This is a genomic window from Paracoccus zhejiangensis, assembly GCF_002847445.1.
Classification (GTDB): Bacteria; Pseudomonadota; Alphaproteobacteria; order Rhodobacterales; family Rhodobacteraceae; genus Paracoccus; species Paracoccus zhejiangensis.
In genome coordinates this window covers 223581-332608 of the sequence record NZ_CP025430.1, presented here as the reverse complement: position 1 = coordinate 332608, position 109028 = coordinate 223581, and the positions used below count along the sequence as shown (strand labels likewise).

At 66.6% G+C, this 109028-nt stretch carries 117 protein-coding genes and 1 tRNA gene (1 of these 118 only partly in view); 55 read left to right on the top strand and 63 right to left on the bottom strand.

The annotated features are described in order from the left end of the window. The 3 genes from CX676_RS01710 to glnT all read left to right on the top strand — a co-directional run. Positions 1–284, top strand: partial view of a GltB/FmdC/FwdC-like GXGXG domain-containing protein gene (locus tag CX676_RS01710; RefSeq protein WP_101751073.1) — the final stretch only. It extends 406 nt beyond the left edge of the window; the window shows 284 of its 690 coding nt (coding positions 407–690); the start codon falls outside the window, past its left edge; its stop codon occupies positions 282–284. Positions 285–295: 11 nt separating this feature from the next. After that, positions 296–1624, top strand: a complete 1329-nt coding sequence (locus CX676_RS01705) for an FMN-binding glutamate synthase family protein (protein ID WP_101751072.1) — start codon at positions 296–298, stop codon at positions 1622–1624. A gap of 71 nt (positions 1625–1695) precedes the next feature. Further along, positions 1696–3003, top strand: a complete 1308-nt coding sequence (glnT, locus tag CX676_RS01700; RefSeq protein ID WP_101751071.1) for a type III glutamate--ammonia ligase — start codon at positions 1696–1698, stop codon at positions 3001–3003. 348 nt (positions 3004–3351) lie between these two features. Here the strand turns inward: glnT and hemF are convergent, their stop codons facing one another. Beyond that, entirely contained in the window at positions 3352–4206 is an 855-nt protein-coding gene (gene hemF / locus CX676_RS01695) for an oxygen-dependent coproporphyrinogen oxidase (RefSeq protein WP_101751070.1), read from the bottom strand. Between the two features lie 78 nt (positions 4207–4284). Between hemF and CX676_RS01690 the strand changes: the two genes are divergently transcribed. Further along, positions 4285–4710, top strand: coding sequence for a hypothetical protein (locus CX676_RS01690; RefSeq protein ID WP_101751069.1), 426 nt, complete (start codon positions 4285–4287; stop codon positions 4708–4710). Positions 4711–4717: 7 nt separating this feature from the next. On the opposite strand, the gene CX676_RS01685 is transcribed toward CX676_RS01690, so the two are convergent. Genes CX676_RS01685 through clpS form a run of 3 tightly spaced genes read right to left on the bottom strand, consistent with a single transcriptional unit; the run spans position 4718 to position 6861 of the window. Then, positions 4718–5524 carry an SDR family NAD(P)-dependent oxidoreductase gene (locus tag CX676_RS01685; RefSeq protein WP_101751068.1) on the bottom strand — a complete coding sequence of 269 codons (807 nt, stop codon included), beginning with the start codon at positions 5522–5524 and terminating at the stop codon, positions 4718–4720. Beyond that, positions 5524–6540: a class I SAM-dependent methyltransferase gene (locus CX676_RS01680; RefSeq protein WP_101751067.1), complete on the bottom strand. Its 1017-nt coding sequence runs from the start codon at positions 6538–6540 to the stop codon at positions 5524–5526. Before CX676_RS01680 ends, CX676_RS01685 begins: the two co-directional genes overlap by 1 nt. A 3-nt stretch (positions 6541–6543) precedes the next feature. Further along, the gene (clpS, locus tag CX676_RS01675; protein WP_157935821.1) at positions 6544–6861 is read right to left on the bottom strand and encodes an ATP-dependent Clp protease adapter ClpS; all 318 of its coding nucleotides are present in this window, start codon (positions 6859–6861) and stop codon (positions 6544–6546) included. A gap of 246 nt (positions 6862–7107) precedes the next feature. On the opposite strand from clpS, the gene CX676_RS01670 reads away from it, so the two are divergent. The 7 genes from CX676_RS01670 to CX676_RS01640 all read left to right on the top strand — a co-directional run bounded on the left by CX676_RS01670 (position 7108) and on the right by CX676_RS01640 (position 12910). Continuing rightward, positions 7108–8766 carry a D-alanyl-D-alanine carboxypeptidase family protein gene (locus tag CX676_RS01670; protein ID WP_232816554.1) on the top strand — a complete coding sequence of 553 codons (1659 nt, stop codon included), beginning with the start codon at positions 7108–7110 and terminating at the stop codon, positions 8764–8766. A gap of 149 nt (positions 8767–8915) precedes the next feature. After that, positions 8916–9569 carry a glutathione S-transferase family protein gene (locus CX676_RS01665; protein ID WP_101751065.1) on the top strand — a complete coding sequence of 218 codons (654 nt, stop codon included), beginning with the start codon at positions 8916–8918 and terminating at the stop codon, positions 9567–9569. A gap of 55 nt (positions 9570–9624) precedes the next feature. Further along, positions 9625–9873, top strand: coding sequence for a type II toxin-antitoxin system Phd/YefM family antitoxin (locus CX676_RS01660; RefSeq protein WP_101754073.1), 249 nt, complete (start codon positions 9625–9627; stop codon positions 9871–9873). 3 nt (positions 9874–9876) lie between these two features. Then, the gene (locus CX676_RS01655; RefSeq protein ID WP_101751064.1) at positions 9877–10257 is read left to right on the top strand and encodes a type II toxin-antitoxin system death-on-curing family toxin; all 381 of its coding nucleotides are present in this window, start codon (positions 9877–9879) and stop codon (positions 10255–10257) included. 125 nt (positions 10258–10382) lie between these two features. Next, a complete protein-coding gene (gene parE / locus CX676_RS01650) occupies positions 10383–12350 on the top strand; it encodes a DNA topoisomerase IV subunit B (RefSeq protein ID WP_101751063.1) in 1968 nt (655 codons plus the stop codon). Positions 12351–12537: 187 nt separating this feature from the next. Then, positions 12538–12669 (top strand): BrnT family toxin, encoded by a 132-nt coding sequence (locus CX676_RS22865; protein WP_332872958.1) that lies wholly within the window; start codon positions 12538–12540, stop codon positions 12667–12669. Continuing rightward, positions 12644–12910: a BrnA antitoxin family protein gene (locus CX676_RS01640; protein ID WP_157935820.1), complete on the top strand. Its 267-nt coding sequence runs from the start codon at positions 12644–12646 to the stop codon at positions 12908–12910. The genes CX676_RS22865 and CX676_RS01640 overlap by 26 nt, the downstream gene beginning before the upstream one ends. On the opposite strand, the gene CX676_RS01635 is transcribed toward CX676_RS01640, so the two are convergent. From CX676_RS01635 to CX676_RS01615, 5 genes are read right to left on the bottom strand one after another with little or no spacing between them, the layout of a single operon-like run. Next, entirely contained in the window at positions 12907–13644 is a 738-nt protein-coding gene (locus tag CX676_RS01635; RefSeq protein ID WP_101751061.1) for an AbiU2 domain-containing protein, read from the bottom strand. The genes CX676_RS01640 and CX676_RS01635 overlap by 4 nt on opposite strands. 51 nt (positions 13645–13695) lie before the next feature. After that, positions 13696–14199, bottom strand: a complete 504-nt coding sequence (locus CX676_RS01630) for a phosphatase PAP2 family protein (protein ID WP_232816553.1) — start codon at positions 14197–14199, stop codon at positions 13696–13698. Then, the gene (locus CX676_RS01625) at positions 14199–14630 is read right to left on the bottom strand and encodes a cytochrome c (protein ID WP_157935819.1); all 432 of its coding nucleotides are present in this window, start codon (positions 14628–14630) and stop codon (positions 14199–14201) included. The genes CX676_RS01630 and CX676_RS01625 overlap by 1 nt, the downstream gene beginning before the upstream one ends. Positions 14631–14681: 51 nt before the next feature. After that, positions 14682–15353 (bottom strand): ABC transporter ATP-binding protein, encoded by a 672-nt coding sequence (locus tag CX676_RS01620; RefSeq protein ID WP_101751059.1) that lies wholly within the window; start codon positions 15351–15353, stop codon positions 14682–14684. Next, positions 15346–16647 carry a lipoprotein-releasing ABC transporter permease subunit gene (locus tag CX676_RS01615; RefSeq protein WP_101754071.1) on the bottom strand — a complete coding sequence of 434 codons (1302 nt, stop codon included), beginning with the start codon at positions 16645–16647 and terminating at the stop codon, positions 15346–15348. The genes CX676_RS01620 and CX676_RS01615 overlap by 8 nt, the downstream gene beginning before the upstream one ends. Positions 16648–16783: 136 nt before the next feature. Between CX676_RS01615 and radA the strand changes: the two genes are divergently transcribed. The 3 genes from radA (at position 16784) to purF (ending at position 20474) form a co-directional block, all read left to right on the top strand. After that, complete coding sequence (gene radA / locus CX676_RS01610) at positions 16784–18148, top strand: DNA repair protein RadA (RefSeq protein WP_101751058.1); 1365 nt, start codon at positions 16784–16786, stop codon at positions 18146–18148. Positions 18149–18190: 42 nt separating this feature from the next. After that, positions 18191–18862: a CvpA family protein gene (locus CX676_RS01605; RefSeq protein WP_101751057.1), complete on the top strand. Its 672-nt coding sequence runs from the start codon at positions 18191–18193 to the stop codon at positions 18860–18862. A 127-nt stretch (positions 18863–18989) separates the two neighbouring features. Beyond that, entirely contained in the window at positions 18990–20474 is a 1485-nt protein-coding gene (gene purF / locus CX676_RS01600) for an amidophosphoribosyltransferase (protein WP_101754070.1), read from the top strand. Positions 20475–20654: 180 nt separating this feature from the next. On the opposite strand, the gene CX676_RS01595 is transcribed toward purF, so the two are convergent. Next, a complete protein-coding gene (locus CX676_RS01595; RefSeq protein WP_101751056.1) occupies positions 20655–20861 on the bottom strand; it encodes a SlyX family protein in 207 nt (68 codons plus the stop codon). A 49-nt stretch (positions 20862–20910) separates the two neighbouring features. Here CX676_RS01595 and hisS point away from each other — a divergent pair, with 49 nt between their 5' ends. From hisS to hisG, 3 genes are read left to right on the top strand one after another with little or no spacing between them, the layout of a single operon-like run. Further along, entirely contained in the window at positions 20911–22392 is a 1482-nt protein-coding gene (hisS, locus tag CX676_RS01590) for a histidine--tRNA ligase (RefSeq protein WP_101751055.1), read from the top strand. Next, entirely contained in the window at positions 22392–23450 is a 1059-nt protein-coding gene (locus CX676_RS01585; protein ID WP_101754069.1) for an ATP phosphoribosyltransferase regulatory subunit, read from the top strand. Before hisS ends, CX676_RS01585 begins: the two co-directional genes overlap by 1 nt. Continuing rightward, positions 23447–24124, top strand: a complete 678-nt coding sequence (gene hisG / locus CX676_RS01580) for an ATP phosphoribosyltransferase (protein ID WP_198590316.1) — start codon at positions 23447–23449, stop codon at positions 24122–24124. Before CX676_RS01585 ends, hisG begins: the two co-directional genes overlap by 4 nt. Positions 24125–24334: 210 nt before the next feature. Here the strand turns inward: hisG and CX676_RS01575 are convergent, their stop codons facing one another. The 4 genes from CX676_RS01575 to CX676_RS01560 are packed head-to-tail and all read right to left on the bottom strand — an operon-like array spanning position 24335 to position 26825. Continuing rightward, positions 24335–25183 (bottom strand): ATP-binding protein, encoded by an 849-nt coding sequence (locus CX676_RS01575; RefSeq protein WP_101751053.1) that lies wholly within the window; start codon positions 25181–25183, stop codon positions 24335–24337. Beyond that, complete coding sequence (gene tatC / locus CX676_RS01570; RefSeq protein WP_101754068.1) at positions 25180–26040, bottom strand: twin-arginine translocase subunit TatC; 861 nt, start codon at positions 26038–26040, stop codon at positions 25180–25182. Before tatC ends, CX676_RS01575 begins: the two co-directional genes overlap by 4 nt. Before the next feature lie 10 nt (positions 26041–26050). After that, on the bottom strand, positions 26051–26557 hold the full coding sequence (gene tatB, locus CX676_RS01565) for a Sec-independent protein translocase protein TatB (RefSeq protein WP_101751052.1): 507 nt from the start codon (positions 26555–26557) through the stop codon (positions 26051–26053). Positions 26558–26579: 22 nt separating this feature from the next. Beyond that, positions 26580–26825: a twin-arginine translocase TatA/TatE family subunit gene (locus CX676_RS01560; RefSeq protein WP_101751051.1), complete on the bottom strand. Its 246-nt coding sequence runs from the start codon at positions 26823–26825 to the stop codon at positions 26580–26582. A 163-nt stretch (positions 26826–26988) separates the two neighbouring features. On the opposite strand from CX676_RS01560, the gene CX676_RS01555 reads away from it, so the two are divergent. Both CX676_RS01555 and CX676_RS01550 read left to right on the top strand, forming a co-directional pair. Further along, positions 26989–27600, top strand: a complete 612-nt coding sequence (locus tag CX676_RS01555; protein ID WP_101751050.1) for a MarC family protein — start codon at positions 26989–26991, stop codon at positions 27598–27600. Further along, the gene (locus CX676_RS01550) at positions 27600–28181 is read left to right on the top strand and encodes a retropepsin-like aspartic protease family protein (protein ID WP_198590256.1); all 582 of its coding nucleotides are present in this window, start codon (positions 27600–27602) and stop codon (positions 28179–28181) included. Before CX676_RS01555 ends, CX676_RS01550 begins: the two co-directional genes overlap by 1 nt. A 39-nt stretch (positions 28182–28220) precedes the next feature. On the opposite strand, the gene CX676_RS01545 is transcribed toward CX676_RS01550, so the two are convergent. After that, positions 28221–28670: a DNA polymerase III subunit chi gene (locus CX676_RS01545; protein WP_101751049.1), complete on the bottom strand. Its 450-nt coding sequence runs from the start codon at positions 28668–28670 to the stop codon at positions 28221–28223. Position 28671: 1 nt separating this feature from the next. Then, positions 28672–30282, bottom strand: coding sequence for a leucyl aminopeptidase (locus tag CX676_RS01540; protein WP_101751048.1), 1611 nt, complete (start codon positions 30280–30282; stop codon positions 28672–28674). Between the two features lie 105 nt (positions 30283–30387). Between CX676_RS01540 and lptF the strand changes: the two genes are divergently transcribed. From lptF to rsmA, 6 genes are read left to right on the top strand one after another with little or no spacing between them, the layout of a single operon-like run. Continuing rightward, positions 30388–31539 (top strand): LPS export ABC transporter permease LptF, encoded by a 1152-nt coding sequence (gene lptF, locus CX676_RS01535; RefSeq protein WP_101751047.1) that lies wholly within the window; start codon positions 30388–30390, stop codon positions 31537–31539. After that, entirely contained in the window at positions 31536–32645 is a 1110-nt protein-coding gene (lptG, locus tag CX676_RS01530) for an LPS export ABC transporter permease LptG (protein ID WP_101754066.1), read from the top strand. The genes lptF and lptG overlap by 4 nt, the downstream gene beginning before the upstream one ends. Further along, positions 32642–35026: an LPS-assembly protein LptD gene (locus CX676_RS01525; protein ID WP_101751046.1), complete on the top strand. Its 2385-nt coding sequence runs from the start codon at positions 32642–32644 to the stop codon at positions 35024–35026. Before lptG ends, CX676_RS01525 begins: the two co-directional genes overlap by 4 nt. Before the next feature lie 35 nt (positions 35027–35061). After that, positions 35062–36315 carry a peptidylprolyl isomerase gene (locus tag CX676_RS01520; protein ID WP_101754065.1) on the top strand — a complete coding sequence of 418 codons (1254 nt, stop codon included), beginning with the start codon at positions 35062–35064 and terminating at the stop codon, positions 36313–36315. 4 nt (positions 36316–36319) lie between these two features. Beyond that, positions 36320–37285 (top strand): 4-hydroxythreonine-4-phosphate dehydrogenase PdxA, encoded by a 966-nt coding sequence (pdxA, locus tag CX676_RS01515; protein WP_101751045.1) that lies wholly within the window; start codon positions 36320–36322, stop codon positions 37283–37285. Then, on the top strand, positions 37282–38133 hold the full coding sequence (gene rsmA, locus CX676_RS01510) for a 16S rRNA (adenine(1518)-N(6)/adenine(1519)-N(6))-dimethyltransferase RsmA (RefSeq protein ID WP_101751044.1): 852 nt from the start codon (positions 37282–37284) through the stop codon (positions 38131–38133). Before pdxA ends, rsmA begins: the two co-directional genes overlap by 4 nt. Positions 38134–38417: 284 nt before the next feature. Here rsmA and CX676_RS01505 read toward each other — a convergent pair whose 3' ends face one another. The 5 genes from CX676_RS01505 to CX676_RS01485 all read right to left on the bottom strand — a co-directional run bounded on the left by CX676_RS01505 (position 38418) and on the right by CX676_RS01485 (position 42643). Next, positions 38418–39260, bottom strand: coding sequence for a DUF4167 domain-containing protein (locus CX676_RS01505; protein ID WP_101751043.1), 843 nt, complete (start codon positions 39258–39260; stop codon positions 38418–38420). Positions 39261–39509: 249 nt separating this feature from the next. After that, a complete protein-coding gene (prmC, locus tag CX676_RS01500; protein ID WP_101751042.1) occupies positions 39510–40337 on the bottom strand; it encodes a peptide chain release factor N(5)-glutamine methyltransferase in 828 nt (275 codons plus the stop codon). Beyond that, positions 40334–41386: a peptide chain release factor 1 gene (gene prfA, locus CX676_RS01495; RefSeq protein ID WP_101751041.1), complete on the bottom strand. Its 1053-nt coding sequence runs from the start codon at positions 41384–41386 to the stop codon at positions 40334–40336. The genes prmC and prfA overlap by 4 nt, the downstream gene beginning before the upstream one ends. Before the next feature lie 76 nt (positions 41387–41462). After that, the gene (locus tag CX676_RS01490) at positions 41463–41684 is read right to left on the bottom strand and encodes a hypothetical protein (protein WP_101751040.1); all 222 of its coding nucleotides are present in this window, start codon (positions 41682–41684) and stop codon (positions 41463–41465) included. Between the two features lie 11 nt (positions 41685–41695). Further along, complete coding sequence (locus CX676_RS01485; protein ID WP_101751039.1) at positions 41696–42643, bottom strand: hypothetical protein; 948 nt, start codon at positions 42641–42643, stop codon at positions 41696–41698. Positions 42644–42919: 276 nt separating this feature from the next. Here CX676_RS01485 and CX676_RS01480 point away from each other — a divergent pair, with 276 nt between their 5' ends. Continuing rightward, entirely contained in the window at positions 42920–44158 is a 1239-nt protein-coding gene (locus CX676_RS01480; RefSeq protein ID WP_101751038.1) for a TCR/Tet family MFS transporter, read from the top strand. 178 nt (positions 44159–44336) lie between these two features. Here the strand turns inward: CX676_RS01480 and speB are convergent, their stop codons facing one another. Together speB and CX676_RS01470 are read right to left on the bottom strand one after the other, a co-directional pair. Then, complete coding sequence (speB, locus tag CX676_RS01475; RefSeq protein WP_101751037.1) at positions 44337–45296, bottom strand: agmatinase; 960 nt, start codon at positions 45294–45296, stop codon at positions 44337–44339. Between the two features lie 242 nt (positions 45297–45538). Beyond that, entirely contained in the window at positions 45539–46138 is a 600-nt protein-coding gene (locus CX676_RS01470) for a YceI family protein (protein WP_101751036.1), read from the bottom strand. Positions 46139–46382: 244 nt separating this feature from the next. On the opposite strand from CX676_RS01470, the gene rpsF reads away from it, so the two are divergent. From rpsF to bmt, 4 genes are all read left to right on the top strand, one after another. Next, positions 46383–46802 (top strand): 30S ribosomal protein S6, encoded by a 420-nt coding sequence (gene rpsF / locus CX676_RS01465; protein WP_101751035.1) that lies wholly within the window; start codon positions 46383–46385, stop codon positions 46800–46802. A gap of 14 nt (positions 46803–46816) precedes the next feature. Further along, positions 46817–47044: a 30S ribosomal protein S18 gene (gene rpsR / locus CX676_RS01460; RefSeq protein ID WP_101751034.1), complete on the top strand. Its 228-nt coding sequence runs from the start codon at positions 46817–46819 to the stop codon at positions 47042–47044. A gap of 12 nt (positions 47045–47056) precedes the next feature. Next, entirely contained in the window at positions 47057–47644 is a 588-nt protein-coding gene (rplI, locus tag CX676_RS01455; protein ID WP_101751033.1) for a 50S ribosomal protein L9, read from the top strand. A gap of 186 nt (positions 47645–47830) precedes the next feature. Next, positions 47831–48841: a betaine--homocysteine S-methyltransferase gene (gene bmt / locus CX676_RS01450; RefSeq protein ID WP_101751032.1), complete on the top strand. Its 1011-nt coding sequence runs from the start codon at positions 47831–47833 to the stop codon at positions 48839–48841. 234 nt (positions 48842–49075) lie between these two features. On the opposite strand, the gene CX676_RS01445 is transcribed toward bmt, so the two are convergent. Both CX676_RS01445 and CX676_RS01440 read right to left on the bottom strand, forming a co-directional pair. After that, a complete protein-coding gene (locus CX676_RS01445) occupies positions 49076–49450 on the bottom strand; it encodes a DUF3461 family protein (protein WP_157935818.1) in 375 nt (124 codons plus the stop codon). Between the two features lie 87 nt (positions 49451–49537). Then, entirely contained in the window at positions 49538–50617 is a 1080-nt protein-coding gene (locus tag CX676_RS01440; protein WP_101751030.1) for a PA0069 family radical SAM protein, read from the bottom strand. A 141-nt stretch (positions 50618–50758) separates the two neighbouring features. Here CX676_RS01440 and CX676_RS01435 point away from each other — a divergent pair, with 141 nt between their 5' ends. Then, positions 50759–51466 (top strand): corrinoid protein, encoded by a 708-nt coding sequence (locus tag CX676_RS01435; protein WP_101751029.1) that lies wholly within the window; start codon positions 50759–50761, stop codon positions 51464–51466. Between the two features lie 70 nt (positions 51467–51536). On the opposite strand, the gene CX676_RS23190 is transcribed toward CX676_RS01435, so the two are convergent. Continuing rightward, the gene (locus CX676_RS23190) at positions 51537–53006 is read right to left on the bottom strand and encodes a calcium-binding protein (protein WP_101751028.1); all 1470 of its coding nucleotides are present in this window, start codon (positions 53004–53006) and stop codon (positions 51537–51539) included. 346 nt (positions 53007–53352) lie between these two features. Here CX676_RS23190 and CX676_RS01425 point away from each other — a divergent pair, with 346 nt between their 5' ends. The 4 genes from CX676_RS01425 to CX676_RS01410 all read left to right on the top strand — a co-directional run bounded on the left by CX676_RS01425 (position 53353) and on the right by CX676_RS01410 (position 56893). Then, on the top strand, positions 53353–53532 hold the full coding sequence (locus tag CX676_RS01425; RefSeq protein WP_101751027.1) for a hypothetical protein: 180 nt from the start codon (positions 53353–53355) through the stop codon (positions 53530–53532). Beyond that, positions 53522–54181 carry a DUF1638 domain-containing protein gene (locus tag CX676_RS01420; RefSeq protein WP_101751026.1) on the top strand — a complete coding sequence of 220 codons (660 nt, stop codon included), beginning with the start codon at positions 53522–53524 and terminating at the stop codon, positions 54179–54181. Before CX676_RS01425 ends, CX676_RS01420 begins: the two co-directional genes overlap by 11 nt. Before the next feature lie 82 nt (positions 54182–54263). Beyond that, entirely contained in the window at positions 54264–55313 is a 1050-nt protein-coding gene (gene nadA, locus CX676_RS01415) for a quinolinate synthase NadA (RefSeq protein WP_101751025.1), read from the top strand. A 2-nt stretch (positions 55314–55315) separates the two neighbouring features. After that, positions 55316–56893, top strand: coding sequence for an L-aspartate oxidase (locus tag CX676_RS01410; protein ID WP_101751024.1), 1578 nt, complete (start codon positions 55316–55318; stop codon positions 56891–56893). Positions 56894–57091: 198 nt separating this feature from the next. On the opposite strand, the gene CX676_RS01405 is transcribed toward CX676_RS01410, so the two are convergent. After that, positions 57092–57685: an HNH endonuclease gene (locus CX676_RS01405; protein WP_101751023.1), complete on the bottom strand. Its 594-nt coding sequence runs from the start codon at positions 57683–57685 to the stop codon at positions 57092–57094. Positions 57686–57868: 183 nt separating this feature from the next. Between CX676_RS01405 and CX676_RS01400 the strand changes: the two genes are divergently transcribed. Next, entirely contained in the window at positions 57869–58312 is a 444-nt protein-coding gene (locus CX676_RS01400) for a VOC family protein (protein WP_101751022.1), read from the top strand. Here the strand turns inward: CX676_RS01400 and CX676_RS01395 are convergent. The 7 genes from CX676_RS01395 to CX676_RS01365 form a co-directional block, all read right to left on the bottom strand. Further along, the gene (locus tag CX676_RS01395; protein WP_101751021.1) at positions 58309–59379 is read right to left on the bottom strand and encodes a 2'-deoxycytidine 5'-triphosphate deaminase; all 1071 of its coding nucleotides are present in this window, start codon (positions 59377–59379) and stop codon (positions 58309–58311) included. The two genes, CX676_RS01400 and CX676_RS01395, sit on opposite strands and share 4 nt — an antisense overlap. 57 nt (positions 59380–59436) lie before the next feature. Then, positions 59437–59514, bottom strand: a tRNA-Pro gene (locus CX676_RS01390). An 83-nt stretch (positions 59515–59597) separates the two neighbouring features. Next, positions 59598–60248, bottom strand: coding sequence for a MerR family transcriptional regulator (locus CX676_RS01385; protein WP_101751020.1), 651 nt, complete (start codon positions 60246–60248; stop codon positions 59598–59600). A gap of 14 nt (positions 60249–60262) precedes the next feature. Next, positions 60263–60565 carry an integration host factor subunit alpha gene (ihfA, locus tag CX676_RS01380; protein WP_101751019.1) on the bottom strand — a complete coding sequence of 101 codons (303 nt, stop codon included), beginning with the start codon at positions 60563–60565 and terminating at the stop codon, positions 60263–60265. A 134-nt stretch (positions 60566–60699) separates the two neighbouring features. After that, on the bottom strand, positions 60700–61791 hold the full coding sequence (dctP, locus tag CX676_RS01375) for a TRAP transporter substrate-binding protein DctP (protein WP_101751018.1): 1092 nt from the start codon (positions 61789–61791) through the stop codon (positions 60700–60702). A gap of 34 nt (positions 61792–61825) precedes the next feature. Then, positions 61826–63157, bottom strand: coding sequence for a TRAP transporter large permease (locus tag CX676_RS01370; RefSeq protein ID WP_198590255.1), 1332 nt, complete (start codon positions 63155–63157; stop codon positions 61826–61828). Then, the gene (locus CX676_RS01365) at positions 63147–63668 is read right to left on the bottom strand and encodes a TRAP transporter small permease subunit (protein ID WP_101754063.1); all 522 of its coding nucleotides are present in this window, start codon (positions 63666–63668) and stop codon (positions 63147–63149) included. Before CX676_RS01365 ends, CX676_RS01370 begins: the two co-directional genes overlap by 11 nt. Positions 63669–63809: 141 nt before the next feature. Between CX676_RS01365 and CX676_RS01360 the strand changes: the two genes are divergently transcribed. After that, positions 63810–64079, top strand: coding sequence for a DksA/TraR family C4-type zinc finger protein (locus CX676_RS01360; protein ID WP_101751017.1), 270 nt, complete (start codon positions 63810–63812; stop codon positions 64077–64079). Positions 64080–64292: 213 nt separating this feature from the next. Here the strand turns inward: CX676_RS01360 and CX676_RS01355 are convergent, their stop codons facing one another. The 3 genes from CX676_RS01355 to rpmF are packed head-to-tail and all read right to left on the bottom strand — an operon-like array spanning position 64293 to position 66624. Beyond that, a complete protein-coding gene (locus CX676_RS01355; protein ID WP_101751016.1) occupies positions 64293–65279 on the bottom strand; it encodes a beta-ketoacyl-ACP synthase III in 987 nt (328 codons plus the stop codon). Continuing rightward, positions 65276–66397 carry a phosphate acyltransferase PlsX gene (plsX, locus tag CX676_RS01350; protein WP_101751015.1) on the bottom strand — a complete coding sequence of 374 codons (1122 nt, stop codon included), beginning with the start codon at positions 66395–66397 and terminating at the stop codon, positions 65276–65278. Before plsX ends, CX676_RS01355 begins: the two co-directional genes overlap by 4 nt. A gap of 20 nt (positions 66398–66417) precedes the next feature. Beyond that, a complete protein-coding gene (gene rpmF, locus CX676_RS01345) occupies positions 66418–66624 on the bottom strand; it encodes a 50S ribosomal protein L32 (protein WP_101751014.1) in 207 nt (68 codons plus the stop codon). A gap of 265 nt (positions 66625–66889) precedes the next feature. Here rpmF and CX676_RS01340 point away from each other — a divergent pair, with 265 nt between their 5' ends. Further along, positions 66890–68161: a cation:proton antiporter gene (locus tag CX676_RS01340; protein WP_101751013.1), complete on the top strand. Its 1272-nt coding sequence runs from the start codon at positions 66890–66892 to the stop codon at positions 68159–68161. A 6-nt stretch (positions 68162–68167) separates the two neighbouring features. On the opposite strand, the gene CX676_RS01335 is transcribed toward CX676_RS01340, so the two are convergent. Next, positions 68168–68701 carry a YceD family protein gene (locus tag CX676_RS01335; RefSeq protein WP_101751012.1) on the bottom strand — a complete coding sequence of 178 codons (534 nt, stop codon included), beginning with the start codon at positions 68699–68701 and terminating at the stop codon, positions 68168–68170. Between the two features lie 127 nt (positions 68702–68828). On the opposite strand from CX676_RS01335, the gene CX676_RS01330 reads away from it, so the two are divergent. After that, positions 68829–69272 carry an outer membrane protein assembly factor BamE gene (locus CX676_RS01330; protein WP_101751011.1) on the top strand — a complete coding sequence of 148 codons (444 nt, stop codon included), beginning with the start codon at positions 68829–68831 and terminating at the stop codon, positions 69270–69272. Positions 69273–69295: 23 nt separating this feature from the next. On the opposite strand, the gene CX676_RS01325 is transcribed toward CX676_RS01330, so the two are convergent. The 8 genes from CX676_RS01325 to CX676_RS01290 all read right to left on the bottom strand — a co-directional run bounded on the left by CX676_RS01325 (position 69296) and on the right by CX676_RS01290 (position 78472). Then, positions 69296–70417, bottom strand: a complete 1122-nt coding sequence (locus CX676_RS01325) for a THUMP domain-containing class I SAM-dependent RNA methyltransferase (RefSeq protein ID WP_101754062.1) — start codon at positions 70415–70417, stop codon at positions 69296–69298. A 64-nt stretch (positions 70418–70481) separates the two neighbouring features. After that, positions 70482–70685 (bottom strand): hypothetical protein, encoded by a 204-nt coding sequence (locus CX676_RS01320; protein WP_232816552.1) that lies wholly within the window; start codon positions 70683–70685, stop codon positions 70482–70484. Between the two features lie 9 nt (positions 70686–70694). Then, positions 70695–71390 (bottom strand): SMC-Scp complex subunit ScpB, encoded by a 696-nt coding sequence (gene scpB, locus CX676_RS01315; protein WP_408634471.1) that lies wholly within the window; start codon positions 71388–71390, stop codon positions 70695–70697. Between the two features lie 9 nt (positions 71391–71399). Further along, positions 71400–72224 (bottom strand): segregation and condensation protein A, encoded by an 825-nt coding sequence (locus CX676_RS01310; protein WP_101751010.1) that lies wholly within the window; start codon positions 72222–72224, stop codon positions 71400–71402. A gap of 85 nt (positions 72225–72309) precedes the next feature. Beyond that, on the bottom strand, positions 72310–73308 hold the full coding sequence (locus CX676_RS01305) for a glycoside hydrolase family 3 N-terminal domain-containing protein (protein ID WP_101751009.1): 999 nt from the start codon (positions 73306–73308) through the stop codon (positions 72310–72312). Continuing rightward, complete coding sequence (locus tag CX676_RS01300; RefSeq protein WP_232816551.1) at positions 73305–74507, bottom strand: SPOR domain-containing protein; 1203 nt, start codon at positions 74505–74507, stop codon at positions 73305–73307. The genes CX676_RS01305 and CX676_RS01300 overlap by 4 nt, the downstream gene beginning before the upstream one ends. Positions 74508–74590: 83 nt before the next feature. Next, positions 74591–76333: an arginine--tRNA ligase gene (gene argS / locus CX676_RS01295; RefSeq protein WP_101754059.1), complete on the bottom strand. Its 1743-nt coding sequence runs from the start codon at positions 76331–76333 to the stop codon at positions 74591–74593. Positions 76334–76492: 159 nt separating this feature from the next. After that, complete coding sequence (locus tag CX676_RS01290; protein ID WP_101751007.1) at positions 76493–78472, bottom strand: cation:proton antiporter; 1980 nt, start codon at positions 78470–78472, stop codon at positions 76493–76495. A gap of 268 nt (positions 78473–78740) precedes the next feature. Between CX676_RS01290 and CX676_RS01285 the strand changes: the two genes are divergently transcribed. Further along, complete coding sequence (locus CX676_RS01285; protein ID WP_101751006.1) at positions 78741–80831, top strand: DEAD/DEAH box helicase; 2091 nt, start codon at positions 78741–78743, stop codon at positions 80829–80831. Between the two features lie 9 nt (positions 80832–80840). Continuing rightward, complete coding sequence (gene lnt, locus CX676_RS01280) at positions 80841–82370, top strand: apolipoprotein N-acyltransferase (RefSeq protein WP_101751005.1); 1530 nt, start codon at positions 80841–80843, stop codon at positions 82368–82370. A 16-nt stretch (positions 82371–82386) separates the two neighbouring features. Here lnt and CX676_RS01275 read toward each other — a convergent pair whose 3' ends face one another. Further along, positions 82387–82950 carry a CAP domain-containing protein gene (locus CX676_RS01275; RefSeq protein WP_101751004.1) on the bottom strand — a complete coding sequence of 188 codons (564 nt, stop codon included), beginning with the start codon at positions 82948–82950 and terminating at the stop codon, positions 82387–82389. 136 nt (positions 82951–83086) lie between these two features. Between CX676_RS01275 and guaA the strand changes: the two genes are divergently transcribed. After that, positions 83087–84649, top strand: coding sequence for a glutamine-hydrolyzing GMP synthase (guaA, locus tag CX676_RS01270; RefSeq protein WP_101751003.1), 1563 nt, complete (start codon positions 83087–83089; stop codon positions 84647–84649). A 44-nt stretch (positions 84650–84693) separates the two neighbouring features. Here guaA and CX676_RS01265 read toward each other — a convergent pair whose 3' ends face one another. Continuing rightward, positions 84694–85320 (bottom strand): cation transporter, encoded by a 627-nt coding sequence (locus CX676_RS01265; protein ID WP_101751002.1) that lies wholly within the window; start codon positions 85318–85320, stop codon positions 84694–84696. Positions 85321–85393: 73 nt separating this feature from the next. Here CX676_RS01265 and CX676_RS01260 point away from each other — a divergent pair, with 73 nt between their 5' ends. Next, positions 85394–85810, top strand: coding sequence for a MerR family transcriptional regulator (locus CX676_RS01260; protein WP_101751001.1), 417 nt, complete (start codon positions 85394–85396; stop codon positions 85808–85810). 75 nt (positions 85811–85885) lie between these two features. Here CX676_RS01260 and CX676_RS01255 read toward each other — a convergent pair whose 3' ends face one another. Then, positions 85886–87328, bottom strand: coding sequence for a YfcC family protein (locus CX676_RS01255; protein WP_198590254.1), 1443 nt, complete (start codon positions 87326–87328; stop codon positions 85886–85888). A 181-nt stretch (positions 87329–87509) separates the two neighbouring features. On the opposite strand from CX676_RS01255, the gene CX676_RS01250 reads away from it, so the two are divergent. The 3 genes from CX676_RS01250 to CX676_RS01240 all read left to right on the top strand — a co-directional run bounded on the left by CX676_RS01250 (position 87510) and on the right by CX676_RS01240 (position 89773). After that, entirely contained in the window at positions 87510–88160 is a 651-nt protein-coding gene (locus CX676_RS01250) for a GntR family transcriptional regulator (RefSeq protein WP_101754057.1), read from the top strand. A gap of 66 nt (positions 88161–88226) precedes the next feature. Continuing rightward, positions 88227–88958, top strand: a complete 732-nt coding sequence (locus CX676_RS01245; RefSeq protein WP_101751000.1) for a DUF72 domain-containing protein — start codon at positions 88227–88229, stop codon at positions 88956–88958. After that, positions 88955–89773 (top strand): GNAT family N-acetyltransferase, encoded by an 819-nt coding sequence (locus CX676_RS01240; protein ID WP_101750999.1) that lies wholly within the window; start codon positions 88955–88957, stop codon positions 89771–89773. Before CX676_RS01245 ends, CX676_RS01240 begins: the two co-directional genes overlap by 4 nt. A 50-nt stretch (positions 89774–89823) precedes the next feature. Here the strand turns inward: CX676_RS01240 and CX676_RS01235 are convergent, their stop codons facing one another. From CX676_RS01235 to CX676_RS01210, 6 genes are all read right to left on the bottom strand, one after another. Further along, positions 89824–90735, bottom strand: coding sequence for a hemolysin family protein (locus CX676_RS01235; protein ID WP_232816550.1), 912 nt, complete (start codon positions 90733–90735; stop codon positions 89824–89826). Then, entirely contained in the window at positions 90732–91274 is a 543-nt protein-coding gene (gene ybeY, locus CX676_RS01230; RefSeq protein WP_408634470.1) for an rRNA maturation RNase YbeY, read from the bottom strand. The genes CX676_RS01235 and ybeY overlap by 4 nt, the downstream gene beginning before the upstream one ends. 4 nt (positions 91275–91278) lie before the next feature. Beyond that, positions 91279–92361, bottom strand: coding sequence for a PhoH family protein (locus tag CX676_RS01225; RefSeq protein ID WP_198590253.1), 1083 nt, complete (start codon positions 92359–92361; stop codon positions 91279–91281). Between the two features lie 267 nt (positions 92362–92628). Further along, a complete protein-coding gene (locus tag CX676_RS01220) occupies positions 92629–93156 on the bottom strand; it encodes a MarR family winged helix-turn-helix transcriptional regulator (RefSeq protein ID WP_101754054.1) in 528 nt (175 codons plus the stop codon). 124 nt (positions 93157–93280) lie between these two features. Next, positions 93281–93556 (bottom strand): FAD assembly factor SdhE, encoded by a 276-nt coding sequence (locus CX676_RS01215; protein WP_101750997.1) that lies wholly within the window; start codon positions 93554–93556, stop codon positions 93281–93283. After that, positions 93549–93995 carry a helix-turn-helix domain-containing protein gene (locus tag CX676_RS01210; protein WP_101750996.1) on the bottom strand — a complete coding sequence of 149 codons (447 nt, stop codon included), beginning with the start codon at positions 93993–93995 and terminating at the stop codon, positions 93549–93551. The genes CX676_RS01215 and CX676_RS01210 overlap by 8 nt, the downstream gene beginning before the upstream one ends. Positions 93996–94047: 52 nt before the next feature. Here CX676_RS01210 and CX676_RS01205 point away from each other — a divergent pair, with 52 nt between their 5' ends. Then, entirely contained in the window at positions 94048–95250 is a 1203-nt protein-coding gene (locus tag CX676_RS01205; protein ID WP_101750995.1) for a pyridoxal phosphate-dependent aminotransferase, read from the top strand. 6 nt (positions 95251–95256) lie between these two features. Here CX676_RS01205 and CX676_RS01200 read toward each other — a convergent pair whose 3' ends face one another. Continuing rightward, positions 95257–95499 (bottom strand): hypothetical protein, encoded by a 243-nt coding sequence (locus CX676_RS01200; protein ID WP_157935817.1) that lies wholly within the window; start codon positions 95497–95499, stop codon positions 95257–95259. A gap of 114 nt (positions 95500–95613) precedes the next feature. Here CX676_RS01200 and CX676_RS01195 point away from each other — a divergent pair, with 114 nt between their 5' ends. Further along, on the top strand, positions 95614–96492 hold the full coding sequence (locus CX676_RS01195) for a LysR substrate-binding domain-containing protein (protein ID WP_101750993.1): 879 nt from the start codon (positions 95614–95616) through the stop codon (positions 96490–96492). Positions 96493–96549: 57 nt separating this feature from the next. On the opposite strand, the gene CX676_RS01190 is transcribed toward CX676_RS01195, so the two are convergent. After that, positions 96550–97332, bottom strand: a complete 783-nt coding sequence (locus tag CX676_RS01190) for a 3-hydroxybutyrate dehydrogenase (RefSeq protein ID WP_101750992.1) — start codon at positions 97330–97332, stop codon at positions 96550–96552. A 327-nt stretch (positions 97333–97659) separates the two neighbouring features. Here CX676_RS01190 and CX676_RS01185 point away from each other — a divergent pair, with 327 nt between their 5' ends. Genes CX676_RS01185 through CX676_RS01180 form a run of 3 tightly spaced genes read left to right on the top strand, consistent with a single transcriptional unit; the run spans position 97660 to position 99967 of the window. After that, the gene (locus tag CX676_RS01185) at positions 97660–99519 is read left to right on the top strand and encodes an extracellular solute-binding protein (protein ID WP_101750991.1); all 1860 of its coding nucleotides are present in this window, start codon (positions 97660–97662) and stop codon (positions 99517–99519) included. Then, positions 99519–99653 (top strand): hypothetical protein, encoded by a 135-nt coding sequence (locus CX676_RS23185; protein ID WP_269801966.1) that lies wholly within the window; start codon positions 99519–99521, stop codon positions 99651–99653. The genes CX676_RS01185 and CX676_RS23185 overlap by 1 nt, the downstream gene beginning before the upstream one ends. Next, the gene (locus CX676_RS01180; protein WP_101750990.1) at positions 99650–99967 is read left to right on the top strand and encodes a hypothetical protein; all 318 of its coding nucleotides are present in this window, start codon (positions 99650–99652) and stop codon (positions 99965–99967) included. Before CX676_RS23185 ends, CX676_RS01180 begins: the two co-directional genes overlap by 4 nt. 38 nt (positions 99968–100005) lie before the next feature. Here the strand turns inward: CX676_RS01180 and CX676_RS01175 are convergent, their stop codons facing one another. The 3 genes from CX676_RS01175 to xth all read right to left on the bottom strand — a co-directional run bounded on the left by CX676_RS01175 (position 100006) and on the right by xth (position 102661). Then, positions 100006–100293: a hypothetical protein gene (locus tag CX676_RS01175; RefSeq protein WP_101750989.1), complete on the bottom strand. Its 288-nt coding sequence runs from the start codon at positions 100291–100293 to the stop codon at positions 100006–100008. Between the two features lie 143 nt (positions 100294–100436). Then, positions 100437–101603, bottom strand: coding sequence for a BCCT family transporter (locus tag CX676_RS01170; RefSeq protein ID WP_101750988.1), 1167 nt, complete (start codon positions 101601–101603; stop codon positions 100437–100439). A gap of 272 nt (positions 101604–101875) precedes the next feature. Next, on the bottom strand, positions 101876–102661 hold the full coding sequence (gene xth / locus CX676_RS01165; RefSeq protein WP_101750987.1) for an exodeoxyribonuclease III: 786 nt from the start codon (positions 102659–102661) through the stop codon (positions 101876–101878). Between the two features lie 77 nt (positions 102662–102738). Here xth and CX676_RS01160 point away from each other — a divergent pair, with 77 nt between their 5' ends. Further along, positions 102739–103407 carry a hypothetical protein gene (locus tag CX676_RS01160; RefSeq protein ID WP_101750986.1) on the top strand — a complete coding sequence of 223 codons (669 nt, stop codon included), beginning with the start codon at positions 102739–102741 and terminating at the stop codon, positions 103405–103407. Between the two features lie 4 nt (positions 103408–103411). Here CX676_RS01160 and CX676_RS01155 read toward each other — a convergent pair whose 3' ends face one another. Continuing rightward, positions 103412–103735: a HesB/IscA family protein gene (locus CX676_RS01155; protein ID WP_101750985.1), complete on the bottom strand. Its 324-nt coding sequence runs from the start codon at positions 103733–103735 to the stop codon at positions 103412–103414. Positions 103736–103804: 69 nt separating this feature from the next. Between CX676_RS01155 and CX676_RS01150 the strand changes: the two genes are divergently transcribed. The 3 genes from CX676_RS01150 to CX676_RS01140 all read left to right on the top strand — a co-directional run bounded on the left by CX676_RS01150 (position 103805) and on the right by CX676_RS01140 (position 106414). Further along, positions 103805–104956: a deoxyguanosinetriphosphate triphosphohydrolase gene (locus tag CX676_RS01150; RefSeq protein ID WP_101750984.1), complete on the top strand. Its 1152-nt coding sequence runs from the start codon at positions 103805–103807 to the stop codon at positions 104954–104956. A 190-nt stretch (positions 104957–105146) separates the two neighbouring features. Continuing rightward, positions 105147–105572 carry an OsmC family protein gene (locus CX676_RS01145; protein WP_101750983.1) on the top strand — a complete coding sequence of 142 codons (426 nt, stop codon included), beginning with the start codon at positions 105147–105149 and terminating at the stop codon, positions 105570–105572. Further along, positions 105572–106414 carry a transglutaminase-like domain-containing protein gene (locus CX676_RS01140; protein ID WP_101750982.1) on the top strand — a complete coding sequence of 281 codons (843 nt, stop codon included), beginning with the start codon at positions 105572–105574 and terminating at the stop codon, positions 106412–106414. Before CX676_RS01145 ends, CX676_RS01140 begins: the two co-directional genes overlap by 1 nt. A gap of 6 nt (positions 106415–106420) precedes the next feature. On the opposite strand, the gene CX676_RS01135 is transcribed toward CX676_RS01140, so the two are convergent. Then, positions 106421–107326, bottom strand: coding sequence for a DMT family transporter (locus tag CX676_RS01135; RefSeq protein WP_232816549.1), 906 nt, complete (start codon positions 107324–107326; stop codon positions 106421–106423). Beyond that, the gene (locus CX676_RS01130; RefSeq protein WP_408634469.1) at positions 107323–108927 is read right to left on the bottom strand and encodes a peptide chain release factor 3; all 1605 of its coding nucleotides are present in this window, start codon (positions 108925–108927) and stop codon (positions 107323–107325) included. Before CX676_RS01130 ends, CX676_RS01135 begins: the two co-directional genes overlap by 4 nt. Positions 108928–109028 lie beyond the last annotated feature (101 nt).

Genomic DNA, 109028 nt, shown 5'->3' with positions numbered 1-109028 from the left:
TGTCGGCCTTCATGGCGCAGTCGGGCAACCTGGTCGTCTTGGGCGATGCCGGCGATGCGCTTGGCGACAGCCTTTACGAGGCGCGGCTGTTCGTGCGCGGCTCGGTCAAGTCGCTGGGTGCCGATTGCGTCGAGAAGGAGATGCGGCCCGAACATCTGGAGCTGCTGGCCGATTTGTTAAAACAGGGCGAGGCCGAACATCTGGCAAAGCCCGAAGAGTTCAAGCGCTATGGCTCGGCCCGCAATCTCTACAATTTCAACATCGACAACGCGTCGGCTTACTGAGGCGAACCCCCATGAGTGATTTCCCCCATACGCCGCCGCGCTTTTCTGCCACCTTCACCCCGGCGGTGAATGCCGAGATCCGCCGGGCGGCCGCCTCGGGCATCTATGACATTCGCGGCGGCGGCACCAAGCGGCACCTGCCGCATTTCGACGACCTCTTGTTCCTCGGCGCCTCGATCAGCCGCTATCCGCTGGAAGGCTATCGCGAGAAATGCGCCACCGATGTTTGGCTGGGCACGCGGCACGCGAAGAAGCCGATCCACCTGGACATCCCGGTCACCATTGCGGGGATGAGCTTTGGCGCGCTCTCCGGCCCGGCGAAAGAGGCACTGGGGCGCGGGGCCTCCGAGGCCGGGACCTCGACCACCACCGGCGATGGCGGCATGACCGAGGAAGAGCGCGGCCATTCCAAGACGCTGGTCTATCAATACCTGCCCTCGCGCTATGGCATGAACCCCGACGACCTGCGCCGCGCCGACGCGATCGAGGTGGTGGTGGGTCAGGGCGCCAAGCCCGGCGGCGGCGGGATGCTGCTCGGCCAGAAGATCTCGGACCGGGTCGCGATGATGCGCAACCTGCCCAAGGGCATCGACCAGCGCTCGGCCTGTCGGCACCCGGACTGGACCGGCCCCGATGATCTGGAGATCAAGATCAACGAGCTGCGCGAGATCACCGATTGGGAAAAGCCGATCTATGTGAAGATCGGCGGCGCCCGGCCCTATTACGACACCGCGCTGGCGATCAAGGCCGGGGCCGATGTGGTGGTGCTGGACGGGATGCAGGGCGGCACCGCCGCGACGCAGGACGTGTTCATCGAACATGTCGGCATGCCGATCCTCGCCTGCATTCCGCAGGCGGTGAAGGCGCTGCAGGACATGGGCATGCATCGCAAGGTGCAGCTGATCGTCTCGGGCGGCATCCGCAGCGGAGCCGACGTGGCCAAGGCCATGGCGCTTGGCGCCGATGCGGTGGCCATCGGCACCGCTGCGCTGATCGCGCTTGGCGACAACGACCCGGCGCTGGAAGAGGAATACCAGAAGCTCGGCAGCACCGCCGGCGCCTATGACGACTGGCACGAGGGCCGCGATCCGGCCGGCATCACCACACAGGACCCCGAGCTCTACAAGCGTTTCGACCCGGTTCTCGGCGGACGGCGGCTGAAGAACTACCTGAAGGTGATGACGCTGGAGGCGCAGACCATCGCGCGGGCCTGCGGCAAGAACCACCTGCACAATCTTGAACCCGAAGACCTCTGCGCGCTGACCATGGAGGCCGCCGCCATGGCGCGCATCCCGCTGGCCGGCACCGATTGGTATCCGGGCAAGGGCGGAGGCATGTAACCGCACAGACCCCGCATCTGCACCGCCTTGCCAAGCGCAGGTCCAACCAACAGGGAAAGGAAAGTCGGCCCATGACGTCAGATCTGGCAGCTTTCGCGACGAAGAACGGCATCAAGTACTTCATGATTTCCTATACCGACCTGTTCGGTGGACAGCGCGCCAAGCTGGTCCCGGCCCAGGCGATCGATGACATGTCGCGCGATGGCGCGGGTTTTGCCGGCTTTGCCACCTGGCTCGACCTGACGGCGGCGCATCCCGACATGATGGCGGTGCCCGACCCGGCCTCGGTCATCCAGCTGCCATGGAAGCCCGAGGTGGCCTGGGTCGCCTCGAACTGCGTGATGGAGGAGAAGCCGGTCGGTCAGGCCCCGCGCAACGTGCTGCGCAAGCTGGTCGATGAGGCGGCGAAAGAGGGGCTGCGGGTCAAGACCGGGGTCGAGCCCGAGTTCTTCCTGCTGACCCCCGAAGGCGACAAGATCGCCGATCCCTATGATACGGCCGAGAAGCCCTGCTATGACCAGCAGGCGGTGATGCGGCGCTATGACGTGATCGCCGAGGTCTGCGACTACATGCTGGATCTGGGCTGGGAGGCCTACCAGAACGACCACGAGGACGCGACCGGCCAGTTCGAGATGAACTGGAAATATGACGACGTGCTGCCAACCGCCGACAAGCACAGCTTCTTCAAGTTCATGATCAAGTCGATCGCCGAGAAGCACGGGCTGCGCGCGACCTTCATGCCGAAGCCCTTCAAGGGGCTGACCGGCTCGGGCTGCCATGCGCATATCTCGGTCTGGGATCTCGAGGGCAAGACCAATGCCTTCGCCGATCCCGAGAAAGAGCTGGGACTGTCGGATCGAGGCCGCAACTTCCTCGGCGGCATCATGAAGCATGCGGCGGCGCTGGCGGCGATCACCAACCCGACGGTGAACAGCTACAAGCGGATCAACGCCCCGCGCACCAGCTCGGGCGCGACCTGGGCGCCGAACACGGTGACATGGACCGGCAATAACCGCACCCATATGGTGCGCGTTCCCGGCCCCGGCCGGTTCGAGCTGCGCCTGCCCGATGGCGCGGCCAACCCCTACCTGATGCAGGCGGTGATCCTTGCCGCCGGTCTCGACGGCATCCGCACCAAGGCCGATCCCGGCCCGCGCTCGGATGTGGACATGTACACGCAGGGCCATACGGTGACCAATGGCACCAAGCTGCCGCTGAACCTGCTCGACGCGCTGCGCGACTATGACCGCGACGAGACGCTGAAATCGATGATGGGCACGGATTTCTCGTCCGCCTACCTGAAGCTGAAGCTGCAGGAATGGAACAATTTCACCGCGCATTTCTCGCGGTGGGAGCATGACAACACGCTGGACATCTGACCGGCACCGATCGCAGTCCCCCAGCTGCCGCGGCCTTCGTGCCGCGGCTTTTTTTTGGGGGGGAGGCTGCATTGTCGGCCTGCGGCGGTGAGCTCGTTGCTGCGCTCAACTTCGTGCCGGCAGAGGGTCAGCGGACGACCGCGGGCTGCCGCTGAGGCGATTGTACGAAGCACCTTTATGGCGCCATCACATCGAACGGCTGTTCGGCGCTGAACCGCACCAGAGCGGCCGCCCATGGGGCGGTCGGCCGCTGGCCCGGCGCGCTTCGCGCTTGCTCCGGGCAGGGTCTGCAGGTCAGGCGATGACAAGAGCGGCTAAACAAGCCAATCTGCGTCGGCTTCCCAAAACTCACACCCACTTCGCCAGCGGCGGCAGGCTCATCAGCACGGCATCGGCGTTGTGGCCGGTCTCCAGCCCGAACTTGGTGCCACGGTCATAGACCAGGTTGTATTCGGCGTAGAGGCCGCGATGGATCAGCTGCGCGTCCTTGTCGGCCTCGTCCCAGGGCTGCCCCATGCGCCGCTCGGCCAAGGGCAGGAAGGCCGGCAGGAAGGCCTCGCCCACCGCCTTGGTAAAGGCGAAATCGGCGGGCCAGTCGCCGGTGTTCAGGTCGTCATAGAAGATGCCGCCGACGCCCCGCGCCCGGCCGCGATGGGGGATGAAGAAATACTCGTCGGCCCAGGCCTTGAAGCGGTCATAGTAATCCGCGCCATGGGGGGCGCAGGCCGCGCGCAGCGTGTCGTGGAAATGCGCCGTGTCCTCGGCATAGTCGATGCAGGGATTGAGGTCCGTGCCACCGCCGAACCACCAGGCGCCCGGCGTCCAGAACATCCGCGTGTTCATGTGGACCGCCGGCGCATGGGGGTTCTGCATATGGGCGACAAGGCTGATGCCCGAGGCCCAGAAGCGCGGGTCCTCGGCCATGCCCGGCACACCGCGCGCGGCCATCGCCGCCTGCGCCTTGGGCGCCAGCGTGCCATGCACCTCGGACCAGTTCACCCCCACCTTCTCGAACACCCGGCCCCCGCGCATCACCGACATGAGGCCACCGCCGCCCTTCTCGGCCCGCTCGGTCGGGGTCACCTCGAAGCGGCCGGCGGGGGCGTCACCCGAAGCCCGATCCTCCAGCGCCTCGAAGGCGGCGACGATGCGGTCGCGCAACTCGTGGAACCAGCTTGCGGCTGTGCGGCGTTGTTCATCCATGGGGCGGCCTCGATTGTTGATTTGCCTCACCGCCGCGCTTGCGGCTAGCATCCGATGAGACACCTAAAGGCCCGCCCCATGACCCGCAACATCGCATTGACCCTTGCCGCCCTGCCGCTGCTTCTGGCGGCCTGCGGCACCCCTCAGGAACGCTGCATCAGCAAGAATACCCGTGAATACCGCAATGTCAGCAATCTGCTGCGCGAGGTCGAGGGCAACCTGGCCCGTGGCTATGCCTGGGAAGAACGGGTGGTCTATGACGAGATCCTGACCCAGTGCCGCGACCTGGTGCGCGACCGCGAGGGCAATGCACGGGTCATCTATACCCCCTGCTGGCGCGATGTCTCGACCACGCAGCGTTACCGCGTCGCCATCGACCCTGCGGCGGAACAGCGCAAGCGGGCAAATCTGGCCGCGCGTCAGAAGGAGCTGGCCGGGCAGGCCGAGGCCTATGTCCGCGCCTGCCAGGCCGCCTATCCCGAGGAGCAGAAAGCCGCCCAGTAGGGCGGGGTCAGAGCATGCTGCCGGTGACCGGATCGGCCAGGCTGCGACCGCCATCGACGGTCAGGATCTGGCCGGTGACGAAGCTGGCGCCGCTGCTGACCAGGTAAAGCACGGTATCGGCCACCTCGTCGGCGGCGGCGATCCGGCCCATCGGCGTGCCGGCGATCACCCGCTCGCGCAGGCTGCCATCCTCGCGCAGCGACAGTTTCAGCTCGTGCGACATGACGCTGCTGAAGGAAACCCCGTTCACCCGGATGCGGTGCGGGGCGAGCGTCAGCGCCAGCCCCCGCGTCGCCTGTTCCAGCGCCGCGCAGGCGATGGAATAGCCCAGCAGGTCCGGCACCGGCCGGGTGCCCGCCAGCGTCGAGATATTAACGATCGAGCCGATCTCGTCGGCATCGGGGCTTGCCTCGCCCTGCTTGATCATCCGCCGCGCCACCAGTTGCGACATGCGCAGGCCGGCCATCATGTTCTGGCGCATCATCTCGTCCAGCGTATCGACATCGGTATCCAAGGGGTCCGAGGCCCGCACAAGCCGATGGGCGTTGACCAGGATATCCACCCGGTCGAAGGCATCGAGCGTCGCGGACAGAAGGTTGGCCATCGCCAGCTTCTCGCTCATGTCGCCGGAAAAGGACCTCACCGGGCCATCACGCTCGGGGTCGCTGCCAAGCTCGGCTTCCAGCAGCGCCTCGTCACTGTCGGCGAACATCACGTTGGCGCCGCGCTCGACGAAGTGCCGGGCGATGGCCAGGCCGATGCCACGCCCCGCGCCGGTAACGATGGCGGTCTTTCCCTGGATCGACAGTCCCATCACTTGCCCCTTTTAGCGCCGGCCCCGGCGGCCCGTCGGGCCCCCGTCGCCTCGATGATCTTGAAGCGGGAATCCCCGCCGATCTCGGTGACCTTGGCGAACTGCGTCGACAGCACCGCCTCGTAGGGCAGGTGCCGGTTCGCCACCATCCACAGCTTGCCCGCGCCGGTCAGCAACCGGGCGGCGGCGGCGATGAAGCCGGCGCCAAGCCCCGGATCGGCCGCGCGACCTTCGTGGAAGGGCGGGTTCATCACCACGCCGTTCACCGGCTCGGGCAGGCGGAAATCGCGGGCATCGGCCCAGTGAAAGGTCGCGCGCGGGTCGGTGACATTCTGCCGCGCACAGGCCAGCGCGGCATGATCGGCCTCGACCAGATGCAGCGTCTCGACCCCCTCGCGCGCCAGCACCTGCGCGGCGAGCCATCCCCAGCCCGCGCCCAGGTCGACCATGCGCGTCGGCAGGCGCGGCGGCAGATGCGCCGCCAGCAGCGCCGAGCCGGGATCGATGCCATCGGCGGAAAACACCCCCGGCAGGGTGACGAAGCCATCCGCCAGCACGCGGGGCGCGGCGCGCCAGTCGGCGGGCAGCCACTCGCCCTCGGGCCGGGTCAGACGGAAGATCCGGCCATGGGCCTTGTTGTGCTGCTCCTCGATCGGGGCGAGGGCACGCATCGCCTTCAGGATCGAATCCACCCCGTCGGTCTTCTGCCCGTCGATCCACAGCGCACCGCCGGGTTTCAGTCGGTCCGAGGCGGCGGCGATCAGCGCATGGGCCTCGGCCTTGGCGCGCGGCAGAAAGACCAGCGCGCTGTCGAACGCGCGCCCCTCGGGCAGCTCGGCCAGCACCTGCCAGCCCTGCGCCTGAAGCGCGCGGTGATCGGGGAAATGCCCCTGCACCAACAGGGTGCGGTCTGGGTCAAAGCCCTGCAGCCCCGCCGCGCCGGAGGCCCCGAGGATCAGCAGGTCGCCATCGGGCGAGGTCTCGCCGAATGCCAGTTCAAGTCGTGGATCGGTCACGGTCTATTCTTTTTCCATGGTGCATTGCAGCGGATGCTGCTGCCGCCGGGCCAGTTCCATCACCTGCGCCACCTTGGTCTCGGCGATCTCGTGCGAGAAGACGCCGACCACGGCGATGCCCTTGCGATGCACGGTCAGCATCACCTCGATGGCCTGGGCATGGGTCATGTTGAACAGCCGTTCCAGCACGTGCACGACGAACTCCATCGGGGTGAAATCGTCGTTCAGCAGCAGCACCTTGTACAGCGGCGGCCGCTGCGTCTTGGCGCGCGGCTTGGTGGCCAGTTCGATCTGATCCTTCCCGTCCTTCCGGTCGGTCATCCAATGAGTCATCTTGTCCCTGGCCCTGCCGTCACGCGCCGCGCGGGTCGCTGGATTTCACAATATAGGCGGAAATGCGTCGGATGGTAGTCCCCTCTGCCATCCCTTCGCCGTAGCTCTGTGGGAACAGGCAGGAATTTAGATCAATTGGCTGGTTCCCAGCCTGAATCATGCGTGCTATTGTGGGTTGATTAACGAAGGGCGTGCAATCAATGACGCGCCCCCGAGGCAGAAGAGATCGAGACAGTGACCCGCAAAACACGATTCGCCCGGTTCTGGGCGCTTATCCTGCTGGCCGTTCTGGCCCCGGCAATCACAAGCGCGGCGCCCTTCGCGGCCTATGTCATGGATGCCCGAACGGGCAAGCCGATCTACGCGCAAAACGCCGATACCAAGCTGCATCCGGCCTCGCTGACCAAGATGATGACGCTGTACCTGGCCTTTGCCGCCATCGAGCGCGGTCAGGTCCGGCTGGATTCGAAGTTCCCGGTCTCGTCGAATGCCGCGGCCGAGCCGCCCTCGAAGCTGGGTCTCCGCGCCGGCCAGAAGATCGAGCTGCGCTACCTGATCCGCGCCGCCGCCATCAAGTCGGCCAATGACGCCGCCACCGCCATCGGCGAGGGCATTGCCGGTTCCGAACAGGCTTTCGCCGCGCAGATGACCGCGACCGCGCGGGCACTGGGGATGCGGAACACCAATTTCCGCAACGCCAACGGGCTGACGCAAGAGGGTCACTATTCCACCGCCCATGACATGAGCATCCTGGGCCGGCGCCTCTTCTATGATTTCCCGCAATATTACTCGCTCTTCTCGCGCCGCTCGGCCGATGCCGGGATCGCGCAGGTCTCCTCGACCAACAAGCGCTTCCTTGACGCCTATCGCGGTGCCGATGGCATCAAGACCGGCTATACCCGCGCCGCCGGCTTCAACCTCACCGCCTCGGCACAGCGCGGCAACAAGCGCATCGTCGCCACCGTCTTCGGCGGCACCTCGACGGCGCAGCGCAACCAGGTGATGGCGCAGCTTCTGGACGCGGGCTTCGGCAAGGCACCCTCGAACGTCCGCGAAGTTCGCCCCGAGCCGCCGCAACTCTTGGCGCAGCGCGTCGTGCGCAAGGCGCAGGTCCAGCCCACCGCCGCCGCCACCCAGCCGCGCGAGCTGACGCTGGCAAGTTCCGCCCCGCCGCAGCGTACCCGCCGGGTGATGAAGGTCACGCCCGAGGCCCCTGCCCCGGTCGCAGCCGCCGCCCCGGTCGCCACGCTGGTCGAGACCGCAGCCGCCGCGCCCGTCGCCGCCGGCCGGATGGCGCTGGCCAGCAGCAACCGCCCGCGCCTGCGCCCCGCAGCCCGTGGCGAGGCCGTCGATCAGGCGGTGCGCATGGCCGTGGCACAGGACACGGCCGCGCCGCAATCGGCCAGCCTCGCGGCGCCGGTTCTGGCCTCGTCCAGCCGCCCGGCCCCTGCCCCGCGCTCGAGGAATGCGGCGCCCGCGCCGGTCCAGACCGCTGCCGCCGAACCGGCCGCAGCCGCGCCCGCCAGCAGCAATCGCGACCTGAACCTCAACAGCTCGCATGCGCCGAAGCCGCGTTCGGAAACGGTGATCCTCGCCGCCATGGGTGAAGGTGACATCTCGCCCGAAGCGGTCGAGATCGTCTCGCGCCCGCCGGCTGGATCGCGCGGCTATGGCGTCAACCTGGGCCGCTACCGCTCGCAGGCCGAGGCCGACAAGCTGCTGCTGCAGGTCGCGCTGCAGGGAGGCCCGGCGCTGGAGGGCGGTCGTCGCCATGTCGCCAATACCAATCGCGGCTTCGAGGCGAATTTCACCGGCCTCAGCAAGGCCTCGGCCCAGCTGGTCTGCGACCGCGCCGCCGCCCGGCAGGAACCCTGCACGGTGATCACGCCCTGATCGACCAACAAGGCACAACCATTTCAAAGGGCGCGGTTTTCGAACCGCGCCCTTTTTTCATGGCCGCCCCGCGCGGCGATGCCGCAATCGGGACTTCCCGTCCCCGGACCCGCCGCGTAACCTGAGTTTCGAACAACCGGAGCCGCCCCATGCTGACCATCCACGGTGTCACCCGCTCGCGCGCCTCGCGCATCATCTGGCTGTGTCACGAGATCGGCCTGCGCTTCCGGCAGATCCCGGTGATCCAAGCCTATCGCCTTGCCGATCCGATGGCCAAGGACGCGCCGCTGAACACCCGTTCGCCGAGCTTCCTGAAGCTCTCGCCCGCCGGTGCCATCCCGGTGATCGAGGATGACGGGTTGATCCTGTCCGAGTCGATGGCCTGCACGCTTTATCTGGCGCGCAAGCATGGCCAACCCTTCGGCCCGGCGGACGCGCAGGAAGATGCGCTGATGTCGCAATGGAGCTTCTATGCCTGCACCGCGATCGAGGCCGATGCGCTGACCATCCTGTTCCTCGGCGGCAAGACCGACACCGCCCATGAACGCGCCGCCGTCGAGGCTGCCGCCGACCGGCTGACCCGCCCCCTCGAGGTCATCGCCGATCACCTCGCTCATAACGGCCACATGGTCGGCCGCCGCTTCTCGGTCGCCGATATCAACATGGCCGAGGTGATCCGCTATGCCCAGAGCCACGAGCCGCTGATGCGCCAGTTCCCGGCGATCACCGACTGGCTGGCCGATTGCGAGGCCCGCCCGGCCTTCCGCAAGATGTGGGAGGCCCGGCTGGCCGAGCCGGAATGACATTGAAATATGCATTGAAATATGCAATATAATGGGCAACCGAAAGGATGCCCCGATGACCCGCCTGCTGACCAACCACATCTGCACCATGACCGAGCTGCGCGAGCCGCATAAGGTTCTGGAACGTTCGGGCGGCAAGCCGGTGGCGATCCTGAAGAACTCGCAGCTGGTCGGCTATCTCGTCCCGGAAGAGGCGACCGACAAGGGTCAGCACCGCCATGCCACCCGCGACGAGGTGATGGAATCGCTGCGGCGCACGCAAGCGCGGGCGCAGCCGGTCCTCGACTATCTGCGCGACAAGTAGATCGTGAGCGACTGGCTGCTGCCCTCGACCGAACTGGTCGAGCTGATTCATGACGCCGTGCTGAACCCCGGTGAACTGGCGGGACTTGCCCGCGACAAGTCGCTGGACGGCGCGCTGGCGCGGGTCGAGAACCGGCTGGCCTATGGCATGATCGGCGACATCTTCGATCTGGCGGCGGCCTATGCCATGGCCCTCGCGCAGGGTCATTGCTTCAACGATGCCAACAAGCGCACCGCCTATCGCGTGATGCTGGTCGTTCTGGACATGAACAGCGCACGCGAACCTGATGTCGGGGTCGAAGAAACCGGCCAGAAAATCATCGCCCTGGCCCAAGGGCTGATCGACGATGGCGACCTGGCGGACTGGCTGCGCGACCAGGCATAGCCCCTATCCCTTGCGGCGCGCATCGGCGGGGCCTCAAGGCCTTGCCCCCAAGCCCTTGCCCCGCGCCCCCCGGACATGAGATAGTCCGCAGAATCCGCAAGCACCAAGAATAAACGAGCAGTCCGATGGCCGACGATCTTCTTTCCGCCGCTGATGCCAGCGCCGACAGCTACTCTGCCGCCTCAATCGAGGTGCTGGAGGGGCTGGAGCCCGTGCGCAAGCGCCCCGGCATGTATATCGGCGGCACCGATGAACGCGCGCTGCACCACCTGGTTGCCGAGATCCTCGACAACTCGATGGACGAGGCGGTGGCCGGACATGCGAGCCGCATCGAGGTGGATCTGCTGGCGGATTTCAGCGTGGTGATCCGCGACAATGGCCGCGGCATCCCGATCGATCCGCATCCGAAATTCCCCGGCAAGTCGGCGCTGGAGGTGATCCTCTGCACCCTTCATGCGGGCGGCAAGTTTTCCGGCGATGCCTACCAAACCTCGGGCGGCCTTCACGGCGTTGGCGCCTCGGTGGTGAACGCGCTGTCGGACCTGATGGTGGTGCAGGTCGCGCGGAACAAGGAGTTGTTCGAACAACGCTTCTCGCGCGGTATCCCTCAGGGTCCGGTGGCCAAGATCAGCGCGGCCCCGAACCGGCGCGGCACCACCGTCACCTTTCATGCTGACGAGGAGATCTTCGGCCATCACCGCTTCAAGCCGGCGCGTCTGCTGAAGATGGTGAAATCCAAGGCCTATCTCTTCTCGGGCGTCGAGATCCGCTGGAGCTCGGAAATCGACGATGGCGAGACGCCGACCGAGGCCACCTTCCACTTCCCCGGCGGGCTGGCCGATTACCTCGCCGAAACGCTCAGCAATGCCACCACCTATGCCGACCGCCCCTTTGCCGGCAGCGTCGATTTCAAGCGCTTCAACGCGCCGGGCAAGGTCGATTGGGCGATCAACTGGACCCCGGCCCGCGACGGCTTCATCCAGTCCTATTGCAACACCGTGCCGACCCCCGAGGGCGGCACGCATGAGGCCGGCTTCTGGGCGGCGATCCTCAAGGGCATCCGCGCCTATGGCGAGCGGGTGAGCAACAAGAAGGCCGCGCAGATCACCCGCGAGGACCTGCTGACCGGCGGCTGCGCGCTGGTGTCCTGCTTCATCCGCGAGCCGGAATTCGTCGGCCAGACCAAGGACCGCCTCGCCACCACCGAGGCCGCCCGGCTGGTCGAGGGCGCGGTGCGCGACCATTTCGACACCTGGCTGGCGGCGGATACGAAATCCGCGGGCGCGATCCTCGATTTCCTGGTGCTGCGGGCCGAGGAACGCCTGCGCCGCAAGCAGGAAAAGGAAACCGCCCGCAAGACCGCGACCAAGAAGCTGCGGCTGCCCGGCAAGCTGGTCGATTGTTCGGCCACAAACCGCGAGGGGACGGAACTGTTCATCGTCGAGGGCGACTCGGCCGGTGGTTCCGCCAAGATGGCCCGCGAGCGCCAGACGCAGGCGCTGCTGCCTCTGCGCGGCAAGATCCTGAACGTGCTGGGCGCGGCCAGTTCCAAGCTGGGCTCGAACCAGGAAATCAACGATCTCTGCCAGGCACTTGGCGTCGGCATGGGGACCAAGTTCAACGTCGATGACCTGCGTTATGACAAGATCATCATCATGACCGATGCGGACGTGGACGGCGCCCATATCGCCAGCCTCTTGATGACCTTCTTCTTCACCCAGATGCGCCCGATGATCGACAAGGGGCACCTGTACCTCGCCTGCCCGCCGCTTTACCGCCTGACGCAGGGCGCGCATCGCATCTATGTCGCCGATGACGCCGAGAAGGAAAAATGGCTGGCCAAGGGCCTGGGCGGCAAGGGCAAGATCGACGTGCAGCGCTTCAAGGGTCTGGGCGAGATGGACGCCAAGGACCTGAAGGACACGACGATGAACCCCAAGACCCGCCGGCTGATCCGGGTCAGCATCGACGATGACGAGGGCGGCGAGACCGGCGACCTGGTCGAGCGGTTGATGGGCAAGAAGCCGGAACTGCGGTTCGAATATATCCAGGAGAATGCGCGGTTTGCCGATGCGGATGAGCTGGATGTGTAAGCGCCACGGCGAGGTTGATCTCTTCATTTAATATGCATATATTAAATGTTCGAATGGGATGAGTCGAAACCGGCCGCCAACCTTGCCAAACATGGCGTCGATTTCGCCGATGCCGCGCTTCTCGACTTGCACGCCGCACTGACCGCCAGACACGCGCGGCAGCTATGGCGAGGACCGCTTCGTCTCGATCCTGCCCCTGGGCCAGCGGCCGCATGTCTGCGTCTGGACATGGCGCCAGCCCCCGCGACGCATCATCAGCCTGCGCAAGGCGAACCGGAAGGAAGAGGCCCTCTATGCCGCGCAAGACCTATATCGATGAGGATGGCGAGGCGCTGGAACTGGATCAGGACTGGTTCGCCCGCGCCAAGCCTTCTGAAGACATCCCCGAACTGGCCGATGTGGTGAGGCGAGGTCGCCCCGCGCTGGCCGAAGCGGACCGCAAGCAGCGCGTGACGATCTATCTGGACCGCGATCTGGTCGAGCGGCTGAAGGAAGAGGGCAAGGGCTGGCAGACGCGAGCGAATGCGTTGTTGAGGAAGGCGACGGGGCTAAAGGGCTAGTCCATTCTCTCGGGTGGTCGGTAATTCAACCACTCTGGCATTTCATAGAGATCTCGTAGCGCCCGTGTTTCAGGTGGAATCTCCCTAGGGTCGGCAGCCGTTTTTCCGGCCTGATCCAGTATGTCCGACCTCATTTCCTCCAACTTCTGCTGGCCGTAGTAGAGTGTACGCAAAAAGGAGACTTCGTCTGACCCTAGGTTGCTGACTGGTTCGCTGGATACATGCGTGCCGAAAGCCTTCAGGTGCATGTAGACTACGACCAGTCGCAGACTTTCGATGGCGTGCTCAATCTGCAGTCTAGAAACACCCTGTGATCCACTTTTGTCGAAACGCGCGCTTCGATCAGAATGTGCGATAAAGCGATGGCGCTGACCAATGAGCGGATCGCATGCCGACTTGAAATCTGCGACCATTCCCGAAAATGTCGCCCGATCTGGGCTTTCTTCAGTCAGAGTGAGCAGACGAAATAGCGAATTGTTCTCTTTGCCGCGTGAATTGGCTGGATCGGCGAGTCTGCAAAGGCTGAGCACAACATCATCGTAAAGTGCATCCTGAATGATGAGAGCTGTCGTGCCCGAAATACTGTTTAGCAGTGAAACGCGCTCGGAGTTGGTGCCGTAGAATGCTCGATAGACACGCCATTTCAGACGGATCGTCGCGAGTTGCGTGTAGATGTGCTCAAACAGTTCTGCAAATTCGGCGTCCTGCCCGGCCACCGGCACGAGTGATGTCATTGAGCACGTGCTCCCTCAACCATCTGCATTAGAAGTTGACCCACCCGCCCCCTAAAACCGCATCCCCATTTCAAACCCCACCCCCTGCGCCCCAATCCCGAAACTCGCCGCCCCGAAGGTGATCCCGATCAGCGCGCCGCTCATCACTTGCGGCACGGTATGCTCGCCGGCATGGACACGGCTCCAGCCGGTGAAGCCCGCCGCGCCGTACAGCGCGGCGCCGGCGGCTCGGTCGTCCTCGAAGCATTTGCCGGCGAGGTCCGAGGCGCCGAAGAAGGCGGCGGCGGTGTGGCCGGAGGGAAAGCCCTTGCCCTCGCCGGAGGGGCGGCGCGACAGGGGGGTACCGTCGAGATATTCCTTCATGCCCCAGACGATCGCGGCGTTCAGCAGGCCTCGGACGGCGAAATCCTCCAGCCGGTCGTCGCGTTCGGCGCAGACCGCTGCGGCCAGCGGCAGGCCGTATTTCATCGCCGTCCCGAATTGCTCGGCCGGATCGGCGGCGGCGGGCTGAAGGAAGGCGGCGGTCAGCGCGCCGGCGGCAAGAAACCCCCGCATTACTCCTGGTTCTCTGCGAGGTAGTCGGTCAGCGCCGCCAGCCGTGCCGGGGTCGGCGTCACCTGACCCTTGCCGGTCTCGTACATGATTTCCGGCCCGGCGAAGAGGTCGCCGAATTGCGGCATCGGGCTGTCAGAGCGGCCCATGGTGTGGCCATAGATATGGCCCGCCACCTGTGCCTTGGGGAAGACCCCGCCATTGCGGGCGCTGATCGTGGTCAGGTCGGCGGGCGGCGGTACCATGCCGGGCGCGGCGCGGCCATCGCCCTTGCCGCCCGGCCCGTGGCAATCCGAGCAGAGATTGACAAAGTCCATCCGCGCGCCCTCCTCGGGATCCATCGCCGCATCAAGATCGCGCGGTTCGGGCGAACAGGCGGCCACCATCAGTGCCATCGCCGCCGCGCCGGCCAGACCCGAAATCACTGCTCGCATCGCTGTCCCCTTCTGGGTTGTTCTGATCCGACTCTGCCGCAAGCCCGGTTCTCAGGCAAGCGGGCGGCCAAGGGTGATGATGCGGTCCATGCGCCCGGCGAGGTCATGGTTATGGGTGGCGATCAGGGCCGAAAGGCCGGTCTCGCGCACCAGCGCCATCAGCATATCAAAGACCCGGTCCGAGGTTTCGGGGTCAAGGTTGCCGGTCGGCTCGTCGGCCAGAAGCAGGGCCGGCTGGTTGGCGAGGGCGCGGCAAAACGCCACACGCTGTTGCTCGCCCCCTGAAAGCTCGGCCGGGCGGTGCGCGGCGCGATGGGCAAGGCCGACGCGATCCAGCAGGTCGGTGGCGCGGGCCGAAGCCGCGCGCGCCGCCACGCCATCGGCCAGTTGCGGCAGGATGATGTTCTCGGCGGCGGTGAATTCCGGCAGCAGGTGGTGGAACTGGTAGACAAAGCCCAGCTCGGCGCGGCGCGCTTCGGTCCGCGCCTTGTCGGGCAGCCCGGTCATGTCGCGGCCGTTCAGGGCCACCTGCCCCTCGTCCGGCGTGTCCAGCAACCCGGCGATATGCAGAAGCGTCGACTTTCCCGCCCCGGAGGGCGCGACCAGCGCCACCACCTCGCCCCGCGCCACCGACAGGTCGATGCCCGACAAGACCTCGACCGGGGCCGGGCCGTCCTTGCCATAGGTCTTGCTGACCCCGTGAAGCCGCAGCACCTCATTCATAGCGCAGGGCCTCCACCGGGTTCATGCGCGCGGCGCGGCGCGCGGGGAAGATGGTGACGATGAACGAGAGCGCCAGCGACAGCGCCACCGCCCGGAAGATGTCCCACGCGCGCAACTCGGCCGGCAGGCGATAGATGCCGCGTACCTCGGGCTGCCAGGCCCCGCCGCCGGTCAACGCATTCAGCGCCGCCATGATATTGTCGACGTTCAGCGCGAGAGCCACGCCCAGCAACACGCCCGCAATGGTGCCGATGACGCCGGTGAAGGCGCCGCAGAGGAAGAAGACCCGCAGCACCGCGCCCTCGGTCAGGCCCATGGTGCGCAGGATACCGATGTCGCGGCCCTTGTTCTTCACCAGCATGATCAGGCCCGAGGTGATGTTCATCGAGGCGATCAGCACCAGCACCGACAGGATGACGAACATCACGTCATCCTCCATGTCGAGGGCCGAGAGGAACGAACCCGAGGCGTCCTGCCAGGTCCAGACCAGCGACCGATCGCCCGCAGCCTGCATCAGGGCTGGGGTCCAGTCGCCCACCCGCTCGGGGTCGCTGACGAAGACCTCGATCTCGTCGGCCACACCCTCGCGGTTGAAATAGCTCTGCGCCTCGGCCAGCGGCATGTAGATGCGGGTGCGGTCGATGTCATAGCGGCCGGCGCTGAAGATATAGGTGACTTCATAGGCATTCACCCGCGGCGTGGTACCCGAGGGGGTCTTGGCGCCATCTGGCGAGATCAGCCGGATCCTGTCGCCGATGCCAAGGTTCAGCTCGCGCGCGATGCCCGAGCCGATCGCCACGCCGTTCCCGAAATCCGCCAGATCGCCGGCGGACGTCTCGGGATCGACAATGCGCGGCATGGCGGCCAGGTCGGCCTCGGTGACGCCAAAGACCTCGGCGACGTTGGAACTGTCACCGGCGGTCGCCATCACCTGACCCTTCACCACGGCATTGGCGCGGGTGACGCCGGGCAGCGCGGCGATGCGGGCGGTCAGCGCGTCATAATCCTCGATGACGCCGGACTGGGTATAGACCTCGCCGGTCAGATCGTTGGTAAAGCTGGTGGGCGCCATGTAGACGGTCGAATGCGCATTGGCGCCGAGGATGGTGTCGACGAATTCGGCCCGGAACCCGGCCCGCACCGCCAGCGTGGCGATCAGCGCCATCACCCCCAGCGCGATGCCGATCAGGCTGATCCAGGTCATCACGCTGACCCCGCCCTCGGCCCGGCGCGCGCGCAGGTAACGCCAGGCGATCATGAATTCGTAGCGGGAGAAGGGCGCCGGGCTGGCCATCGGGGATCCTTGCCGAAAATCGCGCAGACCCTGACCGCGCCGCCGCGAAAATTCAAGCCGACAATGGCGTGAGCGCCGCGCGCTGCCCGAAATATCCATGTTGCGGTGCCCGCGCCCGGCTGCCACAAGATATGCCATGGCCAAATCCGTCACCGCCTTCACCTGCACCGCCTGCGGCGCCGCCCACAAGAAATGGGCCGGGCGCTGCGAGGCCTGCGGGGCCTGGAACACCATCATCGAGGAAGCGCCCTTGTCACAGGGGCCGGGCCGGGGTCTTGGCGCCACCAAGGGCCGCGCCATCCCGCTGGCCCCGCTGACCAGCGCCGAGGCGCCGCCCCCGCGCAGCGACAGCGGCATGGAGGAACTGGACCGGGTGCTGGGCGGCGGGCTGGTGCCGGGCAGCGCCATTCTGGTCGGCGGCGATCCGGGCATCGGCAAGTCGACGCTGCTGTTGCAGGGCGCGGCGGCCTTCGCCCGAAAGGGCCTTCAGGCGGTCTATATCAGTGGCGAGGAGGCCGGGGCGCAGATCCGCCTGCGCGCGCAGCGTCTGGGGCTGGCGGATGCGCCGGTGCGACTGGGGACCGAGACCAACCTGCGCGACATCCTGACCACGCTGGATGCCGAACGCCCCGATCTGGCGGTGATCGACTCGATCCAGACGCTCTGGTCCGACCAGGTCGAGGCGGCGCCGGGATCGGTTGCGCAGGTGCGCAGCGCCGCGCATGAGCTGGTGACCTTCGCCAAGCGGCGTGGCGTCGCCGTGGTGCTGGTCGGCCATGTCACCAAGGAGGGCCAGATCGCCGGCCCCCGCGTGGTCGAGCATATGGTCGATACCGTGCTTTATTTCGAAGGCGAGCGCGGCCACCAGTTCCGCATCCTGCGCAGCGTCAAGAACCGCTTTGGCCCGGCGGGCGAGATCGGCGTCTTCGAGATGACCGGCGCGGGCCTGTCGGAAGTTGCCAACCCATCGGCCCTGTTCCTCTCCGAGCGCGGTCAGCCCGTCGCCGGCAGCGCCGTTTTCGCCGGGATCGAAGGCACTAGGCCGGTGCTGACCGAGATTCAGGCGCTGGTCGCCCCCTCGACGCTGGCCAGCCCGCGCCGCACCGTGGTCGGGCTGGACAGCGGCCGGGTCTCGACCATCCTTGCCGTGCTCGATGCGCGCTGCGGCATTCCCTTTGCCGGGCTCGATGTCTTCCTCAACGTCGCGGGCGGAATGCGGGTCAACGAACCCGCCGCCGATCTGGCGATTGCGGGGGCGCTGCTGAGCGCACGCGAAGATAGTGCGCTGCCCGCTGACTGTGTCCTCTTTGGCGAAATCAGCCTGTCCGGGGCGCTACGTCCCGTCGCTCAGGCCGAAAACAGGTTGAAAGAGGCGCAAAAACTTGGTTTTTCACAGGCGATTTTGCCCGAGGCCCGAAAGGTCGAGGGTGTAAGCGGCATGTCCTTGATGGGCATTGCCGATCTGACAGGATTTGTGGGCGAGGTGTTCGGCGCCGGCTGAAACCCGCGGAAAACCAAGGAAAACCGGCGCGAGGGCAGGTTCATGGACGGCTTTACCATCATCGACGGCATCGTGGCCGCGGTCATCATCCTCTCGGCCATTCTGGCCTATTCGCGGGGATTCGTGCGCGAATCGCTGGCGATTCTGGGCTGGATCGGGGCGGCCATCCTGGCCTTCCTCTTCGCCGGGACGATGCGCCCGCTGATCGGGCAGATCCCCTATCTGCGCGATTTTCTCGGCGACAATTGCGAGCTCAGCATGATCGCGGGCTTTGCCGTGGTCTTCGCGCTGGCGCTGGTGGTCTTCTCGATCATCACCCCCCTCTTCTCTTCGGTGGTGCAGCGCTCGGCACTTGGCGGCATCGACCAAGGCATGGGCTTCCTGTTCGGCGTGGCGCGCGGCGTCCTGCTGATCGCGGTGGCCTTCATCGTCTATGACCGGGTGATGACCAGCCAGAGCGTGCCGATGGTGGAAAACTCGCGCTCGGCGCAGGTCTTTGCCCGGCTTGGCAACCAGATGAATGACAGCCTGCCCGATGATGCGCCGGGCTGGATCGAGAACCGCTACGAGCAGCTGGTGGGCAGCTGTGGCAGCACCGGCGCGGCGGTCGATGCGACGACCGAGACGCCGGCGGCTCCGGCCACCGACGCGGCCCCGGAAACCGCCCCGGAAGCCCCCGCAGCCCCCGAGGCACCGGTCGCGCCGTCCAACTGATCGCCTGAACGTGACAGTTCAGAGACAATTTAACGCCCCCGCCTGCACGCGGGGGCGTGACTTTTTGGTGATGCGTCCCTAAATAGCGCACGACGCCACAAGCAGCACCGGAATTCCGATGACCCAGATGCAACCCTTCCTGGCACATCCCTTTGATTCCGACCGGCTGCACGAGGAATGCGGCGTCTTCGGGGTCACCGGGGTGACCGAGGCCGCCAGCTTTGTCGCGCTTGGCCTGCACGCCTTGCAACATCGCGGGCAAGAGGCCGGCGGCATCGTCGCCCATGACGCCGAGCAGGGCTTCAACAGCGCCCACCGCTTTGGCTATGTCCGCGACAATTTCACCAAGGCCGACGTGATGGCGACGCTGCCGGGGCCGCTGGCCATCGGCCATGTCCGCTATTCCACCGCCGGAACCAAGGCCAATACCGCCATCCGCGACGTGCAGCCCTTCTTCGGCGAGTTCGCCATGGGCGGCTGCGCCATCGCCCATAATGGCAATATCACCAATGCCGCCGCCCTGCGCCGCGAGCTGATCGAGCGCGGCTCGATCTTCCAGTCCTCCTCGGACAGCGAATGCATCATCCACCTGATGGCCCGCTCGATCCAGCGCAACATCCCGGAACGGATGAAGGACGCCCTGCGCCGGGTCGAGGGCGCCTTCTCGGTCATCGCCATGACCCGCACCAAGCTGATCGGCGTGCGCGACCCGCTTGGCGTGCGCCCGCTGGTGCTGGGCAAGGTGGGCGATGACGGTTTCGTGCTGGCCTCGGAGACCTGCGCGCTCGACATCATCGGGGCCGAGTTCCTGCGCGAGGTCGAGCCGGGCGAGATGGTCGTCATCTCGAAGGGCCAGATCGAATCGAGCCGCCCCTTCGGACCGTCCAAGGGCCGCTTCTGCATCTTCGAACATGTCTATTTCTCGCGCCCGGATTCGATCATCGGCGGCCGCTCGGTCTACGAGACCCGCCGCCAGATCGGCGTGGAACTGGCCCGCGAGGCCCCGATCGAGGCCGATCTGGTCTGCCCGGTGCCCGACAGCGGCACCCCGGCGGCCATCGGCTTTGCGCAGGAATCGGGCATTCCCTATGGCATGGGCATCATCCGCAACCAGTATATGGGCCGGACCTTCATCGAGCCGACCGAGCAGATCCGCAATATGGGCGTGAGGCTGAAGCTGAACGTGAACCGCTCGCTGATTGCAGGGAAACGTGTCGTGCTGGTCGACGACTCGGTGGTCCGCGGCACCACCAGCCGCAAGATCAAGGACATGATCCTCGATGCCGGCGCGGCCGAGGTGCATTTCCGCATCGCCTCGCCGCCGACCGCCTGGCCCTGCTTCTACGGCGTCGACACGCCCGATCGCGGCAAGCTCTTGGCGGCGCAGATGTCTACCGAAGAGATGCGCGACTGGATCGGCGTCGACAGCCTGTCCTTCGTGTCGCTGGACGGGCTTTACCGCGCCGTGGGCGAGGCCAATGGTCGCAACCGGGACCATCCGCAATATTGCGATGCCTGCTTCTCGGGCGATTACCCGGTGGCGCCCTTCGACCAGCTCGAGCGCGGCTTCCGCATGAAGCTGGGCAGCGAGACGGCGCACGCGGCGGAGTAGAAGACCCTGCCCGATACGCGGGCCGTCAGGCCCGCCGGGCTGCGGCCGACCGCCCCATGGGCGGCCGCATCGTCACCGATCCGCGCCGAACAGCCGTTCGATGTTTCGGCACCATAAACTGCACACAACAACCGCCGGCTGCGGCAGCCCGCGGTCGCCCGCAGCCCTCTGCCGCGTGCCTCACCAATGCGGCGGCCTCTGATCGGCCAGCGGGATCGTCCCCCCCGCATCCGCCTCGCGTTCCGCCGCGGCGCGCAGCAGCGCCTCGACCCGGCGGGTCAGCAGGGCGATCTCGCCATCCTGCCGCGCCACCACCTCGGACAGCTCGTCCACGGCGCGGGTCAGATGCGCCACCGCCTCTTCCAGTGCCTCGCTGCGCTTGTCCATCTGGCCCCCCTCGGCTAAAGCAGCCACGGACTGGCCCAAAGGCAGCGACATGGCGAAAGATCAAAAGAAACAGCCCCGTCCCAAGGCGGAAACGCCGAAGGGCTTTCGTGACTATTTCGGCGCAGACGTGACCGAACGCAAGGAGATGCTGGATCGCATCGCCGAGGTCTATCACCGCCACGGCTTCGACCCGCTGGAAACCAGCGCCGTCGAGACGGTCGAGGCACTGGGGAAATTCCTGCCCGATGTCGACCGCCCCAATGCCGGCGTCTTCGCCTGGCAAGAGGAAGCGGTGCCGGGCGGTGGCTCGGGCGACTGGCTGGCGCTGCGCTATGACCTGACCGCGCCCTTGGCACGCGTCGCGGCGCAGTTCAGGAATGACCTGCCCTCGCCCTATCGCCGCTATGCGATGGGTCCGGTCTGGCGCAACGAGAAGCCGGGTCCGGGGCGATTCCGGCAATTCTATCAATGCGATGCCGATACGGTGGGTTCGGCCTCGGTGGCGGCGGATGCCGAGATCTGTGGGATGCTGGCCGATGCGCTGGAGGGCGCGGGCATCGAACGCGGCGATTACATCGTGCGCCTCAATAACCGCAAGGTGCTGAACGGGGTGATGGAGGCGGCCGAGGTCGGTGCGGACCAGGCCGAGGACGTGCTGCGCCAGATCGACAAGTTCGACAAGGTCGGCGAGGCCGGGGTGCGGCAATTGCTGACCACCGGCCGCAAGGACGAGAGCGGCGCCGAGATCGAGGGCGTGGGCCTCAGCGATGCGCAGGCCGCGCCGGTGCTGGCCTTCCTGACCTCGAAGGGCGCGGACAATGCCGCCACGCTGGAAAACCTGCGCAAGGCCGTCGGCGCCTCGGCCATCGGCGCCGAGGGCGTGGACGAACTGGCGCAGATCGCCGACATGCTGGCGGCCATGGGCAAGGGCGAGGACCGCATCGTCATCGATCCCTCGATCGTGCGCGGCCTTGGCTATTACACCGGCCCGGTCTTCGAGGCGGAACTGACCTTCGAGATCCTCGACGAGAAGGGCCGCAAGCGGCAATTCGGCTCGGTCGCGGGCGGCGGGCGCTATGACGGGCTGGTCGAGCGCTTCACCGGCCAGAAGGTCCCGGCCACCGGGCTGTCCATCGGCGTCGACCGGCTGCTGGCGGCTTTGCGTGCCAAGGGTCTGGCAGGGTCCGAGGCCGTGGGGCCGGTCGTCGTGACCGTGATGGACCGCGACCGCATGGGCGATTACCAGGCGATGGCGGCGGAGCTGCGCAATGCCGGCATCCGCGCCGAGGTCTATCTCGGCAATCCGAAGAATTTCGGCAACCAGTTGAAATATGCCGACAAGCGCCTGTCCCCGGTGGCGATCATCCAGGGCGGTGACGAGGCCGCGCGCGGCGTGGTGCAGGTCAAGGACCTGATCCTTGGCGCCAAGATTGCCGCCGAGGCCAGCCATGAGGAATGGAAGGCGCAACCGGCGCAGACCGAGGTGCCGCGCGCCGACCTGGTGGCCGAAGTGCGGCGCATCCTCGGATGATCACCAAGCGCGACAAGCAGGCCCTGGGCCAGCGCCTGCTGGCCGGTTTCCGCGAAGCCGGCGCGGTCGAGGTCGCCCCCGACCTGCTTCTGCCCGCCGATACGCTGCTGGACCTTTACGGCGAGGATATCCGTGCCCGCGCCTATCTGACCGACGATCCGCTGCGGGGCGAGGTGGCGCTGCGCCCCGACTTCACCGTGCCGGTGGTGCAGATGCACATGGCGGGCGGGGCGGAGCCCGCGCGCTATTGCTATCTGGGCGAGGTCTTCCGCAAGCAGGATCCGGGCGAGACCCGGCCCGAACATCCGCGCGACAATGAATATCTGCAATGCGGGTTTGAACTCTTCAGCCGCGAGCCGCAGGCCGATGCCGAGGTCTTTGCGCTGTTCCACCGCCTGCTGGCCCCCTATGGCGCAGCGCCGGTGATCGGTGACATGAGCCTGCTCATGGATGCTGTCCGCGCCCTGCCCCTGCCGGAACCGCGCCGGGATGCGCTGTTGCACCACATCTGGCGGCCGGGCCGCTTTGCCGCGCTGCTGGCGCGGTTTTCCACCCCTGCCCCGGCGCGCGCTGTCGCCGCCAGCACGGCGCCCCTGACCGGGTTGCGCAGCACCGGCGAGATGCAGGCGCGGCTGGACCGCCTGGCCGCCGATGCCGACACGCCGCCGCTGCCCGCCGAATGGGCCGAACGCCTGACCCGGCTTTTCGCCATCGATGCCCCGGCCCCCGAGGCGCTGGCACAGTTGCGCGACCTCGCCGCCCTGATGCCCGCCATCGCCCCCGCCGTCGACCGGCTGGCGGCGCGGCTTGCGGCGATTGCCGGGCATGGCATTGATCTGGCCAGCCTGCGCCTTGACGCCAGCCATGGCCGTCACACGATGGAATATTACGATGGCTTCACCTTCAGCTTCATGGCGCCTGACCGTGAGGGCTGGCCGCCGGTCGCCTCGGGCGGGCGCTATGACGCGATGACGGCGATGCTGGGCGGGGGCCGCGCCATCCCGGCCGTCGGCGGCATCATCCGCCCGGGCCTACTGGCCGAGTTGGAGGCCTCCTGATGCTGAAGCTGGCGGTGCCCTCCAAGGGGCGGCTGATGGAGCAATGCTTTGACTGGTTCGCCGATCATGGCGTGCGGCTGTCGCGCAGCGGCTCGGACCGGGAATATGCCGGGCGGGTCGAAGGGGTCGAGAACCTGTCGCTGCAGCTCTTGTCCGCCGGAGAGATCCCGCGCGAACTGGGCGCGGGGCGGATCGACCTGGGCGTCACCGGCACCGACCTGGTGCGCGAGAAGCTGGCGGGCTGGCGCTCGGTGGTGACCGAGCTGGCGCCGATGGGCTTTGGCCATGCCGACCTGGTGCTGGCGGTGCCGGCGGGCTGGCGCGATTGCGAAACGCTGGACGATTTCGCCGCCATCGCCCGCGATTTCCGCCGCGCCCACGGCTTCCGCCTGCGCATCGCCACCAAGTATCACCGGCTGGTGCGGGCCTGGCTGTCGGCCCACGAGGTCGCCGATTACCAGCTGGTCGACAGCCAGGGCGCGACCGAGGGCACGGTGGCGAACCTGACTGCCGAGGCCATTGCCGACATCACCAGCTCGGGCGAGACCCTGCGCGCCAACCACCTGAAGATCCTCGGCGAACCCCCGATCCTGCAATCGCAGGCGACGCTGTTTGCGAGCCGGGCCGCCAATGCGGATGAGGTGGCGGCGCTGATGCGCAAGTTGGGACTGTAGTCCGCTTGCCGGGCTGAGGGCCGCGCCCGACCCTCGGGTGGGCGCTGCTGAACGGCGGGCTTGCCGGGCTTTATGGTGCAAGCCACATCCGACCGCCGTGCTGATCGCCGCGTCGCAATGCGCCCTCCCGGCGGGAGGGTCGGGCGCGGCCCGTGCTGGTCGCACGGGCCAAGGAATGGATGGCGCTGATGCGCCCGGTTCCGTGCCCGCTTACAGGTTCACCCGGATCCCGCTGCGTCCCGCCAGATCGGTGAAGAACTGCCACGCCACCCGGCCCGAGCGGGCGCCGCGCGTGGCCTGCCATTCGATCGCCTCGGCGCGCAGTTGCTCGTCGCCGATCGTCACACCATAGGCGTCGCAATAACCGCGCACCATGGCGAGGTATTCGTCCTGCGAACAGGGATGGAAGCCCAGCCACAGCCCGAAACGGTCCGACAGCGACACCTTTTCCTCGACCGCCTCGCCCGGATGGATGGCGGTTGCGCGCTCGTTGTCGATCATGTCGCGCGGCATCAGGTGGCGGCGGTTCGAGGTGGCGTAGAGGATGACATTCTCGGGCCGCCCGGCAATGCCGCCATCCAGCACCGCCTTCAGCGATTTGTACTGCGTGTCGTCATGGCTGAACGACAGGTCATCCGAGAACAGAACGAAGCGCCGGTCCCGCGCGCCGCCGAGGATGGCGAGCAACCGCCCGACCGAGCCCAGATCCTCGCGCGCGATTTCCACAAGGATCAGCGGCAACCCGTCGGCCACCGCCTGCGCATGGACGGCCTTGACCAGCGAGGATTTCCCCATCCCCCGCGCGCCCCAGAGCAGCGCGTTGTTCGCCGCGAAGCCGCGCGCGAACTGGATGGTATTCGCCAGCAGCGTGTCGCGCGAACGGTCGATGCCGATGAGCTGCACCAGATCGACTCGGTTCACCGTGTCCACCGGCTCCAGCCGATCGGGATCGGGATGCCAGACATAGGCCGTGGCCTCGGTAAAGCTGGGCGCGGGCGCAGGGGCCGGGGCCATCCGTTCCAGCGCGGCGGCGATGCGGGTCAGGGCGTCTTCGGTCACGGCTTGGCCTCGTCCTCGTCGTCGTCATCCTCGACCCACAGGCCTTGGGCGCGCAGCTCGGCCTCGCGCTTCTTCTCGATGCGGCGGACCAGCTGGATCGAGACCTCGTAGAGGCCATAGATCACCGTGAACAGCACCACCTGGCTGATCACGTCGGGCGGAGTCACCAGCGCGGCCAGCACCAGGATGCCGACGATCGCATATTTGCGCATGCTGGCGAGGCCGGCGGCGCTGGCCAGACCCGCCTTGCCCATCAGCGTCAGCGCCACGGGCAGCTGGAACGACAGGCCGAAGGCCAGCAGGAATTTCTGCGTCAGCCCAAGATATTCCTGCATCGAGCCCTGGAAGGCGATGCCGGCGACATTGCCGGTCGTCGTCACCTCGTCCGAGGTCGCAACCACCGGGGCCTGCTGGAAGCTGAGGAAGAAGTCATAGGCCATCGGCAGGATGACGTAATAGGCAAAGCTCGCGCCGATCAGGAACATGACCGGCGAGGCCAGCAGGAAGGGCATGAAGGCCGCCTTCTCGCTGCGATAGAGGCCCGGCGCAACAAAGCGCCACAGCTGGTAGCCGATGATCGGGAAGGCCAGAACGAAGCCGCCGAAGAAGCTGATATTGATCGCGGTGAAGAAGCCTTCCTGCAGCTTGATGATCTGCAGCTGACAGCTCTGGCCGCGTTCGGCCAGCGCGTGGCAGATCGGCTGGGTCAGGAAATTGTAGATCGGCTGCCAGACGGTATAGCAGATGATCATCGCGCCGATGAAGGCCAGCGCCGACCAGATCAGCCGCGAGCGCAGCTCGGCCAGATGTTCGATCAACGGGGCCGAGCTGTCATCGATCTCGTCGGGGCGGTTCACAGAGGCCAAATCAATCGTCTTTCATGTCCGAACGCCGCACGGCGTGGATGCGGCGCTTGCCCTCGCCCGAGGCGGCGGCGCTTGCCGATGCCGTGGCCGTCGCCGTCGCGGTGGCGGCCGCCGGGGCGGCTGCTGCACTCGCCGCGGTCGTAACGGCCGGGCTTGCGGCCGAGGCCGGGGTCTTGGCGATGCTGCCCGGGTCGGGTTGCGCCGGACCCTTCGCCGTGGGGATCTTCGGGTCCCATTTCTCGAACTTGTCGGCCGCGCGCTCCAGCGCGTCCAACCCGAGATTCTTCTTCGAGGTCAGCGACCTGACATCGTTCAGGGATTTGCTGGCTTCATCCAGCCCGGACGATTTCGCCGCCTCTTCCATCGCCGACGAGAACTCTCGCGCCATGGCCCGTGCCTTGGCGGTAAAGCGCCCGAGCGAGCGAAAGAGTTGCGGCAGATCCTTTGGGCCAATGACGATCAGCGCAACGACGCCAATCAGCAGAAGCTCGCTCCAGCCGAGGTCCATGGTGCTCTGCCGCTCCTGTGGCTCAGACCTTGTCCTTGGTCTCGACGGGGGTGGTCGGGGTCACGTCGCGGGCCTTTTCGCCGGGCAGGTCGCGCGTCTCGTTCATGTCGCGCTCGATCTCTTCGCTGCCGTCCTTGACGCCCTTCTTGAAGGCGGTGATTCCCTTGCCCACCTCGCCCATCAGCGAGCTGATCTTGCCGCGGCCGAAGAGCACCAGCACCACGACGGCGATAAGAAGAAGGCCGGGAAGGCCGATATTGTTCAGCATAGTCTGCTCCCATATGCGGGCCTGCTGCCCGCCTGCGGGCAACATTTAGGCCCATAGACCGGCGATTGCAAAGCCCGATTGCGTGAGGCCGGGCGGCCCCGCCGGTGACATCGCGTCGCGCGCGCCCGCTTGGCAGCACGGGGGCAACGGGCCATAAGGGCACATGGACCCGACCGCCTATGTCACCGCCTTCGTCACGCTGTTCGTGGTCATCGACCCGGTCGGGCTGGCGCCGATGTTCGTGGCGCTGACCGGCGAGATGAGCCACCGCCAGCGCCGGCAGGTGGGTTTTCGCGCCGTCTGCGTGGCCTTCCTGCTGCTGACCCTTTTCGGGCTGGCGGGCGAGCAGATCCTGCATGGCATCGGCATCTCGCTGCCCGCCTTCCGCATCGCCGGTGGCATCCTTCTGCTGCTGACCGCCTTCGACATGCTGTTCGAGCGGCGGACCGAGCGGCGCGAGGGCCAGACCGCGCCCGAGCCGCAGGACCCCTCGGTCTTTCCCTTGGCCATGCCGCTTCTGGCCGGGCCGGGGGCGCTGGCGACGATGATCCTGCTGTCGGGCCAGGGCGAGGGCTGGGGCTACCTGGCGGTGATCCACCTGATCATGGGCGCGGTGCTGGTGATCGCGCTGGTCCTTTTCGAGATGGCCAGCGGGCTGGCTCGGGTGCTGGGGCGCACCGGGATCATGGTGGTGACGCGGCTGTTCGGGATGCTGTTGGCGGCGCTGTCGGTGCAGTTCATCATCGACGGGTTGAAGGGATCGGGGTTGGTGTAATGGGTGATCTTCTGCCGGATGACTGGGCGCGGTTCCTGTACCTGGGCCTTCTCTTGCTGTTCATCGGCGGCGCGGTGCTGGTCGAATTCTCGGGCCGGGCCAGCCAGGCGATGCGGATGGCGGCGCTGTGGGCGATCATCTTCGCCGGCGCAATCTTTCTGGCCGGAGTCTGGCAGGACTGGAACACGCCGCAGCAGGTGGTCAGCGAGGATGGCACGCGGATCGAGGTGCCGATGGATGCAAGCGGGCATTTCCTTCTGACCGCCGAGGCCAATGGCCAGCCCGTTCGCTTCATCTTCGATACCGGCGCCAGTTCCATCGCGCTTTCGCCCGACGACGCCCGTCGCATCGGCATCGATCCCGATGACCTGGCCTATGTCGGTATGGCCGAGACCGCCAATGGCACGGTCGAGACCGCCCCCGTCACCATCGAACGCTTCGCCATCGGCGATCTGGTCGACGAGAACGTGCCGGCCATGGTCATCCGCGCCGATATCACCGGCTCGCTACTGGGGATGTCCTATCTGCGGCGGTTCGCGCGGGTCAGTTTCGAGGGTGAGATGCTGGTGCTGGAACGGTAAGAATCGACATGAGATTTTCGCCTCAATAATCTGTGAAATCTACCGTTTCCGCTCCCAGCCACCGCCGTCTTCGGACCAGTATTCCGCCGTCACACCCGCCCCGGTCAGCGCCCGCCACTGGTCGCGGGCGCGGCTGGTGGCCTCGGGGTCGTTGCCGTCGAAGAGGATGCAGGCGCGTTGCAGCCCGCCACATTCCTCGGGCGTGACCTCGGCACCGTCCAGCGCCATCAGGCAGGAGGGGTTGTTGCCGGCGGCCTGCCCCGCCACCGTCATCAGCACCGGCTGGCGCGCGTCATGCGGGCCGCCGGCAAGGCCGTGGGGCAGGAAGCCATCGCCCTGCCACAGCCGCTCGTCCAGCCGTTCCAGCCGGTCGCGGGTCGTCGCACGCAGCTCGACCCGCCAGCCGGCCTGCAGCGATTTGCCGATCAGCACCGGCAAAAGCTGCTCGGCCGGCGAGCGGGTCAGGTGGTAGAAGAGTGCGTTGCCCAACTCAGCCCTTTTCGTACTGGTCGCGCACCAGGCGATCCAGCGTCATCACCCCCCAGCCGGTCGCGCCCTTGGGCGCCAGATCGGTCGCGCCGGGCGGCAGCGCCACGCCGGCAATGTCGATATGCGCCCAGGGCTGGTCCTTGCGGATGAAGCGCTGCAGGAACTGCGCCGCGGTGATCGAGCCCGCCGCACGGCCGCCGGTATTCTTGATATCGGCCAGCCGCGACTTGATCAGCGCGTCATAGCCGGGGCCAAGCGGCAGGCGCCATGCGCCCTCGCCCTCGGCAGCGGCGGATTTCAGGATACCTTCGGCCAGAGCATCGTTATTGGCGAAAACCCCGGCATTCTCATGCCCCAGCGCGATGATGACCGCGCCGGTCAGCGTGGCCAGGTCGATCACCGCCTTGGGCTCGAACCGCTCTTGCGCATACCAGAGCACATCGGCGAGCACGAGGCGGCCTTCCGCATCGGTATTGATGACCTCGATCGTGTCGCCCTTCATCGATTTCACGATATCCCCGGGACGCTGCGCGCGGCCGTCGGGCATGTTCTCGACCAGTCCGACCAGGCCGACGACATTGGCCTTGGCCCGGCGCAGCGCCAGCGTGCGCATGACGCCCGCCACGACGCCCGCCCCGCCCATATCCATGGTCATCTCTTCCATGCCGGCCGCCGGCTTGATCGAGATGCCGCCGGTGTCGAACACCACGCCCTTGCCGACCAGCGCCAGCGGCGCCGCGCCCTTGTCGCCGCCATTCCACTGCATGACCACGACCTTCGAGGGGCTTTCGCTGCCCTGGCCCACGCCCAGAAGCGCGCGCATCCCCAGCTTTTCCAGCTCGGGCTCGTCCAGCACCTCGACGGTCAGGCCCAGTTCCTCCATCGCCTTCAGCCGGTCGGCGAAGTCGGTGGTGGTCAGGACGTTGGCGGGTTCATTCACCAGGTCGCGGGTGAAGAACACGCCCTCGGCCACGGCGGCACCATCCTTGGCGCTTTTGGCCAGCGCCTCGGGATCACTGGCCATGAAGGTCACGCGGGCCTTGTCGGGCTGCACCGCCGGCTCCGCCTCACCGCCATTGCTGCCCTTGCGGCCGGCACTGGCCTGGGCGTCGCCCAGCACCGCATCGCCCTCGGCCCCGCGACCGGCCAGCGCCTGCGGCACGCCATTGCCGCCAGCCGCATCGCCGCCCTCGTCATGGGAGCTGGTGTGATAGACCGAGAAGTCATAGCCCCTGAGCGCCAGGCCCAAGGCCACCTCGCCCGCCTGCTTGTGATTGCCGGCCAGCACCAGCGTATGGGTCTTGCCCAGCTTGGCGCCAATGGCGGCCCCGGCCTTGCGGGCCTCTTGCGTGGTCGAACGCGGCGGCAGGGCCACCAGCTGGATCGCGTCGGCACTGATGCCGGCGGGGAAGGCCAGTTCCATCGCCTGCCCCGGCTTCAGCTTCTGCCCCTCGCGCGAGGCCAGCGCCCGGGCCACCGCCTCGCGCGTGGCCTTGGGCAGCTTGGCCCGGACCGGGCTGCCCGGTGTCACCAGAATGGCGATGCGGCCTTGGTGGTCCGCGATCTTGTCGACGTCGGTTTCGATGAACTGGATCTCGACGGGATGGGTCATGCCTGGTCCTCTTATCTGCTTGGGGCGAAGCCTATCGCCAACGCACCCCCTTTGCCAGAGCCGCACTTGCCGTTAATCAGGGTCAAGCAAAGCGACAAGGAACCCATGCCCCGTATCGACCGATATATCCTGTCGCAGATGCTGACTTTGTTCGGCTTTTTCGCGCTGGTGCTGGTTTCGGTCTACTGGATCAACCGCGCCGTCAGCCTGTTCGAACAGTTAATGAGCGATGGCCAGACTGCGCTGGTGGTGCTGGAATTCACCGCGCTGACCCTGCCCGTGGTGATCTCGGTGGTGCTGCCGGTCGCGGCCTTCGCGGCCACCGCCTATGGCACCAACCGGCTGTCGAACGAATCCGAACTGGTGGCGATGCAGACCGCCGGCCTGTCGCCCTGGCGGCTGGCGCGCCCGGTGCTGGTCTTCGGGCTGGTGGTCAGCGTCATGGTCGGCATCCTCGTGAACGGGCTGGTGCCCGCCGCCCGCGCCCGCATGGCCGACCGCCAGGCCGAGATCGCCGAGAACGTCACCGCGCAATTCCTGCGTCCGGGCGTGTTCCAGTATCCCGTCGAGGGGATCACCGTCTTCATCGGCTCGATCGCCAGCGACGGACGGTTGCTCGACGTGTTCCTCGAGGATGCACGGCTGGCCAATCGCCGCGTCGCCTATACCGCCGAGGAGGCGCTGGTGGTGCGCGGCGAGGCCGGGCCGGTGCTGATCATGCTGAAGGGGATGATCCAGACGCTGCATGGCCGGGACGAGACGCAGCGGCTGGACGTGACGCGTTTCGAGGAACTCAGCTATGACATCGGCGCGATGGTGTCGAAAAGCAGCGCCCGGGGCCGCGACCTTCGCGATTACGCCACGCTGAGGCTGCTGAACCCCGACGCCGAATTGCTGGCCGCGACCGGCGCCACGCCCGAGCGTGCGCGCGTCGAGGCGCATGAGCGAATCGCGCAGCCGCTGCTGTCGCCGGTGGCCGCGATGATCGGCTTCGCGACGCTGCTGATCGGTGGCTATTCGCGCTTCGGCGTCTGGCGGCAGGTGCTCTGGGCGATCGTCGGGCTGATCGGGGTGCAGTTCCTGACCATCGGTGCCGCCAACCTGGCCGGGGCCGACCCGTCGCGCTGGCCGCTGATCTATGTGCCGGCGGTGGCAGGGACCGGGCTATGCCTCCTGCTGCTGTGGATGGCCGGGCGGCGGCGACGGCCCTGCCCGCCCGCCTTCATCGCCGGCGGGTCGGGAAAGACCGCGCCATGACCCTGTCCTTCTACATCGCCCGCCGCTTCCTGCGCGCCCTCTTGGTCGTGGGCGGCGCCTTCGCGCTGATCCTGTTCCTGATCGACATGATCGAGATGATCCGCCGCTTTTCGGACGCGGATATCGGCCTGACCGGGGCGGCCGGGCTGGCCGGGCTGAACATCACCGGCAGCTTCTATGCCATCCTGCCGCTGATCACCATCCTGGCCGGGATCGCGCTGTTCCTTGGGCTGGCGCGCAGCTCGGAACTGGTGGCGATCCGGGCCTCGGGCCGCTCGGCGCTGAAGACGCTGATCGCGCCGGTGGCGACGGCGATCATCGTGGGGGCCCTGGCGGTGGCGCTGATGAACCCCTTCGTCGCGGCGACCGGCAAACGGCTGGACATCGCCATGGCCAATATCGAGCGCAATGGCAGCCAGACCGTCAGCCTTGGTGAAAGCGCCGTCTGGCTGCGGCAGGGTTTCGTCGTCGATGGCAAGGACCAGGGCCAATTGATGATCCGGGCCGAGCGGACCAGCCCGGATGCGGCAACGCTGTACAATGCCAGCTTCACCATCTTCGCCCCCGATACCGGCCCGACCCGGCGGATCGAGGCGCGCGAGGCGGTGCTGCAGCCGGGGGAATGGCAGCTGAGCGGCGTCAAGGACTATCCGCTGACCGAGCCCAATCCCGAGGCCTCGGCGCGCGTCTCGGACACACTGGCGCTGCCCTCGGACCTGACCGCGCAACGCATCCGCGAGGGCTTTGGCCGGCCCGACTCGGTGCCGGTCTGGGAATTGCCGGGTTTCATCCAAGGGCTTGAGCGGGCAGGATTTTCCGCCAATCGTCATCGCACCTGGTTCCAGATGGAGCTGGCCCGCCCCTTCCTGATGGCGGCGATGGTGGTGATCGCGGCGGCCTTTACCATGCGCCCAGTGCGCGGGCGCAGCACCGGCATCCCGGTTCTTCTGGCCTTCGGCGCCGGGATCGGGGTGTTCTTCCTGCGCAATCTGGCGCAAGTTCTGGGCGATAACGGGCAGGTTCTGCCCTGGATCGCGGCCTGGGCCCCACCGGCGGTGGCCGCGCTTCTGGGGTTGGCGCTGATCCTCTACCGGGAGGACGGATGAGCAAGGGTTTGGCATGGGCGACCTGGGCGCGGCGCGAGGCACGGCGCGCGGCGCTGGCCGGTGCGGCAGGGCTGGCCATCGCGGCGGCGCTGTCCCCCGGCATGGCCGGGGCCCAGTCCAAGGGCGACCAGACGGCGAATGAACTGGCCAATGGTCCGGCGCTGGCGCCGACGGCCGACATGCTGGATTTCTCGCCGATCTCGGACGGCACGCTGGCGGTCCAGGCACCCGAAGTGGCCGATCCGCGCACCGATGTGACCCTGTCGGGCGATGGCGGTTCGGGCGCCGTGGCCGAGGATGCCGCGACCGTTCTGGCCGACAACATCGTGCTGATGGACGACCGCACGTTGATCGCCGCCGGGGGCGTGGTGATCTGGTACCAAGGCGCGCGGCTGGTCGCCTCGCGGCTGACCGTCGATGGCGCCTCGGGCGATCTGACCATCGAGGGACCGATCCACCTGACCGAACCGGGCAAGCGCGGCACCGAGCAGGAATCGACGCTGATCGCCGACACCGCGCAGCTGGACCGCAAGCTGCAGGATGGCATCATCCGCGGCGCTCGGCTGGTCATCGCCCGTGAATTGCAGTTGGCCGCGACGGAATTGCAGCGCACCGGCGGCGGGCGGATGACCCGGCTGACCCATGTGGTCGCCTCGTCCTGCCAGGTCTGCGCCGAGGACCCGGTGCCCCTGTGGGAGATCCGCGCCCGCTCGATCACCCATGACGCCGAGCGGCGCGAGCTGACGCTGGACCATCCGCGCTTCCGCGCCTTCGGCCTGCCGCTTGGTGGGTTGCCCTTCACCATCACCGCCCCCGACCCGACGGTCGACCGGCGTTCGGGCTTCCTGCGCCCGCAGCTGCGCACCACCTCGTCCCTGGGCTTCGGCCTGAAGGTCCCCTATTTCATCACCCTTGGCCGCAGCGCCGACCTGACGCTGACTCCTTACGTCTCGGCCAGCCGCACCCGCACGCTGGAGGCGCGCTATCGCCAGGCCTTCAGCTTCGGCGAGCTGCAGCTGGAAGGCGCGATCAGCCGCGACGACCTGGAAGAGGGCGAGACCCGCGGCTACCTGTTCGGCGCGGGCCGGTTCCAGCTGCCGCGCGGCTACCAGATGGGCGTGCAGATCCAGACCGCCTCGAGCCGGCAATACCTGCTGGATTACGACATCACCGATGCCGACCGGCTGTGGAGCGGCGTGACCCTGCAACGCATCCGGGCCGACCGCCTGACCCTCGCGCGGATCGGCAATTACGAATCGCTGCGCGAGGGCGAGGATGACGCCACCTCGCCGGCCCAGGTCGCCGACGCGATCTGGATGCGCCGCTTCGAGCCCGGCCTGGTCGGCGGCGAGGCGTTGCTGGAATGGTCGCTGCACGCCCATCGCCGGCCCTCGGATGTGGATGTCATCGGTCGCGACATGGCCCGCGCCTCGTTCGGCTTCGACTGGCGGCGCAGCGAGATCCTGCCGGGCGGCTTCGTCGCCGCCGGGCTGGTCGGGCTGAACGCCGATCTCTACCGCATCGCGCAGGACAGCAATTACGATGACGTGGAAACCCGCGTGGTGCCGACACTGGGTACCGAACTGCGCTGGCCGCTGATGGCGCAGTCAGGCGGGGCGACGCACCTGGTCGAGCCGGTGGTGCAGCTGCTCTATTCGCCGCGCACCGATGACGATACCGACATTCCGAACGAGGATAGCCGCCTGATCGAGTTCGACGAGGGCAACCTGTTCAGCGACCACCGCTTTCCGGGCTGGGACGCGCATGAAAGCGGACTGCGCGCCAACCTGGGCGTCAGCTGGACGCGCATGGACCCGACCGGCTGGTCGATCGGGCTGACCGCGGGGCGGGTCTTCCGCAGCGAACCCGACGTGTCCTTCACCGCCGATTCGCCGCTTTACGGACGCCGCTCGGACTGGCTGCTCGCGGCGCATTTCTCGGGCGCGAACGGGCTGGCAGTCGCCAACCGGGCGCTGTTCGACGACTCGTTCAATTTCTCGCGCAATGAACTGCGCCTCGGCTGGCTCAGGCCCAACCTGCAACTGTCGGCGGGCTACCTGTGGATCGACAGCGACCGGGGCGAAAGCCGCAGCTTCGATTCCTCGGAACTGAGCACGGCGGTTGGCTGGCAGATCGCGCCCGGCCTGTGGGGCAAGGCCGAGACCCGCTATGATTTCGTCGCCGACGAGGCGCGCAATGCCGAGTTGGGCGTGACCTACCGCAACGAGTGCATCACCGTCGACATGGGCGTGCAGCGGCGCTTTTCCGCCTCGGACACGCTGGAGGCGCAGACCGATTTCGACCTGTCGGTGCGCCTTGGCGGCTTCGGGCGGCAGAAAGACGGTCCGGGCACGGTGGCGCGGCGATCCTGCATGCGCTAGTGTCGCCGCAAGAACGAGGAATTCAGAGGCAGATGATGCGGCAGTTTCTTTCCGGCCTGACCCTTGCGGCGGTGCTGATGGCGGTAAGCCCGGTGATGGCGCAGAACCCTTTCGAGCCGATCGTCTATGTCAATGAATCGGCCGTGACCCGCTTCGAGGTCGATCAGCGCATCCGCTTCATGCAGCTGCTGAACGCCCCCGGCGCCACGCCCGAAGAGGCCGAGAAGGCGCTGATCGAGGACCGGCTGCGGATGCAGACCGCCAAGAAGCTGGGCATCACCGTCAGCCCCGAGGCGCTGGATGCGGGCCTGTCGGAATTCGCCGGCCGCGCCAACCTGGACACCTTTGCCTTTACCCAGGCCCTGGGCCAGGCCGGGGTTGAATCCCAGACCTTCCGCGACTTCGTCGAGGCCGGGGTGGCCTGGCGCGACGTGATCCGCCAGCAGATCCTGCCCTCGGTCCAGGTCCGCGACGCCGAGATCGACCAGGCACTGAAGCGCGAGATCGAGACCCCGATCATCAACCGCGTGCTGTTCTCGGAACTCATCATCCCGGCACCGCCGGGCCGCGAAGAGGCGGTGATGGCGCAGGCCCGGCAGATCGCCGCCAGCGTCACCACCGAGGCCGAATTCGCCTCGGCCGCGCGCCGGCTGTCGGCCACGGCCTCGGCGCCGAATGGCGGCCGTCTGGACTGGATGCCGGTCGACAACCTGCCGCCCACCCTGCGCCCGATCCTCTTGGGCCTGCGCCCCGGCCAGATCACCCAACCGCTGAGCATTCCCGGCGCCGTGGTCCTGTTCTTCCTGCGCGACAGCCAGGGCAATCTGCGCCCCGGCGCATCCGAGCAGGTGCTGGATTATGCCCTGCTGCGGCTGCCCTCGGCGCAGGATGCGGCCAATGTCATCGCCCGTGTCGATACCTGCGCCGATCTGGAGGCCCAGGGCCAAGGCCAGACGCTGCGCCAGTCGGTCTCGCAGGGCGCGATCGATCCGCTGGTCGGCAGCCAGCTGGCCTCGCTCGACGCCGACGAGACCGCCACGATCAACCTGGGCGGGGCGGTCGATGTGGTGATGCTGTGTTCGCGCCAGCCCGCGCTTCTGGCCAACGCGCAGACCGATGTACCGGTGACGGCCGAGGCGCCTGACGGGGTCGAGGCGGCAGTGCCCGATGCCAATGCCCTGCCCGACCGGCAGATGGTGCGGGAATCGCTGCTGAACCAGAAGGTGAACGCGATGGCCTCGGCCTACCTGGCCGAGCTTTACGCCGACGCCGTCATCCGTCGGCCCTGATCCGATGGTGCAAAGGGTCATCCTGACCTGCGGCGAGCCGGCGGGCATAGGCCCGGAACTGGCGCCGCTGGCGCTCGCCTCGGGCGTCGATTTCGTCTGGCTGGGCGATCCGTGCCACCTGCCCCCCGGCACGAACTGGACCGAGGTCGCCGCCCCCGGCGATCCGGTGCCCACGGGCAGCCTGCCGGTGCTGCGCCACGACTTCGCCGCCCCCGCCACGCCGGGCCGGGCGGAACCCTCCAATGCGGCGGGTGTCATCGAGGTGATCGCCCACGCGGTCGATCTGGTCATGCGGGGCGAGGCTTCGGCCATCTGTACCCTGCCTATCAACAAGCAGGCGCTGAAGGAAGGCGCGGGCTTCGCCTTTCCCGGCCATACCGAATACCTGGCGCATCTGGCCGGCGATCTGCCGGTGGCGATGATGCTCGCCTCGACCACGGTCACACCGCCCTGCCGGGTGGTTCCGGCGACCATCCATATCGCCCTGTCCGATGTGCCCGCCGCGCTGACACCCGAGGCGCTGGAAGCCGCCATCCGCATCACCCATGCGGCGATGATCCGCGATTTCGGCATCCCCTCGCCGCGGATCGCCGTGGCGGGTCTGAACCCCCATGCCGGCGAGGGCGGGGCGATGGGGCGCGAGGAGGGCGACTGGATCGCGCCGCTGCTGGACCGGCTCAGGGCCGAGGGGCTGAACCTTGCCGGTCCGCTGCCCGCCGATACGATGTTCCACGCCCCGGCCCGGTCGCGCTATGACGCGGCGATTTGCGCCTATCACGATCAGGCGCTGATCCCGATCAAGACGCTGGATTTTGCCGGCGGGGTGAACGTGACGCTTGGCCTGCCCTTCATCCGCACCTCGCCCGATCACGGCACCGCCTTCGACATCGCGGGCAAGGGGCTGGCCGATCCGGCCTCGACCATCGCCGCGCTGAAGATGGCGCGCGATATGGCGGCAGCGCGGGGATGAGCACCATCGACGGCTTGCCGCCGCTGCGCGAGGTGATCGCCAGGCACGAGCTTCGCGCCAAGAAGCAGCTGGGCCAGAACTTCCTCTTGGACCTGAACCTGACCGCCAAGATCGCGCGGCAGGCGGGCGACCTGTCGCAGACCGACGTGCTGGAGATCGGCCCCGGCCCCGGCGGCTTGACCCGCGGGTTGCTGGCCGAGGGTGCGCGGCATGTGCTGGCGATCGAGAAGGACGGGCGCGCCCTGCCCGCGCTGGCCGAGATCGCCGAGGCCTATCCCGGCCGGCTGACCGTGCTGCATGGCGACGCGCTGGAGATCGATCCGCTGGTGCATCTGACCCCACCGATCCGCATCGCGGCGAACCTGCCCTATAATGTCGGCACCGAGCTGTTGATCCGCTGGCTGACGCCGAAGGACTGGCCGCCCTTCTGGCAGTCGCTGACGCTGATGTTCCAGAAGGAAGTGGCCGAGCGCATCGTGGCGAAGCCCGGTGGCAAGGCCTATGGCCGGCTGGCGCTGCTGGCGCAATGGCGGGCCGAGGCGAAGATCGTCATGGCCCTGCCGCCCGAGGCCTTCGTGCCCGCGCCCAAGGTGCATTCCGCCGTGGTCAGCCTGACCGCCCTGCCCCAGCCGCGCTATCCGGCCGATCCAGCCGTCTTGTCGCGGGTCACCGCCGCCGCCTTCAACCAGCGCCGCAAGATGCTGCGCGCCAGCTTGCGCGGGCTGCACCCCGATATCGAGGCGGTGCTGGAAGCCGCAGGCATTCCACCAACGGCGCGGGCCGAGGAGATCGACCTCGAACGGTTCTGCACGCTGGCGCGGCTCTTGGCCGAGGCGCCGCGCGGCTAAGGCTGCGGGCAGCAAACCAACGCAGGTCAGAGGGCCAGCGGACGACCGCGGGTGTCCGCCGAGGGGGTTGGATGCAGGCGCTTTATGGTGCCAGTATATCGAACGACTGTTCGGCGTTGATGGTCACCAAAGCGGACGCCCGTCCGGGCGGTCGTCCGCTGGCCCGGGCAGGCTTCGCCCTGGTTCCCGGGCCAGGGCTGCGGTTCAACTGATGAGAACAAAAAACGGGCCGAGAGATCGGCCCGTTCTGAAAAGTCTTGCGGTGATCCTGCGAGCCTATGGCCTCAGGCCGCCGGATCGGTCTCGCCGGTATTCGCCGGTGCGGCCTCGTCCTTGGGCTCTGCCTTGCGGCGACCGCGGCTTGCGCGCGGGGCCTTCGCCTCGCCGGCCGGAGCCTCGCCTGCCTCTGCGACAACAGCCGGCTTGCGCGGAGCGCGCGGGCGTTTGGGCTTCGGCTGGCTTTCCGGGGTCTCGACCAGCCCGCTGTCAGCCTCGTCCGAGGCGGACATGGCATCGGGCAGTGCCTCGGGCTGCAGCTGCAGTTGCGGCTGCGGGGCCTCGTCACGCGACGGGCGCGGTGCGCGCGGCTGATGCTGCGGCGCATCCTCTCTCGGGGCGCGCTGCTGGTGCTGTTGCTCGTCACGCGGGGCGCGCGGCTGCTGGTGCTGCGGCTCGCGCGGCTGGAAATTGCTCGGGCGGGTCTCGCCCTCGTCGCCATCATCCGCGCGGTCATTGCGCGGCTGCTGATCGTTGCGATAGCCGCCGCCATAGGGCTGCTGGTTGCCGCCCCGGCCGTTGTTATTGCCGTTGTCGCGCTCATCATCGCCATATTGGCGCTGATGCGGCTGGCCCTGCGGGTTCTGCGCCTGCCGCTCGGCCTGCTCGCGCTGCGCCTCGCCCAGCATCCGCGTGTAATGCTCGGCATGTTGCAGGAAGCTCTGTTCGGCGACCCGGTCGTTCGACAGCTGGGCATCGCGCGCCAGCGTCAGGTATTTCTCGATAATCTGTTGGGGCGTGCCCCGCACCTTGCCCTCGGGACCCGAGGAATCAAAGACGCGGTTGACGACATTGCCAAGCGTGCGCTGACGATTGGACTTGTTACGCGAACGGGATTTGGATGATCTCATCAGTCTGTCTGTCGATAATGCCAGTTCAACGTCTGGAATTAGGTTGGGGTCGTGCCCGAGCGCGATTTCTCAGACCTTGCTTGCCCTGATTGCGGGGCGGGGCGTCTGGCCCCGGTCGGTGTTGCGTCTTGTCAGGCTGACCCGTGCGTTGGCGCCAAGCGCCCCCGTCACGAGTCCGAATAAACATGCCGATCCCCCTGTTACAAGGGGAAAGTGAAGAATTTCTTGCCGAACACGGCGCAAACGGCGCTAAATCGCCGGGAACTGCGCAAAAATGACGCGATCCCGCCCGTCGAGATCCGGCAGCACCCGCGTTGCCTCGGCCCCGGCTGCGGTGAACAGCGCGGCCACCGCCTCGGCCTGCGTCGGCCCGATCTCGACCAGCACCCGTCCGCCGGGGGTCAGGTGGTCACGCGCCCCTGCCGCAATGGCGCGATAGGCCGCAAGCCCGTCACCGAAATCGGTCAGCGCCTGATGCGGCTCCCAGTCCCGGACCTCGGGCGCAAGGCCCGCCATCTCGGCCAGCGCGATATAGGGCGGGTTCGAGACGATGAGGTCAAAGTGCGCGTCGATGCCGGCATACCAGTCGGCCTGCCGAAAATCCGCAGTCACGCCGATCCGCACGGCATTCCCGCGCGCCACCTCGAGCGCGGGGGCCGAGATATCCGCGCCGGTTCCGGTGGCACCGGGCCGTTCCGAGAGCAGCGAGAGCAGGATCGCCCCGGTGCCGGTGCCCAGATCCAGAACCGAGGTCCAGGGCAAGGCCAGCGCCGCCTCGACCAGCGCCTCGGTCTCGGGGCGCGGGTCCAGCGTGTCACTGGTGACGCGGAAATCATGCGTCCAGAAGGCGCGGGTTCCGGTGATCTGGCTGACCGGCTGACGCGCTTCGCGGGCGGCGATGGCGGCGTCATAAGCAGCCCGCTCGGCACTCTCCGCCGTCTCGCCCTGCCGCAAGCGCCAGCGCCCTGCCCCGCCCAAGACATGATCGGCCAGCCGCTGTGCATCGCGTTCGGCGCCCTCGATCCCCGCCGCACGCAGCCGGGCCACGGCCTCGCGGTGCAACTCGGACCAGATCATTCCTGTGCGGCCAGCTTCTCGGCCTGATCATGGGCGGTCAGGGCGTCGATGATCTCGGTGAGGTCGCCCGCCATCACCCGGTCCAGCGCATAGAGCGTCAGGTTGATGCGGTGATCGGTCATCCGGCCCTGCGGGAAGTTGTAGGTGCGGATGCGCTCGCTGCGATCACCCGACCCGACCTGCGACTTGCGGTCGGCGGCGCGTTCGGCATCGGCGCGCTGGCGCTCGATGTCGTAAAGACGCGCGCGCAGCACGGCCATGGCATTGGCGCGGTTCTGGTGCTGCGACTTCTCGCTGCTGGTGACGATGATCCCGGTGGGCAGATGGGTGATGCGCACGGCGGAATCGGTTGTGTTCACATGCTGGCCGCCGGCCCCGCTGGCGCGCATGGTGTCGATGCGGATATCGGTCGCGGGGATGTCGATATCGACCTCTTCCGCCTCGGGCAGCACCGCCACGGTCGCCGCCGAGGTATGGATACGACCTCCGCTTTCGGTCTCGGGTACGCGCTGCACGCGATGGACGCCGGATTCGTATTTCAGCCGGGCAAAGACCCCCTCGCCCTCGACCCGCGCCACCGCCTCCTTGACGCCGCCCAGTTCGGTCTCGCTGAGATCCAGAAGCTGGAAACTCCAGCCCTGCGCCTCGGCATGGCGGCGATACATGGAGAGAAGATCGCCCGCGAACAGCGCCGCCTCGTCGCCGCCCGTGCCGGGGCGGATCTCGATAAGGGCGGGCCGCGCATCGGCGGCATCCTTGGGCAGAAGCGCGATCCGCAGCCGCTGTTCCAGTTCCGGCAGCGCCACCTTCAGCCGCGCCAGTTCATCCTCGGCCAGTTCGCGCATCTCGGGGTCAGTGAGCATCGCCTGCGCCTCGGCCATGCCGTCACGCGCGGCGCGCCAGGCGGCGATTTCCTCGACCACCGGCTTCAGCTCGGCATATTCGCGGCTGATCGCAGCGATCTTGTCGGGCGCTGCACCCGCGTTCAGCTGCGCCTCGAGAAACTCGAAACGTTGGGTGATCTGGATGAGGCGGTCTTCGGGCAGCATGGGCGGGACTTAGCCCCGCTGCCCGGAACGAGCAAGAAGGAACCGACACCGGGGTGGCGGCTCGGCCTCTGCCCGTTCAGTTGCAGGGCCGACCGTAGGCGCGCACCTTCCAGACCAGGAAGTCGGTGCCGTCGGCATAGACATAATAGCCCTTGTCCTTGGCCTTGCTCCACTTGCGATAGCTCCAGCCATATTTCTGGCGTGCCTTGCGCGACCAGCTGACCCTGGCGCGGAATTTTCCCTGGCTGAGGTAAAGGGCGTTCTTCAGATTGCTGACGACATTGGTCTTGCAGCCCATGACAGCCTCCCTCAGACGGACCAGTCGGCGACCTGCGAGTGGAACACCACCCAGCCGCGCACGAAGGCACTATTTCCCAAGGTCTCGAACCGGACCCGGCGCCTGCGACGGATACCGCCCTTGGCGCTCCAGTACTGCGCCACATGCGGCGCCGGAACATCGATCATCAGCTGCGTGTGATAGCCGCTGGCCGTCTTGTAGAAATGCCTGAGCCGGCAGGTGCCAGAGCCACAGGCTGCCATCCGGCTGTAGGTGGCGCGGCGGCGACCGCTGGTCTTCTGGATCCATTGATAGGGGTCGGCATAACAATAGGATTCGCTCTTGCCAAAGCCCGGCCCGCCGCCCGAACCGCAATGGTTCGCCTCGAAATAGGCCTTGCCGGCATTGCCCGACTGGCAGGACCCGGCCTGATCGAGCGCGGCAGGGGGAAGATTGACGATCCGCGCCGGATCGACCTCGATCTCTCCCGCGAGGGCGTCAACGGTCGCGCGCCCGTCGAAGAGGCCGATCTTGTCCAGCCGGGCGATCGCGGCGGGTACGGGTGATGCCGGATCGGCCAGCCTTGCGAAGACGGTCGCGGCCTGACCATCCTCGGCGCCCAGCAGCAATTCGCCTGCCCCGCCGCTGGCAATCTCGGCCATGTGAACCTCGCGGCCATAGGGTGCAGCATAGAATTCCACGCGATTGCCATTGGGCAGACGCAGCCGTGCAATGCTTTCGGCAAGCGGTGAGGAGAGGCCCGGTACGCGTTCGAAATCGTCGTCGTCCTCGTCCTCCGCGGGGATCATTTCCCGCGCCTCGTAATCCTCGATCAGCGTTTCCAGCGCTTCGGCCTCGTCCTCGAGGTCGTCTTCATCGACTGCCCGGTCCTCGCCGCGCGCTTCGATCTCGGCAAGCCGGTCACGCGCGGCCTCGTAATCGATCTGCCGGCGCAGCCGGCCCAATACCATGTTGGTCATCAGACTCTCCTGTCCTGTGTTGACGCACCTCCTCGCCCCCGAAATATCGATGCACTGATATTATTAACATAAAATGCATGATTAATATAATCATTAATAAATATAGATTTAATTTATTAAATTAATTAATATTATTCAGAATGCTGCAGAATATTCAGATCCGCGAAAAGGACCGGCCCGTTATCCCCCCAGGCCAGGTGCGGCGTGGGGATCACGCCCGGAAGACCGCGAAACTCCGCCTATTGCCCGCCAGCCCGGATTGGCTATGCAGCTGGCATGGTCGAGTCGAGCGCACATGTTCCGCCTTCCCCCACGCTGGTCCGTCGCGGGCTGGTGCTGGTCTTCATCATCCTGTTCCTGGACATCATCGGCATCGCCATCATCATGCCGGTGCTGCCGGCGCTGCTGCACGAGCTGACCGGCGACGATATCAGCGCGGCGGCGGTGGATGGCGGCTGGCTGCTCTTGATCTACGCCGCGATGCAGTTCCTGTTCGCGCCGGTGATCGGCAATCTCAGCGACCGGTTCGGGCGGCGGCCGGTGCTGCTCATTTCGATCCTGACCTTCGCCATCGACAACCTGATCTGCGCCGCCGCCACGACGCTGTGGATGCTCTATATCGGCCGGGCGCTGGCGGGGATCTCGGGCGGCAGCTATGCCACCTGCTCGGCCTATATCGCCGATATCAGCGACGATACGAACCGGGCCAAGAATTTCGGGCTGATCGGCGTGGCCTTCGGCGTCGGTTTCACCGTCGGGCCGGTCATCGGCGGATTGTTGGGCGAGCTGGGGCCGCGCGTGCCCTTCCTCGGCGCGGGCCTTCTGTCGCTGGCGAATTTCGTCGCCTCGTATTTCCTTCTGCCCGAGACGCTGGCGCCCGAGAACCGCCGCCGCTTCGACTGGCGTCGGGCGAACCCGCTGGGGGCGCTGAGGCAGATGCGGCATTATCCGGGCATCGGCTGGGTCATGGCGGTGATGACCATGTATTGGCTGTCGCACGCGGTCTATCCCTCGATCTGGTCCTTCGTCACCACCTATCGCTATGGCTGGAGCGAGGCGCAGATCGGGCTGTCGCTTGGCGCCTATGGCATCTGTGCGGCGCTGGTGATGCTGCTGGTCCTGCCGCGCGCGATCCGCATCCTGGGCGAGTGGCGGGCGGCGCTCTTGGGCATGGCGGTCTCGGCCGCCGGGCTGATGGCCTTCGGCCTCGCCTGGCAGGGCTGGATGATCTATGTCGTCATCGCCGCCTCGGCGCTGGAGGCTTTGGCCGATCCGCCCCTGCGCAGCATCGCGGCGGCCAAGGTGCCCCCCTCAGCCCAAGGCGAGTTGCAAGGGGCGATGACCAGCCTTTCCAGCCTCACCACCATCATCGGGCCGCTGCTGTTCACCCAGGTCTTCTTTCGCTTCACCGGCGAGAACGCCGTGGTCGAACTGCCCGGCGCGCCGTTCATGCTGGCCTCGGTCTTCATGGTGGTGGCGATCGTGGTGTTCTTGAGGCGGGTGCGCAGGGGTTAGCCTGCAGACCCCGGCCCGGGGCAAGCGCGAAGCGCGCCGGGCCGGCGGCCGACCGCCCCCATGGGCGGCCGCCTTGGCGCGGTTCAGCTCCGAACAACTGTTCGATATGCTGGCGCCATAAAGGGGCTTCGTTCAGCGGCCGGCAGCGGCCACCCGCGGTCGTCCGCCGGCCCTCCCCTCAGCGCCGGTTCCAGCCATAAAGCGCGATCAGCTCCATCGCCACATGTGCCCCCGCCACCGCCGTCGCGCCGGTCGTGTCATAGGGTGGCGAGACCTCGACCACATCGCCGCCGATGAGATCGATCCCCGCCAGTCCGCGCAACAGCGCCGCCGCCTGCCAGCTGGCCAGCCCGCCCCAGACCGGCGTGCCGGTGCCGGGCGCGAAGGCCGGGTCCAGCGCGTCGATGTCGAAGGTCAGATAGACCGGGCGCGCACCGATCACCGCGCGGATGCGGTTGAGCGTCGCCTCGATCCCGTCGCGGTGGACCGAGGGCGCGTCGAGGATCGTCACCCCCATCGTATCGGGATTGTCGGTGCGGATGCCGACCGAGACGCTGGCCGCCGGGTCAACGATGCCCTGCCGGATCGCCTTGTAGAGGAACGTCCCGTGGTCGATCCGCTCTGGGTCGTCATCGGGCCAGCTGTCGGAATGCGCGTCGAATTGGATCAGCGCCACCGGCCCCCGCCGTGCGGCCACGGCGCGAAGGATCGGCAGGGTTATGGAATGATCGCCGCCAAGGGTGATCGGGGCGGCCCCGGCATCCAGGATCGCGCCGATATGCGCCTCGATCCGCGCCGGCACGTCGCGGGTATTGGCATAGTCGAAGGCCATGTCGCCGTAATCGATGACCGTCAGCAGCGACAGCGGGTCATAGTCCCAGCCATAGGGCGGATCATAGGGCTGCAGGGTCGAAGCCTCGCGGATGGCGCGGGGGCCGAAGCGGGTGCCGGGGCGATGGGTGACGGCCTGATCGAAGGGAATGCCGGTCACGGCGATATCGGCCCCGGCCAGATCCTTGGTATAGCGGCGGCGCAAAAAGCTGGTCGCCCCGCCAAAGGCATTCTCGAAGCTGAGCCCGCGCGGGTCGGTGCGGGTGAAGGCCTGATCGACCTGATGCTTTGCGTCTTCGAGTGCCATTGCGTCCTCCGTGGGCGAGTTTTGGGGCAGGATGGCCCGCCCGCGAGACCAGTGCAACAGAGGGGCAGCGCCTGCCCGTGGGCTGGCGCCGCAACGGTTCGTCGATGCGATTTATGGTGCCAAGGCCCTCTTCTGGGTGAAGGCAGGACCAGCGGCACCAAAGCGCCAGCCCGCCGGAACGGGCAGGCGCTGGCTCGGCGCGCTTCGCGCTTGCTCCGGGCCGGGGTCTGCTGATCGACCTGCTACTCCGCCTTGCCCGCCTCGACCGAGATCTCGATCTCGACCTCGTCGCCCACCGCCGGGGCGAATTGGCCGAGGCCGAAATCGGACCGCTTGAGGGTGGTCTCGGCATCAAAGCCGATCCACGGCTTGCCAGTCACCGGGTTCTCGCCCTGCTGGTTCAGCTCGACCTCGAGCACCACGGGTTTCGTCACCCCGTTCAGCGTCAGGTCGCCGGTGACGGTCGCGGTCTTCTCACCCGTCGGCTCGACGCTGGTCGAGGCGAATGTGATCCGCGCGTCGCTGCCCTCGGGCAGATCGAAGAAATCAGGCCCCATCAGGTCGGTAAACCGGTCCTGCCAGCCGGTCAGCATGGCGCGGACCGGAAAGCTGACCTCGACGGCGGAATTTTCCGGGGCGGCCTCGTCCAGCGTGATCTGCCCCTCGATGCCGCCAAAGAGACCGCGCGTGGTGGAGAAGCCAAGATGGTCATAGGCGAAGGCGACCTGGCTGTGGCCGGGATCAAGCTGCCAGAGCGTCGCCCCCTCGGGTGCGGCCTCCTGCGCCGAGCCGGGCAGCGTGGTCAGCGCCAGAAGCGCGAGCGTTGACAGGGCGTGTTTCATCTGCTTCTCCGATCCACGGCAAGGACCTGCCCTTGGTGCGGGTTCGGCGGCGCCGGGTCAACGCCCGCGCAGGTCAGATTTCCGTCAGCGATGCCACGGGGCGTTTACGCTTGCATCGCCGGGATTCGCCGCTATAAAGCCGCATCCTTCCGCAACTATGCGAAACCGGTGCAGCCTCTCGTGGCGGGGCGTGGAAGGATTGACCCGCCGTTGAAGCGCGCCTTGAGACTGAGAAAGGATCGCCATGCCTTTGTACGAGCATGTGCTGATCGCCCGCCAGGACCTGTCGAACACGCAGGCCGAAGGGCTGATCGAACATTTCTCGGCCGTGCTGACCGATAACGGCGGCAAGGTCATCGAGAACGAATACTGGGGTGTCCGCACCCTCGCCTACAAGATCAACAAGAACCGCAAGGGCCACTACGCCTACCTCCGCACCGACGCGCCCTCGGCCGCCGTGCAGGAGATGGAGCGCCTTGCCCGTCTGCACGATGACGTGATGCGCGTCATGACCGTGCGCGTCGACGAGCACGAGGAAGGCCCCTCGATCCAGATGCAGAAGCGCGACGAGCGCGGTGACCGTGGCGATCGCGGCGACCGTGGGGACCGCGGCGATCGTGGTGACCGTGGCGGCGAGCGTCGTGAACGCCGCGAACGCGCGTAAGGAGATCTGATCCAATGGCGAACAAACCGTTTTTCCGTCGTCGCAAGGTCGACCCGTTCGGTGGCGAGAATGCCCCGAAGATCGACTATAAAGACACCCGCACCCTGCAGCGCTACATCAGCGAGCGCGGCAAGATCGTGCCGTCGCGCATCACCGCGGTCTCGGCCAAGAACCAGCGCAAACTGGCCCAGGCCATCAAGCGCGCGCGTTTCCTGGCCCTGCTGCCCTACGCCGTGAAATAAGGAGGCAGACCGATGCAAGTCATTCTGCTGGAACGTGTGGCCAAGCTGGGCCAGATGGGCGAAGTGGTGAAGGTGAAAGAGGGCTATGCCCGCAATTTCCTTCTGCCGCAGGGCAAGGCGCTGCGCGCCAGCCAGGCCAATATCGACGCCTTCGAGGCGCAGAAGGCCAACCTGCAAGCCCGCAACGAAGAAGGCCGCGCCGAGGCCGAGAAGATGGCCGCGCGCATTGATGGCGAGAAATTCGTCATCATCCGTTCGGCTTCCGATGCCGGTGCGCTTTACGGTTCGGTCACCCCGCGCGACGTGGAAACCGTCGCCGCCGAGGCCGGCCACAAGATCGACCGCAAACAGGTCGTTCTGGGCAACCCGATCAAGGAACTGGGCCTGCATGACGTGACCGTCGTGCTGCACCCCGAGGTCGAGGCCACCGTCACCCTGAACATCGCCCGTTCGACCGAAGAGGCCGAACTGCAGGCGCAGGGCAAGTCGATCCAGGAACTGGCCGCCGAGGCCGATGCCGAAGCCGAATTCGAGATCGCCGAACTGTTCGACGAAATCGGTGCGGCCAACGACGATATGGACGGCCCGGACAACCGTTGATCGCGCGTCAGGTCTTGACCTGACCGGACGGTGATCCCGATATCTGCGCCGCGCCGAGCAATCGGCGCGGCGTTTTCTTTAAGCGAGTTGAAACTGATTCAAGTCAGACCCGCGATTTATGAATTTGACCTGCCGGCGTGCCCGTGAAACAGCAGGGGCGAGACGGCCTGACGTGAGGATTGGACCATGAGTGACGCGCTGACCCGGTTGATGGCGGAACGCGACTGGCTGCTGGCCGACGGGGCCACCGGCACGAACCTGTTCAACATGGGCCTGTCGGCAGGCGAGCCGCCGGAACTCTGGAACGTGGACCAGCCCGACAAGATCCGCGCGCTCTACAAGGGCGCGGTCGATGCCGGCTCGGACCTGTTCCTCACGAACAGCTTCGGCGGCAATGCCAGCCGGCTGAAACTGCACCAGTCGCAGCATCGCGTGCGCGAGCTGAACCGCGTCGCCGCCTCGCTTGGCCGCGAGATCGCCGATGCCTCGGGCCGCACCGTGATCGTCGCCGGCAGCATGGGGCCCACCGGCGAGATCATGGCGCCGATGGGCACGCTGACCCACAATGCCGCAGTCGAGATGTTCCATGAGCAGGCCGAGGGGCTGAAAGAGGGCGGTGCCGACGTGCTCTGGGTCGAGACCATCAGCGCGCCCGAGGAATACTGCGCCGCCGCCGAGGCCGCCGACCTGGCCGGGATGCCCTGGGTTGGCACGATGAGCTTCGACACCGCCGGGCGCACCATGATGGGCATGACCTCGGCCGCCATGTCGGCGATGGTCGAGAAGCTGCCGAACGCACCCGTGGCCTATGGCGCCAATTGCGGCGTCGGCGCCTCGGACCTTCTGCGTACCGTGATGGGCTTTGTCGCCTCGGGCAACGAGCGCCCGATCGTCGCCAAGGGCAATGCCGGGATTCCGCGCTTCGAGCATGGCCATATCCATTACGACGGCACGCCCGAGCTGATGGGCGAATACGCGGTGCTGGCCCGCGATCTTGGCGTGCGGATCATCGGCGGCTGCTGCGGCACCATGCCCGAGCATCTGCGCGCCATGCGCCACGCGCTGGAAACCCGCCCGCGTGGCGAGCGTCCGACGCTGGAAGCGGTGGCGGAAAAGCTGGGCGGGTTCTCCTCGGCCAGCGATGGCACCGACGACAATGGCCCCAAGCGCGAGCGCACCAGCCGCCGCCGGGGGTAAGGGAGGGGCCGCGCAACTTGCGCGGCCTTTTCGTTTGGTCTTGAGAGCAACACAGGGTCAGCGGCCTGCCGTGGGTGGCCGCTGGGGCGGCTGAGCGACGCGCTTTATGGCACCAGTATATCGAACAGCCGTTCGGCGCTTGTGGTCACAAAAGCGGCCAGCCGCCGGGACGGCAGGCCGCTGACCCGGCGGGCTGACGCCCTTGTTCCGGGTCGGGTCGCCGGCGATCCCGCCTCAACTTCCCGTCGTCTCCTTGATCTGCCTTGTCAGCGCGCGCACCCGCGCCAGCTCCATCTCGACCGCCTTCAGCGCCTCGTCGATCTGGCTGGCGAGCGTTGCCACATCGCCCCGTGCGGCCAGCAAGCTGTCCAGCTCGACGATCGCCGCGCTCAGCGTCGGCGAGATTTCCTGCGCCCCCTCCTCGGCCGTGCCGGGCGTGCCGACGCCGATGCGGCGAAAGCGATAGACCCGCGTGTCGGGCAGAAGCGAGCCGGGCTTGCGGCGATACCTGACGCGCAGGATATCCTCGTCATTCGGCCCCTCGAAATAATCGTAGGAACTGATCTCGTTCGGCGACGTGATGCCCATCTCGGTCAGGGTCGGATACATGCGACGGCCTCCTCGCGGTCCTGCACTGCATTGCCCCGTCATGTTGGCGTTAACAGAACCGCGAATCAAGCGTTTAGAGGCGCAGGGTCAGAACAGGCTCAACTGGTCGCCGGCGCGGGGCGGCGGCGCGAAGCGGCTGCAATCCATCATCGGCGCGCGCTCGGAATAGCCGAGCTTCTTGCGCGCCAACCGAAAGCGCTGGCGCATCAGGTCGGCCTCGATCCCCTCGCCACGGAAGCGGTGGCCAAAGCGCGGGTCATTGTCGCGCCCGCCGCGCATGGCCTGCACCCGGTTCATGATATGCGCGGCCTTGCCGGGGTGGTGCCGCTCCAGCCAGTCGCGGAACAGCGGCGCGACCTCATTGGGCAGGCGGACGGGGATCAGGCTCGCCGTGGTCGCCCCGGCCTCGCGCGCGGCGGTCAGGATCGCCTCGATCTCGGGCTCGTTCAGCACCGGGATCACCGGCGCAACCATGACCCTGACCGGCACGTCGGCCTTGGACAGCTCGCGGATCATTCGCAGGCGGGTGGCGGGCGCCGGCGCGCGCGGCTCCATCTGCCGGGCGAGGCCCGCATCCAGCGTGGTCAGCGAGATACCCACCGCCGCCATGTATTTCGCCGCCATCTCGGCCCAGAGATCCAGGTCGCGCAGCACCGTCTGCCCGCGCGTGACCAGCGTGACCGGGTGGTTCCAGCTGTTCAGCACCTTGAGCAGGCCGGGCATGATGGCGAATTTCGCCTCGGCCGGCTGGTAGGGGTCGGTATTGGTGCCAAGCGCGATCGGCGCGACCTTGTAGCTGGCGCGGGCGATCTCCTGCTCCAGCAACCGTGCGGCATTGGGCTTGGCGGTGATCTTGGTCTCGAAGTCGAGGCCCGGCGACAGGCCCAGATAGGCGTGGCTGGGCCGGGCATAGCAGTAGATGCAACCATGCTCGCAGCCGCGATAGGGGTTGATCGAGCGATCGAAGGGAATGTCGGGGCTGGTGTTGCGGGTGATGATGCTGCGCGGCTGTTCGGTGACGATCTCGGTCCTGAGCAGCTGTTCCTCATCCGGCAGGTCCCAGCCATCGGCCTCGGACTCGGCGCGCAGCCGGTCAAAGCGCGGCGCGGGCCGGGTATCGGCGCCACGGGCCTTCAGGCGTTCAGCGGGATTGCGGGGCGACAACATGGGTCAAGAATAGAACACAACGAGAACATTGACCAGAGATTCGCCACAGGCGTCGCCGGCATAGCGCGCCATGTCGGATTTCTGCTATCCAAAGGGCCAAATACCGTTCAAAGGGCGGGAAACGCGAAGTGGAGTCCGATCATGGCTGATGAAGACGAAGAGATCATCCTCTCTGAACTGAACGACGACGACCTCGTCCAGCAGATGATGGATGACCTGTACGACGGTCTGAAGGACGAGATCGAGGAAGCCGTCCACATCCTGCTGGAACGTGGCTGGCAGCCCTATGACGTGCTGACCAAGGCGCTGGTCGCCGGCATGACCATCGTGGGCGCGGATTTCCGCGACGGCATCCTGTTCGTCCCCGAGGTGCTGCTGGCCGCCAATGCGATGAAGGGCGGCATGGCCATCCTGAAGCCGCTCTTGGCCGAGACCGGCGCGCCGCGCATGGGCAAGATGGTCATCGGCACGGTCAAGGGCGACATCCACGACATCGGCAAGAACCTCGTTTCGATGATGATGGAAGGTGCAGGCTTCGAGGTGGTCGACCTGGGCATCAACAATGCCGTCGACAAATACCTGGAAGCCGCCGCGCGCGAAGAGGCCGACATCATCGGCATGTCGGCGCTGCTGACCACGACCATGCCCTACATGAAGGTCGTCATCGACACGATGAAGGAGCAGGGCATCCGCGACGATTACATCGTGCTGGTGGGCGGTGCGCCGCTGAACGAGGAATTCGGTCGCGCCATTGGTGCCGACGCCTATTGCCGCGATGCCGCCGTGGCGGTCGAGACCGCCAAGGACTTCATCAAGCGCAAGCATAACCAACTGGCCGCCGGCGCCTGAGCCGCCGAGCGACGGGCACTTTGCCTCGGGGCGGCCGCAGCGATGCGTGCCGCCCTTTTTCCTGCAGGGCTCAAAGCAGGAAATAGCTGGAGGTAACGGCCAGCGGGTCGTCGAGGAACAGGCCGAAATCGGCCACCTTGTCGCCGTTCACATCGGCCGAGATCCAGCGTTGGGTTCCCACCGCCTGGCACCGCAGCTGCCCCGCCACGCCGGTAAAGGCAGCCCCCCCGATGAAGCTGAAGGCCTGATCCCCCGCCATCGTGGTCCGGGCATCGATGACGCGCAGGTCGATGCGGTCGCCCTGCGCCAGGCTGAAATCGGTGATCACGTCGCGACCGGCACCGGCATAGGTCGATTCGAGCCGGCTGTTGAAGATGAAGCGGTCGGCGCTCTCGCCTCCGATCAGCCGGTCGGCCCCCATCCCGCCGATCAGGCTGTCATTGCCATAGAAACCGTTCAGCACGTCATTGCCGCCGCCGCCGCGCAGCAGGTTGGCGTTGGTATTGCCCATGATCGTGTTGTTCAGCGCATTGCCGCTGCCCGCCCAGGCTGCGGTGCCCTGCAACAGGGTCAGGTTCTCGTGATAGGCGCCCAGGGTGCGGTTGGTGTTGCTGGCCAGCGTGTCGATGCCGGTATCGGCATATTCGAAGCGGAAGACATCGCCCCCCTCGAGGAAGTAGAGGTCATTGCCAGCCCCGCAGTCATAGATGTCGGCGCCGGCATTGCCGGAGAGGACGTCATTGCCATCGCCGCCGACCAGCCGGTCGACCCCGTCCCCACCATAGAGCCTATCGTGACCATAGCCGCCGAAGAGGCTGTCATTGCCGGCCTCGCCGAAAAGGTTGTCCGAGGCATCGGCGGAACTGGCGTAATAACCGCCGCCATCGATCAGGTCATCGCCGTCGCCGCCGAAGATGTAATCCGCGCCGTCGCCGCCTTCGAGATCGTCATTCCCGGCAAGGCCACGAATGGAATCATTGCCCAGGTCGCCATAGACCTCGTCGACCCCACGGCCACCGACGATCGTGTCATTGCCCGCCCCGCCCCAGGCCGAATTGTACCAGCCGGTCGCGTGCAGGATCGTCAGCGAATCCTGGTCGGTGTAGATGACATCATTGCCATCCCCGCCGCGCAGAGCATCGCTGCCCCAGCCGCCGATCAGCCCATCGTCGCCAGTACCGCCGTAAAGCTGGTCGTTGCCGTGCTCGCCGAAGATGGTGTCATTGCCGGCATCGCCATAGAGCCGGTCGGAACCGCCGGTCAGGCCCAGCTTCCAGTCGGCGCCCGCCTCTGGACCGGTATCGCCATAGATCAGGTCATTGCCGTCGCCGCCATGGGCCTCGTCACCCTCGATCCCGTCATCGCCATCATAATAGATGTCGCCATAGATCGTATCGTCGCCGCCATAACCGAAAAGCGCCCCGGGATTGCCGGTATCGCTGTAATTGTCATAGCTGCCATCACCCAGCACGAGGGCCCTGCCCCACAGCAGGTCGCCCAGATAGGTTCCGATCAGATTTCCATTTGGATTCAGTGGCATGTCGAACTCCTACAACATCCCGTCCGGCGGTGGTGACGCGGGAATATCGCGCCACCCCTCGGCCCCGGGCACTGGCACCTGCAGAAACTATCAGGGAATATGCCACGGGTTTATCTTTTGGGAAATTTGATTCAATTAACACATGTTAATTTGTCGCAGATTTTCACATATTCAATTTATAATTGCAAAGGCTGATCGAAAGTCGCGGCGGCGCCATTCCGAACCGCCCCGACCAGACGCGACCGGCAAGGACCCGCCCATCCGCAACGTCACCCCAACAAATGAACCACAATCGCAGACTCGGCCTTTTCATCCCGCCTGCCCGGCCCCATATTGGTGGGGCAAGATGAGTGAGGACATCATGCCGCTGCCGCATTTCCTGGTGATGATCGCCGCTGTTATCCTGGCCGCCGCCCTGACCATCTGGGCGAGCCTGTCTGCGGGTATTCCGCTGGTCGCACTGGCGCTGATCGCGCTCACGGGGGCAGCGGTGCTGCACCTGTCGATGCGGGACAATGAAGGCTGAGATCCAAGACCTGACCCCGGCCGAGAACGCCACCCTGCCCCGCACGCTGCTCTTGGCCTGCGGTGCCTTGGCGCGCGAGATCCTGGCGGTGCGCGAGGCCAATGGCTGGGCGCATATGGACCTGCATTGCCTGCCCGCCGACCTGCACCTGCGCCCCGAGCGCATTCCCGACGCGGTCGAGGCCGCGCTGGAAAAGCATGGCGCCGATTATGACAAGGCCATCGTCGTCTATGCCGATTGTGGCACCGGCGGGCTTCTGGAGGCGCGCTGCAAGGCGCTGGGGGTCGAGATGATCCCGGGGCCGCATTGCTATGCGTTCTTCGACGGGATCGAGGACCATGCCGCCCGTCAGGACGAAGAATTCACCGCCTTCTTCCTGACCGATTTCCTGGTCCGGCAGTTCGACGCCTTCGTCTGGCGCGCCATGGCGCTGGATCGCCACCCCGAATTGCGCGACATCTATTTCGCCCATTACGAGCGGCTGATCTACTTGGCCCAGACCGATGACCCGGCGCTGGACGCCAAGGCCGAAGAGGCCGCCGCGCGGCTGGGTCTGGCCTACCAGCGGCGCAAGACCGGCTATGGCGACCTGCCGGGCGAGCTCGCACGGCTTGGCGCCGTCCCGAATTCCCGAGGCCCCGACCGGTGACGCTAGGTCAACTTGGCCCTTGGGTTTCCCGCGCAGACGGGCTAACCCGCTGCCACCCCTGCCCCCAATCGGAGTGCTGCCGTTGCTTGACCTGACCCATGTTCGCGCCGAACTGGCTGATCATTACGACCTCGCGCCCTCGCTGGACCTCGCGGAATCGATGTCAGATATCCACGAGAAGATGAAACGGGTGGTGCCCCTGCCCGATTGGGCCATCCACGCGCCCTATGTGAAGGCCATTCTGGAGCTGAAGCGCAGGCGCAATGCGGTGATCCTTGGCCATAACTACATGACGCCCGAGATCTATCATGGCGTGGCCGATTTCGTCGGTGACAGCCTGCAGCTGGCGATGAAGGCGACCGAGGTGGACGCCGATGTGATCGTGCAGGGCGGCGTGCATTTCATGGCCGAGACCTCGAAGATCCTCAGCCCCGAAAAGATCGTGCTGATGCCCGACATGGAGGCCGGTTGCAGCCTCGCCGAAAGCATCACCGCCGAGGGCGTGGCCCAGATGCGGGCGAAATATCCCGGCGCGCCGGTGGTCAGCTATGTCAACACCACCGCCGAGGTGAAGGCCGCATCCGACATCTGCTGCACCTCGGCCAATGCGCTGCAGATCGTCGATGCCATGCCGGGCGATACGGTCATCATGACCCCCGACCAGTTCCTCGCGCAGAACGTGGCGAACAAGTCGAAGAAGAAGGTCGTCTTCTGGGCCGGTTCCTGCATCGTGCACGAGCTTTACACCGCCGAGGACCTGCGCAGCCATCGCGCGCACAATCCCGGCATCAAGATCATCGCCCATCCCGAATGCACGCCGGAAGTGGTGGCCGAGGCCGATTTCACCGGCTCGACCAAGGGCATCATCGACTGGGTGCATCAGAACCAGCCGCAGCAAGCCATGCTGGTCACCGAATGCTCGATGGCGGCGAACATCGCCGACGAGCTGCCGGGGGTGAATTTCGCCAAGACCTGCAACATGTGCCCCTATATGAAGAAGATCACGCTGGAGAAGATCCTCTGGGTGCTGCACAGCATGGAAAACCAGGTCCATGTCGATCCGGCCGTGGCTGACCGCGCGCGGCTGGCGGTACAGCGGATGATCGACCTGTCGCGCAAGCTGGGTCTCTGACGCTGGTGGCGCAACAGCGGATCGCGACCGATCGCGTCATCATCGTCGGCGCCGGGCTGGGGGCGCTTTACGCCGCGCTGAAGCTGGCGCCGCGCCCGGTGGTGATGATCTCGCCCGAGCGACTTGGGAGCGGTGCCAGTTCAGCCTGGGCGCAGGGCGGGGTGGCGGCGGCGATGGCGCTGGCCGACAGCCCCGACAGCCATGCCGAGGACACAGAGCGCGCCGGTGCGGGCATCGTCGATGCCGAGGTTGCCCGGCGGGTGACGCGCGAGGCGCGCGAACATATCCTTGACCTGACCAGCCTCGGCACGCCCTTCGACCGGGGCGCGGATGGTGGCTACGTCCTGTCGCGCGAGGCGGCACACAGCTTCGCCCGCGTCGTGCGGGTCAAGGGCGATCAGGCTGGCGCCGCGATCATGGCCGCGCTGATCGAGCAGGTCCGCGACACACCCTCGATCCAGGTGCTGGAAGGCACGATGGCGGTGGCGCTGGACATGACCGCAGGCCGCGTGACCGGCGTGGTGATCCAGTCCGCCGATGCCGATGGCTCCGTACCGGTCCTGCTGCAAGGCCCTGCTGTGCTACTGGCGGGGGGCGGCTCGGGCGGGCTTTACGCGCTGACCACCAACCCGCCACGCATTCGGGGTCAGGTGATCGGCATGGCCGCGCGGGCGGGGGCCGAGATCGCCGATGCGGAATTCGTGCAATTCCACCCGACCGCGATGGATGTGGGCGAGGACCCGGCGCCCCTGGCGACCGAGGCGCTGCGCGGCGAGGGCGCGGTGCTGATCAACCGCGACGGCGACCGCTTCATGCGGGCGGTTCATCCCGATGCCGAACTGGCGCCGCGCGATGTCGTGGCCCGCGCGATCTTCGCCCAGACACAGGCCGGCAAGCGCCCGATGCTCGATACCCGCGCGGCACTTGGCCAACGCATCCTGACGCAGTTCCCCGCCGTGGCCTCGGCCTGCGCGCGCAATGGCATCGACCCGGTGACGGATGCGATCCCGGTGGCCGCCGCCGCGCATTACCACATGGGCGGCATTGCCACCGACGCGCAGGGCCGTGCCTCGCTGCCCGGTCTCTGGGTCTGCGGCGAGGCCTCCTCGACCGGGCTGCACGGGGCAAACCGTCTGGCCTCGAACGGTCTTTTGGAGGCGCTGGTCTATGCCCGCATCTGCGCTGTGGATATCGCCGAGGCTTTGCCCGAGCGGACGGATGCCGCGCCGGTCGCGGTCAGCTTTGTGGCAGGCGGCAGGGCCTCGGACCCCGAGGCGGTCAGCCAGCTGCGCCACACGATGACCGATCTCGTCGGCGTGGTCCGCAGCGGCGAAGGGCTGCGCGAGGCGCTGCGGCGGATCGCGGCGCTGGAACGGGCGGCGGGCGATGACCCGAATTTCCTGAACATGACTGCCACGGCGACCCTGATCGCGGCGGCGGCGCTGCTGCGCGATGAAAGCCGGGGGGCGCATTGTCGGTCCGATTTCCCGGAGCCTGCGCCCGGCCCCGGCAAACGCTCGCGCCTGACGCTCGCGCACGCGATGGCTGTTCGCAGCGAGGTGAGCGAGGCGCGGGCTTAGCGGAATGCCGACAGAGGGCGCGCGCCGGCCCGTGGGATGGCGCCGCCGACGCCTCGCCAGTTCCCTTTATGGTGCCAAGTCCCTCCTGCCCTCGACCGTCTCGCCAGCGGCACCAAAGCGCCAGCCCGGGGGACGGGCAGGCGCTCGCCCGGGCCGCTTGCGCGGCGCATCCGGGCGGGGTCATCGCTCAACCGGCTGTCAGCTTTCCAGCTCGGCATCCCAGTAGAGGAAATCCATCCAGCTCTCATGCAGGTGGTTCGGCGGGAAGCGGCGGCCATGGGCGTGCATCTCCTCGCTGGTCGGGCAGCGCGGCTGGCGGCGCAGGCTCATGCCGGAATGGCGCAGCGACTTGTTGGCCTTCTTCAGGTTGCAGGGCGAACAGGCGGCGACCACGTTCTCCCACGAGGTAATCCCCCCGCGCGAGCGCGGCACCACATGATCAAAGGTTAGGTCGCCCTTGCCACCGCAATACTGGCAGGAAAATTCGTCCCGCAGAAAAAGATTGAAGCGCGTGAATGCCACGCGCTTCCTGGGTCTCACATAATCCTTCAGAACGACAACCGAGGGTATCCGGAAGGCCTGTCGCTGACTTCGGACCACCTCGTCATATTCGGCCAGAATGCTGACCCGGTCCAGGAAGACCGCCTTGATCGCCTCTTGCCAGGGCCAGAGCGACAGTGGGTAGTAGGAGAGCGGACGGTAATCGGCGTTCAGGACCAGTGCCGGGTGATGGCGCAGGCTGGCGGGCTCGCGCACGAAATGGGTCCTGAAATCACCGTGGTCGTCCAGCATAGGCGCCTTCCCATCTGCCCCTTCAGGCGGTTTCGGGGCAAAGCTTCGATCCGATACGATGACTATATATCGCGTCGGAAATCTGACAAGCCCCTGCATGTATTGGTGCCCAAGGAATAGCCTGCGGCTGTGACAGGCGCATGACGCATTGCGGCATCTCGTCCCCCGTGGCAGGCTGGGAAGATGAGCGAGACCTCTGCCATTCCGCCGCAGCTCGGCACGCTGGAATCAGCGCTTTACGTCGATGATCTCGACGCGGCGGTGGGGTTCTGGCAGGGCGTCATCGGTCTGCCCTGCTTCCAGCGGGTGCCGAACCGTCATGCCTTCTTCCGTGTCGCGGAAAGCCCCCGGCCACAGGTGCTGCTGGTGTTCCGCGCCGAGGTGACCGAGCATCCACCCGCCCCTGACGCCCGCTTGCCGGTGCCGCCGCATGGGACGCGCGGTCCGGGGCATTACTGCCTTGCCGCCGCGCCCGAGACGCTGGACCGCTGGCGCACGCATCTGGAAGCCGCAGGCATCGCCATCGAGGCGGATTTCCACTGGCCGAACGGCGCGCGCTCGATCTATTTCCGCGATCCGGCAGGCAATTCGATCGAGATTGCCGACCCGGCCATCTGGACCGCTTAGGCGAACTGTTTCGCCAGCTTCAGCCCCTGCCCCTGGTAGTTCGACTTGATCCCCTCGCCATAGAGCCGTTCGGGCCGCTCGGCCATGCGCTCATAGACCAGACGGCCGACGACCTGCCCGTGTTCAAGCACGAAGGGCGCCTCGTGGCAGCGCACTTCCAGCACGCCCCGCGCACCGTGGCCGGCCTCGCCCACGCCGAAGCCGGGATCGAAGAAGCCGGCATAATGCACCCGGAACTCGCCCACCATCGCCAGATAGGGGGCCATCTCGGCGGCGTAATCAGGGGGAATCGCCACCGCCTCGCGGCTGACGAGTATGTAGAAGGCACCGGGATCGAGGATCAGCCGGCCCTCGGTCGTGTGCAGCTGGTCCCAGAACTCGCGCGCGTCATAGGCGCCGATCCGGTCCAGGTCGACGACGCCGCTATGCGGCTTGGCGCGGTAACCGACCAGATCACCCGTCTCGGGGCGCAGATCGACGGAAAAGCCCAGCCCCTGATCGATCAGCGCCGGGCCGCCGGTCACGAGGGGCTGCGCCTCGTTCAATGACACCAGTTCGGGATCGGTCAGCACCGCCTGCCCCTCGCGCAGCCGCAGCTGGTTCAGCCGCATCCCCGGCCGCACCAGCACGCTGAAACTGCGCGGGCAGATCTCGGCATAGATCGGGCCGTCATAGCCCTCGGGCAGCCGGTCAAACTCGGTGCCGTCATCGGTCACCAGCCGGGTCAGCAGGTCCAGCCGCCCGGTCGAGGATTTGGCATTGGCAACGGCGGTCAGCCCCTTCGGCAGGGCCAGACGCTCCATCAGCGGCACCAGATAGACGCAGCCGCGTTCCAGCACGGCACCATCGGTCAGGTCCATCTGGTGCATCTGGAAATCCGGCAGCCTTTCCATCACCCGCCGGCCCTTGCCGGTCAGGAAGCTGGCGCGCAGGCGATAGGCAGTGGTGCCAAGCCGCAGGTCAAGGCTGGCAGGCTGGATCTGTTCGGGGATGATCGCGGGGCTGGCGGAAATCGCGCCCTCGGCGATCAGCGCCTTGATCCGCGTGTCAGGAAGGACGCCGTTCATCAGAAACCCCCGGATAAGCGAACGCCCACCCCCGCAAGGGGATGGGCGTTTTCGGAATGGTCGGGCCGGAGAGATTCGAACTCTCGGCCTTCCGCCCCCCAGACGGACGCGCTAACCAGGCTGCGCCACGGCCCGACGCCGGCCATATAGATCGAAGCGGACGGGCAGCACAAGGGCCGGAAGGCGGAAAAATCATGCCGGCCAAACATCTCGTCTGATCAATAGTGATCGGCGATGGCGTCCAGCAGCCGCAGCGCCTGCTCGAGCGCCCGATCGGGCAGATGCGAGCCGCCCGGATGGGCACGCAAAGCCCCGTTGGCGCGGGTCAGTTCACCAAGCCAACCGGCCTGCCGGGCATCGACGGGGCTGGCCTTGGCAGCTGAGGCAGGCGCGGTAACGGCATCTTCGGGGAAAAGCGGCAGCGGGCCGGGGGCATGACCCGCCGGGCGCTTGCGGTTGCGCGCACGCGGGCCACGGGCGGGCTCGTCCTGTTCCGACAGGCTGGCGGCCGTCTGCTCGGCGGCGGGTGGCCGGGCGGCAGGCGTCTCGACCACCGCCGTCTCCTCGGCCTCCTCGGCTTCCAGCACCTCGCCCAGCTTCAGCGCGCCGCGCGCCCGGACCGATTCCCCGCGATCCTTGGCCAGCAGTTTCTTGGCACCGCGGATGGTCAGCCCCTCGTCGCGCAGCACCTCGCAGAGGCCGGCGGCAAGTCGCACGTCGTCGGGTCGGTAATAGCGGCGGCCATCGCCACGCTTCATCGGCTTCAGCAGGCTGAACTGCGTCTCCCAATAGCGCAGGACATGCGGCGCGACTCCGATCAGCTTGGCGACCTCGCCGATGGACCGGAATGCCTCTGCGCCCTTGGCCATGTGTCAGGAGATCCTCAGCTCTTGTTGCCTGCCGCAACGCGATCCTTCATCAGATGCGAGGGCCGGAAGGACAGAACGCGGCGCGGGGTGATCGGCACCTCTTCCCCGGTCTTGGGGTTGCGGCCGATGCGTTCGTTCTTGTCGCGGACCGAGAAGGTGCCGAAGGACGAGATCTTGACCTGATGACCCGACACCAGCGCATCCGAGATATGACCCAGCACGCTTTCCACAAGCTGCGCCGATTCATGTCGCGACAGACCGACTTCGCGGAAAACGGCCTCGGCCAGATCCATTCGTGTCAGCGTCTTTTCACTCATACCTGCACCCTGTCGATTGCATCCATGATTGTTCGGTTTCGCATGGCCTGTCAACAATCGGGGCGGAGGAATCGTTCCCCCGCCCCTTGGTTTTCCGTTGATTTTGCGCGGTTTACCGCCGCGTCACGCCCAAATCACCCGGCGCAGGCCTGAATCTTGGCGAGGTCGGGGCCGTTCGGCGAGCGGCCCAGATTGTAGGGCGCCGAAGCATCCCGCCATTGGCTATAGTCCTGCAGGTAGGTGATCATGCTGGCATAGACTTTCGCCGAGAGGGGATTCTCGCAGGCGGCTTCCTCGATCGTCTCGTTGGCGAGCGTCTGAATGTTTTCCAGCGTCGCATCATCCAGACGGGTGATCTCGGTGCCGGCATTCTTGAACTCGGCATAGGCTTCGGTGGCGCGCTTCTCGGTGAAGGCCAGCGACCACAGAAGGTTGGCCGAGGCCGCGACCTTCAGCGTCTCCTGCACTTCCGGCGTCAGGGCATCCCAGCTGGCCTTGTTGATCATCACGCCGAAGACCGAGGCCGACTGGTGCCAGCCCGGGGTGGACCAGTACTTGGTCACCTGCTGGAAGCCGCCCGACCAGTCGACGTTCGGGGTCGAGAATTCGGCCCCGTCGATCACGCCGCGCTCCAACGACTGGTAGATCTCGCCGCCGGCCATGCTGACCTGGTTGCCGCCCAGCTTCTCCAGCAGTTTACCCTGCTCATAGCCCGAGAGACGCAGGCGCAGGCCCTTCAGGTCCTCGGTGGTCTGGATCGGCTTGTCGACGGTGCGGAAACCCGATTCGTTGTTGGTCACGCCGTAAGGCAGGTAGACCATGCCGAACTTGCCATAGACCTCGTTGTAAAGCTCGGCCCCGCCCCATTCCTGGATCCAGTTGATGTAATCGACGGCGTTGAACAGCGCCGAAGTGGTCGCCAGTGGCGAGAAGGCACTGTCGCGGCCCGCCCAATAGCCCGGCCAGTCGCCGCCCGCCTGAATGGTGCCCGATTCGACCGCGCCGAAAACCTCGCCCGCGGGGACCAGCGAACCGCCCTCGAAGAACTCGATGTTCAGCTGATCATCGGGGATCATGTCATTGGCAAGCTTGACGAAATGCTTGTCGATCTCGACCAGCTCGAGGCTCGACGGCCAGGTCGAGGTCATTTGCCAGGTCTCGGCCATGGCCGGCGCGGCGGCCAGCGTCACGGCGGCCAGCGCGGCCCCGGTCATCATCTTTTTCATTGTTACCTCCTTGTTGAATTCAGTTGCCCGGCCCTCACGAGGCCGGACCGTAAAGCGTTGTCGGCAGCCAGCTGACCAGCGCCGGGAACAGGATGATCAGGCCGCACATCACCAGCACCAGCAGGATGAAGGGCAGAACGCCGCGGATGATGTCGCCGGTCGAGACCTCGGGTGGCGCGATCGCCCGCATGTAGAACAGCGCATAGCCGAAGGGCGGCGACAGGAAGCTGGTCTGCAGGACCACCGCCATCAGGATCACGAACCACAGGGGATCGATGCCCATCTCGCTGACCAGGGGCAGGAAGATCGGGAAGGACAGCAGCACGATCCCGGTCCAGTCGAGGAACATGCCGAGGATGAACACCACCAGCAGCATCACCGCCACCAGCGTATAGGGATCATCGGCCAGCCCGCGGATCAGGTCCTGGCTGGCGCGCAGCCCCCCGGTGATGTTGAAGACGCCGGTAAAGGCGGTGGCGCCGACGACGATGAAGAGGATCATCGCGCTGGTGCGGCCGGTTTCCAGCAGCGCCGAGTAGAAGGTGCGCCATTCGAAGCGGCCGCGGAAGATCACGATCAGCAGCGCCAGTGCCGCGCCGATGGCGCTGGCCTCGGTCGCCGTGGCGATTCCCGCCAGCATCGAACCGAGGATGCCGAGGATCAGGACCAGCGGCGGCACCGCCTCGATCAGCAGCATCTTCCACAGCTCGCCCCGGCTGATCTGCTCCTCGTCCTTCACCGGCGGCGCCCATTCCGGCCGGACCCAGGCGATGACGGCGACATAGAGTGCGTACATCAGGCCCAAGAGGACCCCCGGGATCATCGCCCCGGCGAACAGCTGCCCGACCGACAGGCCCGGCGCATAGGAAGCCATCAGGATCAGCATGATCGAGGGCGGGATCAGGATGCCAAGGCAGCCCGAGGCGCCGATGAGCCCGGTCGCCAGCCGCTTGTCATAGCCGTATTGCAGCATCGGCCGCAGCGCCATCATGCCCATGACGGTGATCGAGGCGCCGATGATGCCGGTGGTCGCGGCCAGCAGGATCGAGATGAACACCACGGCGAGACCCAGGCCGCCGGTCACGCGCGCCATCAGGTGGCGCAGCGCCTCGAACATCCGGTCGGTGACGCCGCTGTCGCTGAGAAAGCGCGCCATCAGCACGAACAGCGGGATGGCGATCAGCACGTAATTGTCCAGCACATCGCCGAAGATGCGGTTGATGACGATGCCCAGCACCATCGGCTTGCCGGCGATGAAGGCCCCCAGCACCGCCGTGCCGCCGAGAACGAAGGCCAGCGGGTGACCCATGAACAGGCCAAGCACCAGCATCCCGGCCATGATCAGGCCGATCGTTTCACCGGACATCAAGCGCCTCCTCGGGGTCGGGGGTATTGGTCCGGTTCAACACCAGCTTCAGGAATTCGCTGATCCCCTGGATCAACAGCAGCGCCGCAGCCGCGGCCATGGCGAGCTTCAGCGGATAGACCGGCAGCGAGACCGCGCCATAGGTCACCTCGCCCTGCCGCCACGAGGTCATGGCGAATTTCCAGCTTTCGCGCAGGAAGATCACCGCGAAGGGGAAGAAGAAGATCAGATAGCCAAGCGCCTCGACCAGCCGGCGCGCTCCCGACCCCAGCCGCGCGGTGACCAGATCGACCCGCACATGTGCCTGGTGACGCAGGGCATAGCCGCCCAGCATGATGAAATAGAAGCCGTAAAGCTGCTTGGTCACGTCGAAGGCCCAACGGGTCGGGTCGCCGAAGACGTAGCGCATGACGACATCATAGATGATGATCCCGGCAAACAGGATCGCCACGACCGAGACGATGCGGCCGACGACCTCATTGATGCCGTCGATCAGACGGATGATGGGCAAGATGTCCTCCCTCGCGCGGTCGTTGCTCGCCGCGTTTCGCTGCAGAGACTGCAAGGGGGGCGCGGGGCTGTCAACCGCTCGCGGGGCCTGTTTGCGCTAAGGGTCGGCAATACCTATCTTTGCAGGAAGAAGGAGAGAGCCATGGCCGGTGGATGGGCGCAGGACGGCGCGGTAAACGAACAGATCGAGGTCTCGACGCAGGAAGCGATCGAGCGGATGCGGGCGCGGCAGCGGCAGGGCGGCGAAAGCGCCGAGTTCTGCGTGGATTGCGACGAGCCGATCCCCGAGGCGCGACGCCAAGCGGTGCCGGGGGTGCAGCTCTGCATCGACTGCCAGCAGGGGCGTGACAAGAGCTTCAAGGCCGTGGGCGGGATCAACCGGCGCGGCAGCAAGGATTCGCAGCTGAAATAGGGTTGGGCCGCAGACCCTGCCCGATGCGCGGGCTGCAAGCCCGCCGGGCAGCGCGCGACCGCCCCACGGGCGCGCGCTTCGGTGCCGATCCACGCCGAACAGCCGTTCGATGCGGCGGCGCCATAAAGGTTCTCAGCACAAGCGCCGGCAGCGCGCACCCGCGGTCGCGCGCTGCCCTGCGTTGGTTCGCTCGAAAAGGTCAGATGGTCGCGCCTACCAGCGCAGGATCACCGAGCCCCAGCTCAGCCCGCCGCCGATCGCCTCGGTGACGATCAGGTCGCCCGGCTTGAACCGCCCCTGCGAGGCGGCAACCGAAAGGGCCAGCGGGATCGAGGCGGCCGAGGTATTGCCGTGATCCGAGACCGTCAGCACCACCTTCTCCATCGGCAGGTCCATCTTCTGCGCGGTGGAGGTGATGATCCGCATATTGGCCTGATGCGGGACCAGCCAGTCGACGTCAGTCGTGCTCAGCCCGGCCTTGTCCAGCGCGGTATGCGCGGTCTTGGCCAGCTTCTCGACTGCATGGCGGAAGACCAGATTGCCCTGCATCCGCAGGTGCCCGGCCGTGCCGGAACTGCTGACGCCGCCATCAACGTAAAGCAGGTCACGATATTGCCCGTCGCTGTTCAGGTCGGTCGCCAGGATGCCCCGGTCGGCATTGGTCCCATCGCCCTCGGCGGCCTCCAGCACCACGGCCCCTGCCCCGTCGCCGAACAGCACGCAGGTCGAGCGGTCGGTCCAGTCCATGATCCGGCTGAAGGTCTCGGCGCCGATGACCAGCACGCGATCCGCCTGATGGCCGCGGATCAGCCCCTCGGCATTGGCCAGCGCGAAGACGAAGCCGGCGCAGACCGCCTGCACGTCGAAGGCAAAGCCACGGGTCATGCCCAGCCCGGCCTGCACCATCGTCGCCACCGCCGGGAAGGTCAGGTCGGGGGTCGAGGTCGCCACCACGATGGCGTCGATATCGTCGGGCTGAAGCCCCGCATTCTCCAGCGCCGCCTTGGCGGCGCGGATCGCGAGATCGCTGGTGGTCTGACCCTCGGCCGCGAAATGCCGCCGCTCGATGCCGCTGCGCGAGCGGATCCAGTCATCGGTGGTGTCCAGCTTGTCCTCGAACCAGCTGTTCTCGACCACGCGCTCGGGCAGGTAATGCCCGGTTCCCCGGATCACGGCGCGACGGGTGGCTTTGCCGGTCATGTTGCGGCCCCTTTTTCACTCGACTCGCCGCCCTCGGCCTGCGCCACGGCAACGCTTTGGGCCACGCGCGCGGCCAGACGGTCCTGGAAGCCCGACTTCGCCAGCTGGAAGGCCAGCTTGATCGCCGCCGAGATGCCGGTGGCATCGGCCGAGCCATGCGACTTGACCACGGTGCCGTTGAGGCCAAGGAAGACCCCGCCATTCACCCGGCGTGGATCGATGCGCTTTTGCAGCCGCTTCAGCGAGGTCATCGCCAGAAGCGCCGCGAATTTCGACATGAAGGAATTGGCGAAGGCCTCGCGGAGGAAATCACCGACCAGCTTTGCGGTGCCCTCGCCGGTCTTCAGCGCGATATTGCCGGTAAAGCCGTCTGTCACGATCACATCGGCGCGGGCCGAGGGCAGATCACCCCCCTCGACAAAGCCGACATAGGCAAAGCCGCCGGTGGCTGCCGCCTGCCCGATCAGCTCATGCGCCTCTTTCAGCTCGGCCCGGCCCTTGTGTTCTTCGGTGCCGACGTTCAGCAGCCCGACACGCGGGTCGGGCACGCCAAGGCCGTTCCGGGCATAGGAGGCGCCCATCATCGCGTATTGCAAGAGGTCCGGCGCATCGGCGCGGATATCGGCGCCCACGTCCAGCATGATGTTGAAGCCCGACGGGTTGCGCGAGGGCCAGAGGCAGGCGATGGCCGGCCGGTTCACCCCGGGCAGCTTGCGCAGCCGGATCATCGACAGCGCCATCAGCGCGCCGGTGTTGCCGCAGGAGACGGCGACGGTGGCCTCGCCCTGCTTGACCGATTCGATCGCCGACCACATCGAGGTGCCTTCGCCCTTGCGCACGATCTGGCTGGGCTTGTCGTCCATCGTCACCACGCCCGAGGCGTGGCGGATGTCGCAGCGTTCGGCCAGACCGCGCCGCTTGTCGATCAGCCGTTTCAGCAGATCGCCATCGCCATGGACGATGAAGCGGATCTCTGAGTTCTTCTCGGCGCTTTCGGCGATGCCGGCGACGACGGCGGCGGGGCCACGATCGCCCCCCATCGCGTCAACCGAAATCACCACGCTGCCCCCGGATGCAGGGGCGCGCGGGCCGGGGCTTTGCGCGTCTGGTGCCGTCATCGATCGACGAAACGGGCGGCTTACGCCGCGTCGTCGTCCAGCTCGATCTCGTTGGCCTGCGCGACCACTTCACGGTCGGCGTAATGGCCGCAGGACGGGCAAACGTGGTGCGGGCGCTTCAGCTCGCCGCAATTGGTGCACTCGTTCGGGTTGCCAGCGACCAGCGCATCATGGGCGCGGCGCATGTTGCGGCGGGAACGGGTAACGCGATTCTGAGGGACAGCCATGTCACAACCTCGGTTTTTGGCGGGCGCGCACGAAGGCGGTTCCGGTGTTAGTCTGAATTCATGAACGAACCGCGCCAATACGCCATGACGACCGGGCCTGCAAGGCCATTCCGCTGGAAGCGGATTGTCGGCCGGTGGGCTTGTGGGCCGTCCGGGTGAACGGTCGAGGTAAGCGATGCCTTGCCCTCACGCAAGGGTAAACTGGGCGGCACCCCGCGAAATCCCGCTTGCCGACGGATGTGCCACAGGGCCATGCTCGGCCCCCATGACGATGAGCTACGAAATCTTCCTCGCCATGCTGGGATTCGGCGTCCTCGGCGCCGCGATCCTGCCGGCGCTGTCTCGCTCTCTGGGCTGGGCGGTGCCGATCTCGATCCCGATCGCCTGCCTCTTCGGGGGAATCGGTGTGGGCCTGGTCTTTCGGGACATGCCGGTCATCGACCCGATCCGCCAGGGTGTGCTGGTCCAGCGCATCACCGAACTGGCGGTGATCCTGTCGCTGACCGGCGGCGGGCTTAAGCTGGACCGCCGCATGGGCTGGCGCAGCTGGGCCTCGACCTGGCGGCTTCTGGCGCTGACCATGCCGCTCTGCATCCTCGGACTTGCAGCACTTGGCTATGGGCTTCTGGGCCTGCCGCTGGCCGCCGCGCTGCTCCTCGGCGCGGTGATGGCGCCGACCGATCCGGTGCTGGCCGCCTCGGTGCAGGTCGGCCCGCCCGGCGAGGCGGAAGAGGCCGAGGCGCGCTTTGCCCTGACATCCGAGGCCGGGCTGAATGACGGGCTGGCCTTTCCCTTCGTCTTCCTGGCCATCGCCGCCACCGCCGACCGCATGGCCGAGACCGGCCAGCCCGGCGACGAGGGCAGTTTCGATCCGCCGGTGCTGTGGGAATGGCTGGCCTATGATGTCGGCTGGAAGATCGCCGCCGGCTTGCTGATGGGCTGGCTCATCGGCCGCTTCCTTGGCTGGGCGGTATTCCGGCTGGCACCGCGCCGGGGCGTGCCGGACGCCTTTCTGGCGCTCGGCCTGACGCTGTTTGCCTATAGCCTGACCGAGATGGTGCATGGCTATGGCTTCATCGCCGTCTTCATCGCCGCGCTCAGCTTTCGCCGGTCCGAGCGCGACCACGCCGTCCACCGCGACCTGCATCACTTTGTCGAGCAGACCGAGATGATCTTCCTGATCGGCGTGGTCTTCGTCACCGGCATCGCCATCGGCCAGGGGATTCTCGCGCCGCTCGGCCTCACCGGCCTGATCGTGGCGGCGCTGTTCCTGATCGTCATCAGGCCCGTCGCCGGCTGGCTCTCACTGGCCGGGCTGGGCCTGCCGCGGGGCGAGCGTTTTGCCATCGCCGCGCTTGGCATCCGCGGCGTCGGCTCGATGTATTACCTCGCCTACGGGCTGAACCACGCGCCCTACAGCATCGAGTCGGGGCAGCTGCTCTGGGCCATCGTGGCGCTGATCGTGGCCTCCAGCGTCATCCTGCACGGCATCGGTGCGCCGCGGCTGATGGCGCGGCTGGCCGAGCGGCAGCGATAGGCCGCGTTATTGCGGGCGCTTCTTCAGCAGGTCCCCCAGACCGGCAAAGGGCTTCTTGCGGTCATCCTCATCACCGGCCTCGGACTCGTCTTCAGCCTCGGGCAGTTCCGCCCCGTCCGCACGGGGATAGAGCGGCAGCGCCAGCGCCAGCGCCTCGATCATCACCGCGCCGGCATCGATGAACTGGCCGAGGGGCTCCATCTCGTCATCCGGCATTTCGATCTCTTCCTCGGTCGGCGCGGTCATGTGCGGCGAAAAGATGCGCCGCACCTCTTCGTCGATCGGGCTTTCGACCGGGGCCATGGTCACCACGCAGGGCTGCACCACCCGCGCGGTCAGGCGGCAGGTCAGCACCCAGGCGTCATTGCCGCGCGCCACCACCTCGCCCTTGAAGCGCAGGGCCGGCAGGTCCAGCAGGTCCAGCTCGGCAGCGATGGCGGCGCGGGCTGCGGCATCGGGCTCAAGGTCCAGCGGATTGGGCGCGCGCGGATTCAGATGCGCCACACGCAGACGATGGGCAAAGGAGGGTGTCGCGGTCATTCTTCTGTCTTTCGCATCAATGGGGCGCTTTGCCCACCTTGCGCCTTATTCTTGAGCGCAGGTGCCGAGTTTGCTAAGCCGGGTCGGCGGCGTCAACCGAACTGCCGGAAATGAGGGACCAAAATTCATGTCAGCCATTCGGCAGTTTCTGATTCTGGCGGTTCTCGCCATCGCCGCCTGTGCTCCGGTCTATCGCAATCACGGCTATATTCCGCCCGAGAACGATCTGGCCCAGGTCGTCGTCGGCCAGACCACCGTTGATGAGCTGCCCGGACTGATCGGCCGCCCCAGTTCGCAAGGGCTGCTGACCGGATCGGGCTGGTACTATGTCGGCTCGCGCTGGCGGCACTATGGCCCCTACGAGCCGGACGAGATCACCCGTCAGGTCGTCGCCGTGACCTTTGGCGAGACCGGCACCGTCGCCAATATCGAACGCTTCGGGCTGGAGCGTGGCCGGGTCGTGGTTCTGTCGCGCCGCGTGACCGATTCGGGCGTGGGCGAGATCTCGTTGATCCGTCAACTGATGGGCAACCTCGGCAACTTCAGCGCCGGCCAGCTGATCGACGAGTGATCGGCTGAAAGTTGCGGGCGGCATCAGCCGCCCAAGATCCCCGTCTGCCACAGCCTCACCTTCAGCCCGCCATGGGCGACGATCGGGCCGGGCGGCAAGAAGGGCAGCCCGGTCGCCTTGGCCAGCCCCGCCTCGCTGGTGACGATACCGACGCGCCAGCCGGCGAGTCGGCTGCGCAGCACCTCGCCCATATTGGCATGAAGCCCGAAAAGCGGCCCCTTGTTGCCGACCCGCGCGCCATAGGGCGGGTTGATGATGACGATGCCCGCCGGCCCCTCGGGGCGCTGCAGATCGGCGATGGCGCCCTGCGCAAAGCCGGTCCAGTCCGCCACCCCTGCCCGCTCGGCATTGGCAAGGCTCATTCGCACCGCGCCGGCATCGCGGTCGCTGCCGGTGAACCGCGCGGTGGGCGCATGCGGGGTCACGCCGGCACGCAGGGCCTGCCACGCCGCCGCATCGAAATTCGCCAGCAGCTCGAAGGCAAAGCTGCGGCTGCGCCCCGGTGCCATGCCCGCCGCCATCCCGGCCGCCTCGATGACAAAGGTGCCCGAGCCGCACATCGGGTCCAGCACCGGCTGGCTACCGTCAAAGCCCATCTCGCGCAGGAACATCGCCGCCATGGTCTCGCGCATGGGCGCCTTGGCCACGGCCTGCTTGTGGCCGCGCTTGTGCAGCGATTCCCCGGTCGTATCGAGGCTGATGGTGCAAAGATCATCCTCGATCCGCACCTTCACAGTGACCGAGGGATCGGTGGCCTCGGGCTTGGCAATGGTGGCGCCCAGTTCCTCGACCAGCGCCCGCTCGATCCGCTGGGTGATGGCCCCGGCGTGATAGACGCGGCTGGCCTTGCTGCTGGCCTCGACCCGCACCGGCACCTCGGGACGCAGCCAGTCGGCCCAGGGGAACTTGCGGGCCCGCTTGTCGAGCTGCGCCAGGTGCATCGCCCGGAAACTGCCGACGCGCGCCAGAACCCGCGTCGCGCCGCGCAGCATCAGGTTCGCGCGCATCACGTCGCGCCACGGACCCGAGACGGTGACGCCGCCGGGCTGGATAGCAGGCGTCCAGCCCAATTCGCGCGCCTCGGCCGCCAGCGGTGCTTCAAGGCCGGGTGTGGCGACAAGGAAGATTTCGAATGTGTCTGTCATGGCCGAGGCCATAGAGGGGATTCGCGCGAACGGCTATCCCCCATGCGTGTCAGGGCCGCTGCGGCTACTTCCCCAGCCGCCGGGTGATTCTGGCGGCCTGACGGGCGCGCTTCACCGCGTCGCGGGTCACCTTGGCCTGCTGGCGGCTGGCCGGGGTGGATTTCCCGCCGCTGCCGCGCTTGGCCAGATGGTTGATGCCCTTGTTGATGCCGCGATTGGTCAGACGGTTGACCAACTGGCGCAGGAACTGGTTCAGAAAGCCGCTCATGGCGATGCCCTATTCATCCTCGAAAAGATCGTCTGCCGGCGATCCGTCCTCCATTTCCTCCTCTTCGTCGCGCAAGGCAAGAGGCACGTTGAAGCCGCCTTCGGGCGGGCGGCTGTCCAGCAGTCCGGCAGCGCGCAACTCGGCCAGACCCGGCAGGTCGCGGGCCGATTCCAGCCCGAAATGATCAAGGAAAGTCTCGGTCACCACGAAGGTCGCCGGCCGGCCCGGGGTCATGCGGCGGCGGCCCATGCGCACCCAGTCCATCTCGATCAACTGATCCAGCGTGCCGCGGCTGACAGCGACGCCCCGGATCTCCTCGATCTCGGCGCGGGTGACCGGCTGGTGATAGGCGATGATGGCCAGCGTCTCGGTCGCGGCGCGGGACAGGCGGCGGCTGTCCACCGTCTCGGTTTGCATCAGGAAACTGAGATCCGGCGCGGTGCGGAAGGCCCAGGCATCGCCGATCCGTTCCAGCACGACGCCCCGATCCTGGTAGCGCACGGCCAGCGCCCGCACCGCCTCGGCCGGGTCGCAGCCACGCGGCAGGCGGGCCGCCATCTCGCGCACGCTCATCGGGCCGGAACTGGCGAACAGCAGCGCCTCGACCATGCGTTCCTGCACCGCCAGAGGCGGCGGTGGAAACTCGCGCGGGTCGATCTCGTCGCCCGGCTGGGGATCGTCCCCGCTATCGCTGAAATCGCTCACTGCACTCACTTAATTGGGCTTGCGCCTTATCGTTATCGGGGAAAACGTCCCGTCCTGTTTCAACTCGAGCTGCCCCTGCCGCGCAAGCTCCAATGTCGCAGCGAAAGTGGCGGCGGTGGCCGAGCGGCGGCGCGCCGGATCGACCTCCCAGCCATCGGGCAGGAAATCCGCGAGCGCTGTCCAGTCGCCGGCATAGCCGATCATCTTGCGGACCCGGTCCAGCGCCTGCTCCATGGTGAAAACGCCCTTGCGGTCAAAGGCATAGGGGCGGAACTCATCCTTTGTGCGCAGCCGCGAATAGGCCCGCATCAGGTCGATCAGCCCGGCCTGCCATTCGGTGCGGCGCTTGCGGGCGACGGTTTCCGGCGCCCCACGCTGGAACCGGCTCTGCCCCAGCCGGTCGCGGCCCATCAGCCGGCTCGCGGCCTCGCGCATGGCCTGCAGGCGTTCCAGCTGGAAGGCCAGATGCGCCGCCATATCCTCGGCACTTGGCCCCTCGGCCTCGGGATCTGGCGGCAGAAGCAGCCGCGATTTCAGGAAGGCCAGCCAGGCGGCCATGACCAGATAATCGGCGGCCAGTTCGATGCGCAGCTTGCGGGCCTGTTCGACGAAAGCCAGATATTGCTCGGCCAGCTTCAGCACCGAGATCTTCATCAGATCGACCTTCTGCGTCCGCGACAGGGTCAGCAGCAGGTCCAGCGGCCCCTCGTACCCCTCGACATCGACGATCAGGGCCTCTTCGGCCCGGCGTTCGGCCACGGCATCGAAATCGTCCGCCCCCGAGCCATCGGGCACGGGCTTCAGATAGGGCACATCTTTGCCGGATCGGGACATGGCGGCCACCGTGAGCAGAAAGGCAGGCGTTCAGCGTCGGGCGAAGCGGGTCTCGAGTCAAGCTGGGTGATGGACCCGCCTTGCCTCAGGCCATCGCCGTTCCCGGCACCAGCGCCCGATACTCCGCCATGAGTGCCGCCTCATCCGCTGCCTCCGGCGCGCGGCGCATGGCCAGCGCGACCTCGGCCCGGCGGGTAGCATCAGCCGTCATCGCACCAGCTGCGGCCACGACCAGCTCCATCTCGGGCACGGTCTTGTTGCAATGCAAAACCAGGTCGACCCCGGCGGCGATGGCCGAGGCGGCACGTTCTGCCTCGGTCCCTTTCAGCGCCTGCATGGTGATGTCATCGGTCATCAGCAACCCGTCAAAGCCGATCCGCTCGCGAATGAGCCGGATCACCGCCGGCGAGGAGGTCGCCGGGCGGTCATCGCCGCTGGAGGGCACGCGGATATGCGCAGTCATGCCCATCGGCAGGTCGTTCAGCATCCGGAAGGGGGCGAAGTCGGTCTCGTCCAATTCGGCCAGCGGCGCATCCAGCAGGGGCGTCTCGTGATGGCTGTCGACCAGCGTGCGGCCATGGCCCGGCATGTGCTTCATCACCGGCAGGACGCCCGCGGCCAGCAACCCGTCGGCCACGGCGCGGCCAAGCCGGGCGATGGTCGCCGGGTCCTCGCCCAGACAGCGGTTGCGCAGGAACGGATGCGTGGTCGGCCCGGCAATATCCAGCGTGGGCGCGCAATCGCTGTCGATGCCCACGGCCTTGAGTTCCGCGCCGATCAGCCGATAGCTCAGCCACATCGCGCGTTCGCCCGCCCCGGCCTGTTCCAGCGGCGGCAGCCATTCGGCCCAATGCGGCGCGCGCAGGCGCTGCACCCGTCCGCCCTCCTGGTCGACGGTGATGACCGCATCGCGGCCCACGGCCTCGCGCAGATCGCCGGTCAGGCGGCGCAGCTGCTCGGGGCTTTCGACATTGCGGGCGAAGAGGATGAACCCCCAGGGATCGGCCGAGCGAAAGAAATCCCGCTCGGCTGCCGAAAGCTCGGTCCCGGCGATGCCGCCGAGAATCGTGGCGCTGTGGCTCATTGGGCAGTTGCGGGAATGCAGTCGGTCCCGGCGGCCTTGAGCTGGGCGCAGAAATCCTGTGCCTCGGCGCGCGATTCGAAACCGGCGACCCGCAGACGCCAGAAGGTGCGGCCATTGACCTCGTGCTTCTGGATCACCTGCCCCTTGCCGGCAAAGAGATTGCCGTACTTGCCCGACATGCGACCGAATTCACCTGCGGCCAGCGCGTCGCTGTCGAAGGCACCGATCTGCACCAAGGGCGCGCCCGAGGACACTTGAGCCGAGCGGCTCGGGGCCGGGGCCTGCGCCTCGGCCTGAGATTCGGCCAGCGCGGCTTCGGGACGGCGGGCGGGCGCATCGGCCTCGGCGGCCTGCACAGGGGCGGCAGCGGCGGGCGCGGCGGCCGCAACACTGCGGGTGCGCGGACGCGGCGCCGGACGGGTCGAGACGGCCAGCGACGACGGGCCAGCGGCCTGCGCCTGGGTCAGCGCCTCGCGGATGGCATCGGCCTGGGCCGGGGCGCCGGTCTCGTCGGTCACCACCTCGTTCACCGGGCCTTCGGCAGCCGGGGCGTCGGTCATGTTGGCGGCGGCGATCTGTTCCTCGGCCTCGGCCGAACCGGCCAGAGCCTGCTGGCGCTGCTGCTCGGCCAGAAGGGCTGCGGCTTCGGCCTCGGCGTCGGCACGGGCTGCGGCGGCGGCAGCCTCGCTGTCCTGCAGCGCGATCACGGCCTCGCTGTCGAAGGCGACGGGCAGGTCGGCCTCGGCAGGTTCGCGGGCGGTGGCGCCAAGCTGGCCCATGGCGACGTCGCTGTCATCCAGCGGCGTGGCCGACGGGGCAATGCCAACCTGATCGACCAGATCGGCCTCGGCCCCACCCGAAACGGTGTTGACGGCAAAGCCGGTATGGCCGGTCAGTTCGCCACCCGGATCGTCAGGCGTGGTGCGGGCCTCGCCGGCGACGGCCTTGATGACCGGAATGCCCGAGACATCGCGCATCACCAGCTGCCAGCCCCAGACCATCAGCCCGACCATCAGCGCGACCGAGACCAGCGCGCCCAGATAATGCGTCAGGCGGGCGATTCGGACCGACAGCCCGTCACCACCCGGATCGGCCGCATAGCGCGCCTCTTCGACGTCGAAGCCGTCATCGTCACGATAGGAGAATTCGCGCCGCTTGTCGCCACGCGAGAATACATGTCCGCCGTCGCGGAAATCCATCACTGCCATGCCTGCCTGCCCGCCGGTTGTCCCGGAATATAATTGTTAACTGCTCGTCTCGGCCCGGCGGCGACGGTCGTTGATCAACGCATTTCTTCCGCCGGATTGACGCCCAAGATAGCCAGACCGGATGAAATGACAACGCCAACCGCCCGCACCAATGCAATTTTTGCAGCGGTTGTGTCCTTATCGCCATCCTGGACAAAGCGCAGCGACAGGTCGTCATTGCCCCGGTTCCACAGCGAATGCAGGTTGGAGGCGATGTCATAGAGGAAGAAGGCGACCCGGTGCGGCTCATGCGCACGGGCAGCGTGCTCGACCAGACGTGGCCATTCTGCCACCTTCCGCGCCAGCTCCAGCTCGGCCTCGTGCCCCAGCCGCGACAGATCCGCCCCGGCCAGCGCCGCATCGGAGGTGTCGACACCCATCTCGGCCGCGCGCTTCATCACCGAGTTCGCCCGGGCATTGGCATATTGCACATACCAGACCGGGTTGTCCTTCGACTGCTCCAGCACCTTGGCAAAATCGAAATCCAGCGTCGCGTCGTTCTTGCGGGTCAGCATGATGAAGCGGGTCACATCGGCCCCGGCCTCGTCCACCACGTCGCGCAGGGTGACGAAGGTCCCCGCCCGCTTCGACATCTTGAATGGCTCGCCGTTCTTGAAAAGCTTCACCAGCTGGATCAGCTTGATGTCCAAGGGCACACGGCCATCCGACAGCGCCTGCACGGCGGCATTCATCCGCTTCACATAGCCGCCGTGATCGGCGCCGAAGACGTTGATCAGCTGATCAAAGCCGCGCTCAATCTTGTCCCAGTGATAGGCGATGTCGGGGGCGAAATAGGTCCAGCTACCATCGGATTTCTGGATCGGCCGGTCCTGGTCGTCGCCGAAGGCGGTCGAGCGGAACAGCACCTGCTCGCGCGCTTCCCAATCCTCGGGCAGCTTGCCCTTGGGCGGCTCCAGCGTGCCGGTATAGATCAGCCCGGCCGCCTCCAGCCGCGCGATCGCGCTTTCGATCTTGCCGGTGCCGTAAAGCGCCTTCTCGCTGGAATAGACGTTCATCGTCACACCCAGCAGCGCCAGATCCTCGCGGATCATCTGCAGCATGGCCTCGGTGGCAAATTCGCGGATCTCCAGCAGCCAGTCGGCTTCCGGCTTGTCGATCAGGCTGGTGCCGTATTTCGCCTTCAGCGCCTCGCCCACCGGGATCAGGTAATCGCCGGGATAGAGGCCCTCGGCGATCTGCGGTTCCAGCCCGTTGGCCTCGCGGTAGCGTTCATAGGCCGAGCGCGCCAGCACATCGACCTGCGCGCCGCCATCGTTGATGTAATATTCGCGGGTCACGTCATAGCCGGCGAAATCCAGCAGCGAGGACAGCGCATCGCCAAAGACCGCGCCGCGGACATGGCCCACATGCATCGGCCCGGTCGGGTTGGCGCTGACGAACTCGACGTTCACCTTCTCACCCTTGCCAGCCTGCGAACGCCCGAAATCCGCGCCCGCCTTCAGCGCGGCGGCGATCACCTGCTGCCACACCGAGGGCGCCAGCCGCAGGTTCAGGAAGCCCGGACCGGCCACCTCGGCCTTCTCGATGCGTTGATCCGTCAGCCGTGCTGCCAGCTTGTCAGCGATCTCGCGTGGCTTCAGCCCGGCGGGCTTGGCCAGCACCATCGCGGCATTGGTGGCCATGTCGCCATGGGCCGCATCGCGCGGCGGCTCGACCGTGACATTGCTGAAATCGAGGCCCGCAGGCAGCTCGCCCGCCGCCACCATGGCGTCCAGCGCCGCGATCACTTGGCCACGGATATCGGTAAAGAGGTTCATCATGCGCATCCTGAAATCTGCCTGCGGGTTAACGCTGCCACCCCCCAAAGGTCAACAGTGCCCTTCACCGGGGCCTGCAACTGGCCCCTGCCTCGCCACTTTCATCCTGGCGCAAATATCCCCGCCGGAGGCGTCCCTACCCGCCACCGGCGCGGCAGATCAGGCCTTGCCCTTGGTCTCGACCAGGTCCGGGTCGTCGCTGCCCTCGGCTGCGCCATTACCGGTACCGGTCTCCTCGGCCTGCGCCTTGCGGGTGGCCTCAGCCTCCTCGCGAGCGATTTGGCGGGCCTTGTCTTTCATCTCGGTCTGGGCCTCGTTCTCCTGCCGGATCTTCTCGGCGATCTCGGGCGGCAGCAGCGAGACGAGCCGGGTGCCGGCCTTGCCATCGATCTTCTCGGCATCCTCGACGAACCACAGATCGCCGCCCTGCACCACCACCAGCGGCACCGCCCCCTCGCGCGCCGCGCGCCAGTCATCCAGCGTGTATTCCTCGGTCAGGCGGGTGGTGCGGAAGATCCAGCCCTCCGCCAGAAGGTCCAGGTATTGCGCCAGCGTGCGACCACCCGCGATCTGCTGGCCGCCCAACTGGCTGGGCAGCGCGTGGCGGGCGCGATCCTCCTTGTGGCGGGCGACCTGCCAGATGCTGTCGCGGCCAAATTCCGGGCCAAGGTCGGTGGCGACCAGCGTGTTATAGGCGTCGTTGTCCGAGGCCGCGAGGATGGCCGAATAGGCGATGAACTCGACATTGTTATCCGCCGCCTCGCCCAGGATATCGCCGTAGAAGCTGGGCAGGCCCGCCGCCCGCGCCGTGCGCAGGTGGTCGCGGTTGGTGTCGGTGATCAGCACCTGCACATCGGCATTCTGCAGCGCCTTGGCCAGACCCGTCGCGAACAGCGAGCCACCGACGATCAAGAGGCCCGGCTTCTCGCCCGAGGTCAGGCCGAGATAGCGCGCGAGCGGCGCAAGGGTAAAGCCGTGCAGCACCACGGTCGCCAGCACCAGTACGAAGGCCAAGGGCGCGATCTGGCCGCCATCCGGCACCCCCACCGCCACCAGCCGCTCGGCAAAGACGCCCGAAACGGCGACCAGCACCACGCCGCGCGGCCCGGTCAGGGCGATCAACAGCCGCTCCTGCCAGCTGAGATTGGTGCCGGTCAGCGAGATCAGCACCGTCAGCGGCCGCGCCACGCAGACGACGAGGATCAAGAACAGCCCGGCCCGCCACCAGTTCAGCTGCGCCAGCACCTCGAAGCGGACACTGGCCGCCAGCAGGATGAAGACGCCCGAGACCAAGAGGATCGTGGCGTGCTCCTTGAAGCGGTGCAGCTCGTGATAGCTGGGCAGATCGGCATTGGCGATCATCAGGCCCATGACGGTCACGGCCAAGAGCCCGCTTTCATGCAGGATCGAATCCGAGATGGCAAAGACCGCCAGCACGCTGACGAAGAGAAGCGGCACCTTCATGTATTCGGGCACCCAGCCACGGCGGAAGGCGGTGACAATGACCCAGCCCCCGGCCAGACCCACGGCCACGGCGAAGGCGATGCCGAGGCCGAAATGCCCGAAGGCGGAACTCGCCGGCAAGTCGCTGTGAAAGACCGTCACGATCCCCAGCGCCAGCACCGCCGCCAGCGCGCCGATCGGGTCGTTGACGATGGCCTCCCATTGCAGGATCTGCGCCGGGCGCGAACGCAGCTTGGCAGTGCGCAACAGCGGCGCAATCACCGTGGGGCCGGTGACGATCATGATGCCGCCAAAGACCACCGCGCTTTCCCAGCTGAGCCCGGCGCCATAGGCCAGGGCCAGCGCCGAGGTCAGCCAGCCCAACGGCGCGCCGATATAGACCAGCCGCCGAACCCCTGGCCGCGCGTCGGCCAGTTGCTTGAAGCTCAAGGTCAGCCCGCCCTCGAACAGGATGACCGCGACGGCCAGCGAGATCATCGGCGCCACCAGGTCGCCGATATCGCGTGAGGGCACGAAGATGCCGGTGACCGGGCCGAGGATCAGACCGGCGGCCAGCATCAGCACGATCGCCGGCAACCGGAAGCGCCAGGCCAGCCATTGCGCGGCCACCCCGGCCACGCCCACGATGGCGAATGCCTCGATCGGGCTCAGCCCGCCTGCCGCTTCTGTCGCCATCTGATCCCGCCTGTCCTGTTCGCTTGATTGCACCCGGTGAACGTTACCCCCTGCCGGGAGTTCCGCCGGATGTCACGGTTTTTCACCCTGAAATCCGGGCAATATTGACGCAAGCCCCGGTTTCGTCTAGGGCAAGCCAGCCCGCATCCGGCGGGTCAAAGGCGGGGCGTGATGACGATGCGTCCCAGTTTTGCCGAACAGGTCCCGATCCGGGGCCTCGGCGTGGAACGCAGGTGCCAGATGGCGCATCACAGCAAGAAAGCTCCGAATGACCAAATTCTCTGACCTGAAGCTGGACCCCAAGGTCCTCAAAGCCATTGCCGAAGCCGGCTACGAGACGCCGACGCCGATCCAGGCCGGCGCCATCCCGCACGCGCTGGAAGGCCGCGACGTGCTGGGAATCGCCCAGACCGGCACCGGCAAGACGGCCAGCTTCACCCTGCCGATGATCACCCTGCTGGGTCGTGGCCGGGCACGGGCGCGGATGCCGCGCTCGCTGGTCCTCTGCCCGACACGGGAACTGGCGGCGCAGGTGGCTGAAAACTTCGACACCTATGCCAAGCACACCAAGCTGACCAAGGCGCTGCTCATTGGCGGCGTCAGCTTTGCCGAGCAGGACAAGCTGATCGATCGTGGCGTCGACGTGCTGATCGCCACGCCGGGCCGGCTTCTGGACCATTTCGAGCGTGGCAAGCTTCTGCTGACCGGCGTGCAGATCATGGTGGTCGACGAGGCCGACCGGATGCTGGACATGGGCTTCATCCCCGATATCGAGCGCATCTTCCAGCTGACCCCCTTCACCCGGCAGACGCTGTTCTTCTCGGCCACCATGGCGCCCGAGATCGAGCGCATCACCAACACCTTCCTGCACAGCCCCGAGCGGATCGAGGTCGCGCGCCAGGCCACCACGGGCGAGAACATCACCCAGCGGCTGGTCGAGATCACCCCCACCCGCCGCGACCAGACCGCCAAGCAGAAGCGCGAGCTGCTGCGCGCGCTGATCGATGCCGAGGGCGAGGCGCTGAAGAACGCCATCATCTTCTGCAACCGCAAGACCGATGTGGACATCGTCGCCAAGTCGCTGAAGAAGCACGGCTATGACGCTGCGCCGATCCATGGCGATCTGGACCAGAGCCAGCGGATGCGCACGCTGGACGAGTTCCGCGAGGGCAAGCTGCGCTTCCTCATCGCCTCGGACGTGGCGGCGCGGGGGCTCGACATTCCGGCGGTCAGCCATGTCATCAACTTCGACCTGCCCAGCCATTCCGAGGATTACGTCCACCGCATCGGCCGCACCGGCCGCGCCGGGCGCAAGGGCACCGCGATCAGCCTCGCCACGCCCTCGGACGAGAAATACCTCTCGGGCATCGAGAACCTGGTGAAGCACGCGCTGCCGCGCGGCGAGGTGCCCGAGGGCTTCTCGCTGTCCGAGGCCGCGCATTCCGCACCGCGCGGCGACCGGCGCGATGATCGCCGTGGTGATCGCGGCGAGCGTGGTGGCCGTAGCCGCAACCGCGATCGCGGTGACCGCGAGCGCCGTGAGCCGCGCGAGGATCGCCCGCGCGACGAGAATCGCAGCGAGGCCCGCAGCGAGCCGCGCCCGCAGCCGGAAGCCCGCGAGCAAGAGCGCAGCGCGCCCCGCAACGAGCCGCGCCAAGAGCGTGGCCATCAGGACCGCGGCCAGCAGGATCGGGGTCAGCAGGATCGGGGCTTTGACGGCAACCGCGACGGCAATCGCCGGGACCGTGATGGCGGGCGTGACCGCAACCGCGAGGGCGGCCGGGACAATCACCGTGACCGCCGCCGCGATCATGACCGTGGCCCCGAAGTCATGGGCATGGGCAACCATGTGCCGGAATTCATGACGCAAAGCTTCCGCCCGGTCGAATTTCCGCCGGAGACCGCCGTCGAGACGGTCGCCGAGGTGATCGCGGCACCGGTCGTCGAGGCCGTGGCGGCTGAAGCTCCGGCAGCCACCGAGAAACCGGCGGCGAAGCCCAAGCGCAACCGCCGCAAGAAGGCGGAACCGGCGGCAGAAGCCGCAACGGACGCCACGCCCGAAGCGGAAGTGGTCGCGGCGGCGGAAGCTGCCCCGGTGGCCGAGACCCCGGCCGAGGTCGTTGCAGAGAAACCGAAGCGCGCGCCGCGCAGCCGCAAGAAGCCGGTGACGGCGGAAGCGACCGAGGCCGCGCCTGCGGAAGCCGCCACCGAAGCCCCGGAAAAGCCCAAGCGCACCCGTCGCAAGAAGGCCGAGGTTGCGGCAGACCTCCCCGCCGAAGCCGCTGCCGAGCCGGCACCGGAAAAGCCCAAGCGCACGCGCCGCAAGAAGGTCGACGAGACCCCGGCCGAAACGGCCTGACCGCCGCCCATGCCTGATGCCAGCCAGCCGCCGCATGTCCGGCCGCCCCTGCGGGCGCGCCTGACCGGCTTGGCGATCCCCTTTGCCCTCGGGCTGGTCGCGGCCCTTGGCCTTGACCCGTTCGGCCTCTGGGGCGCGACGGTGCTGGCGCTGGCGGTTCTACTGTGGCGCCTTGCCCGTATCCCCGATCCCCGCGCCGCCTTCGGACAGGCGCTGGCGGCGGGCATGGGCTGGTTTGGCCTCAGCCTCAGCTGGATCATCGAGCCGTTTCTGGTTGAGCCAGAGGTCTACGGCTGGATGGCGCCCTTCGCGCTGATCCTGATGGCGCTTGGCGGCGGGCTGTTCTGGGCCGTCCCGGTCTGGATCGCGCATCGCATCGGCAGTGGCTGGCGTCTGCGCGTTCTCGGCATCGCCGCCGCGCTGGTGCTGTCCGACTGGTTGCGCGGCTGGATCTTCACCGGCCTGCCCTGGGCGCTGACGGGCCATGTCTGGATCGACACGCCGGTTGCGCAACTGGCCGCAGGACTTGGCGCCAGCGGTCTGTCAGCCCTGACGCTGATCGCAGCCGCCCTGCCCGCGCTTCTGTGGCGCCCCGCCGACAACCGCGCCGCCGGCTTTGCCCCGGGCGCGATCCTGACCGTGCTGCTGATCGGCGCGGTCTGGGCTGGCGGTCTGGCGCGGCTCGCGCGCCCGCTGCCCGAGGACCGGCCCTTCACCCTGCGGCTCGTGCAGCCCAATGCCGAGCAGGCGCTGAAATGGGACCCCGATTGGGCGCGGGTCTTCTATCAGCGGCTCATCGACCTTTCCGCCACGCCCGGCCCGCGCGATCTGGTCATCTGGCCCGAGACGGCGGTGAATTTCCTGCTGGAGGACGCGACGCCCGTCCTGCCCGATCTGGCCCGCGCCGCCGATGCGCCGCTGATCCTCGGCATCCAGCGAAGCGAGGGCAGCCGCTATTACAACAGCCTCGTGACGCTGGACCGCGCGGGAGCGGTGACCGGGCTTTACGACAAGTTCCACCTTGTCCCCTTCGGCGAGTATATCCCCTGGGGCGATCAACTGGCCGAGGTCGGGATCTCGGCCTTCGCCGCGCAGCAGGGCAACGGCTATTCCCCCGGCCCCGGCCCGATGGTCATGGCTGCGGGCGAGCTGCCGCCCTTCCAGCCGCTGATCTGTTACGAGGCGATCTTCCCGCAGCACCTGCGCGGGCTGCCCGAGCGTCCGGGCTGGCTCTTGCAGATCACCAATGACAGCTGGTTCGGCCAGTTCTCCGGCCCCTATCAGCATCTGGCGCAAGCGCGGCTGCGGGCGGTGCAATCGGGCCTGCCGCTAATCCGGGTGGCCAATACCGGCGTCTCGGCGGTGATCGACGCGCGGGGCGGGCTGCGCCAGACGCTGGGTCTGGGTGAGATGGGGGTGATCGACGCGCCCCTGCCCGGCGATCTGCCGGAAACCATCTGGATGCGCTGGGGCGACGGGCCGGTGGTGGCGCTGATGCTGGCTCTGCTGGCGATCAGCGCCGTGCGGCGGCGGCGCTGAGCGCCGCCACGGCGTCTTAGCAGCTGTCGCCGATGACGAGGCTCCACCAGCGCCGGCCATCGGGGCCAAGCGTCACGCCCGCACCCACATCATCGCTGAGATCGCCAAGCAATTGCTCGCGATGCGCAGGCGAGCCCATCCAGCGCGAAATCACCTCGTTCGCCGAGCCACCGACCGCGACCAGCTGGATCACGCCGCAGGTCGGATAGTTCACCGAGCGCGCCCGGTCGACGATGCTCGACCCGTTCGAGCCGGCCACCGTCGGCTTGCCGATCCGGGTCACGTCGCAGGCATGGCTCTGCGCGACCTTGTCCAACCGGCTTTCGGGGCTCAGGATCACCTTGCCTTCGGCTGCGCGGACGGCATTCACCGCCTCGACCATCGCGGCGGAATCGATGCCGTCATTGGAACAGCTGGGGGCCAGCGTCTCCTGCGCCGGATCGACCGGAACGCTGGTTTCAAGCGGCACGAGATCGGCTCCCTCGAGCGAAAGGCTGGGCGCGTCCGCCCCGCCGCCGGGCTGGCAGGCCGCCAGCAGCGCGGCACAGGCCGTCAGGGCGGTCAGTCGGATCAGGGTCATCGGCGCGCTCCTTGCACAGTCGTCTGTTTCGATTGATGATTTCGAACGCGAGACCGGCAGGTTCAGTTCCCCCTGCCCCCGACTCGCGCCCGTCTGGCCCCTTGCGCCATCCTGCGGCCAGCCTTAAAGCGCATCCATGACCCAGCATCAGCGCCTTCTCATCATCGATTTCGGCTCCCAGGTGACGCAGCTGATCGCGCGCCGCCTGCGCGAGCTGAACGTCTATTGCGAAATCCACCCCTACCAGAACGTCACCGATGCGTTCCTGACGGAGTTCGCGCCCAAAGCCATCATCTTCTCGGGCGGTCCCGACAGCGTGACCCGCCCCGGATCGCCCCGCCCACCGGCCTCGGCCTTTGACATGGGCGTGCCGATCCTCGGCATCTGCTATGGCCAGCAGGTGATGATGCAGGAACTGGGCGGGCTGGTCGAAAGCGGGCATGGCACCGCCGAGTTTGGCCGCGCCTTCGTGACGCCCGCCGATGACCGCCTTCCGCTGCTGGAAGGCTGGTTCGCCGATGCCGATGGTCGCGAGCAGGTCTGGATGAGCCATGGCGACCATGTCTCGAAGATCGCCCCCGGCTTCCAGGTCTACGGCACCTCGCCCGGCGCGCCCTTCGCCATCACCGCCGACCCGGCGCGCGATTTCTATGCCGTGCAGTTCCACCCGGAAGTGCACCACACTCCCCGCGGCGCGAAGCTTTACGAGAATTTCGTGAAGCTGGCGGGCTTCACCGGCGACTGGACCATGGCCAGCTATCGCGAGGAAGCCATCCGCAAAATCCGCGAGCAGGTGGGTGACAAGAAGGTCATCTGTGGCCTCTCGGGCGGCGTCGATTCTTCGGTGGCCGCCGTGCTGATCCACGAGGCGATCGGCGACAACCTCACCTGCGTCTTCGTCGATCACGGGCTTTTGCGGCTGAACGAGGCCGAGGAAGTCGTCACCATGTTCCGGGACAATTACAACATCCCGCTGATCCATGCCGACGAATCCGACCTGTTCATCGGCGCGCTGGAAGGCGTCAGCGACCCCGAGGTCAAGCGCAAGACCATCGGCAAACTGTTCATCGACGTGTTCCAGAAATACGCCAACGAGATCGAGGGCGCCGAGTTTCTGGCCCAAGGCACGCTCTATCCCGACGTGATCGAAAGCGTCAGCTTCTCGGGCGGCCCCTCGGTCACCATCAAAAGCCACCACAATGTCGGCGGCCTGCCGGAGAAGATGGGGCTGAAGCTGGTCGAACCGCTGCGCGAGCTTTTCAAGGACGAGGTTCGCGCGCTTGGCCATGAATTGGGCCTGCCGAAGAAATTCATCGGCCGCCACCCCTTCCCCGGCCCCGGCCTCGCCATCCGCTGCCCCGGCGAGATCACCCGCGAAAAGCTGGAGATCCTGCGCAAGGCCGATGCGGTCTTCATCGACCAGATCCGCAAGCACGGTCTTTACGACGAGATCTGGCAGGCCTTCGTGGCGATCCTGCCGGTGCGCACCGTCGGCGTCATGGGCGACGGACGCACCTATGACTTCGCCTGCGCCCTGCGTGCGGTCACCTCGGTCGACGGCATGACCGCGGATTACTATCCCTTCACGCACGACTTCCTCGGCGAGACCGCGACGCGGATCATCAACGAGGTCAAGGGCATCAACCGCTGCACCTATGACATCACCTCGAAGCCCCCGGGCACGATCGAGTGGGAATAAGCGACACGTGCATACGGGCGGGACCAAGGTCCCGCCCGTTCTCGTCAATGCGCATGTGCGCCTTCCTCGCGCCGCTCGGCCAGTGCCTGCCGGATGATCTGGAAGGCCGAGGACAGGAACAGCGTGGCCATGATCGCGGCGACGATCAGGTCGGGCCAGCCGGTCGCCGTACCCCAGACGCCGGCAGCGGCCAGCATCACCGTGACATTGCCGATGGCGTCATTGCGCGAACACAGCCAGACCGAACGCACATTGGCGTCACCATCCTTGTAGCTGACCAGCAAAGCCACGCTGGCAAGGTTCGCCGCCAGCGCCATCAGCCCGACGACCCCCATGATCTCGGCCTCGGGTATCTCGGTATAGAACACCCGCCAGAGGGTCGAGCCGAAGACCCAGAGCCCCATCAGCAAGAGGCTGACCGCCTTCGCCAGCGCGGCATTGCTGCGCACCCTCAGCGAGGCACCGATCACCGCCAGCGAAATGCCATATGTCAGCGCATCGCCGAAGAAATCCAGCGCATCCGCCTGCAGCGCCTGCGACTTGGCCAGCTGCCCCGCCGCCATCTCGACCGCGAACATGCCCGCGTTCAGCCCGATGACGATCCACAACCGCCGCCGGTAATCTGGCGAGACGCCGTCAAACTTGGTCTCGTGTCCACAACATCCGCTCATCCTTGAACCTCTTTCGAATCATCTCATCCTTGGTGTAATTCCTCTAGTGACTAGAGGATCAAGGATTGATTTCATGTTCACCATCGGCGAGCTGTCCCGGCGCACCGGCGTCAAGGTTCCGACCATCCGCTATTACGAGGAAACCGGGCTGATGCCCCCGGCCGAGCGGACCGAGGGCAACCAGCGGCGCTATGACCGGGCGGGGCTGGAGAAGCTGGGCTTCATCCGCCATGCCCGCGACCTGGGCTTCTCGATCGAGGCGATCGCGGCGCTGATCGAGTTGCAGGATCACCCCGACCGCTCCTGCCAGCAGGCCAACCAGATGGCCAATGCGCAGCTGACCGATGTCCGCCAGCGCATCGCGCGGCTGCGGGCGCTGGAGGCCGAGCTGATCCGCATCACCGAGGGCTGCAGCGGCACGGGCGAGGCCGGGGATTGCTATGTGCTGGCCTCTCTGGCCGATCACGGCGCCTGTCTGGCCGATCACTGACGCCTTCCCCAAATGACAGAGGCCAGGCATTGCACCTGGCCTCCTCCGCGTCGGGTGTCTCGGACTGATGGGAGGTCAGCCGATCCAACCCGTGGCTTGCGCATAGATCAGGAACAGCGCCGAGATCCCGACCCAGATGCCGAAAAGCGGCAGGAAGAACCGGACCCAGCGGTCCCAGGACACACCGGCCAGCGCCAGCGTCGCCATGAAATAGCCCGAGGTCGGGTAGAGGATGTTCGAGAGGCCATCGCCCAGCTGATAGGCCAGAACCGCGCTTTGCCGGGTCACGCCGATCAGGTCCGACAGCGGCGCCATGATCGGCATGGTGACCAGCGCCTGACCGCTGCCCGAGGGGATGACGAAGTTGAAGCCAAGCTGGGCGGCGAACATGCCGAGCGCCGAGAAGGTCGCGGGCAGCCCGCCGACCAGATCACCCAGACCGTGAACCAGCGTGTCCATGACCTGCCCCTGCTCCAGCATCACGGCGACGGCGCGGGCAAGACCGACGATCATCGCGCCCACCATCACATCGCGGAACCCCTGGTTGAAGGCCTCGCAGATCTTGCCGCTGCTGAGACCCGCGATCAGGCCGACGCTGATCCCCATGATGACGAAGAGCCCCGCCATCTCGGTCATGAACCAGCCACGGGTCAGCACGCCCCAGACCATCACCGCGAAGAAGCCCAGCACCGCGATCCCGCCCCAGGCCTGCCGGGTGGTAAAGCGCATCGGCGGCGTGTCGAGGTCATGGACATAGATCTTGCGCTTTTCCTGCTCCAGCGCGTTGCCGGCCATCAGGCTCTGCCCGGGATTGGCCCGCACCTTCAGCGCATAGCGCATCAGATACAGCACCGCCGCCCCGACCAGCGCGATGAACAACAGCACCCTGAGGCCGAAGCCGGAATAAAGCGGCAGCTCGGCAATGGTCTGACCCAGCCCGGTATTGATCGGGTTCAGCACACCCGAGGCGAAACCCGCCGTCGTCGCCAGCAGCGCCGTGCCCGCGGCCACCACCGAGTCGAAGCGCAGCGCGATCATCAGCGGCAGGATCACGGGCACATAGACCAGCGCCAGCTCCTGCGTGCCGATCAGCGTGGCGATGGTGGCGAAGGTCACCATCAGGACCGGGATCAACATCACGCTGCGCCCGGCAAAGCGGCGGGTCAGCTTGTCCACCGCCACGTCGATGATGCCGGTAAAGCGGATCACCATGAACATGCCGCCGATGATCAGGGTGAAGAACACCACCTGCGCCGCATCGATCAGCCCCAGCGGCACCGCCTTCATGAACTGCTCGATCCCGACCGGGGTCGGATCAATATAGCGGAAGGTGTCGGGGTCCACCGCGATCCGGCCGTTCGGCAGCGTCACCCGGTCATATTGCCCCGCCGGGATGATATGGGTCAGCAGGGCTGCGATGGCCGTGAACACGAAGAGGATCACGTAGATATCGGGCATCCGGAAGCGTCCGGGGGTCTCGGTCTCGTCTTCGCTGCGGTCGGTTACGCCTTCTGACATCGTCTTCTCCCGGCTGGTCGCGCCCTTTGCGCGGATGGATTGAAACTGTTTCCCTGAAATTCGTCTTGATATTTCATCTAACATGTTACCTGATAGGTGAAGAACCAGACTATATCGGAATCCGGGATACAGTCGTTTGGATTTCTTGAGAATGGGCCGGGCCGGTCAAGGAGATATCACCATGAAGCCGACAGAGGACCTGCAATCGGATCAGGCCTTCAAGATGCTGCTGGCGCAGTTGCGCAGCGGCCGCCTGCGCGGCAGCGCGCTTCTGGCCACGCCGGAACTGGTCGAACTGATCGGCTTCCCGCTCTCGGCCACGCGCGAGGCGATCAAGCGGGCCGAGGAACAGTCGCTGCTGCGCATCTTGCCGAAGCGCGGCGTGGTCATCATGGATACCGGACCCGAGACCACCCGCGCCTGCATGGACATGCGCGCCACGCTGGACAAGGAGGGCGCAAGGCGGCTGCTGGCCGCCGGCACCCCCGACCTGTCGGCCCTGCGCCGGGCGCATGAAACCTTGCTGGCCGAGGTCGAGGGCGATCCCGGCGCCGACCTGTCGCAGCGGGCGATCACCACCGACCTGTCGCTGCACGACTTCCTCGCCTCGGGTCTCGACAATCCCTTCCTGCAGCAGGCCTATGCCGCCAACCGCAACCGCATCGCCATCATCCAGAACGCCCGCAACTTCCTGCCCGACCGGGTCCGACCGGCCATGCAGGAGCATCTGCAGATCATCACCGCGCTGGAAAGCGGCGACAGTATGGCCGTGACGGAGCGTATCGATCACCATCTGAAGCTGACGCTGAGGTGGTGGGGGATCGAGGGGTAGCGGGGGGATCCGGTTGCGCAAGCGCAGCGCCACCCCTACCCTCCCCCCGAACCGAGGAGCAAACCCATGATCCGCATCGGCATCGGCGGCTGGAATTTTCCCGACTGGCGCGGCGGCGCCTTCTATCCAGAGGGTCTGCCGCAGAAGCGCGAGCTGGAATTCGCCAGCCGCGCGCTCACGAGCATCGAGATCAACGCCACCTATTACGGCAGCCAGAAGACCGAGAGCTTCCAGAAATGGCATGACGAAACGCCCGAGGATTTCGTCTTCGCGCTGAAGGCCAGCCGCTATGCCACCAACCGCCGCGTTCTGGCCGAGGCCGGCGACAGCGTGCAGCGTTTCCTGACCTCAGGCATCACCCGGCTCGGACAGAAGCTTGGCCCGATCAACTGGCAGCTGGCCGAGACAAAGCAATTCGATCCCGCTGATTTCGCAGGATTTCTGTCGCTTCTGCCCGACGAACAGGACGGCTTGCCCCTGCGCCACGCGATCGAGGCGCGGCATCTCAGCTTTGCCGACCCCGCCGCCGCCGATCTCTGCCGCGAGCGCAACATCGCGCTGGTCCGCGCCGGCGACAGCAGGTTCCCCGATATCGACACCCCGACCGCCGATTTCGCCTATCTGCGGCTGATGGGGACGCAGGATATCGACGGCGGCTATGACGCGGCGGGGCTGGAGACATGGGCGGGCGAGGCCCGCCGAATGGCCGATGGCCGCGACCTCTATCTCTATGTTATCTCTGGCGCGAAGCACCGAAACCCGGCCTGCGCACAGGCCCTGATCCAGAGGCTGGCATGAGCAGCTGCACCTGCGGACACCACCACTACCACCCCGCCGCAGCCTGCGACGACACGGGCACGCCCATCGCCCTCGACCGCCCGATGATCGCCCTGACCGGGCGCCTTATCTGCGCCGGGACCGCCGAGATGCTGACCGCGCTGACGCTTCTGCCCGATCACAGCCGCCTCAGCCGCGCCGAACCGGGGAACCTGCGCTTTGACCTTGCGCAAAGCGAGGACCCGATGGTTTGGACGCTCGACGAACTCTTCGCCGATGCCGAGGCCTACGCGGCCCATCAGGCACGCATGAAGGCCAGCGACTGGGGCCGGTCCTCGACCGGGATCCGGCGCGACTTCACCCGCAGCGAGGTGATCCCGTACCTGCGCGCGGAAACGCCCGCCGACCAGCAGGCCATCCACGCGCTGAACCTCGCGGCCTTCGGCGGCGCGGACGAGGCTGTGCTGGTCGATGCCCTGCGCCGCGACGGTGATCTGAACCTCTCGCTGGTCGCCGCTCAGGGCGGCACCATACTTGGCCATCTGGCCCTGTCGCCGATCTCGGCCCCCTTCCCGGCGCTGGCGCTGGCGCCGGTTGCGGTCGCTCCTGCGCTGCACGGACGCGGTATTGGCTCCGCCCTGATCCGCGCCGCCATCGCCGCCCGGCCGGGCTACAGCCTCATCCTCTTGGGCGATCCGGCCTATTACAGCCGCTTCGGCTTCCAGCCCGTGGAGCTGAAATCGCCCTATGCCGGCCCCTATCTGCAGGCCATCGGCGCGGGCCTGCAGCCCGGCGCGACCATCACCCATGCCCCGGCTTTCGCCGCCCTGGGCTGAGGCTTTCAGCTTGGCAAAAATATCCCCGCCGGAGGCTCCGGCGGCGCAGCCTACTCGGCGGCGACATTGGGCGCGCGCAGCCGCACCCGCTTGATCCGCCGCGGATCGGCATCGACCACCTCGAACTCCGCACCGGAATCATGCCCGATCACTTCGCCGCGCAGCGGAATGCGGCCGGTCATCATGAAGATCAGCCCGCCAAGCGTGTCGATCTCTTCATCCTGATCCTCGCTGCCAAGGCGCAGCCCGGTCTCGGCCTCGACATCGGACAACGGCGCGCGGGCCTGGATCAGCCATTGGCCCGGCTTCTCGCTGACCCAGAGACCGCCCTCGGTCTCGTCATGCTCGTCCTCGATCTCGCCGATCACCTGCTCGATCAGGTCCTCGATCGTCACCAGCCCGTCGACCCCGCCATATTCGTCGATGACCAGCGCCATATGCATCCGCTTCTGCTGCATCTGCTGCAAGAGCACGCCGATTGGCATCGACGGCGGCACATAGAGCAGTGGCCGCAGCATCGGTCGCAGCGTGAAGCGCCCGCCCTTGCCGAAACCGTGTTTCAGCGCGAGGTCCTTCAGGTGGATCAGGCCAAGCGGGCTGTCCAGCGTGCCGCGAAAGACCGGGATGCGGGAAAAGCCGTGCTCGCGGAACATCTCGACCAGGTCGTCCAGCGAGATGTTCGAGGGCGCGGCCACGATCTCGACCTTGGGGATGGCCACGTCATCGACGCGCATCCGCCGCAAGTTGACCATGCCGGGCGCGGGATGGGCAGTCGGGCTGCTGTCCTCGGCCTCGGCCTCGTCACCTGCCCTCTCGTCCTCGCTGCCAAAGATCTCGCCGAAGAAGCGTCCCAGGAAGCCACGTTGACTGGGCAGGTCGCGTCCGTCGCCTCCGACGCCATCGGCCGTGCCGGCCGGTTCGCCGCGAAGCGGAGGGGTGCTAGATCGGGGTTCGGAACTCATATGCGTGACTCTGAATACGGATCGGGAATGCCAAGGTTGAACAGGATTGAACGCTCGACCGCCTCCATGGTTTCGGCGTCGGCGTCGTTTTCATGGTCATAGCCGACCAGATGCAACCCGGCATGGATCAGAAGGTGGATGACATGATGGTCAAAGGGCTTGCCCTGCGCCTCGGCCTCGGCGGCGCAGGTGTCGAAGGAAATGGCGATATCGCCCCATTCCTCGTCCTCGGGCAGGTCGGGCCGGTCGCCGGGCTCATGCGGCTGATGCTCGACCGAGGGCCAGGAGAGGACGTTGGTGGCGCGCGGCTTGCCACGGAAATCGGCGTTCAGCGCGGCGATGCGGGCATCGTCGCAGCCCATGACCACGATCTCGCCCGTGGCGCCGAGCCACAGTTGCAGGGCATCGAGCGCACGTTCGGCCAGAGGCTCCAGTCCGGCCTCTTCCCACCGCTCGTCCTCGATCACCACATCGGGCGGCATCGGAGACGGAGGTTCGTCTTCCGCCTCGCCGGGTTCATGTTCGGGGGTCATGGACATCGGCTCAGCCATCGGCCTCGACCCGGCGCGGGCGCCGCGGGATATAGCTGCCGCGCATGTCATCCGTTTCGCCGCGCGCCAGTGCCGCCTCGGCCTCGGCGTCATAGGCCATGATGATCTTGGCGACCAGCGGGTGGCGAACCACGTCCTTGGCGGTGAAATAGCTGAAACTGATCCCCTTGATATCATTCAGAATATGCTCGGCATCGACCAGCCCCGACTGGGTGCCGCGCGGCAGGTCGATCTGCGTGCGGTCGCCGGTGATGACCATGCGCGAGCCTTCACCCAGACGGGTCAGGAACATCTTCATCTGCATGGTCGAGGCGTTCTGCGCCTCGTCCAGCACCACGAAGGCATTGGCCAGCGTGCGCCCGCGCATGAAGGCCAAGGGCGCGATCTCGATGCGCTTTTCCTCCATCAGCTTCTGCATCTGCTTGCCGGGCAGGAAGTCGTTCAGCGCGTCATAGAGCGGCTGCATGTAGGGATCGACCTTCTCCTTCATGTCGCCGGGCAGGAACCCCAGGCGCTCGCCCGCCTCGACAGCAGGGCGCGACAGGATGATCTTGTCGACCTGACCGCTGATCAGCATGGTGACGCCCACCGCCACCGCCAGGTAGGTCTTGCCGGTGCCGGCCGGGCCGATGCCGAAGGCCAGTTCATTCTCGAACAGCGCGCGGACATAGGCTTTTTGCGCCTCGGTGCGCGGTTCGACCGATTTCTTGCGGGTGCGCAGCTCGTAATTGCCGGCGGCGAACATCTCGAGCTGTTCGATCGGCGAGGTTTCGGGCGCGGCCTCGCCGCCCATGCGCAGGGCCGCCTCGACCTCGCCCATCTCGACCGCGCGCCCCTGTTCCAGCCGGGCGTAAAGCGCGCGCAGCACCTGCGCCGCCTCGGTCTGCGCCTCGATCGGTCCGACGATGGCCAGAAGATTGCCGCGCCGCAGGATATGCACGCCCAAGGCCTCTTCGATCCGCGCCAGATGCCGGTCATTGGCACCGCAGAGATCAATCAGCAGGCGATTATCAGGGAATTCCAGCAGCGTTTCACTGGCGGCGGGGGCAGCGGGGGTAGTCGGGTTCAGACCCAAAAAGCGACTCCTGAAAAGGCTCTGGCCCAATGGTGGCAAGCCCGGGTCGTTTGCGCAAGGGACAGGGGCGAAATTCGGGCGAATTTTCCCCGGGTGGGCTGCGCTCTGCGGAAATCTGCCACCTCGGGCCGCGCGCGCCAGGGACTGACCCATCTACCTCGCCCGGGAGAGTCCTCCCGCGGGGCTTCGGCATCCACGCAGAGGCAGGACAAGCTGCGAGGCCCGCGCGTCCGGCGCGCGGGCCTCTCCGCACACTCGGGAACAAGGTCAATAGATATAGCGGATCTGCTCAGTCCAGTAACGTTCGATGCGGCGTGCCTGCAGGTTCACCTGTGCCAGCGGCGGATCGTCCAGCACGCCCGACATGGCGAGCTGATCGGCATGGCGGCGGAACAGGCCCAGCACGATCTGCCGCACCTCCTGCCCGGCCTCGGTCAGCCGCACCCGGACCGAACGGCGATCCAGATCGCAACGCTCGTGATGGACGTAGCCCATGCTGACCAGCTTCTTCAGGTTATAGCTGACATTGCTGCCCTGGTACATGCCGCGGGATCTCAGCTCTCCGGCCGAAACCTCTGATTCACCGAGGTTATAGAGGATCAGCGCCTGAACCGGGTTGAGATCCTGCCGCCCCAGCCGCTCGAACTCATCCTTGACCAGATCCTGCATCAGGCGGTGCAGACGCTCCAGCAATTGCAGCGCCTCGAGATAGGTCGCGGCCGTTGCTTCGCCGTTGTCACCAGCGGGCCGCGACGCATCCACGAAATCGCGTCGCGCGGGTGCAAGCATGGTCATCATCCGTCCTGATCTGACTGTCCTGAAGATGACCTTGCCCGAAAAACCCGAATCTCCGGTTAATCGGCGCCGCTTTCCCCGCGCGCCTTGCCTAAAATATGATGCGCCCGGTTAACCACGCAGATCAGCCACGCAGCCGCGCGCCGGCATGGCTGGCAATCACGTCGAGAAGCGGCGCCAGCTCCGCTGGTCCGCCCTCGCGCCCGGCAATGCGGGCGGTGATCCACAGGTAGAGGTCCTGATCGTTCTCGGACATCAGCGCCTCGTATTGCGCCATCATCGGTTCGGACAGATCGGCCAGCGGCCCGTCGGCGAAGGGGCCGAGGATCAGGTCCATTTCCTTCATCCCGCGCCGCCAGCTGCGCATCCTCAGGCGCCGCAGCCGCTGATCGTCATCCATTGCAACCCCCTGCATCACCTAAGCCATCGGCCAGCAGCTTCTCCAGCCGCGCCAGCCGCCGCGTAGCCTCGCGCAGGCTTTGCTGCAAGGCCCGGAATTCCGTCAGGATGGCGTCGCGCGAAGCCCCACCAGCCGACGCCTGCGCTGTCGCGGCCTCGCCCGAGGGCCCCTGCCCCTGGCCGCTGAGCAGCCAGACCAGCGACACGCCCATCAGCCCCGCCAGCATTCGCAGATGGTTCGCCCTAGGCTCGCGCTCGTCATGTTCCCACCCGTTCAGCGTGCTGGTGCGGACACCCAGTTTGCGGGCCAATGCCTCGGGCGTCATTCCCGCGCCTTCGCGCGCCGCGCTGATCCGGTCGCCCAAGGTGGCCTTGTCGTCGCTGTAGAAATCCTCGCCCAAAACATCCCCTTCCGTTGTGTTCGTCGCTTGTCTCGTCATGGCCCCAAGCCTAAGACAACCGGGCTGTCATTACAAATCAGGGGTCCGGGTCATGGCTTTTCTGTCCGATACGCTGGCACGCGTGAAACCGTCACCGACCATCGCGATGAGCGGCCGCGCGCTGGAATTGCGCGCTGCCGGGCAGGACATCATCAGCCTCTCGGCCGGCGAACCCGACTTCGACACGCCCGCCCATATCCGCGAAGCCGCCAAGGCCGCCATCGATGCGGGTCATACGCGCTATACCGCCGTTGACGGCATCCCGGCGCTGAAACAGGCGATCTGCGACAAGTTCGCGCGCGAGAACGGGCTGGACTACAAACCCTCGCAGGTCAGCGTCGGCACCGGCGGCAAGCAGATCCTCTACAATGCGCTGATGGCCACGCTGAACCCCGGCGACGAGGTGATCGTGCCGGCGCCCTATTGGGTCAGCTATCCCGACATGGTGCTGCTGGCGGGCGGCACGCCGGTCTTCGTGTCCTGCACCGCTGAACAGGGCTTCGTCATGTCGCCCGAGGCGCTGGAGGCGGCGATCACGCCCCGGACCAAATGGCTGATCCTCAATTCGCCCTCGAACCCTTCGGGCGCGGGCTATGACCGGGCGGCAATGCAGGCGCTGACCGATGTGCTGGTGAAACATCCCCATGTCTGGGTGCTGGCCGATGACATCTACGAGCATCTGGTCTTCGACGGTTTCGAGTTCGTCACCCCGGCGCAGGTCGAGCCGCGGCTGAAGGACCGCACCCTGACGATGAACGGGGTCAGCAAGGCCTATGCCATGACCGGCTGGCGCATCGGCTATGGCGCCGGGCCGGAGCTGCTGATCAAGGCCATGGCCAAGCTGCAGTCGCAATCGACCTCGAACCCCTCCTCGATCGGCCAATATGCGGCGCTGGCGGCGCTGAACGGGCCGCAGGATTACATTGCCGAAAGCCGCGCCGCCTTCCAGCGCCGGCGCGACCTGGTGGTGGCCGGGCTGAACACCTGCCCCGGGATCGACTGCCCGACGCCGGTTGGCGCCTTCTATGTCTATCCTTCGATCAAGGACCTACTGGGCAAGACCTCGGCCGGCGGAAAGGTGATCGAGAATGACGAGGCCTTCGCCAATGCGCTGCTGGAGGAAACCGGCGTGGCGGTGGTCTTCGGTGCGGCATTCGGCCTCAGCCCGCATTTCCGCATCTCCTACGCGACCAGCGACGCCGAACTGACCGACGCGATTGCCCGCATCAAGGGCTTCTGCGAGGGCTGCCGCTAGGCGGCCCTAAAGCGGCCAATAGGGCATGGGATCGCGCTCAAGCCTTGCCCCGCCATCCAGCCCGATGTCGCGGCGCAGATGCTCGGGCACATAGCGCAGGTCGCGCGCCAGATCGCGGGTGACGCGGCTGGCGCAGGGATGGGTCGGCATCGCCCCCTCGGGCCAGAGCCACACGGCCAGATCGATGGCGCGCGACCAGAAGAGGGACAGGCGGGACGGGCGCGACAGGTTGCAGGTTTCGCTGGACATGATGTCCTCCATTTCAAGCCTGACTGTTTCAGGCGGTTGATCCATGCCACCAAGCTGCTATGATTTGCGGGCCATATCCAACAAAGACCCGGCAACCGTTCATAAGGCCAGCTTATGCAGCTCCCGCCCCTCGCCGCCATCCGCGCCTTTGAATCGGCCGCCCGGCACCTGTCGTTCACCAAGGCGGCGGACGAGCTGGGCCTGACCCAGGCCGGGATCAGCTACCAGATCAAGCTGCTGGAGGAACGTCTGGGTCAGGCCCTGTTCCTGCGCCAGCCCCGCGCACTGCAACTGACCGAGCTGGGCGAGCGGCTTGCCCTGCCCACCACGCAGGCCTTTGACCTGTTGCGCAATGCCTATGCCGACAGTTCGGGCCGGGCCTCAACTCTGTCGATCACCACCCCGGTCACCCTGTCGGGGAACTGGCTGGCCGAGCGGCTGGGGCGCTTCCAGATGGATCACCCCGAGCTGGCGCTGCGGCTGGATGCCAGCGACAAGAACATCAACTTCGCCCGCGACGATTTCGACCTGGCGATCCGCTTTGGCCATGGCGACTGGCCGGGTCTGACCGCGCATCGGCTGTTCGATTTCGAGATCACCCCGATGCTGTCCCCGCGCCTGCTGGAGGGTCGCCGGTTGACCGACCCGGCAGAACTTCTGACCCTGCCCCGGATCGACTCGGGCGATCCGCATTGGGCGATGTGGTTCTGCAAGGCCGGGATCGCGGACCTGCCCGAGGCCGCCAGCCCGACGCCGGACCTCGGCACCCAGATCCACGAGGCCCGCGCCGCCATTGCCGGTCAGGGCGTGGCGGTGCTGACCCCGCGCTTCTTCCGCTACGAGCTGGCGACGGGCAGCCTGGCCCAGCCCTTCCAGATGACCTGTGGCAACGGCAAATCCTATTGGCTGGTCTATCCAGAGGCGCGGCGCAACCGCCCGGCGATCCGCGCCTTCCGCCAGTTCATCCTGGCCGAGGCCGCCGCCGACCGATGAGAAAAGGGGCACGGCCAAGACGGCCGCACCCCTTCATTTGTCAGCACAAGGCTTGGCTCAGAGCGCCGTCCAGCCGCCATCGACCGAGATCGTGGTGCCGGTGATCTGCGCCGCCGCATTGCTGCAGAGGAACACGGCGGTACCGCCCAGTTCCTCGACCGTGGCGAACTGCTTCGAGGGCTGGCGGGTCAGCAGCACGTTGCGCACCACCTCCTCGCGGGTCATCTTGTATTCCTTCATCGTGTCGGGAATCTGCGCCTCGACCAGCGGGGTCAGCACATAGCCCGGGCAGATGGCATTGGCGGTGATCGGTTCTTCCGCCGTTTCCAGCGCCGTCACCTTGGTCAGTCCGACCACGCCATGCTTGGCGGCGACATAGGCCGATTTGAACGGGCTGGCGGTCAGACCATGCGCCGAGGCGATGTTGATCACCCGGCCCCAGCCGGCCTTGCGCATCATCGGCAGCGCGGCAGCGGTGGTGTGGAAGGCCGAGCTGAGGTTGATGGCGATGATCGCGTCCCATTTGTCGGTCGGGAATTCCGGGATCGGCGCGACATGCTGGATGCCGGCATTGTTGACCAGGATGTCGCAGCTGCCCGCCTTCTCGACCAGTGCGCGGCATTGATCGCCCTTGGACATGTCCGCCTGGATATAGCGCGCGGTGACACCGAATTCCTTGCCCAGCTTTTCCGCCAGCGCGTGATCCTCGTCGCGGTCGGTAAAGCTGTTCAGCACGATATTGGCACCCGCCCGCGCCAGTTCGGTCGCAACGCCCAGACCGATGCCGGAATTCGAGCCGGTCACGACGGCCGTCTTGCCGGTGAGGAATGTGTCAAACATGGGGAATCTCCAATTCGTCGACTTTGCGCCTGCAGCATAGGCGCGCCATGCGGCAGGTGCAGCAGGAAACTTTGGCGCGGCAATGGCGCGCGGTTTCCTGCCCGCCAGGCATAATATCGATGGCGGCAGCCCGAAAAAAAAGCGCCCGCACAAGGCGGGCGCAAGTCATGAGGCAGGTTTCATACAGGCAAGAAACCTATCGAGCAGTGAGTTATTTATACGCGATCAACCGCCGGAGTCCAAGGTCGAAGTTCACGCCTTGGTTGACGCTGGCCTCGTCTGCCGGTTGAAATCACTGCAAAACCAGAACGAGGCAGGCACCCGATCATGCGAATCTTGAAAATCCTTAACGAATCCGCGAGCGAAAGGCGATTTTTCGTGAGATTCGCCCTCGCGGCGACTGTTGCCGCAATGCCGCTGGCAAGCTTTGCCGAGCCCAGCCATGGCATTGCAATGTATGGAGAACCTGCCCTTCCGGCCGGGTTCACCTCGCTGCCTTACGCCAATCCCGAGGCCCCGAAAGGCGGCTCGATTCGCTTTGCCGAGCCGGGCGGGTTCGATTCGCTGAAGTCCTGGGTACTGAAGGGTAACCCGGTCTTCTTCGGCACCATGTCGGTCGTTGCCGAAACCTTGATGTATCGCAGCATCGACGAGCCCTTCACCCTTTACGGGCTGCTGGCCGAAAGCGTCGAGACCGACGAGAGTCGCAGCTGGATCGAGTTCACCCTGCGCCCCGATGCCAAGTTCTCGGACGGCTCACCCGTCACGGTCGAGGATGTGATCTGGTCCTACGAAACGCTCGGCACGCAGGGCCATCCCCGCTATCTGGGCGCGTGGGAGAAGGTCGAGAAGATCGAGAAGACCGGCGAGAACAAGGTCCGTATCACCTTCAACACCCTCGACCGGGAATTGCCGCTGATCATGGGCCTGCGCCCGATCCTGAAGAAGGCGCAGTGGGAGGGCAAGGATTTCACCGAATCCGGGCTCGAGGTGCCGATCGGCTCTGGTCCCTATGTGGTGGACAAGGTGGATGCCGGCCGCTCGATCAGCTTCAAGCGCAACCCGGACTATTGGGGCAAGGATCTGCCGATCAATGCCGGGAGGAACAATCTCGACATCATCCGCTATGATTATTTCGGCGATGCCAATGCCATGTTCGAGGCCTTCCGCGCCGGCGAGGTCGATGTCTGGCGCGAGCTGTCGCCGACGAAATGGGATACCGAGTTCAGCTTTCCGCGCGTCACCTCGGGCGAAGTGGTGAAATCCGAGATCGGCAATGAACGCCCCTCAGGGATCATGGGGCTGGTGATGAACACCCGCAATCCGATCTTCGCCGACTGGCGCGTGCGCGAGGCGATGATCGAGGCGTTCAACTTCCAGTTCATCAACTCCACGCTGAACGGCGGCAAGGAACCCCGGATCACCTCCTATTTCTCGAATTCGGTTCTGGCGATGCAGCCCGGTGCGGCCGAGGGCCGGGTGAAGGAGCTGTTGCAGCCCTTCGCCACCGACCTGCCGCCCGGCACGATGGAGGGCTATACCCTGCCCGAGGGCTCGGACAAGGCGCTGGACCGGCGGGGACTGCGCGGGGCGCTGAAGCTGATGGAGGAGGCCGGCTGGACGGTGCAGGACGGCGTGTTGAAAAACGCCGAGGGCCAGCCCTTCGCCTTCGAGATCGTGCTGAACCAGTCGGGCAGCGCCATGCGCACCGCCGCCGAGACCCAGCAGATGGTGGATATCTATATCGAATCGCTGCGCAACCTCGGCATCACCCCCAAGGTGACGCTCTTGGACGCGGCGCAATATGTGGACCGTACCAACCGCTATGACTTCGACATGACCTGGTATGAACGCGCCCTGTCGCTGTCGCCGGGGAACGAGCAACTGCTCTATTGGGGCGCCGCCGGCGTGACCGAGCCGGGCAGCCGCAACTGGATGGGGATGAACAGCCCCGCCGCCGAGGCGATGATCACCGAGATGCTGAATGCCGCCGGTCCCGAGGATTTCACCGCCGCCGTGCGGGCGCTGGACCGGGTGCTGACGGCGGGACGCTATGTCATCCCGGTCAGCTATTCGCCGATTTCTCGACTGGCGCATAGTTCCAGCCTGCATTATCCTGAAAAGACGCCGATTTACGGCGATTGGCCGGGTTTCATGCCGGACGTGTGGTGGCAGGAGGCCCAGTGATGAAGATCGTCGTATTGGCTCTGCTGGCCACCCTGACCGTGGCCGGATGCAACACCGTCGCCGGGGTGGGCGAGGATATTACCGGCGCAGCACGCACCGTCCAGGGCAGCATGGGCGGAGGGGGATACCAATGAAGTGGCATCACGTTCAGGAGAACTGGTCCGCCTTCTACGAGGCGATCTTGGACAAGTGGCCTGAAGCCGAGGAATCCGAGCTGGACGAGATCGACGGCGACCAGCGCGCCTTCATCGCCTATATCGCCGATGTGACCGAACAGGACGTGCGCGAGGCGCGCGACGAGATCCGCGAATGGCTGACGGGCGAGATCCCGTCAGACGTGGTCATGGACCCAAGCCATGACAATCACTCGATCTCGCTCAGCTCGAAATACGTCCCCGATGGCGAGGACGAATATGACGACGACGCCCGCTTTGGCGACGGTGACTGAGGCATAGGCCCGGCCCGGTGCCGGGCCGGCCACTTCGCTCAATTCGACCAGTTGGCGATCACGTCATAGCCGCCCGGCGTCGGCGGCCCCTCGAGATGCGGCGCGAAGGCTTTCCAGATCTCGGCGATCAGGGCGTTGTTGGCATTGGCGATCGCGGCGCTGTCGGACAGGGAAATCACATATCCCTGCCCATCCTCGTTCACCACGTTGATGAACTGCCTCAGGCCCGGCAATGCCATGATCTGGCTGTGCACCGAGTTCTGAAGATCGGTCGCAGCCGCAAGGCTGCCGGGCTTCAGCCGGTAGATGGTCACACGTGCGAACATGCTGATGTCTCCCTGTTGCGGCAGAGTGCAAAAGGGCCCTCTCGCTACGGGATCGGTCGGGCTGCGTCCCGGCCGATCTCTGCACAAGATCCGTGTCGATCAGCCTAGCATGGCCGCCGGTTTTCGCCAAACGGCGGTCCCGCCTATTCCCCCGCCTTCACCGCCGTGCCCTGCAGCCCCGACAGCCGGTCCAGCCGCTGCAACATCAGCGCATAGATGACGCCGTAGAGGCCAGCCACCACCAGCCCGACCCACTGGATCTGGAAGGGGGTGTAGAAATAGGCGATCACCAGCAGGAATTGCAGGATGAAGTGCAGCGGGTAATAGACCCGGTCGCCCAGTTGTTCCCGCGACCAGCCCAGGTTGGCGGCATAGAGGCGGATCAGGCTGTCCAGCGAGTTGACCACGAAGACGATGCCCACGCCGATCATGAACCAGTTGAGCCAGCCGGGAATGACGATCTGATTCTGATGATAGACGAACAGCACGCAGAACCACAGCCCCAGCGGGATCGCCGGCAAAAGCACCATCGCCCCGGCCAGTTGCCAGACCGGCAACCCGCCGACGAAACGGGCGACAAACTGTCCGATCATGATGCTCCAGGCAAACCACCAGAACAGGTAGAATTCGTGGTAGTCCGAGATCGGCGTGGTGAAGCGCGCGATATTGGGGAAATAGTCCATCAGCAGCCCGATATTGCCGAAGAAACTGCCGATGCCCGTGCCGCTATAGGCCAGCGCCACCACCGCGAGCGTGGTGAACGCCAGGAGGCCGAAACCGTAGGTCGAGACGATGGCCAGCCATTTCATGATGGCAAAATTGCCGCTCGACACGACCGAGAAGGCAATCACCCCGATGGCCAGCCCCCAGATCGCCCATTGCGGCAGGTCGGGCGCATAGGTCGGCAGGTTGATCATGAACAGGTAGCAGGTGAAGGAGCAGGTGGCGATGACGGTCAGGTTATAGACCCATTTCACCGCCGGGATCTCGAACAGGCGCAGGCGCGGCTCGATGGCGACGAAATAGAAGGTGGCGACGAAATACATCAGCCAGACCAGCGGTCCCCACATGCCGAACTCGACCGCCAGCGCATTGGTGAAGGCATAGGCCTGATCGCCCTCGTAGATCGGGAACTCGCCCAAGGGGAGCATTACCAGCCCCATGTCGAGGCCCGCGGTGAACAGCAGCGCGACCAGCGTGAACACGCCCACCGGGGTCTCGCCGGTGACACGCAGGCGCGGCCAGCGGATCAGCACGAAGATCGCGCAGGCCAGAACACTCAGATAGGCGACGGTGATGATCGGGGTCATGGAGATCCTCTCTGACGGTCACGGGGACGAAGGTCGGTCGGGTCGGTCCAGAAACGCAGATTCAGCGTAAGCGTAATGCAGTCGGGTGAATTTCGCGACAATATCGGCTGCCGCAGGGTCAACTTTCGGATGTGCTTGCCGGATATTGATTGATCAGTCAATCAAAAACCTTTCGCGGCAGACCCGCATCAAGGCCCATACGGCGAAATTGCGCGCGCAGGAGCGATCAGCGGCGCGAGCGCAGCCAGCCTTTTGCCTTCGGTAAATGTGGATCAGGCGGCCAGCCGCACCCAGACGGGCACGTGGTCACTGGGCTTGTCGCCGTCCCGTGCCGCGCGGTCCACGCCGCTCTCCTCGACCAGATCGGCGGCCTCGGGGCTCAGCAGCAGGTGATCAATGCGGATGCCGTTATCCTTCGGCCAGGCCCCGGCCTGGTAGTCCCAGAAGGTGAAGGGTCCGCGATCGGTGAAGGGATCGGCCAGCCGCAGCGCATCGCTCCAGCCTTCCGCCGCGATCCGGCGCAGGGCGGCGCGGCTTTCGGGCAGGAACAGCGCATCGCCGGTCCATTGCTCGGGCTTGGCGGCATCGCGCGGCTGGGGGATGACGTTGTAATCGCCCAGCATCACCACCGGCATCTCGCCCGCCAGCAGTTCCTCGGCCCGCGTCTTCAGCCGTTCCATCCACGCCAGCTTGTAATCGTATTTCGGCCCCGGTGCGGGGTTGCCATTCGGCAGGTACAGCCCGGCAATGCGCACCGCGCGCGCGCCGATCACGGTCGCCTCGATATAGCGGGCCTGCTCGTCCGTGTCGTCGCCGGGCAACCCGCGCGTCACGTCCTCCAGCGGCAGCTTCGACAGGATGGCGACGCCGTTGAAGCCCTTCTGGCCATGGGTCTCGACCGTCCAGCCCAGATCCTCGAAATGCTCGCGCGGGAAACCCTCGTCCACCGACTTGATTTCCTGCAGCACGACGACATCGGCCTCGGACCCGGCCAGCCAGTCGGTCAGGGCCTCGATCCGCGCCTTGACGCCATTGATGTTGAAGCTTGCGATTTTCATGGCCGCACCATGGCGCGCGGTGCCGTGATTGGCAAGCCGCGCGGCAGCGCCCTAGACTGGCCGCGAAAGGAACGCCCTTGCGCCTGATCCTCGCCCTTCTCGTCGCGCTTGCCGCCTTGCCCGCCCTGGCTGCCGAGCGCCCGGTGGCCGGGCTGATGTGGAACCGCAGCGGGCTGCCCGCCACCTTGCCCCTGCAGCTGCACAGCGAGGCCGGGCTCGATCATGTGGTGATGCTGACCCCGCCCGGGGGCGATGCGCCGGTGCTGGCTGCCTATATCCGCGGCGGGGCGTTCTTCCGGGTGCTGGTGCCGCCGGGGGACTGGCAGATCGCTATTGCCTCGGGCGCCGAGTGGCAGGGTGGTGAGGCGCTGTTCGGTGCAGCGACACAATGGACCAGCCTGCCCGAGCCGCTGCATTTCGGCGTGGCCGACGGCTCGCGCCGCGAGGGGCATATGCTGTGGCTGGGACAGGAGGGCGACCAGGTGGCAATCACCGAAACCGCACCGCAGACCATCTGCGAGTTGGCGGGGTTGAGCAGTCAGACCCGCGACCTGCGCGACGACAGCGCACCCGATTGGACACGCGATCTGACGGAGGAGCGGCCGGCGGTCCGCAAGCCACCCTCGGAGCCGCGCGTATCGACGCAAGCCCTGAGCTTCGACCGCCTGCCCGCACCGCAGGCGCAGCGCCCGCCGCTCAACTACCAGAGCCGCGAATTGCGCCTGCGCCGGGTCTTCTGCGACTGAGGGATCACATCGAGAAGGAGGTGCCGCAGCCGCAGCTCGAGGTGGCGTTGGGGTTCTCGATCACGAAGCGCGCACCGATCAGCTCGTCGCTGAAATCGATCACAGCGCCGGCCAGGAACGGCAGCGACACCGGGTCGACGATCACCCGCTGACCGCCGCCTTCCAGCACCAGGTCGTCGGCCTCGGCATCGTCCATGCGGATCTCGTATTGGAAGCCGGAACAGCCGCCGCCCAGCACCGCCACGCGCAGCGGGCGCGGCACAGCGCCGTCATTGATCTCGGCCAGTCGCGCAAAGGCCCGATCAGTCACTTTCGGAGGCAGGTTCATCGGTTGTTCCCGTTTTCGCCGTTGAGTCCGAAATATAGGCTTCGCCCCGACGCCCTGCAAGGAACAGACATGACCGCACCCTATGCCTGCCAGCCGCAAGACAGTCGCGGCCGCCTCTGGCCCGAGCGCATGTCGACCTTCCGCAGCCCCTGGCAGCGTGACCGCGACCGCATCATCCATTCCTCGGCCTTCCGGCGGCTGAAGCACAAGACGCAGGTCTTCGTGGAACTGGAGGGCGAGGAATATCGCGGCGACTATTTCCGCACCCGGCTGACCCATACGATCGAGGTGGCGCAGGTCGCCCGCACCATTGCAGGCGCCCTGGACCTGAACACCGAACTGGCCGAGACCGTGGCGCTGGCCCATGATCTGGGCCACCCGCCCTTCGGCCATACCGGCGAGGATGCGCTGGCCGCGCTGATGGCGCCCTATGGCGGCTTTGACCACAACGCGCAGGCGCTGCGCATCGTCACCCGGCTGGAACGGCATTACGCCGATTTCGACGGGCTGAACCTGACCTGGGAATCGCTGGAAGGCATCGCCAAGCATAACGGCCCGGTCACCGGCCCCCTGCCCTATGCGCTGGCCGAGGTGAATGCCCAGTGGGATCTGGAACTGCACACCAATGCCAGCGCCGAGGCACAGGTGGCTGCCGTGGCCGATGACGTGGCCTATAACCACCATGACCTGCATGACGGGCTACGCGCGGGCCTGTTCACCGAAGAGGAATTGCGCGAGTTGCCGGTAATCGGTCCGGCCTTCTCCCGCGTGGATGAGCTTCATCCCGGCCTCGACCCGATGCGCCGCCGGCACGAGGCGCTGCGCCGGGTCTTTGGCGTGATGGTCGAGGATGTGATCGCCGTGGCCCGCAATCGCCTGACCAGCCTGCAGCCCACATCAGCCCAGCAGATCCGCGACATGGAGGGGCCGATCATCCGCTTTTCCAAGCCGCTCTACCAGAACATCAAGGCGATCAAGTCCTTCCTGTTCACCCGCATGTATCGCGCCCCCTCGGTGGTCGAGGAACGCGCCAGCGCCACGGCGATGCTGAACGACCTGTTTCCGCTGTTCCTCGCCGATCCGGCGCAGATGCCCGATCATTGGGGGCTGGAAGCCGCCGCGATGTCCTCCGAGACCGAGCGGGCGCGGATGGTGCTCGACTACGTTGCCGGCATGACCGACCGTTTCGCCATGTCGGAATGGCGGCGGCTCTGCGGCTGACGCCGCACGTCTCGCGGGCTTTCGTCGTCCCTCATCAGGCCAATGCGATGCGCCACCTGCCCCGACACAAGCAGGCGCGGAGGCTGGCTGCCCGCCCGCCGTGCAGTTGCACAAAAAGCAACCCTCGCGGGTTGAACCGGCGCTGACCCAAAGGCGTTGATCAGGCAGACAGAACGAAAGGAGCTCTGCGATGATCAAGAAATCGGGTTCGGCCAAGTGGGATGGCGGTCTGAAGACCGGCGGCGGCACCGTCTCGACGCAATCGGGGGCGCTGAAGGATCAGCCCTACGGCTTCAACACCCGTTTCGAGGGTGTGGCCGGAAGCAATCCCGAGGAATTGCTGGGCGCCGCACACGCCGCCTGCTTCTCGATGGCGCTGTCGCTGATGCTGGAACAGGCCGGGATCAAGAACACCTCGGTCGAAACCACGTCCGAGATTTCGCTGGAGCCCGATCCCGCCGGTGGCTTCAAGGTGACGAAGGCGCACCTGGTCACGAAGATCTCGGGCGATGGTGACCGTGACGAGATGCTGAGGTTGGCTGGCGAGGCCGAGACCGGCTGCCCGATCAGCAAGGTGCTGAACGCCGAGATCTCGCTGGACGCGACGGTGGTGTGATGCGGCTCCGGGTCGGCCACGAGATCACCATTTCTGCCGACCGGGACACACCCTTGGTCTGCCTTGTCGCGCCGCATGTGTCGCGGCAGGGCGATTTTCTGGGTCCCGAGCTGGTCGAGACCGACCCGCAGGTGCCCATCCACAGCTATTTCGATCTCTACGGCAATATCTGCCGGCGCCTGATCGCGCCGGCGGGCAGGTTCACCCTGCGGGGCGACGTGACCCTGCTGGATGACGGGCAGGTCGACGAGGTGGACGAGGCCGCGCCCGAATGGCCGGTCGAGGCGCTGCCCGACGACGTGCTGACCTTCCTCACCGGCTCGCGCTATGTCGAGACCGACCTGATCAGCCAGGAAGCCTGGGATCTTTTCGGCGGGGTCGCCCCCGGTTGGGGTCGGGTGCAGCATATCGTCGATTATGCCAACGCCCGGCTGACCTTCGACTACCAGCAGGCCTCGGCCACCCGCACCGCGACCGAGGCCAATGCCGGTCGGGTCGGCGTCTGCCGCGACTTCGCCCACCTGGCGCTGGCCTTCCTGAGGGCGCTGAACATCCCGGCGCGCTATGTGAACGGCTACCTGGGGGATATCGGCGTGCCCGATCCGGGTCACCCGATGGATTTCTCGGCCTGGATCGAGGTCTATCTGGGTGGCAAGTGGTATACCTTCGACCCGCGCAACAACGCCGCCCGCATCGGCCGCGTGGTGGTGGCGCGCGGCCATGACGCCGCCGATGTGCCTCTGCTGAACAGCTTCGGTGCGCACCGGCTGGAGAAGTTCACCGTCTGGTGCGACGCGGTGGACGAGCAGGGCCAGAAGATCGACGGCATGGCCTTCGCCTGAGGGCGGTCAGCGCAGGAAGATCAGCGCCATGCCGGCGCAGGCGATGGCCGCGCCCAGCCAGCTTGCCCCGGTCGGTCGCTGCCCGGTTCTCAGCCACAGCATCGGCAGGATCAGCACCGGCGAGGTCGCCGAGAGGGTCGAGATGATCCCGACCTTACCGCCGGCCAGCGCGAACATCAGCAGCGTCATGCCAAGGCCCAGCCCGATCACCGCCGTCGCCAGTGCCGGCCAGAGGACGGCAGGCGTTATCGGGTTCGGCGGCCCCATCGGCACCCGCGCCACCATCATCGCGCTGGCCGAGAGTGCCATGCAAAGCCCCGAGGCCGCCACCCGGATCAGCGAGGCGACATAGGGATCAACCCCCAGCTCCATCACCGGACGGGCGACCAAGGCACCGCCAGCCTGCCCCAGCGCGGCCCCAAGGCCGAAGGCGATGCCGGTCAGGATGATGCCCTCGGTCTGCTCGAACCGGTGGGCATGGGCCGGCGGGCGTCCGACAATGGCGATGGCGACGCCAACGGCGGTGGTGGCGATGCCCAGGATGGCCTGCAAGTTCAATTGCTCGTCCAGCAGCAGCCAGCCAAGCGCCGCCGCCATCGGCGCATTCAGCGCGAAGACCGCGCCGGCGCGCCGCGCACCCAGCCGCCCGACGGCGGCGAAGTTCAGCGTGTCGCCGATATAGATGCCGATGATGCCCGAGATGATTAGCACCACGGCGGACCAGCGCGACAGGTCGCTGCCCTGCGACCAGACCGCGACGATGCCGCTGAGCAGCACGATCACGAAGCCATGGCGCAAGAGGTTGAAGCGGAACGGCCCGATTTCGCGCACCGCGCCGGTGACGATGGTGCCGGTAAAGGCCCAGCAAGCCGCCGCCCCAAGGGCGGCCAACTCGTGAACCGGCAGACTCACACCATCATCTCTTTCGTCGCCGTCAGCTTCAGGTCCGGGTGATCGCGCACCACGCGGTCGATGTCCCATTGCAACCGGGTCAGATAGACCGGATCGCCGTCATGGTCGCTGGCCATGTGCTGCTTGTTCTGGTTGGCAAAGGCATCCAGTTTCGCCTGCGGTCCACTGACCCAACGCGCAGAGGTGAATTGCGAGGGCTCAAAACGGACCGGAATGCCGTATTCGATCTCGATGCGGCTCGCCAGCACCTCGAATTGCAGCTGGCCCACCACGCCGACGATGAAGCCCGAGCCGATCATCGGCTTGAACACCTTGGCGGCACCTTCCTCGGCGAATTGCATCAGCGCCTTTTCCAGGTGCTTGGCCTTCATCGGATCGCCCGAGCGAACGGTCTGCAGCAGTTCCGGCGCGAAGGAGGGGATGCCGGTAAAGCGCAGCCCCTCGCCCTCGGTCAGCGCGTCGCCGATGCGCAATTGCCCGTGGTTCGGGATGCCGATGATGTCGCCGGCCCAAGCCTCCTCGGCCAGTTCACGGTCGGCGGCGAGGAACAGCACCGGGTTGGTGACCGCCATGGGCTTCTTCGAGCGCACATGGGTGAGCTTCATCCCGCGCTCGAAATGGCCGCTGGCCAAGCGCACGAAGGCGACGCGGTCGCGGTGCTTGGGGTCCATGTTCGCCTGCACCTTGAAGACGAAGCCGGTCACCGGGTCTTCTTCGGGCGCGATCTGGCGCTCGGCGGCCATCTGCGGCTGCGGCGTCGGGCCGTATTGGCTAATGCCGTTCATCAGCTCCTTCACGCCGAAGCTGTTGATGGCGCTGCCGAACCAGATCGGCGTCAGGTGACCTTCGAGGAAGCTCTGCCGGTCGAAGGCGGGCAGCAATTCCCGCGCCATCTCGACCTCTTCGCGCAGCTTTGCCAGCAGGTCGGCGGGGATGTGATCGGCCAGTTTCGGATCGTCGAGGCCCGAGATCTTGACCGATTCCGCCACCTTGTTGCGGTCGGCGCGGTCCATGATCTCCAGCCGGTCATGCAGGAGGTCATAGGCGCCGATGAACTCGCGCCCCATGCCGATGGGCCAGCTGGCCGGGCACACGTCGATCGCCAGATTTTCCTGAATCTCGTCGATGATCTCGAAAGTGTCGCGGCTTTCGCGGTCCATCTTGTTGCAGAAGGTCAGGATCGGCAGGTCGCGCAGACGGCAGACTTCGAACAGCTTGCGGGTCTGGCTCTCGACGCCCTTGGCCCCGTCGATCACCATGATCGCCGCATCCACGGCGGTCAGTGTGCGATAGGTGTCTTCCGAGAAATCGCTGTGACCCGGCGTGTCGACGAGGTTGAAGCGGTGCCCGTCATATTCGAAGGACATGGCCGAGGCCGAGACCGAGATGCCCCGGTCCTGTTCCATCTTCATGAAGTCCGAGCGCGTGCGCCGCGCCTCGCCCTTGGCCCGCACCTGCCCGGCCATCTGGATCGCCCCGCCGAACAGCAGGAATTTCTCGGTCAGCGTGGTCTTGCCGGCGTCGGGATGCGAGATGATCGCAAAGGTCCGGCGGCGGGCGATTTCGGGCGGGAGGTCGGGGCGGTTTTCCATGCCGCGCATGTAGCCTGCGTTGGGGCGTTCTGCAATGCGGGCCTGAGCACGGCCGCCGAAGCCGGGGGCGCGTCGCCCCCCGGACCCCCAGAGGATATTTGCGCCAAGAT

Bases quoted from the DNA above. Each gene is read 5' to 3' on its own strand.
- hemF (WP_101751070.1), bottom strand. From the start codon at position 4,206: ATGGATGAACAACGCCGCACAGCCGCAAGCTGGTTCCACGAGTTGCGC.
- CX676_RS01630 (WP_232816553.1), bottom strand. From the start codon at position 14,199: ATGCGGGGGTTTCTTGCCGCCGGCGCGCTGACCGCCGCCTTCCTTCAG.
- parE (WP_101751063.1), top strand. From the start codon at position 10,383: ATGGCCGACGATCTTCTTTCCGCCGCTGATGCCAGCGCCGACAGCTAC.
- CX676_RS01340 (WP_101751013.1), top strand. From the start codon at position 66,890: ATGACGATGAGCTACGAAATCTTCCTCGCCATGCTGGGATTCGGCGTC.
- CX676_RS01445 (WP_157935818.1), bottom strand. From the start codon at position 49,450: ATGTATCCGACCCTGACCGAGATGGGCATCACGTCGCCGAACGAGATC.
- CX676_RS01195 (WP_101750993.1), top strand. From the start codon at position 95,614: ATGCAGCTCCCGCCCCTCGCCGCCATCCGCGCCTTTGAATCGGCCGCC.
- radA (WP_101751058.1), top strand. From the start codon at position 16,784: ATGGCCAAATCCGTCACCGCCTTCACCTGCACCGCCTGCGGCGCCGCC.
- CX676_RS01130 (WP_408634469.1), bottom strand. From the start codon at position 108,927: ATGCGCGGCATGGAAAACCGCCCCGACCTCCCGCCCGAAATCGCCCGC.
- CX676_RS01690 (WP_101751069.1), top strand. From the start codon at position 4,285: ATGACCCGCAACATCGCATTGACCCTTGCCGCCCTGCCGCTGCTTCTG.
- lptG (WP_101754066.1), top strand. From the start codon at position 31,536: ATGACCCTGTCCTTCTACATCGCCCGCCGCTTCCTGCGCGCCCTCTTG.
- CX676_RS01665 (WP_101751065.1), top strand. From the start codon at position 8,916: ATGCTGACCATCCACGGTGTCACCCGCTCGCGCGCCTCGCGCATCATC.
- CX676_RS01300 (WP_232816551.1), bottom strand. From the start codon at position 74,507: ATGGATTTCCGCGACGGCGGACATGTATTCTCGCGTGGCGACAAGCGG.
- rpsR (WP_101751034.1), top strand. From the start codon at position 46,817: ATGGCGAACAAACCGTTTTTCCGTCGTCGCAAGGTCGACCCGTTCGGT.
- CX676_RS01330 (WP_101751011.1), top strand. From the start codon at position 68,829: ATGTCAGCCATTCGGCAGTTTCTGATTCTGGCGGTTCTCGCCATCGCC.
- rpsF (WP_101751035.1), top strand. From the start codon at position 46,383: ATGCCTTTGTACGAGCATGTGCTGATCGCCCGCCAGGACCTGTCGAAC.
- CX676_RS01255 (WP_198590254.1), bottom strand. From the start codon at position 87,328: ATGTCAGAAGGCGTAACCGACCGCAGCGAAGACGAGACCGAGACCCCC.
- plsX (WP_101751015.1), bottom strand. From the start codon at position 66,397: ATGACGGCACCAGACGCGCAAAGCCCCGGCCCGCGCGCCCCTGCATCC.
- CX676_RS01175 (WP_101750989.1), bottom strand. From the start codon at position 100,293: ATGTTCGCACGTGTGACCATCTACCGGCTGAAGCCCGGCAGCCTTGCG.
- CX676_RS01555 (WP_101751050.1), top strand. From the start codon at position 26,989: ATGGACCCGACCGCCTATGTCACCGCCTTCGTCACGCTGTTCGTGGTC.
- CX676_RS01185 (WP_101750991.1), top strand. From the start codon at position 97,660: ATGCGAATCTTGAAAATCCTTAACGAATCCGCGAGCGAAAGGCGATTT.
- clpS (WP_157935821.1), bottom strand. From the start codon at position 6,861: ATGACCGACCGGAAGGACGGGAAGGATCAGATCGAACTGGCCACCAAG.
- CX676_RS01660 (WP_101754073.1), top strand. From the start codon at position 9,625: ATGACCCGCCTGCTGACCAACCACATCTGCACCATGACCGAGCTGCGC.
- CX676_RS01145 (WP_101750983.1), top strand. From the start codon at position 105,147: ATGATCAAGAAATCGGGTTCGGCCAAGTGGGATGGCGGTCTGAAGACC.
- CX676_RS01325 (WP_101754062.1), bottom strand. From the start codon at position 70,417: ATGACAGACACATTCGAAATCTTCCTTGTCGCCACACCCGGCCTTGAA.
- CX676_RS01140 (WP_101750982.1), top strand. From the start codon at position 105,572: ATGCGGCTCCGGGTCGGCCACGAGATCACCATTTCTGCCGACCGGGAC.
- CX676_RS01425 (WP_101751027.1), top strand. From the start codon at position 53,353: ATGAGTGAGGACATCATGCCGCTGCCGCATTTCCTGGTGATGATCGCC.
- lptF (WP_101751047.1), top strand. From the start codon at position 30,388: ATGCCCCGTATCGACCGATATATCCTGTCGCAGATGCTGACTTTGTTC.
- CX676_RS23185 (WP_269801966.1), top strand. From the start codon at position 99,519: ATGAAGATCGTCGTATTGGCTCTGCTGGCCACCCTGACCGTGGCCGGA.
- CX676_RS01560 (WP_101751051.1), bottom strand. From the start codon at position 26,825: ATGCTGAACAATATCGGCCTTCCCGGCCTTCTTCTTATCGCCGTCGTG.
- CX676_RS01640 (WP_157935820.1), top strand. From the start codon at position 12,644: ATGCCGCGCAAGACCTATATCGATGAGGATGGCGAGGCGCTGGAACTG.
- CX676_RS01395 (WP_101751021.1), bottom strand. From the start codon at position 59,379: ATGAACGGCGTCCTTCCTGACACGCGGATCAAGGCGCTGATCGCCGAG.
- CX676_RS01360 (WP_101751017.1), top strand. From the start codon at position 63,810: ATGGCCGGTGGATGGGCGCAGGACGGCGCGGTAAACGAACAGATCGAG.
- lnt (WP_101751005.1), top strand. From the start codon at position 80,841: ATGCCTGATGCCAGCCAGCCGCCGCATGTCCGGCCGCCCCTGCGGGCG.
- CX676_RS01400 (WP_101751022.1), top strand. From the start codon at position 57,869: ATGAGCGAGACCTCTGCCATTCCGCCGCAGCTCGGCACGCTGGAATCA.
- CX676_RS01520 (WP_101754065.1), top strand. From the start codon at position 35,062: ATGCGGCAGTTTCTTTCCGGCCTGACCCTTGCGGCGGTGCTGATGGCG.
- CX676_RS01335 (WP_101751012.1), bottom strand. From the start codon at position 68,701: ATGACCGCGACACCCTCCTTTGCCCATCGTCTGCGTGTGGCGCATCTG.
- CX676_RS01620 (WP_101751059.1), bottom strand. From the start codon at position 15,353: ATGAATGAGGTGCTGCGGCTTCACGGGGTCAGCAAGACCTATGGCAAG.
- CX676_RS01405 (WP_101751023.1), bottom strand. From the start codon at position 57,685: ATGCTGGACGACCACGGTGATTTCAGGACCCATTTCGTGCGCGAGCCC.
- purF (WP_101754070.1), top strand. From the start codon at position 18,990: ATGCAACCCTTCCTGGCACATCCCTTTGATTCCGACCGGCTGCACGAG.
- CX676_RS01435 (WP_101751029.1), top strand. From the start codon at position 50,759: ATGGCTGATGAAGACGAAGAGATCATCCTCTCTGAACTGAACGACGAC.
- hisS (WP_101751055.1), top strand. From the start codon at position 20,911: ATGGCGAAAGATCAAAAGAAACAGCCCCGTCCCAAGGCGGAAACGCCG.
- CX676_RS01615 (WP_101754071.1), bottom strand. From the start codon at position 16,647: ATGGCCAGCCCGGCGCCCTTCTCCCGCTACGAATTCATGATCGCCTGG.
- CX676_RS01420 (WP_101751026.1), top strand. From the start codon at position 53,522: ATGAAGGCTGAGATCCAAGACCTGACCCCGGCCGAGAACGCCACCCTG.
- argS (WP_101754059.1), bottom strand. From the start codon at position 76,333: ATGAACCTCTTTACCGATATCCGTGGCCAAGTGATCGCGGCGCTGGAC.
- CX676_RS01240 (WP_101750999.1), top strand. From the start codon at position 88,955: ATGAGCAGCTGCACCTGCGGACACCACCACTACCACCCCGCCGCAGCC.
- xth (WP_101750987.1), bottom strand. From the start codon at position 102,661: ATGAAAATCGCAAGCTTCAACATCAATGGCGTCAAGGCGCGGATCGAG.
- CX676_RS01540 (WP_101751048.1), bottom strand. From the start codon at position 30,282: ATGACCCATCCCGTCGAGATCCAGTTCATCGAAACCGACGTCGACAAG.
- CX676_RS01440 (WP_101751030.1), bottom strand. From the start codon at position 50,617: ATGTTGTCGCCCCGCAATCCCGCTGAACGCCTGAAGGCCCGTGGCGCC.
- ihfA (WP_101751019.1), bottom strand. From the start codon at position 60,565: ATGAGTGAAAAGACGCTGACACGAATGGATCTGGCCGAGGCCGTTTTC.
- CX676_RS01260 (WP_101751001.1), top strand. From the start codon at position 85,394: ATGTTCACCATCGGCGAGCTGTCCCGGCGCACCGGCGTCAAGGTTCCG.
- CX676_RS01550 (WP_198590256.1), top strand. From the start codon at position 27,600: ATGGGTGATCTTCTGCCGGATGACTGGGCGCGGTTCCTGTACCTGGGC.
- CX676_RS01250 (WP_101754057.1), top strand. From the start codon at position 87,510: ATGAAGCCGACAGAGGACCTGCAATCGGATCAGGCCTTCAAGATGCTG.
- CX676_RS01235 (WP_232816550.1), bottom strand. From the start codon at position 90,735: ATGAGTTCCGAACCCCGATCTAGCACCCCTCCGCTTCGCGGCGAACCG.
- CX676_RS01505 (WP_101751043.1), bottom strand. From the start codon at position 39,260: ATGAGATCATCCAAATCCCGTTCGCGTAACAAGTCCAATCGTCAGCGC.
- bmt (WP_101751032.1), top strand. From the start codon at position 47,831: ATGAGTGACGCGCTGACCCGGTTGATGGCGGAACGCGACTGGCTGCTG.
- ybeY (WP_408634470.1), bottom strand. From the start codon at position 91,274: ATGTCCATGACCCCCGAACATGAACCCGGCGAGGCGGAAGACGAACCT.
- CX676_RS01355 (WP_101751016.1), bottom strand. From the start codon at position 65,279: ATGACCGGCAAAGCCACCCGTCGCGCCGTGATCCGGGGAACCGGGCAT.
- speB (WP_101751037.1), bottom strand. From the start codon at position 45,296: ATGGCACTCGAAGACGCAAAGCATCAGGTCGATCAGGCCTTCACCCGC.
- CX676_RS01605 (WP_101751057.1), top strand. From the start codon at position 18,191: ATGGACGGCTTTACCATCATCGACGGCATCGTGGCCGCGGTCATCATC.
- CX676_RS01370 (WP_198590255.1), bottom strand. From the start codon at position 63,157: ATGTCCGGTGAAACGATCGGCCTGATCATGGCCGGGATGCTGGTGCTT.
- CX676_RS01215 (WP_101750997.1), bottom strand. From the start codon at position 93,556: ATGGATGACGATCAGCGGCTGCGGCGCCTGAGGATGCGCAGCTGGCGG.
- CX676_RS01200 (WP_157935817.1), bottom strand. From the start codon at position 95,499: ATGTCCAGCGAAACCTGCAACCTGTCGCGCCCGTCCCGCCTGTCCCTC.
- CX676_RS01485 (WP_101751039.1), bottom strand. From the start codon at position 42,643: ATGACCAACATGGTATTGGGCCGGCTGCGCCGGCAGATCGATTACGAG.
- CX676_RS01480 (WP_101751038.1), top strand. From the start codon at position 42,920: ATGGTCGAGTCGAGCGCACATGTTCCGCCTTCCCCCACGCTGGTCCGT.
- CX676_RS01310 (WP_101751010.1), bottom strand. From the start codon at position 72,224: ATGTCCCGATCCGGCAAAGATGTGCCCTATCTGAAGCCCGTGCCCGAT.
- glnT (WP_101751071.1), top strand. From the start codon at position 1,696: ATGACGTCAGATCTGGCAGCTTTCGCGACGAAGAACGGCATCAAGTAC.
- tatB (WP_101751052.1), bottom strand. From the start codon at position 26,557: ATGGACCTCGGCTGGAGCGAGCTTCTGCTGATTGGCGTCGTTGCGCTG.
- CX676_RS01525 (WP_101751046.1), top strand. From the start codon at position 32,642: ATGAGCAAGGGTTTGGCATGGGCGACCTGGGCGCGGCGCGAGGCACGG.
- CX676_RS01150 (WP_101750984.1), top strand. From the start codon at position 103,805: ATGACCGCACCCTATGCCTGCCAGCCGCAAGACAGTCGCGGCCGCCTC.
- rpmF (WP_101751014.1), bottom strand. From the start codon at position 66,624: ATGGCTGTCCCTCAGAATCGCGTTACCCGTTCCCGCCGCAACATGCGC.
- CX676_RS01385 (WP_101751020.1), bottom strand. From the start codon at position 60,248: ATGGCCAAGGGCGCAGAGGCATTCCGGTCCATCGGCGAGGTCGCCAAG.
- CX676_RS01625 (WP_157935819.1), bottom strand. From the start codon at position 14,630: ATGCGAGCAGTGATTTCGGGTCTGGCCGGCGCGGCGGCGATGGCACTG.
- CX676_RS01595 (WP_101751056.1), bottom strand. From the start codon at position 20,861: ATGGACAAGCGCAGCGAGGCACTGGAAGAGGCGGTGGCGCATCTGACC.
- dctP (WP_101751018.1), bottom strand. From the start codon at position 61,791: ATGAAAAAGATGATGACCGGGGCCGCGCTGGCCGCCGTGACGCTGGCC.
- rsmA (WP_101751044.1), top strand. From the start codon at position 37,282: ATGAGCACCATCGACGGCTTGCCGCCGCTGCGCGAGGTGATCGCCAGG.
- CX676_RS01685 (WP_101751068.1), bottom strand. From the start codon at position 5,524: ATGGGACTGTCGATCCAGGGAAAGACCGCCATCGTTACCGGCGCGGGG.
- CX676_RS01290 (WP_101751007.1), bottom strand. From the start codon at position 78,472: ATGGCGACAGAAGCGGCAGGCGGGCTGAGCCCGATCGAGGCATTCGCC.
- CX676_RS01320 (WP_232816552.1), bottom strand. From the start codon at position 70,685: ATGAGCGGCTTTCTGAACCAGTTCCTGCGCCAGTTGGTCAACCGTCTG.
- CX676_RS23190 (WP_101751028.1), bottom strand. From the start codon at position 53,006: ATGCCACTGAATCCAAATGGAAATCTGATCGGAACCTATCTGGGCGAC.
- CX676_RS01490 (WP_101751040.1), bottom strand. From the start codon at position 41,684: ATGGGCTGCAAGACCAATGTCGTCAGCAATCTGAAGAACGCCCTTTAC.
- CX676_RS01285 (WP_101751006.1), top strand. From the start codon at position 78,741: ATGACCAAATTCTCTGACCTGAAGCTGGACCCCAAGGTCCTCAAAGCC.
- CX676_RS01205 (WP_101750995.1), top strand. From the start codon at position 94,048: ATGGCTTTTCTGTCCGATACGCTGGCACGCGTGAAACCGTCACCGACC.
- CX676_RS01635 (WP_101751061.1), bottom strand. From the start codon at position 13,644: ATGACATCACTCGTGCCGGTGGCCGGGCAGGACGCCGAATTTGCAGAA.
- rplI (WP_101751033.1), top strand. From the start codon at position 47,057: ATGCAAGTCATTCTGCTGGAACGTGTGGCCAAGCTGGGCCAGATGGGC.
- CX676_RS01470 (WP_101751036.1), bottom strand. From the start codon at position 46,138: ATGAAACACGCCCTGTCAACGCTCGCGCTTCTGGCGCTGACCACGCTG.
- CX676_RS01190 (WP_101750992.1), bottom strand. From the start codon at position 97,332: ATGTTTGACACATTCCTCACCGGCAAGACGGCCGTCGTGACCGGCTCG.
- prmC (WP_101751042.1), bottom strand. From the start codon at position 40,337: ATGATCTGGTCCGAGTTGCACCGCGAGGCCGTGGCCCGGCTGCGTGCG.
- CX676_RS01245 (WP_101751000.1), top strand. From the start codon at position 88,227: ATGATCCGCATCGGCATCGGCGGCTGGAATTTTCCCGACTGGCGCGGC.
- CX676_RS01180 (WP_101750990.1), top strand. From the start codon at position 99,650: ATGAAGTGGCATCACGTTCAGGAGAACTGGTCCGCCTTCTACGAGGCG.
- CX676_RS01275 (WP_101751004.1), bottom strand. From the start codon at position 82,950: ATGACCCTGATCCGACTGACCGCCCTGACGGCCTGTGCCGCGCTGCTG.
- prfA (WP_101751041.1), bottom strand. From the start codon at position 41,386: ATGCTGCCCGAAGACCGCCTCATCCAGATCACCCAACGTTTCGAGTTT.
- CX676_RS01265 (WP_101751002.1), bottom strand. From the start codon at position 85,320: ATGAGCGGATGTTGTGGACACGAGACCAAGTTTGACGGCGTCTCGCCA.
- CX676_RS01155 (WP_101750985.1), bottom strand. From the start codon at position 103,735: ATGAACCTGCCTCCGAAAGTGACTGATCGGGCCTTTGCGCGACTGGCC.
- pdxA (WP_101751045.1), top strand. From the start codon at position 36,320: ATGGTGCAAAGGGTCATCCTGACCTGCGGCGAGCCGGCGGGCATAGGC.
- CX676_RS01705 (WP_101751072.1), top strand. From the start codon at position 296: ATGAGTGATTTCCCCCATACGCCGCCGCGCTTTTCTGCCACCTTCACC.
- CX676_RS01305 (WP_101751009.1), bottom strand. From the start codon at position 73,308: ATGAGCCACAGCGCCACGATTCTCGGCGGCATCGCCGGGACCGAGCTT.
- CX676_RS01210 (WP_101750996.1), bottom strand. From the start codon at position 93,995: ATGACGAGACAAGCGACGAACACAACGGAAGGGGATGTTTTGGGCGAG.
- CX676_RS01220 (WP_101754054.1), bottom strand. From the start codon at position 93,156: ATGACCATGCTTGCACCCGCGCGACGCGATTTCGTGGATGCGTCGCGG.
- CX676_RS01170 (WP_101750988.1), bottom strand. From the start codon at position 101,603: ATGACCCCGATCATCACCGTCGCCTATCTGAGTGTTCTGGCCTGCGCG.
- guaA (WP_101751003.1), top strand. From the start codon at position 83,087: ATGACCCAGCATCAGCGCCTTCTCATCATCGATTTCGGCTCCCAGGTG.